The organism is Pantoea sp. MBD-2R, assembly GCF_039134845.1.
GTDB lineage: Bacteria > Pseudomonadota > Gammaproteobacteria > Enterobacterales > Enterobacteriaceae > Erwinia.
In genome coordinates, this window is the sequence record NZ_CP152417.1 from 1,083,379 (window position 1) to 1,198,721 (window position 115,343).

General features: G+C 53.6%; 105 protein-coding genes and 1 other RNA gene (2 of these 106 only partly in view). 58 read left to right on the forward strand and 48 right to left on the reverse strand.

From position 1 onward, the window contains the following. A protein-coding gene (locus AAGQ96_RS04980) for an FAD-dependent oxidoreductase (RefSeq protein WP_342754992.1) crosses the window boundary here: on the forward strand, positions 1–1,137 show its 3' portion. 384 nt of this gene lie to the left of the window's left edge; the window shows 1,137 of its 1,521 coding nt (coding positions 385–1,521); the start codon falls outside the window, past its left edge; its stop codon occupies positions 1,135–1,137. Positions 1,138–1,350: 213 nt separating this feature from the next. On the opposite strand, the gene proC is transcribed toward AAGQ96_RS04980, so the two are convergent. After that, positions 1,351–2,160: a pyrroline-5-carboxylate reductase gene (gene proC, locus AAGQ96_RS04985; protein WP_147195672.1), complete on the reverse strand. Its 810-nt coding sequence runs from the start codon at positions 2,158–2,160 to the stop codon at positions 1,351–1,353. A 99-nt stretch (positions 2,161–2,259) separates the two neighbouring features. Between proC and AAGQ96_RS04990 the strand changes: the two genes are divergently transcribed. From AAGQ96_RS04990 to AAGQ96_RS05000, 3 genes are read left to right on the forward strand one after another with little or no spacing between them, the layout of a single operon-like run. After that, positions 2,260–2,778 carry a hypothetical protein gene (locus AAGQ96_RS04990; RefSeq protein ID WP_342754993.1) on the forward strand — a complete coding sequence of 173 codons (519 nt, stop codon included), beginning with the start codon at positions 2,260–2,262 and terminating at the stop codon, positions 2,776–2,778. A gap of 9 nt (positions 2,779–2,787) precedes the next feature. After that, complete coding sequence (locus AAGQ96_RS04995; protein ID WP_147195675.1) at positions 2,788–3,234, forward strand: YetF domain-containing protein; 447 nt, start codon at positions 2,788–2,790, stop codon at positions 3,232–3,234. Between the two features lie 46 nt (positions 3,235–3,280). Beyond that, a complete protein-coding gene (locus tag AAGQ96_RS05000) occupies positions 3,281–3,733 on the forward strand; it encodes a YaiI/YqxD family protein (RefSeq protein WP_147195676.1) in 453 nt (150 codons plus the stop codon). Positions 3,734–3,792: 59 nt separating this feature from the next. Here AAGQ96_RS05000 and AAGQ96_RS05005 read toward each other — a convergent pair whose 3' ends face one another. Further along, the gene (locus AAGQ96_RS05005; protein WP_342754994.1) at positions 3,793–4,497 is read right to left on the reverse strand and encodes a DUF2076 domain-containing protein; all 705 of its coding nucleotides are present in this window, start codon (positions 4,495–4,497) and stop codon (positions 3,793–3,795) included. A gap of 301 nt (positions 4,498–4,798) precedes the next feature. On the opposite strand from AAGQ96_RS05005, the gene aroL reads away from it, so the two are divergent. From aroL to ppnP, 4 genes are all read left to right on the forward strand, one after another. Then, on the forward strand, positions 4,799–5,323 hold the full coding sequence (gene aroL, locus AAGQ96_RS05010) for a shikimate kinase AroL (RefSeq protein WP_147195680.1): 525 nt from the start codon (positions 4,799–4,801) through the stop codon (positions 5,321–5,323). Between the two features lie 237 nt (positions 5,324–5,560). Next, positions 5,561–5,752 carry a YaiA family protein gene (locus tag AAGQ96_RS05015; RefSeq protein WP_147195681.1) on the forward strand — a complete coding sequence of 64 codons (192 nt, stop codon included), beginning with the start codon at positions 5,561–5,563 and terminating at the stop codon, positions 5,750–5,752. A gap of 468 nt (positions 5,753–6,220) precedes the next feature. Then, entirely contained in the window at positions 6,221–6,898 is a 678-nt protein-coding gene (locus tag AAGQ96_RS05020) for an AroM family protein (protein ID WP_147195683.1), read from the forward strand. A 61-nt stretch (positions 6,899–6,959) separates the two neighbouring features. Next, positions 6,960–7,250, forward strand: a complete 291-nt coding sequence (ppnP, locus tag AAGQ96_RS05025; RefSeq protein ID WP_147195684.1) for a pyrimidine/purine nucleoside phosphorylase — start codon at positions 6,960–6,962, stop codon at positions 7,248–7,250. Between the two features lie 48 nt (positions 7,251–7,298). Here ppnP and rdgC read toward each other — a convergent pair whose 3' ends face one another. Continuing rightward, on the reverse strand, positions 7,299–8,210 hold the full coding sequence (rdgC, locus tag AAGQ96_RS05030) for a recombination-associated protein RdgC (RefSeq protein WP_342754995.1): 912 nt from the start codon (positions 8,208–8,210) through the stop codon (positions 7,299–7,301). 142 nt (positions 8,211–8,352) lie between these two features. On the opposite strand from rdgC, the gene mak reads away from it, so the two are divergent. Beyond that, on the forward strand, positions 8,353–9,264 hold the full coding sequence (gene mak / locus AAGQ96_RS05035) for a fructokinase (RefSeq protein ID WP_342754996.1): 912 nt from the start codon (positions 8,353–8,355) through the stop codon (positions 9,262–9,264). A gap of 8 nt (positions 9,265–9,272) precedes the next feature. Here the strand turns inward: mak and eat are convergent, their stop codons facing one another. Beyond that, positions 9,273–10,637, reverse strand: a complete 1,365-nt coding sequence (gene eat, locus AAGQ96_RS05040; protein ID WP_147195689.1) for an ethanolamine permease — start codon at positions 10,635–10,637, stop codon at positions 9,273–9,275. A gap of 228 nt (positions 10,638–10,865) precedes the next feature. On the opposite strand from eat, the gene AAGQ96_RS05045 reads away from it, so the two are divergent. Continuing rightward, positions 10,866–11,870: a phosphotransferase gene (locus tag AAGQ96_RS05045; protein WP_342754997.1), complete on the forward strand. Its 1,005-nt coding sequence runs from the start codon at positions 10,866–10,868 to the stop codon at positions 11,868–11,870. A 52-nt stretch (positions 11,871–11,922) separates the two neighbouring features. Beyond that, entirely contained in the window at positions 11,923–12,996 is a 1,074-nt protein-coding gene (locus AAGQ96_RS05050; protein ID WP_147200531.1) for an AraC family transcriptional regulator, read from the forward strand. Here the strand turns inward: AAGQ96_RS05050 and AAGQ96_RS05055 are convergent. Beyond that, a complete protein-coding gene (locus AAGQ96_RS05055) occupies positions 12,983–13,408 on the reverse strand; it encodes a cell envelope integrity TolA C-terminal domain-containing protein (protein WP_342754998.1) in 426 nt (141 codons plus the stop codon). The genes AAGQ96_RS05050 and AAGQ96_RS05055 overlap by 14 nt on opposite strands. Before the next feature lie 243 nt (positions 13,409–13,651). On the opposite strand from AAGQ96_RS05055, the gene AAGQ96_RS05060 reads away from it, so the two are divergent. The 3 genes from AAGQ96_RS05060 to AAGQ96_RS05070 are packed head-to-tail and all read left to right on the forward strand — an operon-like array spanning position 13,652 to position 15,338. Continuing rightward, positions 13,652–14,329, forward strand: a complete 678-nt coding sequence (locus AAGQ96_RS05060) for a CsgG/HfaB family protein (RefSeq protein WP_342754999.1) — start codon at positions 13,652–13,654, stop codon at positions 14,327–14,329. A gap of 11 nt (positions 14,330–14,340) precedes the next feature. Further along, on the forward strand, positions 14,341–14,694 hold the full coding sequence (locus tag AAGQ96_RS05065) for a DUF4810 domain-containing protein (protein WP_147195698.1): 354 nt from the start codon (positions 14,341–14,343) through the stop codon (positions 14,692–14,694). Next, a complete protein-coding gene (locus AAGQ96_RS05070; RefSeq protein WP_147195700.1) occupies positions 14,694–15,338 on the forward strand; it encodes a DUF799 domain-containing protein in 645 nt (214 codons plus the stop codon). The genes AAGQ96_RS05065 and AAGQ96_RS05070 overlap by 1 nt, the downstream gene beginning before the upstream one ends. Before the next feature lie 112 nt (positions 15,339–15,450). Here AAGQ96_RS05070 and AAGQ96_RS05075 read toward each other — a convergent pair whose 3' ends face one another. Further along, positions 15,451–19,125 carry an AAA family ATPase gene (locus AAGQ96_RS05075; RefSeq protein WP_342755000.1) on the reverse strand — a complete coding sequence of 1,225 codons (3,675 nt, stop codon included), beginning with the start codon at positions 19,123–19,125 and terminating at the stop codon, positions 15,451–15,453. Further along, entirely contained in the window at positions 19,122–20,342 is a 1,221-nt protein-coding gene (gene sbcD / locus AAGQ96_RS05080; RefSeq protein ID WP_147195704.1) for an exonuclease subunit SbcD, read from the reverse strand. The genes AAGQ96_RS05075 and sbcD overlap by 4 nt, the downstream gene beginning before the upstream one ends. A 200-nt stretch (positions 20,343–20,542) precedes the next feature. Here sbcD and phoB point away from each other — a divergent pair, with 200 nt between their 5' ends. The 6 genes from phoB to proY all read left to right on the forward strand — a co-directional run bounded on the left by phoB (position 20,543) and on the right by proY (position 28,010). Further along, positions 20,543–21,232 carry a phosphate response regulator transcription factor PhoB gene (gene phoB, locus AAGQ96_RS05085; RefSeq protein ID WP_147195706.1) on the forward strand — a complete coding sequence of 230 codons (690 nt, stop codon included), beginning with the start codon at positions 20,543–20,545 and terminating at the stop codon, positions 21,230–21,232. A 20-nt stretch (positions 21,233–21,252) separates the two neighbouring features. Next, positions 21,253–22,566, forward strand: a complete 1,314-nt coding sequence (phoR, locus tag AAGQ96_RS05090; RefSeq protein WP_147195708.1) for a phosphate regulon sensor histidine kinase PhoR — start codon at positions 21,253–21,255, stop codon at positions 22,564–22,566. A gap of 18 nt (positions 22,567–22,584) precedes the next feature. Continuing rightward, positions 22,585–23,508, forward strand: a complete 924-nt coding sequence (locus tag AAGQ96_RS05095; protein WP_147195711.1) for a PstS family phosphate ABC transporter substrate-binding protein — start codon at positions 22,585–22,587, stop codon at positions 23,506–23,508. A gap of 199 nt (positions 23,509–23,707) precedes the next feature. Continuing rightward, complete coding sequence (locus tag AAGQ96_RS05100) at positions 23,708–24,811, forward strand: cobalamin-independent methionine synthase II family protein (protein ID WP_147195714.1); 1,104 nt, start codon at positions 23,708–23,710, stop codon at positions 24,809–24,811. A 397-nt stretch (positions 24,812–25,208) separates the two neighbouring features. After that, the gene (brnQ, locus tag AAGQ96_RS05105) at positions 25,209–26,531 is read left to right on the forward strand and encodes a branched-chain amino acid transport system II carrier protein (RefSeq protein WP_147195716.1); all 1,323 of its coding nucleotides are present in this window, start codon (positions 25,209–25,211) and stop codon (positions 26,529–26,531) included. Between the two features lie 123 nt (positions 26,532–26,654). Further along, positions 26,655–28,010: a proline-specific permease ProY gene (gene proY, locus AAGQ96_RS05110; RefSeq protein WP_147195718.1), complete on the forward strand. Its 1,356-nt coding sequence runs from the start codon at positions 26,655–26,657 to the stop codon at positions 28,008–28,010. Between the two features lie 58 nt (positions 28,011–28,068). Here the strand turns inward: proY and AAGQ96_RS05115 are convergent, their stop codons facing one another. Further along, entirely contained in the window at positions 28,069–28,629 is a 561-nt protein-coding gene (locus tag AAGQ96_RS05115; protein WP_342755001.1) for an Ail/Lom family outer membrane beta-barrel protein, read from the reverse strand. A gap of 391 nt (positions 28,630–29,020) precedes the next feature. Then, positions 29,021–29,449, reverse strand: coding sequence for a hypothetical protein (locus tag AAGQ96_RS05120; protein WP_342755002.1), 429 nt, complete (start codon positions 29,447–29,449; stop codon positions 29,021–29,023). Positions 29,450–29,572: 123 nt separating this feature from the next. On the opposite strand from AAGQ96_RS05120, the gene AAGQ96_RS05125 reads away from it, so the two are divergent. Next, a complete protein-coding gene (locus tag AAGQ96_RS05125; RefSeq protein WP_342755003.1) occupies positions 29,573–29,812 on the forward strand; it encodes a SymE family type I addiction module toxin in 240 nt (79 codons plus the stop codon). A gap of 50 nt (positions 29,813–29,862) precedes the next feature. Here AAGQ96_RS05125 and AAGQ96_RS05130 read toward each other — a convergent pair whose 3' ends face one another. The 6 genes from AAGQ96_RS05130 to AAGQ96_RS05155 form a co-directional block, all read right to left on the reverse strand. Further along, positions 29,863–30,165 carry a hypothetical protein gene (locus AAGQ96_RS05130; protein WP_147195726.1) on the reverse strand — a complete coding sequence of 101 codons (303 nt, stop codon included), beginning with the start codon at positions 30,163–30,165 and terminating at the stop codon, positions 29,863–29,865. Next, on the reverse strand, positions 30,152–38,668 hold the full coding sequence (locus AAGQ96_RS05135; RefSeq protein WP_342755004.1) for a hemagglutinin repeat-containing protein: 8,517 nt from the start codon (positions 38,666–38,668) through the stop codon (positions 30,152–30,154). The genes AAGQ96_RS05130 and AAGQ96_RS05135 overlap by 14 nt, the downstream gene beginning before the upstream one ends. Before the next feature lie 14 nt (positions 38,669–38,682). Continuing rightward, positions 38,683–40,347: a ShlB/FhaC/HecB family hemolysin secretion/activation protein gene (locus tag AAGQ96_RS05140; RefSeq protein WP_342755522.1), complete on the reverse strand. Its 1,665-nt coding sequence runs from the start codon at positions 40,345–40,347 to the stop codon at positions 38,683–38,685. 148 nt (positions 40,348–40,495) lie between these two features. Further along, complete coding sequence (locus tag AAGQ96_RS05145) at positions 40,496–41,758, reverse strand: histidine-type phosphatase (RefSeq protein ID WP_342755005.1); 1,263 nt, start codon at positions 41,756–41,758, stop codon at positions 40,496–40,498. A gap of 49 nt (positions 41,759–41,807) precedes the next feature. Beyond that, on the reverse strand, positions 41,808–41,999 hold the full coding sequence (locus tag AAGQ96_RS05150; protein ID WP_342755006.1) for a hypothetical protein: 192 nt from the start codon (positions 41,997–41,999) through the stop codon (positions 41,808–41,810). 116 nt (positions 42,000–42,115) lie between these two features. Then, positions 42,116–42,292, reverse strand: a complete 177-nt coding sequence (locus AAGQ96_RS05155; RefSeq protein ID WP_342755523.1) for a YnfU family zinc-binding protein — start codon at positions 42,290–42,292, stop codon at positions 42,116–42,118. Positions 42,293–42,550: 258 nt separating this feature from the next. Between AAGQ96_RS05155 and AAGQ96_RS05160 the strand changes: the two genes are divergently transcribed. Continuing rightward, positions 42,551–51,127, forward strand: a complete 8,577-nt coding sequence (locus tag AAGQ96_RS05160) for a glucoamylase family protein (RefSeq protein ID WP_342755007.1) — start codon at positions 42,551–42,553, stop codon at positions 51,125–51,127. A 56-nt stretch (positions 51,128–51,183) separates the two neighbouring features. Here the strand turns inward: AAGQ96_RS05160 and AAGQ96_RS05165 are convergent, their stop codons facing one another. Together AAGQ96_RS05165 and AAGQ96_RS05170 are read right to left on the reverse strand one after the other, a co-directional pair. Continuing rightward, complete coding sequence (locus AAGQ96_RS05165; RefSeq protein ID WP_147195732.1) at positions 51,184–51,786, reverse strand: peroxiredoxin C; 603 nt, start codon at positions 51,784–51,786, stop codon at positions 51,184–51,186. A gap of 193 nt (positions 51,787–51,979) precedes the next feature. Then, positions 51,980–52,561, reverse strand: coding sequence for an ACP phosphodiesterase (locus tag AAGQ96_RS05170; protein WP_342755008.1), 582 nt, complete (start codon positions 52,559–52,561; stop codon positions 51,980–51,982). A 338-nt stretch (positions 52,562–52,899) separates the two neighbouring features. On the opposite strand from AAGQ96_RS05170, the gene queA reads away from it, so the two are divergent. The 5 genes from queA (at position 52,900) to secF (ending at position 58,401) form a co-directional block, all read left to right on the forward strand. Continuing rightward, the gene (queA, locus tag AAGQ96_RS05175; protein ID WP_342755524.1) at positions 52,900–53,970 is read left to right on the forward strand and encodes a tRNA preQ1(34) S-adenosylmethionine ribosyltransferase-isomerase QueA; all 1,071 of its coding nucleotides are present in this window, start codon (positions 52,900–52,902) and stop codon (positions 53,968–53,970) included. A 98-nt stretch (positions 53,971–54,068) separates the two neighbouring features. Further along, on the forward strand, positions 54,069–55,193 hold the full coding sequence (tgt, locus tag AAGQ96_RS05180; RefSeq protein ID WP_147195736.1) for a tRNA guanosine(34) transglycosylase Tgt: 1,125 nt from the start codon (positions 54,069–54,071) through the stop codon (positions 55,191–55,193). Positions 55,194–55,217: 24 nt separating this feature from the next. Beyond that, a complete protein-coding gene (gene yajC, locus AAGQ96_RS05185; RefSeq protein ID WP_147195738.1) occupies positions 55,218–55,547 on the forward strand; it encodes a preprotein translocase subunit YajC in 330 nt (109 codons plus the stop codon). A gap of 27 nt (positions 55,548–55,574) precedes the next feature. Beyond that, positions 55,575–57,422, forward strand: coding sequence for a protein translocase subunit SecD (gene secD, locus AAGQ96_RS05190; protein ID WP_147195740.1), 1,848 nt, complete (start codon positions 55,575–55,577; stop codon positions 57,420–57,422). 10 nt (positions 57,423–57,432) lie between these two features. Then, positions 57,433–58,401: a protein translocase subunit SecF gene (gene secF / locus AAGQ96_RS05195; RefSeq protein ID WP_147195742.1), complete on the forward strand. Its 969-nt coding sequence runs from the start codon at positions 57,433–57,435 to the stop codon at positions 58,399–58,401. Between the two features lie 81 nt (positions 58,402–58,482). On the opposite strand, the gene AAGQ96_RS05200 is transcribed toward secF, so the two are convergent. After that, positions 58,483–59,034: a DUF3251 domain-containing protein gene (locus AAGQ96_RS05200; protein WP_254446309.1), complete on the reverse strand. Its 552-nt coding sequence runs from the start codon at positions 59,032–59,034 to the stop codon at positions 58,483–58,485. Positions 59,035–59,059: 25 nt separating this feature from the next. After that, positions 59,060–59,500: a peptidoglycan-binding protein LysM gene (gene lysM, locus AAGQ96_RS05205; protein ID WP_147195747.1), complete on the reverse strand. Its 441-nt coding sequence runs from the start codon at positions 59,498–59,500 to the stop codon at positions 59,060–59,062. 207 nt (positions 59,501–59,707) lie between these two features. Between lysM and nrdR the strand changes: the two genes are divergently transcribed. From nrdR to pgpA, 6 genes are all read left to right on the forward strand, one after another. Then, positions 59,708–60,157, forward strand: coding sequence for a transcriptional regulator NrdR (nrdR, locus tag AAGQ96_RS05210; RefSeq protein WP_147195749.1), 450 nt, complete (start codon positions 59,708–59,710; stop codon positions 60,155–60,157). A gap of 3 nt (positions 60,158–60,160) precedes the next feature. Further along, positions 60,161–61,273, forward strand: coding sequence for a bifunctional diaminohydroxyphosphoribosylaminopyrimidine deaminase/5-amino-6-(5-phosphoribosylamino)uracil reductase RibD (gene ribD, locus AAGQ96_RS05215; RefSeq protein WP_342755009.1), 1,113 nt, complete (start codon positions 60,161–60,163; stop codon positions 61,271–61,273). Between the two features lie 127 nt (positions 61,274–61,400). Then, complete coding sequence (gene ribE, locus AAGQ96_RS05220; protein WP_067705215.1) at positions 61,401–61,871, forward strand: 6,7-dimethyl-8-ribityllumazine synthase; 471 nt, start codon at positions 61,401–61,403, stop codon at positions 61,869–61,871. Positions 61,872–61,887: 16 nt separating this feature from the next. Beyond that, positions 61,888–62,307, forward strand: coding sequence for a transcription antitermination factor NusB (nusB, locus tag AAGQ96_RS05225; protein ID WP_147195753.1), 420 nt, complete (start codon positions 61,888–61,890; stop codon positions 62,305–62,307). A gap of 52 nt (positions 62,308–62,359) precedes the next feature. Then, positions 62,360–63,337 (forward strand): thiamine-phosphate kinase, encoded by a 978-nt coding sequence (thiL, locus tag AAGQ96_RS05230; RefSeq protein ID WP_342755010.1) that lies wholly within the window; start codon positions 62,360–62,362, stop codon positions 63,335–63,337. Then, positions 63,315–63,821 (forward strand): phosphatidylglycerophosphatase A, encoded by a 507-nt coding sequence (gene pgpA, locus AAGQ96_RS05235; RefSeq protein ID WP_147195757.1) that lies wholly within the window; start codon positions 63,315–63,317, stop codon positions 63,819–63,821. The genes thiL and pgpA overlap by 23 nt, the downstream gene beginning before the upstream one ends. Positions 63,822–63,878: 57 nt before the next feature. Here the strand turns inward: pgpA and AAGQ96_RS05240 are convergent, their stop codons facing one another. The 5 genes from AAGQ96_RS05240 to xseB all read right to left on the reverse strand — a co-directional run bounded on the left by AAGQ96_RS05240 (position 63,879) and on the right by xseB (position 68,404). Next, on the reverse strand, positions 63,879–64,283 hold the full coding sequence (locus AAGQ96_RS05240; protein WP_342755011.1) for a GFA family protein: 405 nt from the start codon (positions 64,281–64,283) through the stop codon (positions 63,879–63,881). A gap of 26 nt (positions 64,284–64,309) precedes the next feature. Then, positions 64,310–65,284 carry an aldo/keto reductase gene (locus AAGQ96_RS05245; RefSeq protein ID WP_342755012.1) on the reverse strand — a complete coding sequence of 325 codons (975 nt, stop codon included), beginning with the start codon at positions 65,282–65,284 and terminating at the stop codon, positions 64,310–64,312. 93 nt (positions 65,285–65,377) lie between these two features. Beyond that, positions 65,378–67,243: a 1-deoxy-D-xylulose-5-phosphate synthase gene (gene dxs / locus AAGQ96_RS05250; RefSeq protein ID WP_342755013.1), complete on the reverse strand. Its 1,866-nt coding sequence runs from the start codon at positions 67,241–67,243 to the stop codon at positions 65,378–65,380. 19 nt (positions 67,244–67,262) lie between these two features. Next, positions 67,263–68,162 (reverse strand): (2E,6E)-farnesyl diphosphate synthase, encoded by a 900-nt coding sequence (ispA, locus tag AAGQ96_RS05255; protein WP_147195765.1) that lies wholly within the window; start codon positions 68,160–68,162, stop codon positions 67,263–67,265. Continuing rightward, entirely contained in the window at positions 68,162–68,404 is a 243-nt protein-coding gene (gene xseB / locus AAGQ96_RS05260; protein WP_147195767.1) for an exodeoxyribonuclease VII small subunit, read from the reverse strand. Before xseB ends, ispA begins: the two co-directional genes overlap by 1 nt. Positions 68,405–68,640: 236 nt before the next feature. Between xseB and thiI the strand changes: the two genes are divergently transcribed. Then, the gene (gene thiI / locus AAGQ96_RS05265; protein ID WP_342755014.1) at positions 68,641–70,089 is read left to right on the forward strand and encodes a tRNA uracil 4-sulfurtransferase ThiI; all 1,449 of its coding nucleotides are present in this window, start codon (positions 68,641–68,643) and stop codon (positions 70,087–70,089) included. A 37-nt stretch (positions 70,090–70,126) separates the two neighbouring features. Here the strand turns inward: thiI and yajL are convergent, their stop codons facing one another. Next, positions 70,127–70,732: a protein deglycase YajL gene (gene yajL / locus AAGQ96_RS05270; protein ID WP_147195771.1), complete on the reverse strand. Its 606-nt coding sequence runs from the start codon at positions 70,730–70,732 to the stop codon at positions 70,127–70,129. Continuing rightward, on the reverse strand, positions 70,686–71,606 hold the full coding sequence (gene panE, locus AAGQ96_RS05275) for a 2-dehydropantoate 2-reductase (protein WP_342755016.1): 921 nt from the start codon (positions 71,604–71,606) through the stop codon (positions 70,686–70,688). The genes yajL and panE overlap by 47 nt, the downstream gene beginning before the upstream one ends. A gap of 163 nt (positions 71,607–71,769) precedes the next feature. On the opposite strand from panE, the gene AAGQ96_RS05280 reads away from it, so the two are divergent. Then, a complete protein-coding gene (locus tag AAGQ96_RS05280) occupies positions 71,770–72,261 on the forward strand; it encodes a YajQ family cyclic di-GMP-binding protein (protein WP_147195775.1) in 492 nt (163 codons plus the stop codon). Between the two features lie 46 nt (positions 72,262–72,307). On the opposite strand, the gene AAGQ96_RS05285 is transcribed toward AAGQ96_RS05280, so the two are convergent. From AAGQ96_RS05285 to AAGQ96_RS05320, 8 genes are all read right to left on the reverse strand, one after another. Beyond that, positions 72,308–73,672: an MFS transporter gene (locus tag AAGQ96_RS05285; protein WP_342755018.1), complete on the reverse strand. Its 1,365-nt coding sequence runs from the start codon at positions 73,670–73,672 to the stop codon at positions 72,308–72,310. A gap of 126 nt (positions 73,673–73,798) precedes the next feature. Continuing rightward, a complete protein-coding gene (cyoE, locus tag AAGQ96_RS05290; protein WP_147200534.1) occupies positions 73,799–74,686 on the reverse strand; it encodes a heme o synthase in 888 nt (295 codons plus the stop codon). A gap of 13 nt (positions 74,687–74,699) precedes the next feature. Then, entirely contained in the window at positions 74,700–75,029 is a 330-nt protein-coding gene (locus AAGQ96_RS05295; RefSeq protein ID WP_147195779.1) for a cytochrome o ubiquinol oxidase subunit IV, read from the reverse strand. After that, positions 75,029–75,646, reverse strand: coding sequence for a cytochrome o ubiquinol oxidase subunit III (locus AAGQ96_RS05300; RefSeq protein ID WP_147195781.1), 618 nt, complete (start codon positions 75,644–75,646; stop codon positions 75,029–75,031). Before AAGQ96_RS05300 ends, AAGQ96_RS05295 begins: the two co-directional genes overlap by 1 nt. Further along, entirely contained in the window at positions 75,636–77,627 is a 1,992-nt protein-coding gene (cyoB, locus tag AAGQ96_RS05305) for a cytochrome o ubiquinol oxidase subunit I (protein WP_147195783.1), read from the reverse strand. The genes AAGQ96_RS05300 and cyoB overlap by 11 nt, the downstream gene beginning before the upstream one ends. 4 nt (positions 77,628–77,631) lie before the next feature. Next, a complete protein-coding gene (gene cyoA, locus AAGQ96_RS05310; RefSeq protein WP_147195785.1) occupies positions 77,632–78,558 on the reverse strand; it encodes a cytochrome o ubiquinol oxidase subunit II in 927 nt (308 codons plus the stop codon). A gap of 763 nt (positions 78,559–79,321) precedes the next feature. Continuing rightward, complete coding sequence (gene ampG / locus AAGQ96_RS05315; RefSeq protein ID WP_342755019.1) at positions 79,322–80,800, reverse strand: muropeptide MFS transporter AmpG; 1,479 nt, start codon at positions 80,798–80,800, stop codon at positions 79,322–79,324. A 43-nt stretch (positions 80,801–80,843) separates the two neighbouring features. After that, the gene (locus AAGQ96_RS05320; RefSeq protein WP_147195789.1) at positions 80,844–81,422 is read right to left on the reverse strand and encodes a lipoprotein; all 579 of its coding nucleotides are present in this window, start codon (positions 81,420–81,422) and stop codon (positions 80,844–80,846) included. Between the two features lie 299 nt (positions 81,423–81,721). On the opposite strand from AAGQ96_RS05320, the gene bolA reads away from it, so the two are divergent. The 4 genes from bolA (at position 81,722) to clpX (AAGQ96_RS05340) (ending at position 85,983) form a co-directional block, all read left to right on the forward strand. Next, positions 81,722–82,036 carry a transcriptional regulator BolA gene (gene bolA, locus AAGQ96_RS05325; RefSeq protein ID WP_147195791.1) on the forward strand — a complete coding sequence of 105 codons (315 nt, stop codon included), beginning with the start codon at positions 81,722–81,724 and terminating at the stop codon, positions 82,034–82,036. Between the two features lie 324 nt (positions 82,037–82,360). Beyond that, positions 82,361–83,665: a trigger factor gene (gene tig / locus AAGQ96_RS05330; protein WP_147195793.1), complete on the forward strand. Its 1,305-nt coding sequence runs from the start codon at positions 82,361–82,363 to the stop codon at positions 83,663–83,665. Between the two features lie 336 nt (positions 83,666–84,001). Next, complete coding sequence (clpP, locus tag AAGQ96_RS05335; protein WP_147195795.1) at positions 84,002–84,625, forward strand: ATP-dependent Clp endopeptidase proteolytic subunit ClpP; 624 nt, start codon at positions 84,002–84,004, stop codon at positions 84,623–84,625. Positions 84,626–84,708: 83 nt separating this feature from the next. After that, entirely contained in the window at positions 84,709–85,983 is a 1,275-nt protein-coding gene (clpX, locus tag AAGQ96_RS05340) for an ATP-dependent protease ATP-binding subunit ClpX (RefSeq protein ID WP_147195797.1), read from the forward strand. A 120-nt stretch (positions 85,984–86,103) separates the two neighbouring features. On the opposite strand, the gene AAGQ96_RS05345 is transcribed toward clpX (AAGQ96_RS05340), so the two are convergent. Further along, entirely contained in the window at positions 86,104–86,691 is a 588-nt protein-coding gene (locus tag AAGQ96_RS05345; protein ID WP_147195799.1) for an ATP-dependent Clp protease proteolytic subunit, read from the reverse strand. Between the two features lie 307 nt (positions 86,692–86,998). Between AAGQ96_RS05345 and clpX (AAGQ96_RS05350) the strand changes: the two genes are divergently transcribed. The 6 genes from clpX (AAGQ96_RS05350) (at position 86,999) to AAGQ96_RS05375 (ending at position 94,383) form a co-directional block, all read left to right on the forward strand. Further along, positions 86,999–88,273, forward strand: coding sequence for an ATP-dependent protease ATP-binding subunit ClpX (gene clpX, locus AAGQ96_RS05350; protein ID WP_342755020.1), 1,275 nt, complete (start codon positions 86,999–87,001; stop codon positions 88,271–88,273). A 191-nt stretch (positions 88,274–88,464) separates the two neighbouring features. Continuing rightward, positions 88,465–90,819, forward strand: a complete 2,355-nt coding sequence (lon, locus tag AAGQ96_RS05355; RefSeq protein ID WP_147195804.1) for an endopeptidase La — start codon at positions 88,465–88,467, stop codon at positions 90,817–90,819. 221 nt (positions 90,820–91,040) lie between these two features. After that, positions 91,041–91,313 carry a nucleoid-associated protein HU-beta gene (gene hupB / locus AAGQ96_RS05360; protein ID WP_147195806.1) on the forward strand — a complete coding sequence of 91 codons (273 nt, stop codon included), beginning with the start codon at positions 91,041–91,043 and terminating at the stop codon, positions 91,311–91,313. Positions 91,314–91,519: 206 nt separating this feature from the next. Next, positions 91,520–93,391: a peptidylprolyl isomerase gene (gene ppiD, locus AAGQ96_RS05365; protein ID WP_342755021.1), complete on the forward strand. Its 1,872-nt coding sequence runs from the start codon at positions 91,520–91,522 to the stop codon at positions 93,389–93,391. Between the two features lie 140 nt (positions 93,392–93,531). Then, positions 93,532–93,873 carry a helix-hairpin-helix domain-containing protein gene (locus AAGQ96_RS05370; RefSeq protein ID WP_254446310.1) on the forward strand — a complete coding sequence of 114 codons (342 nt, stop codon included), beginning with the start codon at positions 93,532–93,534 and terminating at the stop codon, positions 93,871–93,873. Between the two features lie 108 nt (positions 93,874–93,981). Further along, positions 93,982–94,383, forward strand: coding sequence for a YbgC/FadM family acyl-CoA thioesterase (locus AAGQ96_RS05375; protein ID WP_342755022.1), 402 nt, complete (start codon positions 93,982–93,984; stop codon positions 94,381–94,383). On the opposite strand, the gene queC is transcribed toward AAGQ96_RS05375, so the two are convergent. After that, positions 94,375–95,070 (reverse strand): 7-cyano-7-deazaguanine synthase QueC, encoded by a 696-nt coding sequence (gene queC / locus AAGQ96_RS05380; RefSeq protein WP_147195812.1) that lies wholly within the window; start codon positions 95,068–95,070, stop codon positions 94,375–94,377. The genes AAGQ96_RS05375 and queC overlap by 9 nt on opposite strands. A 490-nt stretch (positions 95,071–95,560) precedes the next feature. Here queC and AAGQ96_RS05385 point away from each other — a divergent pair, with 490 nt between their 5' ends. The 5 genes from AAGQ96_RS05385 to amtB all read left to right on the forward strand — a co-directional run bounded on the left by AAGQ96_RS05385 (position 95,561) and on the right by amtB (position 101,469). Next, on the forward strand, positions 95,561–95,962 hold the full coding sequence (locus AAGQ96_RS05385; protein ID WP_342755023.1) for an Lrp/AsnC family transcriptional regulator: 402 nt from the start codon (positions 95,561–95,563) through the stop codon (positions 95,960–95,962). Between the two features lie 47 nt (positions 95,963–96,009). After that, positions 96,010–97,785 carry a SmdA family multidrug ABC transporter permease/ATP-binding protein gene (locus tag AAGQ96_RS05390; RefSeq protein ID WP_342755024.1) on the forward strand — a complete coding sequence of 592 codons (1,776 nt, stop codon included), beginning with the start codon at positions 96,010–96,012 and terminating at the stop codon, positions 97,783–97,785. After that, a complete protein-coding gene (locus tag AAGQ96_RS05395) occupies positions 97,772–99,541 on the forward strand; it encodes a SmdB family multidrug efflux ABC transporter permease/ATP-binding protein (protein ID WP_342755025.1) in 1,770 nt (589 codons plus the stop codon). Before AAGQ96_RS05390 ends, AAGQ96_RS05395 begins: the two co-directional genes overlap by 14 nt. Positions 99,542–99,805: 264 nt before the next feature. Then, positions 99,806–100,144 (forward strand): P-II family nitrogen regulator, encoded by a 339-nt coding sequence (gene glnK, locus AAGQ96_RS05400; protein WP_007886947.1) that lies wholly within the window; start codon positions 99,806–99,808, stop codon positions 100,142–100,144. A 35-nt stretch (positions 100,145–100,179) separates the two neighbouring features. Continuing rightward, a complete protein-coding gene (gene amtB / locus AAGQ96_RS05405) occupies positions 100,180–101,469 on the forward strand; it encodes an ammonium transporter AmtB (protein ID WP_147195823.1) in 1,290 nt (429 codons plus the stop codon). 65 nt (positions 101,470–101,534) lie between these two features. Here the strand turns inward: amtB and tesB are convergent, their stop codons facing one another. Continuing rightward, positions 101,535–102,392 (reverse strand): acyl-CoA thioesterase II, encoded by an 858-nt coding sequence (gene tesB, locus AAGQ96_RS05410; RefSeq protein ID WP_147195825.1) that lies wholly within the window; start codon positions 102,390–102,392, stop codon positions 101,535–101,537. Between the two features lie 210 nt (positions 102,393–102,602). Between tesB and AAGQ96_RS05415 the strand changes: the two genes are divergently transcribed. After that, a complete protein-coding gene (locus AAGQ96_RS05415) occupies positions 102,603–103,160 on the forward strand; it encodes a YbaY family lipoprotein (protein WP_147195826.1) in 558 nt (185 codons plus the stop codon). 40 nt (positions 103,161–103,200) lie between these two features. Here the strand turns inward: AAGQ96_RS05415 and AAGQ96_RS05420 are convergent, their stop codons facing one another. After that, complete coding sequence (locus tag AAGQ96_RS05420; protein ID WP_342755525.1) at positions 103,201–103,512, reverse strand: MGMT family protein; 312 nt, start codon at positions 103,510–103,512, stop codon at positions 103,201–103,203. A 221-nt stretch (positions 103,513–103,733) separates the two neighbouring features. Here AAGQ96_RS05420 and ffs point away from each other — a divergent pair. Then, positions 103,734–103,830, forward strand: an RNA gene (ffs, locus tag AAGQ96_RS05425) — signal recognition particle sRNA small type. Between the two features lie 79 nt (positions 103,831–103,909). On the opposite strand, the gene AAGQ96_RS05430 is transcribed toward ffs, so the two are convergent. The 3 genes from AAGQ96_RS05430 to AAGQ96_RS05440 form a co-directional block, all read right to left on the reverse strand. Further along, on the reverse strand, positions 103,910–104,128 hold the full coding sequence (locus AAGQ96_RS05430) for an HHA domain-containing protein (protein ID WP_147195830.1): 219 nt from the start codon (positions 104,126–104,128) through the stop codon (positions 103,910–103,912). Positions 104,129–104,157: 29 nt separating this feature from the next. After that, a complete protein-coding gene (tomB, locus tag AAGQ96_RS05435; protein WP_147195832.1) occupies positions 104,158–104,538 on the reverse strand; it encodes an Hha toxicity modulator TomB in 381 nt (126 codons plus the stop codon). Between the two features lie 143 nt (positions 104,539–104,681). Then, complete coding sequence (locus AAGQ96_RS05440) at positions 104,682–105,035, reverse strand: hypothetical protein (RefSeq protein WP_147195834.1); 354 nt, start codon at positions 105,033–105,035, stop codon at positions 104,682–104,684. Between the two features lie 415 nt (positions 105,036–105,450). On the opposite strand from AAGQ96_RS05440, the gene AAGQ96_RS05445 reads away from it, so the two are divergent. The 3 genes from AAGQ96_RS05445 to AAGQ96_RS05455 are packed head-to-tail and all read left to right on the forward strand — an operon-like array spanning position 105,451 to position 107,878. Further along, positions 105,451–106,131 carry an ABC transporter ATP-binding protein gene (locus tag AAGQ96_RS05445; RefSeq protein WP_342755026.1) on the forward strand — a complete coding sequence of 227 codons (681 nt, stop codon included), beginning with the start codon at positions 105,451–105,453 and terminating at the stop codon, positions 106,129–106,131. Continuing rightward, entirely contained in the window at positions 106,128–107,003 is an 876-nt protein-coding gene (locus AAGQ96_RS05450) for a metal ABC transporter permease (RefSeq protein ID WP_342755027.1), read from the forward strand. Before AAGQ96_RS05445 ends, AAGQ96_RS05450 begins: the two co-directional genes overlap by 4 nt. After that, entirely contained in the window at positions 107,000–107,878 is an 879-nt protein-coding gene (locus tag AAGQ96_RS05455; protein ID WP_342755028.1) for a zinc ABC transporter substrate-binding protein, read from the forward strand. Before AAGQ96_RS05450 ends, AAGQ96_RS05455 begins: the two co-directional genes overlap by 4 nt. A gap of 57 nt (positions 107,879–107,935) precedes the next feature. On the opposite strand, the gene ykgO is transcribed toward AAGQ96_RS05455, so the two are convergent. From ykgO to AAGQ96_RS05475, 4 genes are all read right to left on the reverse strand, one after another. Further along, entirely contained in the window at positions 107,936–108,076 is a 141-nt protein-coding gene (ykgO, locus tag AAGQ96_RS05460) for a type B 50S ribosomal protein L36 (protein ID WP_147195839.1), read from the reverse strand. A gap of 9 nt (positions 108,077–108,085) precedes the next feature. Continuing rightward, complete coding sequence (locus tag AAGQ96_RS05465; protein ID WP_342755029.1) at positions 108,086–108,337, reverse strand: type B 50S ribosomal protein L31; 252 nt, start codon at positions 108,335–108,337, stop codon at positions 108,086–108,088. A 192-nt stretch (positions 108,338–108,529) separates the two neighbouring features. Further along, complete coding sequence (locus AAGQ96_RS05470; protein WP_342755030.1) at positions 108,530–111,679, reverse strand: efflux RND transporter permease subunit; 3,150 nt, start codon at positions 111,677–111,679, stop codon at positions 108,530–108,532. A 17-nt stretch (positions 111,680–111,696) separates the two neighbouring features. After that, on the reverse strand, positions 111,697–112,881 hold the full coding sequence (locus AAGQ96_RS05475) for an efflux RND transporter periplasmic adaptor subunit (protein WP_147195845.1): 1,185 nt from the start codon (positions 112,879–112,881) through the stop codon (positions 111,697–111,699). Positions 112,882–113,022: 141 nt separating this feature from the next. Between AAGQ96_RS05475 and acrR the strand changes: the two genes are divergently transcribed. Beyond that, positions 113,023–113,664: a multidrug efflux transporter transcriptional repressor AcrR gene (acrR, locus tag AAGQ96_RS05480; protein ID WP_147195847.1), complete on the forward strand. Its 642-nt coding sequence runs from the start codon at positions 113,023–113,025 to the stop codon at positions 113,662–113,664. Here acrR and rsmS read toward each other — a convergent pair. From rsmS to AAGQ96_RS05495, 3 genes are all read right to left on the reverse strand, one after another. Continuing rightward, positions 113,661–113,828, reverse strand: coding sequence for a pleiotropic regulatory protein RsmS (gene rsmS, locus AAGQ96_RS05485; protein WP_342755031.1), 168 nt, complete (start codon positions 113,826–113,828; stop codon positions 113,661–113,663). The two genes, acrR and rsmS, sit on opposite strands and share 4 nt — an antisense overlap. A gap of 33 nt (positions 113,829–113,861) precedes the next feature. Beyond that, entirely contained in the window at positions 113,862–114,107 is a 246-nt protein-coding gene (locus tag AAGQ96_RS05490) for a hypothetical protein (RefSeq protein ID WP_147195851.1), read from the reverse strand. Between the two features lie 66 nt (positions 114,108–114,173). Then, entirely contained in the window at positions 114,174–114,704 is a 531-nt protein-coding gene (locus AAGQ96_RS05495) for a primosomal replication protein (RefSeq protein WP_147195853.1), read from the reverse strand. A 61-nt stretch (positions 114,705–114,765) separates the two neighbouring features. Between AAGQ96_RS05495 and AAGQ96_RS05500 the strand changes: the two genes are divergently transcribed. Next, on the forward strand, positions 114,766–115,143 hold the full coding sequence (locus tag AAGQ96_RS05500) for a DUF454 family protein (protein ID WP_147195855.1): 378 nt from the start codon (positions 114,766–114,768) through the stop codon (positions 115,141–115,143). A gap of 156 nt (positions 115,144–115,299) precedes the next feature. Further along, a protein-coding gene (gene apt, locus AAGQ96_RS05505) for an adenine phosphoribosyltransferase (RefSeq protein WP_147195857.1) crosses the window boundary here: on the forward strand, positions 115,300–115,343 show its 5' end (the start). 508 nt of this gene lie beyond the right edge of the window; 44 of the gene's 552 nt are visible here — the first part of the coding sequence; it begins with the start codon at positions 115,300–115,302; its stop codon lies beyond the right edge, outside the window.

Consider the following 115,343-nt stretch of genomic DNA (forward strand, 5'->3'; position numbering starts at 1 on the left):
GCGGCAGCATGGACGCTGCGTCGCGAAGGTTTTGCAGGTAAATTGATCCTGGTCGATCGTGAAACCGAAGCGCCTTACGATCGCACGGTGCTGACTAAATTTGTGCCGTCCGGCAACATGAAAATCAGTGAAGTACCGCCGCTTTTACAGGATGATTTCATGCAGTTTGCTGAACGCAGGCACGGCGACGTGGAGCAGCTGGATAGCAAAGCGAAGACGTTACGTTTTGCCGATGGCTCGACGCTGCATTATGACAAACTGCTGATTGCTACTGGCGGTATCCCTCAGCGTCCGGATTTGCCTGCGCTGTTTGGCGTTCACGTGCTCAGGAGCATTGAACAGGCAGATACGTTGCTGAAAGAGGTGGATGACAGCAGCCAGCTGGTGATTATCGGTAACAGCTTTATCGGGATGGAGCTTGCCTCGGCCTTACGAGCAAAAAAAATCAAAGTCCAGGTGATCGCTCGCGATCCGCTGCCGTTTAAAAAGCAGTTTGGTGAGCAGATAGCACAATACTTCCGCGATTTGCATGAGGAAAAGGGCGTTGAGTTTATCGAAGGCGAACTGGCGGATCTGAAAGGCGATAATGGCCATGTGAGCGCGGTGCAGCTTAAAAGCGGACAAACGATCCCTGCAAATCAGGTCTTACTGGCTACAGGGGTGGCTCCGGGCACCGGCTTTATCCACGATATTCCCCTTAATGATGATGGCAGCATCACCACTAACGATTATCTGGAGGTTGCCAGCGAGGTCTGGGCAGCAGGCGATATCGCCACGTTCCCGTCGGCATCTGGCTCACTGCGCATTGAGCACTGGCGAGTGGCGCAGCAGCAGGGACGGATTGCGGCAAAAAATATGTTAGGTCAGGGCGAGGAATTTGACCGGGTGCCTTTTTTCTGGACCGCGCAGTTTGGCACGCGCTATGAGTATCTTGGTCATGCCAAAGAGTGGGACGACTATCGGCTGGTGGGGTCACTGAAAGAGAAGACGTTTGTGGCGCTATACGGCCAGAGAGGTCAGCTTGCTGCGGTGGTTTCCTGCGGCATGTACACCTTTACCGCCGAACTGATCCGCAGAATGCAAAAGCCGATGACGATGGCCGAAGCGTCCGCGCTGGCGCAGAAAGCGCTGGGCTGATGATTTACTGAGACCTCTTTTTCAAGCGATATCTGAAGTAACAGTGCAAGGGCGGTAGCGAAAGGGACCCGGACCCTCCATAAAGACGCAAAAAGCGGCGTCACTGCCCACTCGATACGGGTCGTCCGTGGCCCGTGTCGCTTTATTACCGGCCCGTGTCCCTTTCGCTTTGGCAAACGCGTTGTTTGTTTGAGGAAAAGATCACCAGACTTTTTACGCGTCGCTCATGCTTTTCGATTTGGCCATACACTGCTGCATCGCCTCAATCACCGCGGAACGGAAACCTTTTTCTTCCAGCACGCGTACCGCCTCAATCGTGGTGCCGCCTGGCGAGCACACCATATCTTTCAGCTCGCCAGGATGCCTGCCGGTTTCCAGCACCATTTGCGCCGAACCTTTCACCGCCTGAGCGGCAAACTGATACGCCTGCGCGCGCGGCATTCCGCCCAGCACAGCCGCATCGGCCATCGCTTCGATAAACATAAATACGTAGGCTGGCGCTGAGCCGCTCACGCCGACCACGGAGTGGATCAGGTATTCCGGTACCAGCTCCGCTTTACCGAAACCGTTAAAGATTTGCAGGATCTCGTCTGCCTCTTCTTTTGTTACCAGCACGTTTGGCGTCACGGACGTCATTCCTTCGTTCACCAGCGCCGGTGTATTGGGCATCACGCGCACCAGCTTGCGGTCATGTCCCAGCACGTTTGCCAGAGAGTCCAGCGTGACGCCTGCGGCAATGGAGACCACGACGGTATCCTTATTGAGACTACCGGAGACCTCTTTCAACACGTTCAGGATGACGTTGGGTTTTACTGCACCAAACAGGATATCTGCCTGCTTTGCCACTTCCTGTGCGCTGTCGGCTGGCGTAATGCCATGCTGCTGCTGCATCTCATGATTGGTGGCGGCCTTACGATCGTAAACCCAGATGTTTTCTGCTTTCACCAGGCCGGAAGAGACCAGCCCGCCGATGATGGCTTTCGACATGTTGCCGCAGCCAATAAAGCCAATTTTTTTCTCCATTACACTGCATCCTGTTTTGGTTTTCACTGCCTCCAGCTTACGTCATTTCCCACCTTAATCCAGCTTCGGCTACGCTTAAGCATCGACAAGGAGCCTGCAATGGACAGTAATTCACAAGACGAAGAACGCAGCCGACATTATCCCATCCAGGAACACATGTTTTGGCAACGCGTGGAATGGCGGATCCAGCATATCGGCTATTTTTTCCTGTTCACGATAGTGATTCTGGGGGCCTGTGGGCTGTTTTCCAAAGGCATACTGAGCAAGGGCGTGGCGACCTCAAAGGAGGGGGCATTACAGGTTCAGTATGAGCGCTTTGGCCTGCTTGACAGCGATATGGTGATGACGGTCCGCGTTAAACCTCAGCATGGCGATCGTTTTACGCTGAGTATCAGCGGTGAGGAGATGGAAAATTTTCAAATCCAATCGCTTCAGCCGCAGCCGCTACAGGCGACCAGTACAAAAAACAGTCTTGAGCTTAGCTGGGCTTCTCCACGATTTCGTGATGGCGCAACGGTTTGGATTGGCGCTCAGGCACAAAATCCGGGACGTTTTCCGGTGACGATTACTCTGGATAACGCCACCAGCGTGCATTTTACCCAATGGATTTACCCTTAGGAGCCGCTGATGGAAACCGTATTACGCGCAGCAAGTATGTATCTGCTGCTGATGATTGTCTTGAAGATTGCCGGGCGTCGTACGCTGCTGGAGATGACCTCGTTCGATCTGATTTTACTGTTGATTATCAGTGAGGCGACCCAGCAGGCGCTGTTGGGAAATGATTTTTCCGTGACGGGTGCTTCGCTGACCATTATTACGCTCATTGTGGTTGATATCCTGTTCGGCATGATGAAAGCCCGCTTTCCCCGGCTGGACAGGTTAATTGACGGCACGGCGCTGATCCTGGTAGAACATGGGCGCCTGCTGCCGGAACGTGCCCGCCGTGCCGGGATTTCTGAAGATGATATCCTCAATACAGCCCGCAGCAGCGCGGGTCTGGAGCGGTTGGATCAGATCAAATTCGCCATCCTGGAGAAAAACGGTAAGATCAGCATTATTCCAGACAGCCAGTAACCGGCTTCTGGCTGACAATGCCTTACCTGGTTAAAGGGAACCTGCTATGCCGATTTGGGTGGATGCCGACGCGTGTCCAAAAGTGATTAAAGAAGTGTTGTATCGCGCGGCTGACCGCGAACAGATGATGGTGACGCTGGTGGCGAATCAGCCCTTGAGCGTACCGCCTTCGCGTTTTTTAAAAACGCTGCGCGTACCGGCTGGCTTTGACGTAGCCGACAATGAGATTGTGCAAAGGGCTCAGGCTGGCGATCTGGTGATTACCGCCGATATTCCCCTGGCGGCTGAAGTGATGGAAAAGGGGGCAATTGCGCTAAACCCGCGCGGTGAACGCTACAGCGAGGCGACCATTCGTGAACGGCTGACTATGCGCGACTTTATGGACACGATGCGGGCGAGCGGCATCCAGACCGGTGGCCCCAGCACGCTAAATCAGCGTGACCGGCAGCAGTTTGCCAACGAGCTGGACAAGTGGCTACAGGCGCAAAAAAAACGCTAATCCAGGATTAGCGTTTTTAACGAGGTGGAAGAAAAGGGGGGAATCCCGCTCGCTACGCTTTAAACAAAGCTGTCGTCGTCGCCAAAGTCATCGCTGTCGAAGCCGTCGCTGCCGAAATCGCTATAATCATTGGCGTAGTCCTGCTGTAGTCCGGCATCCTGATTCAGGAACTGACCGTCGCCGTGATTAAAGGTATCAAGATTGTTATCGAAGCTCTCCTGCGGCATCGCAGGCTCGTTGATAATATTGACGATCTCTTCCGGCTGAGAATGATGGAACATGCTGGTAAGCATATCTGCCATTACCACACCACCCGCCACACCGACGGCCGTTTGCAGCGCGCCGCCTAAAAAGCCTCGGGTTGCTGAAGGCGCTGCGGGCGCAGGCGCATAGCCCTGCTGCTGGGGTGGCGCATAGCCCTGTTGCTGCTGTGGCGCATTACCCCAGGGTGATTGCTGAGGCTGGGCTGGCTGCGGCTTGTTACCGCCACCAAACAAGCCGGACAGGAAGCCGCCGCTACTCTGCTGCGGTTGCTGCGCCTGCGCCAGTTTGGCTTCCAGCTCGTTAACACGGTTATTAAGCTGCTTCATTGCCGCTTCCTGAATCAGGATCGCCTGCGCCATATAATAAGGTGCGCCGGGCTGCTGCTGTAGCTGCTGCTGGATCAGTTTTTCAGCTGCGGCATCGCGCGGACCTGACTGGGTTTCGGCCTGTTTTAGTCGGCTAAACAGGCTTTCAATTAGCTTTTGTTCTTCGCTCTGCATAAGGGATCCCTCAATGACGGATAATTACCTTATATTGGGTCAGAACAGCAGAAAGTAAATGGGGTTCGGGTAAGGAAATGTTGCCGCGCGTTACGACCATCTTTTAATTGTGTAAAGATTAATTCACACCCTCTTTATGTTGTTAAATCAACGTAATATCAACAAAAATGCCTTTTGGGGGTGTAAAGAAATAGTGACTACTGGTGACGGCAGAAAATAATCGGTATGATGCGGTGCATTAATCATCATCCGTAATCGCCGCCTGGATCGCGACGACGAACAAGCTGAGGAAGGACCAGTTATGCCTTTACCCATTTATCTGATCGGCGCGCGTGGCTGTGGAAAAACGACCGTAGGTCAGGCTCTGGCTTGTGCGCTGGGCTATGCCTTCAGCGATACCGATCGTCATCTGCAAAACACCACTGGCCGGACGGTTACGGACATTGTCGCAGCGGAAGGATGGCAAGGCTTTCGACAGCGTGAAACGCATTCACTGCACGCCGTTACGCAACCGGGCGCCGTTATCGCGACGGGGGGCGGCATGGTGCTGGCGCCGGAAAATCGTGCCTTTATGCGTGAGCACGGGCAGGTTATCTATCTGAATGCCGAGGCTGGCGTTCTGGCGGCGCGTCTGGAAGCGTACCCGGAACAGGAGCAGCGTCCTACTCTTACTGGCCGTCCCATTGCTGAAGAAATGGTTGAAGTGCTGGCCGCGCGCGATGCGCTTTATCAGGAAACCTGTCATGTGGTTATCAACGCCATGCAGCACCCTGACAAGGTAGTGGAAAGTATTATTTCCGCGCTCGCGCTGGCGCGAGCCAGTTAAAATTCGCTTCTGCCGCCATCGCCTTTAGCTCAGGCGTGCTGTAGCTGCTGAACACGCCGCCGGCGTGGATGCGTGCCTGATTTAACTCTTCTGACCTCTGTATTTGCTGCGAATTGTCTCAACTTCTTACCGGAAGGCAGAGAATTATCAACCCTTGTCTATACTTAAAGCACGGAGACGCTGTGCAGGCCAACGTTGCCAGCCAGAGTGAAAGTTCTTAAACAAGAGGGAAATCGTATGCCAGGCAGACCGCCGTATCCACGAGAATCGCATATCGTACCGGTAGAAAAAGGGTCCTCAGACAAAACTGTCACGTGGTATGAACTCCGTGCCGATCACCCTAAACCCGATACGTTGATTAGCGAGCATGAAACCGAGCAGGAAGCGCTGGACGCGAAAGCGCGTTATGAAGACAAAGAGAAAGAATGATCCAGACCGGCAGGGATGCCGTATAACCAACTGATAGTATTGTGTTCAGTTGCTGTACAGCCGGGGCCGGCCTTTTTGTCCCGTTAAATTCAGCACATTCTACTGTAAATCAGGGCCAGCGAGGGGCAACGCTCATCTGTTTGCTTATTCTGGTCATTCATTTTTAATAAAAGCCTTTATTTTCAACAGATCTCACTGCGTAATTTTGTTCTGCCAGTGGGATTAAAGCTTGACCCCGGCCGGGCGGCATCATATTTTCGCTGCAACTAATCATTGTCCCTGACCGCAAGCTTTTCTAAAGCCAAACTGGATAAAGCATTGACCGACTTTTTGACAGACACCCTTACACCAAGTGAAACACTGATCCGTTCCGAGGCAGAAGCTGCGTTTTCATTCTTTGAAACAGCCGATTGTGGTACCAGTAAGCACCAGACCGCCGATACAGTGAATATTGCGGAAAGAAATAGAATGAAACAAACGCTCGCCACTTTAACCCTGGGACAGGCACCTCGCCGCGATCTTCAGCCTTTGCTGCTGGAACATCTGCCGGAAGACAGAATTGCCCATTTTGGCCTGCTGGACGGTTTGTCAGCGGCTGAAATCGAACAGCGCTATGCGCCGCAGCCGGGTGAGAAAGTGACGATGACACATATGGAAGACGGATCCTATGTCGTGCTCTCAGCCGCGCGAGTAGAAATCGCGTTGCAAGAACTGATCAAGAAACTGGAAGACCAGGGTTTTGAAACCTTTTTGCTGCTCTGTAGCGGCGAATATAAAAACCTGGTTGCCGAGAATGCCGTTCTGCTTGAGCCCTACAGCATTTTGCCGCCGCTGGTAAATGCTATTACCGGTGGGCATCAGGTTGGCATTATGGTAGCGCGCGAGGAGTATCTCGACGAGCAGGCCTATAAATGGCAAAGTCTGGCGCAGAAGCCCCATTATGTGGTGGCAAATCCCTGGCAGCCAACGGATCATGAACTGACTGAGGCCGCATTGCAGCTTCAGGAGCAGGGCGCGGATGTCGTGGTGCTGGATTGCCTGGGCTTTCATCAACGCCATCGTGATTTTCTACAGAAAATGTTGGGCATTCCCGTGCTGTTATCCAATACGCTGATTGCTAAACTGGCAGCGGAACTGGTGGCATAAACCAACACGGTCCGGGGATGGCACGTTACTTACCTTTGTCTCTGATTCTAAGGATATTTCTATGCTCAATGTCAGTGAGTACTTTGAAGGAAAAGTGAAATCGATCGGGTTTGACAGCGCCAGTACCGGACGCGCCAGCGTCGGGGTGATGGTGGAAGGGGAATATACGTTTGGCACGGGTCAGCCTGAAGAGATGACCGTGGTAAGCGGCTCGCTGGCTGTGCTGTTGCCTGGCGACACAGAGTGGCAACACGTTGGCCCGGGCGAGGTTTTTAACGTGCCGGGTCATAGCGAGTTTCATCTGCAAGTTGCCGAGCCTTCGGCCTACCTTTGCCGTTATCTGAAAGACTAACGTCACGGTATTTGCCAGCGCTGAATAAGCAGCGCTGGCAGAAAACCCTTAACGCTGAGCTTCGCCGCCCAGTGCTTCAATGGTGTTACCTATCAGCGCCGTCAGCTCGCCGGTCATCAGAATAAAGTCCGCATCAAAACGCGCCGCCACATCTTCACGATCGATATCGTCATTCTGTTCACGTAGCGTATCGGCAAACTTCAGGCGTTTCAGAGAGCCGTCATCCGACAGCACCAGCTGTACACGCTCCTGCCAGTCCAGCGCCAGTTTCGTCACCAGCTTGCCCGCTTCAATATGATTCGCAATTTCATCGCAAACCAGATCCTGCTTCTTACAGCGGATTACGCCGCCATCTTCCAGCAGCGCCTTCAGCTCCGCTTCATCCATCAGCGCAAAGCCTGCTGGCGTATCGCCAGAACGCACCCACTCGGTCAGGGTCAGCTCGATAGGGCTTTCCAGCGTCAGCGGCACCACCGGCAGCGATCCCAGGCTTTTACGCAGCAGCGCCAGCGTATCTTCCGCTTTTTTAGCGCTCGCGCAGTCAACCATGATCATGTTGTTGATGGTATCAATCCATAAAAAGGTCTGGCTGAAACGGCTAAAAGCGCGTGGCAGCAGGCTGTGCAGCACTTCATCCTTCAGTGAATCCTTTTCGGTCTTTTTCAGCTTGCGCTGTTGTTCCGCTTCCAGCTTGCTGATTTTGGCTTCCAGCGCCTGCTTAATCACCGGCGAAGGCAGGATTTTTTCTTCTTTGCGAGCGCAGATCAGAATTTGTCCGTTATTGACGTGAGTCAGCGCCTCGCCCCTGGAACCCATCGGAGAAACCCAACCGGTTTTTGCCATATCCTGGCTGCCGCAAGGAGTGAAAGAGAATGCCTCAAGTTGTTTTTCCATCTCGTCCACCGCCAGCGGGATCTCGCGATTCAGACGATATACCATCAAATTTTTAAACCACAGCATTGTGCTTTCCCTCTCCGGCGCTTCGTGCGCGCTAATACAAAGTCAGCGCGCATGATAGCGAATCGGCGGCGGGGTTTCATTGTGTTTCCGCCAGACCCCTTCTAAGGTAAATGTCAGGCTTTTAAATAATGAGGAATAACAAGTGCGTATCGGCGTAGATTTAGGCGGCACGAAAATTGAAGCGATCGCGCTGGATAAGCAGGGCGCCACGCTGTTCCGTCATCGTGTGGCAACCCCGAAAGGCGATTATCATCAGACAATGCGCGCGGTGACGGAGCTGGTTCGGTTGGTTGAAGAAAAAACGGGCCAGCAGGGTAGCGTCGGCATTGGCATTCCAGGTTCGCTTTCTCGCCTGACGCAGCGGGTCAAAAACGCCAATTCAGCCTGGCTGAACGGCCAGCCGCTGAGAGAGGATCTGCAAAAAATGTTAGGCCGTGAAGTGCGTGTCGCCAACGACGCTAATTGCCTGGCGGTTTCCGAAGCTCAGGACGGGGCAGCAGCCGGGTTCCAGACGGTGTTCGCCGTCATTATTGGCACCGGCTGTGGGGCTGGCGTGGCGCTAAACGGCCTGTCGCACAATGGCAGCAATGGGAATGCGGGCGAATGGGGACATAATCCGCTGCCGTGGATGGATGAGGACGAAGTGCGTTTCAGTCAGGAAGTGCCCTGCTACTGCGGCAAAGCGGGCTGCATCGAAACCTTTGTTTCCGGCACCGGTTTTGCTACCGATTACCATCGTTTGAGCGGCATTGAGCAGCAGGGACCGGCAATCGTCGGGCTGGTGGAGAAACAGGATCCGCTGGCGGAACTGGCGTTGAGTCGTTACGAAACCCGGCTGGCAAAATCGCTGGCGCACGTCGTAAATATTCTCGATCCGGAGGTGATTGTTCTCGGCGGCGGAATGAGTAACGTGGAGCGCCTTTACCAGACGCTGCCACAGCTGATTAAGCCCTGGGTGCTGGGTGGAGAGTTCGCCACGCCAATCCGAAAGGCGATGCATGGCGACTCCAGCGGGGTACGCGGTGCGGCCTGGCTGTGGCCGCACCAGCAATAGCCAAAACGCTATTCTCCCACCAGCATTGCATCACGCGGAGCGCTGTCGCGCTGGCTTTTGGTCATCAGAAAATAGAGATATCCTGCCACCATAAATACCAGGAACAGGCCGCCGATGACCGGGTTAAACCACAGCATGGCAATCAGGCACACCAGCGCCAGCACCAGCGCGATGCCGGGCACAATCGGGTAGCCCGGCGCGCGAAACGAGCGATCCAGCTCCGGTGCGGTACGACGCAGGCGGAATAAACTCAGCATACTCATCAGATACATCACGATAGCGCCGAAAACCGCCATAGTGATCATCGCGGCCGTCAGCGTCATGCCCTGTAAATTAATCCACCCATCGCTGAAGATAGCCGCAATGCCAATGATGCCACCGGCAATAATTGCCCGATGCGGGGTTTGAAAACGGGAAAGTTTAGCCAGGCCAGCGGGCAGATAACCGGCGCGCGACAGCGCAAAGAACTGACGCGAATAGCCAAGGATGATGCCGTGGAAGCTGGCGATCAGGCCGAACAGCCCAATCCATACCAGCATATGCATCCAGTTAGAGTGCTCGCCAACAATCATTTTCATCGCCTGCGGCAGCGGGTCGTTAATATCCGACAGCTTGCGCCAGTCACCTGCGCCACCGGCTAACAGCATCACGCCGATTGCCAGCACCACCAGCGTCAGGATCCCGGCGATATAGGCTTTTGGAATGGTGCGCTTCGGATCTTTCGCTTCTTCCGCCGCCATCGCAGCCCCCTCAATCGCCAGGAAGAACCAGATAGCAAACGGGATTGCGGCAAAAATCCCGGAGACGGCCGGCATACCAAAACGATCGCCGCCAGACCAGCCGTGCGCGACAAAGTTAGTCATGCTGAAGCCTGGTGCAACCACGCCCATAAACACCAGCAGCTCCACAACCGCCAGGATTGTCACCACCAGTTCAAACATGGCGGCCAGCTTCACGCCTAAAATATTTAATGTCATAAACACAAGGTAAGCGCCGACGGCAGCGTATTTGGGATTGAGGCCCGGATACTGCACGTTCAGGTAAGCACCGATGGCCATGGCGATTGCCGGTGGCGCAAAGACAAATTCAATCAGCGTTGCCATCCCGGCAATCAGCCCGCCCGTTTCGCCAAAGGCGCGGCGGCTGTAAGCAAACGGGCCGCCAGCGTGCGGGATCGCCGTGGTCAGTTCGGTGAAGCTAAAGATAAAACAGGTATACATCGTCGCGATCAGCGCGGTAGTGACGAGAAAGCCCAGGGTGCCGGCTACGCCCCAGCCGTAACTCCAGCCAAAGTACTCGCCGGAAATCACCAGACCTACCGCAATGCCCCACAGATGTATTGTGCCCAGCGTGGGCTTTAGCTTGCTTGTCATACTGATATCCCCGTTCAAATATTGTCAGTCGATAATGCAGCCGGTGTCCGGGTGAAACTTGACGCGGCGGTAATGATTTTTGTGCTCTGCTGTCAACTCAGAAGCAAAAAAAGTGCCGGATGTACGCTAAAGTCAAAAGAGGGTCGTCTGCGGTCAAGCGAGTCTGCGCGGGCGAAGCCATGCTGGTATCACCATGACGGCTAACGCCAATCCATCAGGAGCCAGACTATGACCGCCAGGCAATATGACGATTTAGACAACAGTGCGCTGATGCAGCTTGCCCGGCGCGCGCTGAGCCGCTATCCCTTTGCAGCAGAGGGCAAACTGAGCCTGCTTTGCCGCTCGGAAAACGCCACCTTTTTACTGGAAGCCGCAGGAAAACGTTTTGCGCTGCGCCTGCATCGCGGCAACTATCATCAGCGTGCCGATATTGAAAGCGAACTGCACTGGCTGAATGCCCTGCGTGAGACCGGTATTGTCGTGCCTCAGGCAATTACTGATTGCGACGGGCAGGCGGTGCAGATGCTTACGCTGGCGGATGGCAGCGTCCGGTACGCCGTATTGTTTGACTGGATTGAAGGTGATATGCCAACCACCGACGTCGATCCGCGGGCGTTTCAGCAGCTTGGCCACATCACTGCCCGGCTGCATCAGCACAGCAAAAGCTGGCAGAAACCCGCAGGATTTCAGCGCATTGTCTGGGATCATCACTCAATGGTCAGCCCGCAAAGCCACTGGGGCGACTGGCGGGATGCACCGGGCCTGTCGCAACGCGATCATCACACGGTTGAAGACGTTATTGCACGCGTTGGGCACGAGCTGGCGACGTTCGGCAAGGATCCTGCTCGCTACGGCTTGATCCATGCCGATCTGCGTCTGACAAATTTACTGCTGCACAAGGGCGAAACCCGGGTGATCGATTTTGACGATTGCGGCATGGGCTGGTATCTGCACGATCTTGCGGCAGCGATCAGTTTTGTGGAGCACCATCCTCGTGCAGCGGATTGGGTTGATAACTGGATCAAAGGCTATGAGCAGGTCGCGCACATCAGTGACGAAGAGATGGCAATGGTGCCAACGCTACTGATCCAGCGCCGCATCCAGCTGCTGGCATGGGTAGGTTCCCATGCGCAAACCGAGATGGCGCAAAGTCTTGGGCCGCAGTGGGCGGATCATTCGGTTCGTCTGTGTCATCGCTACCTTGAAACCACTGAACTGCCAGTGGGTGCCTGAACTGGTACGGAAATTGCTGGGTTACAGGATATTCTCTGTAGCTGAGGCGATGATGATGGAAACCGGACTACTCAAACAGCCCGATATGGCGGCAGCGCTGACAGCCAGCTTTGCCTGCAATCATGGTGTACTGGCCGCCGCCGCCAGCGGGCTGAGTGAATTTATCTGTGATAAAGGCGGTGATATCGACCGCATTTATGGTGTCAGTGGCATCGATCCCGAGCAGCTAAGCAGTCCAACGCTAAGTTTGGGATTGATCAACTACTGTCGGGTCATGGAAGAAGCGGCACGTTTCTCGGGTTTTGATAACTTCGGTTTGCACTACGGCAGGCAGTTTAAACCGCAGTCATTAGGTCTGATCGGCTATATTGGCCTCTGTTCCGCCACGCTTGAGCAGGCCCTGCATAACGTGGTTAACGCTTTTCCCTGGCATCAGCACGATACCCTGACGCGGCTGACCGACAAAGGCGACTGCTGGCGGCTCGATTATCAGGTTCGACATGGTGCAATCCTCAGTCGGCGGCAGGATGCTGAACTGACGTTAGGAATGTTTTTGAACCTGATCCGCCACGTAGCGGGAAAGAACTGGGCACCGCGAGAGGTTCATTTTGAACATCCGCGACCGTCGCAGTGGCACGAGCACTGCAAAGTTTTTGACGCGCCGGTCTGGTTCGATCAGCCTTATAACTCTTTACTGATCCCCAAACGCGATCTGATGCGAACCATGCCGGACAGCGATCCTCTGCTGCTGATGGTGATGCAGGACGCGATTCGTCGTCTGAACAGCGCGACGCCTCAGCAAAGTCTTGTCGATCAGGCGCGTGCTCAGGTGCATCTGATGCTGATGAAAGGCGAACCGGTGCTGGAAGATGTCGCGGAAAAAATGGGCATGTCCAGCTGGTCGCTTCAGCGTCGTCTGCGTGATGAAAACCTGAGTTTCAGCGCGCTGGTGGACAAGGTACGCTGCGAGATGGCCACGCACTATTTGCAGCAAAAGCAGCTACCGATATCGGAAATGGCGCTGCTGCTGGGCTACTCCGAGGTCAGTGCTTTTTCCCGTGCTTTCCGCCGCTGGTTCGGCATCAGCCCAAGGCAGTGGCGGCAGGATGAGGCTAGAGCGGTTTAAAATCTATCACCGTACGACGCGGCAGATTTTTTGGCGGGGCAGGAAGCCAGGTGGCGCTGCTGATAACGCTCCAGACTTTCAGACAGAGCCGTTCGTCGCCGGCAGTGCTCTGCACGTTGTAGCGGCCTTGCTGACCGTAGCTGATGGTCGCAGCACATTCACGTCCCTTATATTTGTTGGCGTCATAAAAGTTTCTGGTAACGCCGTACTGCATTTTCGCCAGATAACGACAGGTTTCCTGCTGGTCTGATTTGGCGCTGGCACACTGTTTATCTGCCACCTGCTGCAATTCCTGCTGCGTGGGCGGCGCGGTGCCGGTTCGGGGCGGCGAGCTGCTCTGGCAGCCCGCCAGCAGAAGCGTGAGCAGTATCGTGCCGCCTGCCAGGCTGGTCTTTATCGCATCGGCTATCATTTTTACCCCTGAAAACTAAAGAATTTCTTAATGCTGCCGATAGTCTACCTCGTTAGCTTTCCGCTGACAGGTTATTCCGGCATAAACAGGTGATTTACAGATTTTTCGCCTGCAGCGTTGAAACAGGGAAAGTCATTAATTCGCAGTGGCACGTTATATACTCCAGGACTTTTCTGTTTTCTTATTGTATTCTCCAGCGCGGAATGCCGGATGCTCTAACTTTATTCATGGAAAAGAAAACGAATGAAATCTTATTTTAATCTTGTTGCTTTGGCGTTAATTAACTGTGCTGTTCTCAGCGGTTGTGCCAGCGAATCTTCCCGAACTATCGAAGCACCTCAGGTGACCGCAGCCAGCCAGCCTGCCTATCAGGGAATAAAAAGTCCGATTGCCGTCGGTAAATTTGATAATCGTTCGGCTTATATGAACGGTATTTTCTCTGACGGTGTGGATCGTCTTGGTAATCAGTCTAAAACCATTCTTATTACCCATCTCCAGCAAACCGGCCGTTTTAACGTGCTGGATCGCGCCAACCTGGATGAGCTGAAGGCCGAAGCAGGCTATAAGCACAGCACGCAGTCAATCAAAGGCGGCGATTATGTTGTGACCGGCGACATCACCGAATTTGGCCGTAAAGAAGTTGGCGACCAGCAGTTGTGGGGCATTCTCGGCAGCGGAAAAACCCAGGTCGCCTACGCGAAAGTCAATCTGAACGTGGTGGATGTGGCGACGTCAGAAGTGGTTTATAGCGTGCAGGGCGCAGGGGAATATCAGTTATCTAACCGTGAAGTTATCGGCTTTGGCGGCACGGCCAGCTATGACTCTACGCTGAATGGCAAGGTGATGGATCTGGCCATTCGCGAAGCGGTGAATCATCTGGTCAGGGCAATTGATTCAGGCGCCTGGCGTCCGGTTAAATAACGGGGAATATTATGAAGATTATTAAATTTAGCGTTGTGGCCGCCACAATGCTGATGTTAACTGCGTGTGCGCAAAAAACGACCAGCATCTATTACTGGGGCGACTATCAGTCTTCTTTATACAGTTATTATAAAGAGGGAACGGCGCCGGAAAAAAATATCGACACGTTGAATAAAGTTATTCAGGAAGCTCAGGCAAAAAATAAGCCTGTCGCGCCGGGGCTGCATGCGCAGCTGGGATTACTTTATGCTAACACCGGAAGAACTGACCTGGCCTTTCAGCAGTTCAGCGCCGAAAAAATGGCCTTCCCTGAATCTTCTTCCTATATGGATTTCCTGATGCGTAATAAGCAGGGAGCACAATAATGAAACTCTTTTTGGCCTTTTTTGCTTTCTTTTCGGTGATGGCCCTGACCGGCTGCGCGAAAAAAGCGCCCTATGACTACACCGCCTTTCGTGAGAGCAAGCCGGCTTCTATTCTGGTACTGCCTGCACAAAATGAAACCACGGATATCAATGCCGCCCACAGCTTTGTGTCGATGGTGACGCAGCCGCTGGCCGAATCGGGTTACTACGTGTTTCCGGTCGCGGTGGTGGAAGAAACCTTCAGGCAGAACGGCCTGACCAATGCCACGGATATTCGTAGCGTCAGTACGGCTAAGCTTCGCAGCATTTTCAACGCCGATGCGGCGCTCTATATCGACGTCACCCATTACGGGACCAAATACGTGCTTGTTGATAGCGTGACCACCGTGACGGCTACCGCGAAGCTGGTCGATCTGCGTAGCGGCAAGCAGATCTGGAGCGGAATGGCGTCGGCGTCCGACAACGAAAACAGCAGCACCAACAGCGGCCTGGGCATCCTCGTGGCGGCTGTGGTGAAGCAAATCAGCAATAAAGTGACCGATGAGGCGCACACTATTGCTGGTGTGGCAAGCACACGGTTGCTAACGGCTAACACCAACGGCGGGATCCTGGCCGGGCCTCGTGCGAAGGCAGTAAAACCTTGATGGACAGGGCGCCAGACGGCGCCCTGTTAACATAGCGCTGGCATGTGTCCCGCGCGCTTTGAGTTTGTCTGCTATCTGCGCCCCATTTTATTCACTTTTCCCGCGGCGCCAGTCAGGCCGTGGGCGTTTCCAGCTTGCTGTAACCCAGCCCGTTTATTTTGCGTACCTTAATTTGCACCGGAATGCGTTCTTTCATTGCCTCAACGTGGCTGATGACGCCGATGGTTTTGCCGCTGGCATTTAACGCATCCAGCGCGTCGAGTGCGCTGTCCAGCGTCTCCGCATCCAGCGTGCCGAAGCCTTCGTCCAGAAACAGCGATTCAATTCGCGTTTTATGACTGACCAAATCGGAAAGCGCCAGCGCCAGCGCCAGGCTGACCAGAAAACTCTCACCGCCGGAAAGGGTACGGGTATCGCGCTGTGCATCGGCCTGCCAGGTATCCACCACCTGAAGCTCCAGCGCCTCCTGTGATTTACGCTGCAACAGATAGCGGCCGTGCAGGCGATCCAGCTGGTTGTTGGCCAGCCAGACCAGGTGATCCAACGTTAAGCCCTGGGCAAATTTGCGGAACTTATCGCCTTCTTTTGAACCAATCAGCTGGTTGAGGTAGTTCCAGTCCTCGACGTCACGCGCTTTTTGCTCAATGCTGACCAGCAGCGCTTGCTGTTGTTCGCGTCGGGCTGCATCGCTGGATATCTGCTGACGAACCTCGCCCTGCTGGCTGGCGTTGTCCCGCAGCTGCCGTGCAAGGCTTTCGGCCGTGGCGCTCAGCGTTTCTCTCTCTACCGGTAAATCTGCCGGCTGTGATGAAAGCAATGCAGCAAGATTTTTTTCTGCCTGTTCGACCAGCACGGCCGCCTGCTGACGACGCCTTTCATGCTGTTGCTGAAGCGCTTTTAGCCTGGCGGTATGTTCTTCATCCAGCAGCGCTGCGGCAAACGCGTTTTCATCGCTGAAATGCGTGGCCGTTAACGCCTCGCTAAACGCCTGCTGCGCCGCTTTCAGCCGACGATTCAGCGCTTCTTCCTGCTCAGTGAGAGAATTATGCTGTCCGGTCAGAGTATTTAACTGGCTTTGCTGCTGCTGCCACTGCTGTTGCAGGTGCTGGCAGCGTTCAGTGTGAGCCTGAGACAGCTCGCGAAGCTGCTGCTGAACCTGCGCAGTGCGCTGCTCGCCAAAGAGCTGCTGACGCTCCTGACGGCAGGCGGTTAGCGTCTGTAGTTCATGACGGAGACGCGCTTCACGACTGTTTTGACCGGTCTGCTCACGGGCAATTTCCTCTTGCAATGCCTGCTGCTGCGTTGCCAGAGTTGTCAACTGCGAGGCGAGGTCAGTTAGTACCCGCTCCGCTTGTGCCCATTGCTCTGACTCTTTTTTCCTGTCAGTGAGCCAGATCTCATGCTTATCTGGCGCAGGCAGCGTCAGTGCATGTTCCTGCAACGAGTCCCGTAAGGTTTCGCGCTGTTTCTCCACGCTTTGCTGCTCCTGAAGCAGCAGCTGTTCCTGCTCGGCCAGCGCCTGGTTCAGCGTCTGTAACTGTTGCGCTGCCAGCAACTGTTGCTGCTGGAGCGCCGCGCTCTCGTTCTGCTGACGCTGCAACAGATCTTTAAGCTGCTGCAACTGGCGGGCATGCTGTTGCAGATTAACCAGCTGAGCCTGAAGCTCGCTTTCCTGCTGCTCCTGTGCGGCAAGCCAGCCGGTGGTTTTCTCCGGCTCTTCCGGCGTCAATAAAATTGTCAGGGCTTCAGTCGTGGCCTGCCATTGCGCACGCAGCTGGGCACACTCTCGCTCGCTATCCGTGCGTTCCTGTAGCAGCTTTTCTGCCTGGAGTTGCAGGTTTTTTACCTGCTCGCGACGGGTGGTGCCCTCATCTTTTAGCTTTTCCACTTCAGCTTTCAACAGCATCAGGCGCTGCTGATTTTCTGAAGGTTTAAGCGCCTGATATTCGTGAATGGCAGGATGCTGGCAGGAGCCACAAAGCGGGCAGGGGGAGTCGGGTTCCAGCAGGGCGCGGTGCTGTTCCAAATCGGCAATACGCTGCTCCAGCTCACAGCGTTTTTCCAGATCCTGATAGTGCTGATTTTTCTCTTTCCAGCTGCTGCGCAGGCTGTGCAATTGCTGTTCAGCCTGTTGCAGCGCCTGGTGTACTCCTTGCTGGCTGGTTAGCTGGCGCTCACTAAGTAACGTTATTTGTTGCCACTGAGCGGCGAGCAGCGTTAATTTTTGGCGCAGCGGCCGCTGTTCGTTCAGCCGGGTTAGCGCCGCCTGGAGCTGTTCTTCCGGGTGCTGCTGCTGGAGCAGGGTCAGGCTTTTTTCGGCCTCGCTAAAACGCTGCTGCGCCTCTTCCAGCTGCTGTTGCTGTGGTTTGGCCTGCTGTTTTAGCCCCGCAATTTGCGCCTGCAACTGCGAAATGCTTTTTTTCTGCCCGGCGATGCGCTGTTGGTGCGCATTCAGCGCCAGCTCGCTCTGGTGCTGCTGCTCGAAACGCGCCCGCCAGAAAGGCAGTAATTCAGCCCAGCGCGAGAAGCGGCCATTCGCCTCGGCCCACAGCTGTTGCCGCTGCTGTTGCTTTACTGTTTCGCTCTGAGCCTGCTGGTTTTTCATTAATGCAGCCTGACGCTCATTAATATGAAGTTGGTACTCGCTAACCTCTTTAGCCAGCTGCTCATGCTGTGCGGCCAGTGAGGCAATGCGGTTATCCAGCGGTAATACGCTGTCGCTGATTAACGTTTCCTGCTGCTGGCGATACGCCTCATGGTGTTGGCGTGTTGCTTCCGCTTCTTTTAGCTGCCGCGCCACGCCTTCCAACTGCTGGCTGGCCTGTTGCTGCTGGAGGGTTAAACGATCAAGCTGCGCTTTTAGCGCCTCAGCATCCTGCTGATACTGGTTGCGCAGCTGCCAGCCTGGGCGCAGTTTTTCTGCCGGTTCGGCCAGCGTCAGACGCTGAAGCTGCGGTTGATCCTGTTGCCAGGCTGCTTCCGCCTGCTGCTGCTCTGCCATCGCCGTCTGACGAGTCTGGCAAGCTGCCAGATGCTGCTGATGCCACTGCAACAAACGCTGTTGCCGCTGATGTTGCGAAGTAAGCGCCTGCTCCGCTTCTGTTAACTGTTCCAGCTGGGTTTTAAGCAGCTGTAATTGCTCTGCATCCAGCAGCGACATCCCGCTTGCCTGCGCGCGCAGCTGGTCCAGCTCAACTCTGCTATTTTTAAACCGTTCGAAGACGTTGGCCGACAGGCGGCCGTAGATTTCCGTGCCGGTCAGCTCCTCCAGCAGCTCGGCGCGGCTGTTGGCGTCTGCGTTAAGAAAAGCGGCAAACTGCCCCTGAGAGAGCATCATCGATTTAGTGAAGCGCTCAAAATCCAGTCCGGTCAGCGCCGTCAGCATCTCCAGCTTGTCTTTCACTTTGTCAGCAACGATTTTATTGTCATCGCAGCGTGCCAGCTCGACTCGCGGTGCCTGTAAATTACCCTCAACCGCGCCACGCGCCCGGTTCTGGCTCCAGAAAGCGCGCCAGGCAACGCCTTTTACCTCAAACTCCACCTCGGCCAGACATTCCGACGTGTCACGCGTCATCAGGTCATTTTGTGACTGTGACAGTTTTCCCAGACGAGACGTTTCGTGGTAAAGCGCGAGACAGATCGCATCCAGCAGCGTGGTTTTCCCCGCGCCGGTTGGGCCGGTGATGGCAAACAGGCCGTTACTGGCGAAAGGCTCGGCGGTAAAATCAATTTTCCATTCGCCCTTCAGCGAGTTGAGGTTTTTAAACCGCAGCGTCAGGATTTTCATGGCTGTTCCTCATCATTCAACTCCGCCAGCGTCTGGCGGAACAGCAGCGTGGCGCGGGCAATCCGCTGCGGTTCTTCTTCTTCCAGCGCCAGGCGACGGCTGAATACCTCTTCCACGCTGAGTTCGCTCAGCGTCTCGTTGTTCTGACGGGCGATGACCTGGTCGCGCTGTTCACGACTGCGGCGCAGCAGCACGACCTCTACCGGCAATTCCTGCGTCAGCTCTTCAATTCGTCGCTGCAAATCGTGCAGCCAGCCTTGCGTGACAATCTCAATATCCAGCCAGACGGTTTTACCATCATCACGAGGCGGTATTGCTGCCAGCTGCCGCTCGATCTCCTCCAGCGAACCTTTAATCATTTGCATCGGCTGGAAAGTGGGAACGATCAGCGGTTCAACCTGATTCAGTTTGCCGTCAAGGAAGTCGACCAGAAATACGCTTTTCTCTTTGCCCAACTCATCAAAGCTGAGCGGAATGGGGGAGCCGCTGTAGCGAATATGCTCGGTTCCGGCGATGCGCTGCGCGCGGTGAATATGGCCAAGCGCGATGTAGTCCGCCGCCGGAAACGCCTGCGCCGGAAAGGCATCCAGCGTACCGATATAGATATCGCGCACCGCATCGCTTTTGGTGACGCCAACGGTGGTCAGATGACCGGTTGCGATGATTGGCAGCGTTAAATCCAGCTGCTCGCGCCGCGCCACGGCTTCGTGCCAGCAGCGCTGATAGTGATGAGTAATCGCTTCGGCCAGCGTTTGCTGTTTTTCACGTCCTGACTGGCCTGCCTGGCTACGGGTGATATCGCGAGGACGCAAAAAAGGGATGGCGCAAAGCAGGGCGCCGGGCTGGCCGTCGCGGCGATTTAGCAGCAAAACCTGTTCATTAAGGTTGTCGCTGGCGGACGCAATAACCCGGGTGTTCAGGCAGGCCAACAGCTCGCGGGATTCGTTAAGCGTGGCCACCGAGTCGTGATTACCGGCCAGCATCACCAGCTGGCAGCCGGTTTGACTGAGCCTGACGATAAAACGGTTATACAGCTCGCGCGCATAGCTTGGAGGCGAACCCGTATCAAAAATATCGCCGGCCACGATAATGGCATCGACCTGATGCTGTTCTGCCTGCGCCAGCAGCCAGTCCAGAAAAGCCTGATGTTCGGCTGCGCGGCTTTTGGTATAGAAGAACTGGCCCAGATGCCAGTCGGCGGTATGAATGATTCGCATGAGTTCCCTGTGAATGCGCCAGGACAAGACGGCGATTATAAACAGTCAGGGGCAAAACCCCAGCGCAAAGGCATTTCACTGTTGATAAAGTGTTATAAAACGGGGCGGAAGCCGATGCTTTTTTCATAAAAATGTCATAAAACTGACGCATAATGTCGCCGCATATCCAGTGACATTCCGTCACAAACGCAGGAGCAATAATGGCTAAGCGCATTCTGGTGGTCGAAGATGAAGCCCCAATCCGTGAGATGTTATGTTTTGTTCTGGAGCAAAATGACTACCAGCCGATCGAAGCGGAAGATTATGACAGCGCCGTTAATTTGCTGATCGAACCCTGGCCCGATTTGATCCTGCTGGACTGGATGTTGCCGGGCGGATCCGGCATCCAGTTTATCAAACATCTTAAACGTGAAGCGATGACCCGCGATATCCCGGTGATGATGCTAACGGCACGCGGCGAGGAAGAGGATCGCGTTCGCGGTCTGGAAGTGGGGGCCGACGACTATATTACCAAGCCTTTCTCCCCTAAAGAGCTGGTGGCCCGGATCAAAGCCGTGATGCGCCGGATTTCACCGATGGCGGTGGAAGAGGTCATTGAAATCCAGGGGCTGAGCCTCGATCCCTCTTCACACCGCGTCATGTCTGAAACGCAGCCGTTGGAAATGGGGCCGACAGAATACAAACTGCTGCATTTCTTTATGACTCATCCCGAACGGGTTTACAGCCGTGAGCAGTTGCTTAATCATGTCTGGGGCACTAACGTTTACGTCGAGGATCGCACCGTCGACGTACATATTCGCCGCTTGCGCAAAGCCCTTGAGCTGACCGGGCACGATCGCATGGTGCAGACGGTTCGCGGAACAGGTTATCGTTTTTCTGCACGTTTCTGATCGTAACCGGAGCCTTTACCGTGCTGGAACGCCTCTCCTGGAAGAGATTACTGCTGGAGCTGGCGTTGGCCAGCCTTCCTGCTCTTATCATTGGCCTGCTGGTGGGCTACTTACCCTGGCTGCTGCTGATTTCAGTGCTGGCGGTGCTGTGCTGGCACTTCGCTAATCTACTGCGGCTTTCCCACTGGCTGTGGGTGGATCGCAGCATGACGCCACCGTCCGGTCGCGGCAGCTGGGAACCGCTGTTTTATGGCCTTTATCAGATGCAGGCGCGTAACCGCCGCCGCCGCCGTGAGTTGGGGCATCTGATTAAGCGTTTTCGCAGCGGTGCTGAGTCGCTGCCTGATGCGGTGGTGCTCACTACCGAAGAAGGCACGATTTTCTGGTGTAACGGCCTGGCTCAACAGCTTCTGGGCCTGCGCTGGCCAGAAGATAACGGCCAGAATATCCTCAATTTATTACGTTATCCTGAATTTACCCGCTATCTGCGCGAGCAGGATTTCACCCGTTCGTTAACGCTGGTGCTGAATAATCATCGTCATCTGGAGTTCCGGGTGATGCCCTACAGCGAAGGTCAGTGGCTGATGGTCGCGCGCGATGTGACGCAAATGCATCAGCTGGAAGGCGCGCGACGAAACTTCTTTGCTAACGTCAGCCACGAACTGCGTACGCCGTTGACCGTACTGCAAGGCTATCTGGAAATGATGAGCGACTCGGTGCTGGAAGGAAGCCAGCGGGATAAAGCCCTACATACGATGCAGCAGCAAACACGGCGAATGGATGGTCTGGTGCAGCAGCTGTTAACGCTCTCCAGGATTGAGGCCGCGCCCGCGCTGGATTTGCAGGAAAAAGTTGATGTGCCGATGATGCTGAGGCTGCTGCAACGCGAGGCGGAAACGCTCAGTCAGGGCAGGCATGAAATTCATTTCACCGCCGATCCCGATCTGCGCGTATTCGGTAACGATGAGCAGTTACGCAGCGCGATTTCCAATCTGGTCTATAACTCGGTAAACCATACGCCTGCCGGCACGCGCATTGATATTAGCTGGCGCAGGACGCCGCACGGTGCGCAATTTAAGGTGAAAGATAATGGCCCGGGTATTGCCGCCGAACATATTCCCCGCCTCACCGAGCGCTTTTATCGCGTCGACAAAGCCCGTTCGCGCCAGACTGGCGGCAGTGGGCTGGGGTTGGCTATCGTCAAGCATGCGCTCAGCCATCACAATACCCGGCTCGAGATTACCAGCCAGCCCGGCAAAGAGACCTGTTTCAGCTTCTCCCTGCCGCTAAGGTTGATTGTAAACAATGAATTGTCCCAGAATGCGGTTCACTGAACGATCGGATAGCCATCAATGAAAAAGCTGTTTTTTGCCGTAATCATGCTGTTCAACCTGTCTGCTCAGGCGCAGGAAGGCATGCTGTCAGGCAATCTTTCGAGCGTCGGATCCGATACGCTGGGCAACCTGATGACCCTGTGGGGCGAAAGCTTTAACCGTCAGTATCCCGGCGTTAACGTACAGATTCAGGCTGCGGGTTCTTCCACTGCACCGACGGCTCTGGCAGCGGGCGCGGCCCAGCTTGGCGCGATGAGCCGTCCGATGCAGGCCGTGGAGCGTCAGCTGTTTGAGGCAAATTATGGCTATCCGCCGCTGGCGGTGCCGGTCGCCATGGACGCCCTGGTGGTGGTGGTGAATAAAGATAATCCGCTACAGGGATTAAACGATCGGCAACTGGATGCGATTTTTTCTGTGACCCGCCGTTGTGGCGCGTTCTCTTTCGTAAAAAAGTGGGGTGATTTGCCTTCAATGCCTGCCAGCTGGAAAGCGCGCCCGATGCAGCGTTTTGGGCGTAACTCCGCTTCCGGAACCTGGGGGTTCTTTAAACAGCAGGCGCTGTGTAACGGCGATTTTCGTAATGATGTCGGTGAATACCCAGGCTCGGCTGCGGTGATTCAGGCCGTCGCCAACACGCTCAATGGTATCGGTTACGCCAGTATGGGCACACATCTGACCGGGGTGAAAATGTTACCGGTTTCCCGTGATGGCAACAGCTGGGTTACGCCTTCGCCAGAGAATATCCGCAGCGGCCGTTATCCTTATGCACGTCCGCTTTATATTTACGTTAATAAAAGACCGGAGAAACCACTGGAGCCGTTGACCCGGGCTTTTCTGAGCCAGGCTTTGTCGGCAGAAGGGCAGGCGCTGGTAACGCAGGCGGGCTATTTGCCGCTGTCGGACGAGCAAATCAGGCAGGCCCGACGGATGATTGAAGAATAAAGTACGGTCAGCACCTGGCGAGGATAACGGCGAACATGAATTTTTTTCATGGCAGATGAAATTTCCTCGTTTGCCGCTGAATGTTTCTCATGACATGCTCTCTTCAGCCATTTAGACATCCAGATGTCTTATAATGATAATTCGTCATTATTTCCCAGGTAAATTATGCGCCGTGCGCGCAGGACAGGAGTGACCTGAAATGCAAAGAGATTCAGCCCAGTACCGTGCCGAAGTGGTTGGCAGTTTTCTGCGTCCGGCAGCGATCAAACAGGCCCGCGAGCAGTTTCAGGCCGGTGAAATTGATGCCGTTGCGCTGCGTCGTATTGAAGACGAAGCCATCCGCGATGTGGTCACGCACCAGCGTGCCAGCGGTCTGAAAGTGGTCACCGATGGCGAATTCCGTCGCGCATGGTGGCACTTCGATTTCTTTGACGGCCTTGAAGGGGTGGAACGTTACGAAGCCGATCAGGGCATTCAGTTCAACGGCGTACAGACTAAAGCGCGTGGCGTAAAAGTGACCGGCAAACTTGGTTTTGGCAATCACCCAATGCTGGAAGATTTCCGTTACCTGAAAAGTATCTGCGGCGACGCGATTCCTAAAATGACGATTCCAAGCCCAAGCGTGCTGCACTTCCGTGGTGGGCGTAAAGTTATTGATGCCAACGTCTATCCGGACCTGAAAGACTATTTCAACGACCTGGCGCTGACCTACCGTGACGCGATCAAAGGCTTTTACGATGCGGGCTGCCGTTACCTGCAGCTGGATGATACCGTTTGGGCTTACCTGTGTTCAGAAGACCAGAAACGTCAAATTCGTGAACGTGGTGACGATCCGGAAGAGCTGGCTAACATCTATGCACAGGTGCTGAATAAAGCACTGGAAGGTAAGCCGGAAGATATGGTTGTCGGTCTGCATGTTTGCCGCGGTAACTTCCGTTCGACCTGGATCTCTGAAGGTGGCTATGAGCCGGTAGCGGAAATCCTGTTCGGTACGGTGAACATCGACGCCTTCTTCCTGGAATATGATAACGAGCGTTCAGGTGGCTTTGAGCCGCTGCGCTTTATCAAACCGGGCAAGCAGCAGGTGGTGTTAGGCCTGATCACCACCAAAAACGGTGAGCTGGAAAGCCCGGACTCAGTGAGAAAACGCCTGGCTGAAGCCGCGCAATATGTCAGCCTCGATCAAATTTGTCTCAGCCCGCAGTGTGGCTTTGCGTCTACGGAAGAAGGCAACAGCCTGACTGAGGAGCAGCAGTGGGCGAAACTGCGTTTGGTTGTCGATATCGCTAACGACGTTTGGTAATTCAGGCGGCATTATGAGCAAAAGGCGCGTATAAACGCGCCTTTTGTGCATCCCCACCCGGATCCATGCAGAAATTAACCCCACCCCGTGCAAAAAAAGTACAAATCATGTAAGGCATCCTGCAAATAAACTGAAGTGATAAACTGCCACAGCGGATTTTTGCGCTATATCACTCTGCTTTATCGGATCCGTATTGCCTTTCTCCGCTATAAACGTTTTACTTACGGCCGTTTTTACGTTATTCCCCTGTAAAAAGATCAAAATAAGCGCAATACGCCGGTTAAGTTGGAACAGGAACATCCGTTTTGATTAAAGTGCCAGGCGTATTAGTGCAGGCAGGGCGATAAAGCTGACATCACGATTTCACTTAACACCAGTACAGGCGAAGCCGTTTCTTATGACAAATCGTTTAACTTCCAAAGACATTCTCGCGCTGGGCTTTATGACTTTTGCCCTGTTCGTGGGTGCCGGCAATATTATTTTTCCACCGATGGTGGGTATTCAGTCTGGGGAACACGTTTGGATTGCTGCACTTGGCTTTCTGCTAACGGCCGTTGGACTTCCTGTGATTACTATTATCGCGCTGGCCCGCGTGGGCGGCGGTATTGACGCGCTCAGCTCGCCAATTGGCAAAGCGGCAGGCCTCGTGCTGGCAACGGTCTGCTATCTTGCCGTCGGCCCTCTGTTCGCAACGCCGCGTACGGCGACGGTTTCTTTCGAAGTCGGGATCGCACCGCTGACCGGTGACGGTGCTGTGCCGCTGCTGGTTTACAGCCTGATCTACTTTGCGCTGGTTATCGGTATTTCCCTCTATCCGGGTAAATTACTGGATACCGTTGGCCACATTCTTGCGCCACTGAAAATCATCGCGCTGGCCGTATTAGGTATCGCTGCGCTGCTTTGGCCAGCAGGCGGACTGGCTCCGGCCACGGACAGCTATCAGCATGCGGCGTTCTCCAGCGGCTTTATCAATGGCTACCTGACCATGGATACGCTTGGCGCGCTGGTATTTGGTATTGTTATCGTCAACGCGGCACGTTCCCGCGGCGTGGGCGAAGCGGGTTTACTGACGCGTTATACTATTATCGCTGGTTTGATTGCCGGTATCGGCCTGACGCTGGTTTACCTGACCCTGTTTAAACTGGGTTCTGACAGCGCGTCCATCGTCGATCAGAACGCAAACGGCGCCGCTATTCTGCACGCTTACGTTCAGCATACCTTCGGCGGAATGGGCAGTTTCTTCCTGGCAGCGCTGATTTTTGTAGCCTGCATGGTTACCGCAGTTGGCCTGACCTGCGCCTGCGCCGAATTCTTCCAGCAGCATCTGCCGCTGACTTATCGTCAGCTGGTCTTTGTGCTTGGCCTGTTCTCCATGCTGGTTTCTAACCTGGGCCTTAGCCAGCTGATTCAGTTCTCAATTCCGGTACTGACTGCGATTTATCCGCCTTGTATCGTGCTGATCCTGCTGAGCTTTACGCTGCGCTGGTGGAACAAAAGCAGCCGTATTATTGCGCCAACAATGCTGGTAAGCCTGATTTTCGGCATCATTGACGGCATCAAAACTACCGCGTTTAAAGATGTGCTGCCTGCTTTTGCAACGACTATGCCGCTGGCAGAGCAAGGTCTTGCGTGGTTGCCGCCATCGCTGGCTATGCTGGTCGTGGCGGTGATCTACGACCGCACTCTGGGTCGTCAGCAGGTTAGTGCCCACCAGCAGTAATTTTTGTGATACCTTCTTCTGCCCGCTTCCGGCAGAAGGTCAGTTGACCTCAATACTGGCGAAATGCATCACTATTCTCCTGCCTGTTTCAGGCAGGAGTTCAGACTGAGTATTAAGAGTAAGATGAAAAGTAATGCGCTCAAAAAGGGACTGAGTACCCGCCACATTCGTTTTATGGCGCTGGGTTCGGCCATCGGTACCGGCCTGTTTTATGGTTCGGCCGACGCAATTAAAATGGCCGGGCCGAGCGTTATCCTCGCCTATATTATCGGCGGTGCCATCGCCTATATCATCATGCGCGCGCTGGGTGAAATGTCGGTTAATAACCCACAGGCCAGCTCTTTCTCGCGCTACGCTCAGGACTATCTTGGGCCACTGTCAGGCTATATCACCGGCTGGACCTACTGTTTTGAAATTCTGATTGTCGCCATCGCGGATGTGACGGCGTTCGGCATTTATATGGGCGTCTGGTTCCCGGATGTTCCGCACTGGGTTTGGGTGCTAAGCGTGGTGCTCATCATTGGTGCGATCAACCTCGCCACGGTTAAAGTGTTTGGTGAAGTCGAGTTTTGGCTGTCGCTGTTTAAGGTCGCCACGATTATCGTGATGATCGTGGCAGGCATCGGCATTATCTTCTGGGGCATCGGTAACGGTGGACAGCCGACGGGCATCAGCAACCTGTGGACCAATGGCGGCTTCTTTGCGCATGGCGTAATGGGCATGGTGTTGTCGTTGCAGATTGTGATGTTTGCCTATGGTGGCATCGAAATTATCGGCATCACCGCTGGCGAAGCGAAAGACCCGGCAGCGTCGATCCCGCGGGCGATTAACACCGTACCGCTGCGTATTCTGGTGTTCTATGTCGGCACGCTGTTTGTCATCATGTCCATTTATCCCTGGAACCAGGTGGGGACGAACGGTAGTCCTTTTGTACTGACTTTCCAGCATATGGGCATTGCAGCGGCGGCAGCCATTCTAAACTTTGTGGTGATCACCGCGTCGCTGTCGGCTATTAATAGTGATGTGTTTGGCGTCGGGCGTATGCTGCACGGTATGGCTGAACAGGGCCATGCACCGGCAATTTTCGCGACTGTTTCACGTCGTGGCATCCCGTGGGTTACCGTGCTGGTAATGATGATTGCGATGCTGATCGCGGTTTATCTTAACTACCTGATGCCGGAAAAAGTGTTCCTGGTGATCGCGTCGCTGGCGACCTTTGCCACCGTCTGGGTATGGATTATGATCCTGTTTTCGCAGATTGGCTTCCGCCGCTCGTTAACGCCCGAACAGGCAAAAGAGCTGAAGTTTGCTATGCCTGGCGGCGTATTTACCGCGATGGTCGGCATTCTGTTCCTGGTCTTTATCATCGGCCTGATCGGCTACTTCCCGGATACCCGCGTATCGCTTTACGTCGGCGTGGGCTGGATAGCGCTTCTGCTGGTCAGCTGGCGGTTTGTGAAGAAGAAAGTAGCAGCATAAAAAGAGAAGGCCGGAGATTTCCGGCCTTTTTTTTGCTAAAATGCCCGGGCGCTCTGCCCTAAAAACGATAGCCGACGCCAATATTGAAGCCGTTGATAGAATGGCTCTTGCCGCCAGAGCTTACGCTTGAACCTTCATAACCAATATCGATCGCCACATTTGACAGTGGGTTAATTTGCAGCCCGGCACCATACATAAAGGACGATTTATTTTCATTATTTGAATAATTGCCGTCGGAACCGTAGAAACTCCAGCTTTCAGAGTAATCAATTTTGTTATAATTCAGGCCAATTAGACCATAAATGCTGATGTAGTCATTAACGCGATAAGCCGGACCTGCAGCAAGCGAATAGTATTTCACTTTTGTTTTGGCATCGAACTGCTCATCAATATCACTGTAATTATAGTTCTCATCACCACTCATATAAGTAAAGGAGCCAATGATGCTGACAGGTGAATCCCACTCATAGCGATACTTCAGGTTTACCCCTTTAATATCTTTAAAATCTTGTACCTTGCTATGTGCATAGCCTAAAGAAACGGTGTGATTGTCCGCAGAGGCGAGCAGGGGAAAAGCAACAGAGGTCATTAACAGACTGGTTAACAGCAGTTTTTTCATTACATCATCCTTAATGAAAGTATTTTATTAAACGTATTTAATACCTGGGGGAATGCCGGCATTAACCCCGGTTAATTATGTCCCGGGATGGTGGGATTCTAGCGGATAAATCAGTAATGAAGTAGCCCGCGGAAAAATAATATTGTGAGGTGGATCTCATCTGTGATAATTTGTTATTTATCGGTTACTTATATAAGTAACGCATTGAACTGACGTGCATAATTAATAAATTTAAATAAAGTAAAATTATTTGTGAATGGAATGAGTTTTTGTTGTGCTGGAAAGTAGTGGGTTTATTTAATAATAGAAAATACGGAAGTTTTTATCCAGATATCCACCCGCGACTGGAGATGTTAAATTTTAATAAATAATTATAACATGGTGTTTATTTTCAGTGTTTTAATGTACTTCTCAATAATAAAAATTTCACTTTCTGGGTTGGCCTTACAATTTTCATCAGGTTCGCTTGGGTATTAACCTTACCGTTCGCATACGTGCTCAGTAAATGTATCTGCTCCGCCAGATACGGTGCAGCTGCACCACTGGCAGCCTGAGCGATATTCCTGCCCGCCAGCTCCTGGATTACCGCCGTTGCCGCGCTTATTCCCTGCTGGATAGCACTGCCGGTTCTCCATGACGCCATCGCATTATTGTAAGCCTGCTTCGCGACATCATCATCCATGAACGCTTTGCCGTTGCTTTCAAGCTGCGCTTTCGCCTCAGACAGTTTCGCCGGATCTCTCTTCGCTTTCTCGCCCGCTATCTGACCTTCGGTGCTGGCAATATCCATTGCCTGATTGGTGCGGTGATTGTGAAGCACCGGGTGGAGACGGCCGTGCGGCCTGTTGATTAGGAGAGAGTGACAGCGATTTTTTAGCGCGGAGCTAAGGTGTTACCAGCACCTGAACTCCGCTGACCAAAACCGACTGGCAAGGAGTTGATCATGGCTGCGCACGATATTAGGCCTGAAGTGAGTATTTCCAAAGTGTTACGGCAGCTGAAGGTGGGTTATACCAGCATCCGTCACGAAAAACGTTCTACCGGCATGACGACCTATTACAGCCGCTGTCTCAGCATCAGCCTCAAGGGCAACTGGCTGGAAGAGGCCGGGTTTGAGACCGGTCAGCCGGTTAAGGTTATGATGGAGCGCGGACAGTTGATCACCCGGCTGGCTGAGGGGTGATCGGACTGTCGGGTAAAAAGATCCCAGCCTCACGGGCTGGGATTTCTTATTTACTTCAACGTCTTTAATAACTCATCCATTAGTTCAGAAGCATCGTGTTTATATTCTGATTCCCAACGCGTTTGCCAGTCTGCGGGACGGCCTTCATTCTCCCATTCAGACAGAGCAAGTGCGTTGATAATTTCTAGTTCAAACCATATTTTCTGGTAATTATCTCTATTGTGCTCATCTTCAAATAGCTCATATAGCTGAGGCAAATCTTCTGCGTAACTGACGAACCTCGCAAAGCTGATGACATCATTTAATGAATTAAGCGCATACTCACAGATATCGTTCTTCTCATTTATCGCCATATTTAACCGTGACCACTCTACCAGATTCGTTCGTTACTACGGATACCTTACTCTCAGGATCAAAATGTACTGTTGTTCCGCCTCGGCTGGGCGTTGATTTACCATTTTTAATCGTATTTTCGACAACAGAAGGGGTTATTCCTCGATCCTGCATTCTGTCTAAGGCGTGCCCTGAATATTCTCGATTACTGATCGTACCCGGCTGATTTCTTACAGGTTGATAAGATGGGTTACCTGGCTGATTCATCGGATTGCGCTTACTTCCCATTGGGAGAGTGGCAGATACTTCATCGCTGGCCTTATTAATCAGCCTGGACGCCTCAGCTACATCACCTTTCTTCAGCGCAGTTTCCGCCGCTTTGATGATCTTGCCTGCTGTATCACCTGCACCCGGTATCAGCCCAACCGCCGCAGCCAGGTAATCAAGAGCTGAATGTGCTTCCGCAAAACTTTTGATATCACCCACAACCGGCACAAAATCTGCACCCGCTGACAGGATTTCCTTCAGCTGCTCACGCCGCTCTGTGTACATTTTCACCGAGCAGGCTTCTGCGCTTATGCCCGCACAGTTTTCTGCCTTGTACCGCTCGTTCTGCTCGTCAACCCGCTCCTGAGCCTGTTTCTGTGGCGTTTTACCGGCTGCCAGCGCATCCGTCAGATCCGATAGCGCATTATTCTCAACCGCATTCTTCCCAGCCTGTGCCCCTGCCACAGCATCCGCTGTACTGTCCCCGACAACGCCGCCCGCAAGCCCCGCCGCCAGCGTTCCAAGCGCACTGATGGTTTGTTTCTGATCCTCCGTCAGATCTTTACGATCAACTCCCCGATACATCTGCTGCGCGATATACTCGCCCATCACCGCGCCCGAAGCACCGGCCAGCGCACTGTTTCCTGCTGCGTAAGCGGTTACTGCGCCAACGACCGCATGCGCCATCAGGTTCGCTTCGGTATTAACCTTACCGTTCGCATCCGTGGTCAGTTTATGTATCTGCTCCGCCAGATACGGTGCAGCCGCACCGCTGACAGCCTGAGCGATATTTCCGCCCGCCAGCCCCTGGATTGCCGCCGTGGCCGCGCTTATTCCCTGCTGGATGGCGCTGCCGGTTCCCCATGACGCCATCGCATTATTGTAAGCCTGCTTCGCGACGTCATCATCCGTGAACGCTTTGCCCTTGCTTTCCAGCTGCGCTTTCGCCTCAGACAGTTTCGCCGGATCTCTCTTCGCTTTCTCGCCCGCTATCTGACCTTCGGTGCTGGCAATATCCATTGCCTGCGCCCCGATTTCCGCCACGAGCTGCGCCGCCTTCAGCCGGTTCCGTTCCTTCTCCGCGTCGAAGATTTTATCCAGACCCGGATTCGCATTTTCCACATCACGACTCAGCTGCGCAATATCCTGTGTCTGCTTTTCCTGATCACGGACAGTAATCGTGCCTTCGCTGACGGCGGAGTGGGTGGTCGAGCTGGCGCTGTCCGAACCGTTCAGTCCCGCCAGGAGGTTGCCGGCCATGTTCCCTTTAAACTGGTCGCCGATGCTGCCGCCGGTGCTGACGCCGACGCTCTGGTGCTCAACCTCATACGCGGCTTCGTTGCGAATATCGCGCCAGCCGATTGTGCCGGTATCGAGTTTATTCTTCTCCGCTGCCGCCGTCGAGCCGATAACCGCACCGTCCAGCTGCGTGTGTTCGCCAACGGTCACGTCGAAGCCGCCTTTTCCGGCAAAAATGCCCGTCTGCTCCGTCACCGACTGCCAGTCGCTGTTCATTTTATCGCGCGAGGCGTTCACGCTGGCCGTCGCCGTTCCCGCGCCGGAGGTGTAGCCGGCACCCGCGCTGGCGCTCTGCTGCTTCGAGTCGTACGTTTCGCGGTCCTGCTCTGAGGTCAGCGTCAGGTTGCGGCCCACGTCCATTTTTACCGTTTCGCCGCTGACCTGTGCGCCGGTGAGGATGGTGTCGCGGCCGCTGATTATCGTCACCTGATTTCCTGCGTTCAGCGTGGTTTCCCGGTGGCTTACGCTGTCGGCATTCTCGTGGCCTTTGCCTGCGCTGACGCTGGCGGACACGTTAAAGCCCGTGCCGCCGCTGCCGGCGGTGATACCCACGCCCACGCTGCCGCCTTTGCTGCTGTTGCTGCCGCGCGTCTGTGATGATTCTTCAGCGGAGACCAGGTTCACGTCGCGGTTCGCCGAGAGCAGCATGTCTTTACCCGCCTGAAGCTGGCTTCCCTGCACGCTGATATCACCATTTTCCCCCTGTACGCCGCTGCCGGTGGCGGTGATGCTCAGGTTACTGCCCGCCGTCAGGCTGCTTTCCTGCTGCGTTTTCTGGTTAAGCGTGCTTTGTGATTTGGAGGACTGGCTGCCGTAAGAGAGGCTGAGGCCGGCGGTCGTCTTGTTGTCCGGGTCGTCACCTCTGGCCGCATCCAGCCTGGCCGCCTGAGTGGCGCTGACCCCGCTGAGCGCCGCCTTCACCCCCTGTAAGGCCGCGAGGCGACCGTCGCTCTCTTTCGTGGCCTCGTTTACGGTGGTGACGGCCGAATTAATGGCGCTGCCCGCGGCACCGGAGAGGGCGAGGGTGAGGCCGCTCTGCTTCTGCTCAACTTTATGGCTCTGGCTGCTCTGGTTCTCCGCCGCCAGAATGTTCACTTCCTTGCCGGTCAGGCTCAAATCTTTCGCCGCCAGCACCTCAGAGCCTTTGACCGTCAGGCCGCTGCCCGCAGTCAGGCTCACGCTGCCCTGCGTGCTGCCCACGGTGCTGCCCAGGCTGCTGTGCGTGGCCGTATCATCAGTGATTTTCAGCGTGCTGCTGCCCGCCGTCACGCCAATCCCCCCGGTTCCCGACAGCCCGCTTTTTTTCTCACGGCGGAGATGATTTTCCTGGCGGGTCTCATCCGCCGTGCTGACGGTCAGATTATTTCCCGCCGCCAGCGTCACGTCGCCGGTGCCCACCACGTTGCTTCCGGTGATATTCAGGTCATGTCCCGCCAGCAGGGTTACGCTGTCGCCACCGAAGCTGCTGCTGACTGCGCGCTGGCTTTGTATTTCATCATGGGTGGTGAGCGATTTTTTCGACAGCAGGCCACCGCTGCTCTGATGGCTGTTCTCGGTGAGATGGAAAGAGGCGCTGCCGGAGGTGATGTTGATATCACTGCCCGCCACCACGCTGAGGCTCTCCCCGGCACTGACCGTTGCCGCTCTGGCATTCAGATCGTGGCCCGCCTGCAGCATCACCTCGCCGTTGCCGGCGATCTGGCTGCCGGTATCCGTGCTCTGCGTCAGGGTGCGGTCATTGCCTTTGCCCCAGCTTCCTTTTTCGCTACTGGTGGTGGTGAGGGTATTCAGGTTCAGATCGTTACCGGCAATAATTTGCGTCTGGCTGCCTTCGCCGCTGTTGGTAATCTGGCTCGCGGTCAGGTTAACGTTGTTCATTGCCTGCAGGCTCAGCGTGCCGCTGTCGTTCTGCACGTAAATACCTGCCGGACGGTCAAAAGTGATATTGCCCGGGCTGCCACCCAGGGTACTGATGCTGTTGATATCCCGGCCTGCAACTGCCGTCAGGCTGCTGTCACCCTGAAGCGTTCCACCGATATTATTGATATCAGTACGCGCCCGGAGGTCGACACGGCTACCGCCGATAAAGCCACTGTTGTTAAGATTCTCCGCCGTCAGCTGCGTCACGTCGCGGCCGCTGATATGCCCGCTGTTGGTCAGATCGTTGCTGACGTCCAGCGAGAGGTTGTCGCCCGCCAGCAGCGCGCCACTGCCGTTGAGATCGCCAGATTTAACCCGCGCATAGAGCTGCGGCACCAGCACGTCCTGCGTGCTGCCGTCCGCCAGGGTGACGGTCTGCTTTACCAGCCAGATCATGTCGCTGGTCAGCAGCGCCATCTGCTGTGCCGTCAGCGCCACGCCGATTTTCAGGTTAAAGTCCTTACCGAAAGCGACGCCGGTATCCATCAGCGCCCGGAACTGCGCTTCATCACTGCTGTAGCCGTTCAGGTAGCGATTTCCGATCAGCGCCACCACCTGCTGACGGATCAGCTGCTGCTCGTAAAAACCATCCCCCAGCCGCTTCAGCACATTGCCGGGATCCGTCGTCAACTGGTTCTGCATATAATCGCTGCCCAGCCACTGCTTTTTATCGGTAAAGCGGGGATCGGTCTCGATCAGGACAGGCACGTCGCTGGCGGGCTGCAGCTGATACAGGCTGTTATCCGGTAATGTAGTAACCGGAACAATCATTCTGATTGCGGTATCGTTGCCATCACTGCCGGGCTGGATGATTTCAACCTGCTGGCCTGACGGCGGCATCACCGGTTTTAGTCCGGTCTCTGCGGTAATATCACCCGCCCGGATGATGGTGGCACCGGTGCCGGATGTGTCGCGCCCAACAAGCGTTGTTCCGCTGCTGCTGATGGCTTCATTTCCCTGCCACGCAAGGGTTTGCAGATCGATGGTCTGGATAATGTCGTCAGGGGTGTAGACGCTGCGGTCCTTGCCCTGTGACGTCTTTGTGCCTCCCCGGCCATTACTGCTCTTTTTGGCATACCAGCGGATTTGCATGCCGATATCGGTAACGATCCGCTCACCCAGGGTGGCGATATTGTTCAGCTCGCCGATGACGCCACCGAGCAGGCCACCAGCAACGATGCGGCTGTCATGGTTATTTAGCCGGTCGCTGCTAATAGTGAGATTGCCGCCCGCCATAATCTGGCCCGGATCGCTCTCTTTAACCCGGGTTTCAGTGATGGTGCGTTCGTACTGATATTCGTAGAAGGTCCGGCCGCGGGTGCCGTCAGGCATTATGGCCGCATGAACATTGTATTTATTTTTTGTACTGGTATCCACATCGTCCCAGTCATAGCGAACGGTGGAGCTGCTGAGAACAGCTTCATGATGAAAAGACCGCTCAACCACCACCTCTTCGGTGATGAGATGGTCATTGATATTGTTAATCTCGCCGATGTTAAGCGTCATATTCCCGGCAGATTCCAGCGTGGCGCCGTGGTTATTGAGCACGGAGGCCCTGCCGCTGGCCCGCCAGCTGTCGTCCAGCGCGCCGCCGATGGTCATATCGCCAGCGCTGTAGATCAGCCCGTGCGCCCTGTTGTTTATCTGGCCTGCGCCGATATCCAGCCGGTCACGGGCGGCAATCGTGGCCGCCGTGCCGTTTTCCGTCAGGTTATTCAGCGTGCCGGTTTGTAGCGCAAGACGATCGCCGTAGATACGTCCGGTGCCGGTGTTGGTCAGGACAGAGGAGGAGACATGCGTCAGCCCGCCATCAAGCAGGCCCCGGTTGGTGACATTGCCGGCAATGAGCAGGTGATTTTCTCCGGCGCTGATTTCCGCGGACTGCTGATTCTCCAGTTCGGCAGCATGCAGATTCAGCACGCCACCGGCCCGGATCAGCGACTGATTTACCAGACTGCTGGCCGTAGTGAAATGCATATCCCCGTTAGCGATAACGTCGCCCTGATTGAAAAAGGCCTGCTGTAAGACCAGCGTCATCGCGTCCTGCGACAGCACCCGGCCGTCGCCACTCAGTGAATTTGCGCTCAGATTCAGGGTGTTGCCGCCAATGAGCGTGCCTGCGGTGTTGGTGAAGGCCAGCGAGTCACCGCCGTTGAAGTTGAGCTGTGAGGCGGATGAGATCAGGCCACCACTGTTATTCAGGGCAGCGCTGCTGGTGATATCGAGCAGATTGTTCGCCCTGACTGCACCGCCTGCATTATCGACTGTGGCGCTGACGAGGGTAACCGACTGGCCTTCAATGCCGGTGTTTTCGCTGAGGGTGTTGCGGTTAAACAGTTGATTCGCAGTCAGTGACAGGCTTTTTCCACCCCGAATCAGCCCGGAAGTGTTGTCCAGCGCGGCACCGGTTGCGTGGATCAGCGCGTTGCCGGCTAACTGCATCTGCCCGCTGATATTTAACAACGTTCCGGTATCCAGCTGCGCGTTGCCGGATATGGCAATCGTGCCGTTGCTGTTATCCAGCAGCTGGCCATAAGTATTGAGCTGAAGAGTACCTGAGCCGATTAACTGCCCCGATGAATTGAGCAGTGCGCCCGTCAGCAGCGTCAGCGTTTGACCCGCGCTGAACACGCCGCCGGTGTTGGTCAGCGTGTTGTCTCTGGTGTTCAAATTCAGGCTGGTTCCCGCCTGGACGCGGCCAGACTGATTATTCAGTGTGCCGGTCGTCAGGCTCAGGCCCGCATCGCTCGCCAGCGTGCCTTGCAGGTTACTCAGACTCTGACCACTCAGTGTGGTATCACCGCCTGCGGCGATAAACCCGGCAGTGTTATCAATGTTGCCACTGTGAACCGACAGGGTGCCGTGGCTGAGAATACCGCCATTGCTGCCGCTGTCACGGTTGATGAGATCGCCGTCCGCTAAAGCCAGCACCATATTTGCGCCGGACTTTAGCAGGCCTCCGGCATTATTCAGGCCGGTGCTCGCCAGCGACAGGTTTCCGGCTGCGGCCAGCACACCCTGCTGGTTGTTGAGCTTCTCCTGCAAGTTGATCTGCAACGCACCGTTCTGCGCGGCAATCAGATGTCCCTGCTGGTTATTCAGGCTTTTTGCCGTTAGCAGCATATTGCCGTTTGCCGCAAGGCGGCCTGCCTGATTATCCAGCAGGCCTTTAACCGTTACGGACATCTCGCCGCTTCCGGTCTGTACGGTGTTACCGCGACGATGGGAAAGGGCATCTGCCCTTATTGAAAGCTGATTAGCCTGTACCGTTGCCTCATTCAGCACCAGCTGTCCGCCAATCAGATCAAGGCTGCCGTCAGTCAGCAGCGATCCGCCTGAGCTGTTCATTTCCTCACTGAAAATGTTCAGCTCACCCGCGCCAGTGTGCAATAGCGAACCCTGCTGGTTATTGAATGAGGCCGTATTCAGCATCAGATTCAGGCCATTGCTGGCAATTTGCCCGCCAGCATTATTCAGGTCGGCGAAGGATAATTGCAGATCGTCAGTGCCGAGTTGCTGTATCAGCCCCTGCTGGCTGGAGAGGCTGCGGGCTTTGAGGTTCAGCCTGTCAGCCGAGATTTTTCCGCTGTCGTTGTTAATGGCATCACGGGCTGACGCTGTGAGCTGATGGGTAGCGGCCAGGGTGGCCTTTTTCGTGCTGATGCTCCCTGAACTGGCCTGAAGCGAGACGTTGCTGCCAAAGGTCTGGCTGCCGCTGAGGTCCAGCACCGTGCCTGTTGCCGTGAGCTGGCCGGCGGCGGAAGCCTGGCCGTTAACCTTCAGCTCGCCCTGGCTGGTAACCGTTAAATTACCGGCCAGACCCAGCGTGCCGTCGCTGTTTATCCCTGCGGCCAGCGCACCGCCAGAACTGCTGGCGACCGAAGCGGCGTTCAGCGTGGTGTTATTGCTGGCGGCGATAACACCGTTGTTGTTAAGCCAGCCACTGGCGGTGATATCGGTGTTGCCGGTGGCGAAAATCTTACCGCTGTTCTCCACCTGGCTTTGTGAAATCAGGTGCAGGTTTTTTGAGGCAGTGAGGCTGCCGGTATTGCCGATGCTGCCATCGGCATTCACGACTACATCGCCGGCAGAGGCACCGATGTTCCCGGCATTGTGGACGCCCACGCCTTTTTCAGTGCCCAGCAGACGAATTTTATTGGCATACATGCCGCCCAGCCCGGCGACATCAATCGCCAGAACGGGGGCGGTACCGCCATCGGCGGCTTTGGCTGTGATCCGGTTATGATCGGCATCGACGCTGTTCCGTCCGGTGGTCACTTTCAGCTCGCTGGCCCAGATCCCGGCATTCACCTTCACCGCGCGGGCGATCAGATCGGTGCTGTCCTGACGGCTGCTGTCCAGACCCGCGCCCTGAATCACAATCTCACCGTTATTTACCTCATATCCGGTGACCAGACCGTTATTCATCTGCACCTGGCCGGTGGTCAGGGTGGCGCGATGTGCGTTGATAAAGCCGCAGCCGTTACAGGTAATACCCGATGGGTTGGCAATCACCACCTGGGCCTTTTGCCCGGCCACTTCAATCATGCCGTTAAGCTGGCTGGCATTACGCGCATTAACTTCATTAAGGATGATTCTCGCCTCGCCTCCGGCCAGATTCGCGTTGCCGTTCACCATCCCGGCCAGCTGAGTTTGCGTGCTGGCGTGGCTGTTATTCAGCACCACGCCGTGTTTATCAACGTCAAACTGGCTGTAGACGTTGCGCGAAACGCCAGCCGCGCTGGGCGTCTGAATATTAACCTGTGGTGTGCCGTTAGCTGCGCTGACAATGACCGGCTGCTGATTGCCGGGAGCCTGGCTGTCGGCGACAATGCCTGCGCTGGCAGAGACGCTGACGCAGCCGAGCGCAATCAGTAGCGCAAATTGCAGCGCAGAGAGTTTGCTGATCCGGCCTTGCTGCGTGCCGGGCACGGAAGAGGGGGAGGCGGTGCCGTGCGCGGAAGTGGCAAATTCGCCCACCACCATCAGCATGCCGCGGGCTTTATTGAAAACGATACGGTAGAAGTTTTTGTTCATGGCTGCATCCTTATTTAATACTGCCAGTTGAGGCTGAAGCCCAGCGAGACCGGATCGGTCTTGAATCCATCGGGTTTGGAGAACGGCACGGCGGCAAACAGGTCATAGCCCATGCTGAAAGCCTGCCCGCGCAGACCAATCGCACCACCGGCAAGATGGTTGCCCGCGAGATCTTCCGTGCCTTTGCCGCCTACTTCGCCATAGTCAACACCCACGTACAGTTCCTGCTGCGGCAACGGAGTAGCCCAGGCAAGATTGCTGCGCACAAACCAGCCCCGGTTGGCGTTTAGCGTACGTTCGCCGTCGAAGCCGCGTACCGACCAGCGGCTGCCGATGGCAAACCGATCGGCGGGTGCCAGTGGGGTATTGCTGTACTGCCGCTGATAGTGGGCGTTGTAATGGAATTTCTGCATGCCCAGCGTAAAGGGGATATTCAACTGCGTGGAGATCTGCACAATTTTTGACAGCGCTGTGGCTTCACCCAGGTTCTCTTCCGGGGCCGAGAGAGCCCCGAACCAGCGGGTGCCGCGCTGATAGCTTATGCCAGCATCCAGCGTGGACCGTGCAATAAAGTGCCGGTGCTGTAAGCCAACGCGCCACGCAGAGGTACGGCGGCGCTGCACTTCCACTTCCGTATCGTTAATAAAGTTCTTCGACGCCTTTGCCAGCACGTCATAAGTCAGGGTGGTTTTCTGGCTGCCGGAGCGGTGCAGAACGCGGCTGAGCTGGAAATCAAGATTCTGGCTTTCGCCACCGTAGCGGTAGTCTTGATTCAGCCCCGCCACCCGTTGGTGGTAGTCATAGCGGTTGACGGTCAGTCCGGCAGTCCACCAGCCGAACGGCACTGAGTAATGGCCGGTCAGGTTGCGGGTGCCTTTATCGTGATGTTTTTCAAGGCTGCTGCTGGCGGAAATATAAAACAGGTCGCTGAAAGAAAACGGGTTATCCAGCGAGAGCGTCAGCCCGCCCTGATAGCGTCCGGTCGGGCGCGTACCGGAGTCATCCAGCGAAGCATCGATGCGCCATAACCGGCTCTGCTGCCAGCGCAGCAGCACATCGCTTTCGCCTGGCTGGGCGCCCGGCACAATTTCCATACTGGCCTGTACGGTCGGCAGTCGCTGCAAATTCTCCAGCCCCTGTTCGATATCGCGTAGATCCAGCAGCGCACCAGCTTGCACCGGGAAAGCGCCATACAGTGAGACATGATGCCCGCTGTCAGGCGTGAGGGTGACGTTACGCACCTTACCCGGCACCACTGCCAGTTTCAGCTCACCGCTTTTCAGATCCTGGGCGGGAGCCAGTACGCGTGTGGTGATATAGCCGCTCTCAATCAGGCGATTTTGCAACGTGCTCATCAGCAGGTTAATGCCTTTGCCACCGAGGCAGTGCCCAGCGGCCTGATTAGCGATGCGCTGCAAGGGCAGCCAGTGCGGCACCGTATCCGCGCCCGCCAGCGTAATCTGTGAAAGAGCAAAGCAGGGTGATTCAGCGGGAAAAGCGAGAGGGCCAGCGTGGGAAACGGGTGCTGAAAGGCGCACATCGGGTGTGGGGGGCAATAGCTGCTGTTCCAGCGCTTTCTGCCGTTGTTGGATTAACGGGTCGTTATTGGCCTGCGCCGTTGGGATAACCAGTAGCGGCAGAAAAGTGCCGAAAAGCACCGTGCAAAAGCCACGAGACAGTAAAAGGATGCGAAGATCCAGCATTGACGAGTCCTTGTCAAAACCGATGAGAAGATTGTTACGTTAATTTTATTGCAGGCAAAACCGCCTGCTGCCTGAATTTTATTCAGCAGGGCGGCATAATAGTGTGAATTTTGTCAGGATTCAATCAATAACGGTCCGGAACAATAACGGAACGGTTAATATTTTTCTCAATACGCTGCATGGCAGCAGTAAAAGGACAAAGCGTGCCCGCTTCCGTTGTTTTGCACCCGTTGAAATGCAGCTCCGTCAGCAAGGGCGGATTTTGCTGGTCAAGCGGCGTTAGCTGGCGCAACTGATCCAGGCTCTGCGCCTGAAAATAGATACGGATAAATTGCTGCTGACGCTCATCCCGCCAGCGTTCAAACACCAGGCTGCCGCCCGGCGGGATATTGCCGGGAGGATAAAGTCCCTGCTGCCAGTGAAAGTCCAGCAGGGTGCGCAGCCATGAAATATTGATATCGTGAGCCACAATCAGCAGCCAGCGCGTATCCGGCAGAGCATTTTGCTGTTCGCCACGGAGCGCTTTGGCAATCTGATCCATTAACGTCGAGGCGCCCCGCGAGGCTGAAGAAGGCAGATCGTTGGTATAGTCATATTTATAACTCAGCAGCGGCATTAGCTGCGCGATCTCTGCGGCGCTGTGAACCTTGCCGAAAGCCACTTCTGACAAGGGCTTGTTTTCACTCCATTCCAGCCTCAGCGTTTCGGCCATAGCGGCCAGCGTGTCCAATCCTTTAATACCAATGGTGCCATTTGACCAGACGCTGAGCTGCCAGGGCTCACTGAAAACCGGGCAGGGCGCAGCGGGCTGGCAGACCGCCCGTTTCAGGGCATTAATTTGCGGCTGTAAACGCTGCTGAGCGGCGGCCAGATCGCCACCCATCGCGGCAAGCGCCTCCTGACGGCTTGCCGCCGCTCTGGCTTTGCTGGCTTTACCGGCCGGATACTGAAACAGAGGATCCGGCCCTTTTTTAGCCTGTACGGTAACGCCGCAGCCGGGAAAGGCGGCCTCGGCCAGCGCCTGCGCCGTCATTTTAGTGCGCTGCATTGGGCTGGCGTACAGATAGAATTCGGCATTATTCGGGCAGGCGTTGCCGATTAACCCGAGTTGCCGATAGCGCTGGCTCTCGTAACGGCCTTTAAGCCAGGCCGCGGTATAGCCATGCCCGGTAAGATCGCCATCGCGAGTCAGCCAGCTGGCCCAGGTACGGGCGGATCCCGCTTCGATAGCCCGGCGATTATCAGGCGAAGGAGGACGTACGCCATGCCGGCTGATTTCGACAACTTTCTCCAGCGTATAATGCGATTCTGCCTGCGCAATCTGACTAAAAAGGGCGACAAAAGCAGCGAAAAGGAGCCTGAGTGAAAGTGGGGAAAGCCTGAGCATAGCGGGGATCTCTGTAGCCGGTTGAAAATTAATCTTCTGATTTTTACGGCTAAACTATAGCTTTTTCACCGGGCGCAGTCACTTGCATACGCTGGATAAAGCACTCCCTTTTTCCGAAAGAAGTTTCGGGATAAAAATGCGTACGCAAAAAACAGACACTCTTTTTAAGATATTCCTGACCAAATGCTTCAGGGAAATAATTTAAATGTATTTGCGCAACATCACCGCTTTCTTTTGGCATTCAGTTAATCGGGAGGATTACGCGTATGAGTCACTCTTTTTACGCATATTGACTGGCGGTTTTTCATCAGCTTCATGCCGGGTAAAAGTGATAATTTTAAAATTTTTTTAGCCTTTTTACTTCTCTTTAATAAATAAAGATTTGCAGTAGGGGCAAAGCATAGTCTGTCCGTGGCTCCGCTTACTTACTGATTGGGAAGAGTATTTATTGCAAATCGGACATTTGGTACTGGCTTCGCTTTTTTTCAGGAACGCCATGATTGCAGTAAGGTATGACATGATTTTCTCTCTCATAATGGCTGTGGTGGACAACGAAACGGCCCGGCTTTTTAAGCATAATAAGCTTTTAAAGAAAATATTACCTGAATTACCGTCATGAAAAAATATATTTACGCTAATGTCGATGATTTAATTCGTATTCCTGGTGGAGGGGGGAAACTAAACTATGACTTTCATTATAATCCCTAACATTCATTTCATTAAAGCGTACACTGGCGGTAATGCACTTTTTAATCTCTGATCCTCTTTTATGTGCCTTTAGGGAATATCAAAGTGAAAAAATATTTTAACGAGTGGTTCGGCACGCAAAGCGACGCCAGCCTGCCGCATGAAAAATCCGTGGCGGCCGAAAAGAATATTTATAATCAGGTCTGGCCGGAAATATTTTCCGCAGACCAGATGGCGATCTATGGGGAAAAGCTGGCAGGAAGCCATCAGCTTTCTCACGGGAAAACCGTCTGGCACCTGTCGGGTCGGCTGAATGAAGATGAGCGGCTCCTGACACAGAGTGCAGAAATCCTCAGCGGCGGTGATAAAAAAAGCCTGACGCCTGCCGGTCTGTGGCTGCTGGATAATTTCTACCTGATTGAAGAACAAATTCGTCTGGTGCGTCAGTTGCTGCCTGCCAAATTTGGTAAAGGGCTGCCGGTGCTGTTGGATTCCGGGCAGCTTCTGCGCATTCAGGTCATTGCTCAGGAGATGGTCAGGCACAGCGACGGCAGGCTGGAAAGTAACGTGCTGTGGGCGCTGATCGCCTCTTATCAACGTGTTACGCCTCTGCTGCTGGGGGAGCTGTGGGCTTTGCCTGCCATGCTGCGGCTGGCGTTAATTGATAACCTGGCGCGGATTGCTACGGAAGTGGCCGTTGCGCATCAGGAAAGGATGAAGGCCGAAAAGTGGGTCAGTAAGATCCTGATGATGGTGCAGGGCGATGTCGGCAAAGTCATTGTGGTCGTGGCGGAAATGGCAAAAAAAAATCCGGTTCTGTCGGGTGCTTTTGTCGCCGAAATGACGCGCCGCATGAGCGGGCAAAGCAATATGCTGGCGATAAACTGGCTTGAGCAGCATCTTCATGGCATCGGGCTGAGTACCTCACAGGTGATTGAACATTTCAATCGCCAGCTCTCAATCAGTCAGCTTTCCGTCAGCAACAGCATTTCCGGCCTGCGACAGTTAGGCGAAACCGACTGGCCTGAAATGATTGAATCCCTGAGCCTGGTTGAGCAGACCCTGCGGCAGGATCCGGCAGGCATTTATTCGCTCATGCAGTTCGAAAGTCGTGACCATTATCGTCACGTCGTTGAAACGCTTGCCCGCCACAGCGATTTTAGCGAACAGGATGTTGCGCATGAGGTACTGACACTGGCCGGTCAGCAGCAGGGGCGTCAGCAACATGTTGGCTACTATTTACTGGATAAAGGTCGGGCGGAACTGGAAAAACGGCTTGCCACGCGTTATTCCGTTATCACCCAGTGGCGACACAGGCTGCATCAGATGCCGCTGCTCTCCTGGCTGGGGAGCCTGTTATTGCTGACGGCGGCTTTCAGCGCCGAACTCTTCGTCGATACCTTTGATGCCGGCATGAGCCGCTGGCTCTGGCTGCTGCTGTTGCCGGTGATTATCGTCACCAGCGAGCTGGCGCTACAGCTGTTAAGTGAGTTGACCACCCGAAGTCGTCATCCTGAACCGCTCGCCAGCATGGATTATGCCGCTGCGATACCCAATGATAAAAGCACGCTGGTGGCGATCCCCTGCCTGCTAGGCAGTCAGAGCAGTATTGATGCGCTGTTGCGATCGCTTGAAGTCTGCTATCTGGGGAATGCCTTACCCAACCTCTATTTCGCCTTACTTACCGATTTTACCGACAGCGCAGAACAAAGCAGTGCCGAAAACCGGGCGCTTTTGCGTTACGCCATCACCAAAACCGAGGCACTTAACCGTCGTTATCCTTCCGGCAAGGATAATATTGCGCTCTTTTCGCTGCTCCACCGCGACAGCCTGCTCAATAAAGCGCAGGGCGTGTGGATGGGATATGAACGTAAAAGAGGAAAAATCTACGCCCTCAACCACTGGCTTCGCCATGAAGCGGACGTTTTTAGCATCACGGCAGGTGCGAGCCAGGCCGAGCTGAGCAAAGTTAACTATGTTATTACGCTTGATAGCGACACCATTTTGCCTCGCGAGACGGCCTGTAAGCTGATTGGCATTATGGCTCACCCGCTTAATAAACCCGTGTTTGACGAAAGCCTTCACCGGGTAGTGGAAGGGTATGCCATTTTACAGCCGCGCATGGCGGAGGAGATCCCTGTTTCAGGGCAGGGGCGTTATGCAAAATTATGCAGCAGTATTCCGGGGAACGATCCCTATTCTGCTATCTCGTCGGATATCTATCAGGATCTGTTCGGCGAAGGATCTTACATTGGTAAAGGCATCTACGAAGTGGATACTTTTACCCGCGCTACCCGTAATACCTGCCCGGAAAATCTGGTACTTAGTCACGATTTGCTGGAAGGCTGCTATGCCCGCTCGGGGTTTATCAGCAATATCGTTTTGTACGAGCAGTACCCCGATAATTATCTTGTTGATGTGGCCCGTCGTTTCCGCTGGATAAGGGGGGACTGGCAGTTGCTGAACTGGCTGCGGCTTAATGTTTATCTGGCCGACGGCAGCCGACAAAAAAATCCGCTCAGTTTCCTTTCCCGCTGGAAACTGCTGGATAACCTACGCCGCAGCCTGGTAGCGCCTTCGCTGTTGCTGCTGCTTTTTACTGCTTTTACCCTCTTGCCTAACCCGCTCTACTGGATTTGCGCGATCCTGCTGGTGTTAATATTACCCGGTACGCTGGCACTGGCGCTGGATGCGATTAAAAAAGGCAAGCAGCGCGCCTGGCGTCAGCACCTGAAAATTGTGGCAGCAGGCAGTTTCACGCGCCTTTGCCGGGCTGGCCTTTATCTGGCGACGCTTCCTCATGAAAGCTACTGGTCAGTAAAAGCGATCGTCCTCACGCTGTGGCGGCTAAACGTCAGCCATCGTTATCTTCATGAATGGAAAAGCGGTGGGGCGCTGGCGGCAACGCGCCTGACCCGTCGGGCTTGCTATCGTGAAATGTGGATCAATCCGCTTGCGGGCGGCCTGTTGCTGCTGCTTATTGCTGGCCTGGCGCCTCAGCTTCTGCTGTCAGGCCTGCCGCTGGCCGTGTTATGGGTGATTACCCCTGAGCTTATTAAAAGGATCAGCCAGCCGGCTGCGCCAGAACCGGCAACGCTGAGCGTGACCCAGCAGCAGTTTTTACGCCGGACCGCTCGCGAAACCTGGGCGTTTTTTACTGATTTTGCCGGCGCGGAAGATAACTGGCTGCCACCTGATAACATGCAGGAGATCCCGCAGCAGATTGTCGCTCATCGCACCTCGCCGACCAATATCGGTCTGTCGCTGCTGGCCAACTTAACGGCATGGGACTTCGGCTATGTCACCCAGAATGAGGTGCTCACGCGCACTACCGCGACGCTGGATACGCTGGACAGGATGGATCACTATCGCGGCCATCTTTTTAACTGGTATGACACCCAAACCCTGGCCCCGCTCAATCCTCGTTATATTTCCAGCGTCGACAGCGGCAATATGGCGGGCCATCTGGTTACGCTTCAGGCCGGTCTGCATGCCTGGAAATCCCAGCCGGTCGTGGTGATCGCCTGTTTGCTGGAAGGGCTTAATGACACGCTGCTGCTCGCCGAAGAACATGCCCACGAAGCAGACCGCGAGCAGCTGGTGCTCATTCGCGAGCTGTTTACCTCGTTACAGAATAGTGCCGCCTCGTCGCTGTTAAGCGCGCTGGCATATTTAATGTTGACGCTTTCCTTGCAGCGACAAAGAAGCGCATTGCCTGATGAACGCTGGATTAGCGCTTTCCGCCAGCAAATTGACGCCTTCCATCAGGAGTGGTGCCAGTTCTTTAGCTGGCTGACGCCTGCCGACAGCCTGCCCGACACGATCCCCTCTCTGCTGTGGCTGGCCGAACTGAATCAGCATCGGCCCGGCCTGGCCCGGACGGTCGCCGAACCCGTCATGCAGGCGGCACGCCAGCGGCTGGCCATTTTGCTGGAGCTGGATCAGCGACTCGATGCGCATCAAAAAATGGATTTCCGTTTCCTTTATCATCCGGAAACCGCTTTGCTCAGCGTCGGTTATAACTGCGAAAACGGGGTGCTGGATAACGGTAAATACGATCTTCTGCCTTCTGAAATCCGCCTGACGCACTATTTTGCCATCTCCACCAATCAGCTGCCGGTTAAAAGCTGGTTTGCGCTGGGCAGGCTGTTTACGCAGATAGATAATCAGCCGGCGGTGATGTCCTGGAGCGGTTCAATGTTCGAATATTTGATGCCGCAACTGGTGATGCCGGTCTTTCCCGACACCCTGCTGGAACAGATGGCGCGCTCGGCCGTTCAACGGCAAATTGCCTGGGGCAAGACGCTAAATATTCCATGGGGTGTTTCTGAATCGGGCTATGCGGCTTTCGATGCCAATAATAATTATCAATATAAAGCGTTCGGACTTTCTGAACTTGGGCTGAAGCGGGGATTAAATGAGGAACGTGTGGTGGCACCTTACGCCACTCTGCTGGCGTTAATGGTGCTGCCGCAGGAAGCCATTGAGAATCTTAATACGCTGATCAAGTGGGGCGCAAAAGGCGATTATGGCTTTTATGAAGCGCTGGACTTTACGCCTGAGCGGCTGCCGCCAGACCAGAAATGTGTCCGCATTAGTTCCTATATGGCCCACCATCAGGGGATGGGGCTGCTGGCTATCGGTCATCTGCTGTTTCAGGCACCTATGGTGCAGCGCTTTATGTCCAGCGCGTTGAATCAGTCATCGCGCCTGCTGCTTCAGGAGAGAATGCCTGATGCCATTGAGCTGTATACGCCACGGCGGCATTTTGACGACGCCTCTGAGCGCGCGCGGTCATCGGTAAATCCTGATTTGCGGCTGTTTACCGGTGCCGATACCCCTGTTCCTCAGGTACAGCTGCTTTCCAATGCACATTATCATCTGATGGTGACGCAGGCCGGTGGCGGCTATAGCGTCTGGAACGGTATTGCCCTGACGCGCTGGCGCAGCGATGCCACCAGCGATAACCGTGGTGCTTTTTGTTATCTCAGCGATAGCGATAGTGGCGAGACGATCGGTAACACCTTTCAGCCTTGCGCAAGCAAGCGTCCGCTCTACAAAACGCTGTTCAACGATGCCGGCGTCGAGTTCAGCTGTAGTGACGGGGCGCTGACGATGCATACGCATATCGTGGTATCACCAGAAGATGATGTGGAGATCAGGCGCATTACGCTGACGCATCGCGGACGTCAGCCGCGTCGGGTGAATATCACCACTTATGCTGAGGTTGTGCTGGCACCTGCCGCAAGCGATCTGGCCCATCCCGCCTTTAGTAATCTCTTTGTACAAACAGAAATCCTGGCCGATGATGAAGCGATCCTTGCGCATCGTCGCCCCCGTGACGAACATGAAGAGACGCCCTGGATGTTCCACGCGATGGTTATTCACGGCGCAGTTGAGAGAACAACCTCCTGGGAAAGCGATCGTGCTAAATTTATTGGTCGTGGCAACACCCCGGCCAACCCTCACGCACTCGGCCCACTCGGCAGGCTTTCCAACAGCGAAGGGTCGGTACTGGATCCGATTCTGGCGATGCAGCAAACCTTTCTGCTCAGGCCCGGCGAGCCGCAGGTGATTGACATTATTTACGGCGTGACGATGCAGCGGGAAAGCACGGTTAAACTGATTGAAAAATATCGCAACAAAATTAACGCCAATCGAGTGTTTGAGATGGCGTGGTCGCACAGTCAGGTCGCGCTACGGCAGCTAAATGTGCATGCAGAGGATGCCAGCACGTTTAATACGCTGGCCAGCGCCATCCTGTTCCCCTGCGCGGAAATGCGTGGGGACAACAAAGCGATGATGCGTAATCGCCTTGGTCAGGCCGCACTGTGGGGACATTCGATTTCCGGGGATCTGCCGATCGTTCTCCTGACCCTCGATCTTGCCGGACAGCTTGAACTGGTTGGAGCAATGATCCAGGCGCATGCTTACCTGCGCCATAAAGGTTTGAGCATTGATTTGGTGATTATCAACAACGACCGAGGCGGCTATCAGCAGGCGTTGCATAACCAGATAATGCGTTTTATCGATTCGGGAGAAAGCGTGAAGCTGGCTGACCAGCCTGGCGGCATCTTTGTGCGCAAAGGCGAAAACTTCACCGCCGAAGATCGGCAGCTGTTAATAAGCATGGCGACGGTGGTGATTGAAGGCAAACGCGGCAGTTTAGCCAGTCAGCTTAAGACGCTGCACAAGCCCGGTCGTCATCTGTTACCGGCGCTTTTTTCGAAAGTCTCGCCAAGGCTGGTGCTGTTCGCCTCTTCTCCTCCTGTTGCACCGTTGCAGTTTTTTAACGGTACGGGCGGCTTTAACGAAGACGGCAGCGAATATCGAATCGTGCTGGATCCGCTGAAAATACCGCCAGCTCCCTGGTGCAACGTCCTCGCCAACAGCAATTTTGGCAGCGTGATTTCTGAAAGCGGGCAGGGCTACAGCTGGTATGAAAATGCGCATGAATATCGCTTAACGCCCTGGGAAAACGATCCGGTTAGTGACAGCGGCGGCGAGGCGTTCTATTTACGGGATGAAGAGACGGGGCATTTCTGGTCACCGACGCCGCTGCCGATCAGAGGTGAGGGCAGCTACCTGACACGACACGGTTTTGGCTACAGCGTGTTTGAGCATAGCGAAAACGGTATCGTCACGTCGTTAACCGTTTTTGTTGCCGGGGACGCGCCGGTAAAACTTTCCGTGCTGACCGTGCGCAACCAGTCTGGACGTAGCCGGGATCTCTCCGTTACGGGCTATGTGGAATGGGTGCTGGGGGAATTAACAAGTAAATCTGCGATGCATGTTGCGACTTCTGCGGCACGGGTTTCGCAAGGCGCAGGGATATTGGCAACAAACTACTATGGCAGCGCGGGAAGCGAACGTACCGCTTTCTTCGCTGTTAATGGCAGTAATGGATCTTTAAGCGGCAACCGACGGGAATGCCTGGGGCGCAACGGCACCACGCGCCAGCCAGAGATGATGCAAATTCGCGGATTGTCAGGCCACACTGGCGCAGGGCTGGATCCCTGCGGCGCGCTGCAAAGAGTTTTCACACTGATTGACAGCGACAGCCGTACCTTCATTTTTGCGCTGGGCGTGGGTGAAGATTCGGTCGCGGCCGAGGCGCTTATTCACCATTTCCTGAGCGGTGAAACCGCCCTGGAAGAAGTAGAAAAGGTCAAACAGAACTGGCAGCGGGTGCTGCACAAAATTCAAATAGACACGCCGGACAAAGCCACCAATCTCCTGGCGAACGGCTGGTTGCTTTATCAAACGCTTGCCAGCCGCCTGCTGGCACGTAGCGGTTATTATCAGTCCGGCGGCGCTTTTGGCTTTCGCGATCAGCTTCAGGACACGCTGGCGCTGCTGCATGCTGAACCGCAACGGGCGCGCGCGCAGATCCTGCTGTGTGCTTCACGGCAATTCGTGGAGGGGGATGTGCAGCACTGGTGGCATCCGCCTGGCGGTAACGGCGTGAGAACACGTTGCTCTGATGACTATCTCTGGCTGCCGTTTGCGATTTGCCAGTACATCGACGCGACTGACGATATGGCGCTGCTGTCGCAGCCGGTGAGTTATCTTGAGGGCAGGCTGCTGGCACCGGGCGAAGAGTCGGTTTATGAGCGCCCTGACGTCAGTCAGATGACGGAAACGGTCTGGCAACACGGCGTGCGGGCCATCAAAAACGGGCTGCGCTATGGGCCGCACGGCCTGCCGCTGATCGGTTCTGGCGACTGGAATGACGGCATGAACACGGTGGGGGCTGCCGGGAAAGGCGAAAGCGTCTGGCTGGGATTCTTCCTCTATACGGTGCTTGAACGTTATGCCGCGCTGGCCGGGCGGCTGCATGATGATGATATTGCGCTTTTGTGTCGGCAGCAGGCGACGACGCTGAAAGACAGCCTCAACAGCCATGGCTGGGATGGCAAATGGTTCCTGCGGGGATTTTTCGACAGGGGCGAGCCTCTTGGTTCGCATATCAGTAAAGAGTGCCAAATTGATGCTATTGCACAAAGCTGGTCAGTGCTCTCCCAGGCCGGAGAAACGGACAAGCGTCAGGCGGCAATGACGGCGCTTTATGAGCGGCTGGTGGATCGGGAAAATGGCATCATCAAGCTTTTAACGCCGCCATTTGATGGTGCCGGACCTAACCCTGGCTATATCAGAGGATATTTACCCGGCGTCAGGGAAAATGGCGGGCAATACACGCACGGTGCTATCTGGGCAATCATGGCTTTTGCGCAGATGGGGGAAGCAGAACGCGCCTGGTCGTTATTCGCATTAATCAATCCGGTCAACCACAGCCTGACCGCCAGTGCGGTGGCCCGCTACAAGGTAGAGCCGTACGTCATGGCTGCCGATATCTATGCCGCAGAACCGCACGCCGGGCGAGGAGGCTGGAGCTGGTACACCGGCTCGGCTGGCTGGGCTTATCAGCTGATTATCGGCTCACTGCTGGGTATTGGGCGACACGCAGATTATCTGACGCTCCATCCCTGTTTACCCGCAGACTGGCCGGAAGTGCGGGTGAGCTACAAAGAAGGTGAGAGCCGCTATGAAATAACGTTTCTGCGCGGAACGGGCGAGTACCAGCTTTGGGTAGATGATGAACGGATTGCTGATAACCGCTTGCTGCTGACCGGCAATAATCCGATATATCGGGTGAAGGTCCTGCTCGAAAAAGCACTTTAGCCCTGGCGCGAAAAAACAAAAGGCCCGCCGAAGCGAGCCTTTTTTGCAAAGCTAAATTACAGCTTGCCAGCGTTCTCAGACAGGTATTTAGCCACGCCGTCCGGAGAGGCGCCCATACCTTCTTTTCCTTTTTCCCACTGAGCCGGGCACACTTCGCCGTGCTCTTCGTGGAATTGCAGCGCGTCAACCATACGCAGCATCTCGTCAACGTTACGACCCAGCGGCAGATCGTTAACAACCTGGTGGCGAACCACACCGGCTTTGTCGATCAGGAAAGAACCGCGCAGGGCAACGCCCGCTTCCGGGTGCTCAATGCCGTAGGCTTTCTGCACTTCACGCTTGATATCAGCAACCATCGCGTATTTGACTTCGCCGATGCCGCCTTTATCGATTGGGGTTTTACGCCACGCGTTGTGAACGAATTCTGAGTCAAAAGAAACACCAACCACTTCCACACCGCGCTTCTGGAACTCTTCATAACGCTTGTCGAAAGCGATCAGTTCAGAAGGGCAGACGAAGGTGAAGTCCATTGGCCAAAAGAACACAACGGTGGCTTTACCAGCGGTGTGTTTTTTAAAGTTGAAGTTTTCAACGATTTCGCCATTGCCGAGAACGGCTGCAGCGGTAAAGTCTGGGGCTTGACGCGTTACCAGGACCATAGTCACTCCTGTAAAGGTAGCTAGATTAATGAGATAAGCCGCTAGTATACGAGCGGCCTTCGGGGATGAACCAGCGCAAAGCGCCAATTACTCCGATAGGTAATAGCTATCAAAGTAGATGATTATTAAGGCAGCCTCATACAATAACCGTTTCTGTCAAAAGGGCAAGAGTAATGATGTTGCTGTTGATGAATCAGAGTGTCTGTCGGGCGGCTTTCGCCATCATTTCGGGATAAAACTGCCAGAACAGTTCTTCAAGCCGCGCATAGTGCGTCACAAAATCGTGATAGGAATCAGCCAGTGCGGCCAGGCGAGGACGTTGGCTTGCCATCCCCCTCAGCACATTTTGCAGATAAGGTGCCTGCGCATACTTCTCCATCCAGCGTTCGGTCCACAAGTAGCGGTTCAGGTTCTGAAACCGTTCCGGCGTGGTGGACAGCGCAGGCCGAATTGTCAGGCGCGCCTGCTGCAAAAAATTCGCCAGGGCCAGATCGGGAACGATTTTATCCCAGTTTCGTGACAGAAAATGATCCCAGATAACGTCCAGCGTAATCGGCGAAACGCGGCGGGTCTCGGCACGAAAGAACTCGCGTGCGGTACGGACCTCAGGTAAAGCATCGGTCATTACGTCAATACGACGGTGCAGCAAAATACCCTCAGCAACTTCTTCAGGCCAGATACCACGCGGGTTGCCGCGTATGTAATCTGCCATCAGATTACCGAGCAGGGAGCTGTCAGCGAGTGAAGCAAGGTGGAGGTGGGCAAGGTAGTTCATTGCCCCACTATACCTCCTTCGCTCTTGACTTCACAGCGGCGTTAGCGGCGTTCGCTCACCCGAATCACTTACCTGAGTAAGCTCATCGGGATTCTCTCTCTTGCTGCCTTGCTCTGAAGCCAATAGCTTTGGAGGACCTCCTTCGCTCTTGACTTCACAGCGGCGTTAGCGGCGTTCGCTCACCCGAATCACTTACCTGAGTAAGCTCATCGGGATTGTTTAGCGCGTCCGAAATTGATGTTCCACAACTAAATCTGCCGGGAGCGCAAGGCGGCAGTTTAGAAATGGCTGGTTTTCAGCTAGAATGTGCGCCCTGATTTCCCGGACTGTAAATGATCATGCGCGTTGCCGATTTTTCTTTTGAGTTACCCGAATCTTTGATTGCCCATTACCCGCAAGCCCAGCGCAGCGGATGCCGTCTGCTTTCCCTTAACGGGCCTGATGGCGAGCTGAATCATGGTGTGTTCACCGATTTGCTGGATAAACTTAACCCCGGCGACCTGTTGGTGTTCAACAACACACGTGTGATCCCGGCGCGCGTCTTTGGCCGCAAGGCCAGCGGCGGAAAAATTGAAGTGCTGGTCGAACGTATGCTGGATGACCATCGCGTGCTGGCGCATGTCCGCTCTTCTAAAGCCCCTAAGCCTGGCGCGGAACTGCTGCTTGGCGATGACGAGAGCGTAAAAGCCACCATGGTTGCCCGCCACGATGCGCTGTTTGAACTGCGTTTTGACGATGAGCGTGCGGTACTGGATATTCTTAACGCCGTTGGCCACATGCCATTACCGCCTTACATCGATCGCCCGGACGAAGAAGCCGATCGCGAGCTGTATCAGACCGTTTACAGCCAGCGTCCGGGAGCCGTTGCGGCACCGACGGCGGGCCTGCACTTTGATGAACCGATGCTGGAAGCGCTGCGTGAAAAGGGCATTGAAACGGCGTTTGTCACCCTGCATGTCGGCGCAGGGACTTTCCAGCCGGTGCGTGTAGACAGCATCGAAGATCACATCATGCATGCTGAATACGCCGAAGTGTCGCAGGAAGTGGTTGACGCGGTGCTGGCCTGTAAGGCGCGCGGGAATCGTGTTGTTGCTGTTGGCACTACTTCGGTTCGCTCACTGGAAAGCGCGGCGCAGGCCGCAAAAGATGCCCTGATTGCGCCTTTCTTTGATGACACCAAAATCTTTATCTACCCTGGCTACCACTACCAGGTTATTGATGCGCTGGTCACCAACTTCCATCTGCCGGAATCCACGCTGATTATGCTGGTCTCAGCATTTGCCGGCTATCGCAATACCATGCATGCCTACCAGCAAGCCGTGGCGGAGCAGTATCGCTTCTTCAGCTATGGCGACGCGATGTTTATCACCCGCAATCCGCAGGCTGTTGACGAGCAGGTTGGAAAATAATTACGCGTTGGGACGCTCTCCCAACGCCACTCCCGATCGTACCTGGTGTACGGTTTTTTAACTCTCAAACATCAGACTGTTTCTCTGGTGGAGGCAATGTGAAGTTCGAATTAGATACTACCGATGGGCGTGCGCGCCGTGGCCGCCTGGTCTTTGACCGTGGCGTGGTGGAAACCCCAGCCTTTATGCCAGTCGGCACTTACGGCACCGTGAAAGGTATGACGCCGGAAGAAGTGCAGGACACCGGCGCCCAGATCATCCTGGGTAATACCTTCCATTTATGGCTGCGTCCGGGCCAGGAAGTGATGAAGCTGCATGGCGATCTGCACGACTTTATGCAGTGGAAAGGCCCAATCCTGACCGATTCCGGCGGCTTCCAGGTCTTCAGCCTGGGCGATATTCGTAAGATTACCGAAGCGGGCGTGCATTTCCGTAACCCGATCAACGGTGACGCAATCTTCCTCGACCCGGAAAAATCGATGGAAATTCAGTACGATCTCGGCTCCGATATCGTGATGATTTTCGATGAGTGTACGCCTTATCCTGCCGACTGGGACTATGCGAAACGTTCGATGGAGATGTCGCTCCGCTGGGCGCAGCGTAGCCGCGATCGCTTTGATTCCCTTGAAAATAAAAATGCGCTGTTTGGTATTATTCAGGGCGGTGTTTACGAAGATTTACGAGATGTGTCGGTAAAAGGGCTGGTAGAGATCGGCTTTGATGGTTACGCTGTGGGCGGCCTGGCGGTCGGCGAGCCAAAAGAGGACATGCATCGTATTCTTGAGCATGTTTGCCCTCAGATCCCAGAGGATAAACCTCGCTATTTAATGGGCGTGGGCAAACCGGAAGATCTGGTGGAAGGCGTACGTCGCGGCATCGATATGTTCGACTGCGTAATGCCGACCCGAAATGCACGTAACGGCCATCTGTTCGTCACCGACGGCGTGGTGAAAATCCGTAACGCGAAGTATAAAGATGATACGACTACACTGGATGCGGAATGTGATTGCTATACGTGTCGCAATTATAGCCGTGCCTACTTGCATCATCTTGATCGTTGTAACGAAATACTGGGTGCGCGTCTGAATACCATTCATAACCTGCGTTATTACCAGCGCCTGATGGCGGGTTTACGCAAGGCCATTGAAGAGGGTAATTTGGAGCACTTTGTTACCGAATTCTATGCACGGACGGGCAAGGCGGTTCCGCCGTTAAACGTCTGATATTTAAACAATGAGGGAAAATTAATGAGCTTGTTCATGTCTGACGCAGTAGCTGCTGCCGCGCCATCTCAGAGTAGCCCGTATTCACTGATTATCATGCTGGTGGTGTTCGGTCTGATCTTCTTCTTCATGATCCTGCGCCCGCAGCAAAAGCGTGCGAAAGAGCATAAGAAGCTGATGGATTCCATTTCCAAAGGTGACGAAGTGCTGACTACCGGCGGTCTGGTTGGACGCGTAACAAAAGTAGCGGAAACTGGCTATGTGGCTATCGCACTGAATGATACGACGGAAGTTGTGGTCAAACGTGATTTCGTGGCTGCCGTTCTGCCGAAAGGTACGATGAAGGCGCTTTAATTTTTTGTTTTCCCTAAGGGAACTGCCGTGTTAAACCGTTATCCTTTGTGGAAGTACATCATGCTTATCGTCGTATTAATCGTCGGTTTGCTGTATGCGCTTCCCAACCTTTATGGTGAGGATCCGGCCGTTCAGATCACTGGTGCGCGCGGAAGCGCCGCCAGTGAGCAAACGCTGGGTCAGATCCAGACCGCTTTAAAACAAGAGAATATCCAGAGCAAATCTATCGCGCTGGAAAACGGCGCCATTATGGCGCGTTTTGCTAACGGTGACGTGCAGTTGCGCGCCCGTGACGCCATCATTAAAGTGCTTGGCGATGACTATGTCGTGGCGCTTAACCTTGCTCCAGCAACGCCAACCTGGCTAAGCATGCTGGCCGCAGAGCCGATGAAACTGGGTCTTGACCTGCGTGGCGGCGTACACTTCCTGATGGAAGTCGATATGGATACTGCTCTGGGTAAACTCCAGGAACAGAACATCGACAACCTCAGAAGCGATCTGCGCGATAAAAGCATTCCTTATACCAACGTTCGCAAAACGGATAACTACGGTCTGGAAATTCGTTTCCGTGACGGTCAGGCTCGTGACGACGCTGTCAGCTATCTGACCGGCCGCCATCGTGACCTGGTGATCGGCACCAGCGGCAGCAATGCTCTGCGCGCGGTGATGTCCGACGATCGTCTGCGTGAAGCCCGTGAATACGCGGTGCAGCAGAACATCACTATCCTGCGTAACCGTGTTAACCAACTGGGCGTGGCCGAACCACTGGTACAACGTCAGGGCGCTGATCGCATCGTGGTTGAGCTGCCGGGTATTCAGGATACGGCGCGCGCGAAAGAGATTCTGGGCGCAACCGCCACGCTGGAATTCCGCCTGGTTAATACTTCTGTCGATCCGAGCGCTGCCGCCAGCGGCCGTGTACCGGGCGATTCCGAAGTGAAAAACAGCCGTGAAGGCCAGCCCGTCACGCTGTACAAGCGTGTGATCCTGACCGGTGACCACATCACTGACTCCACGTCGAGCCAGGATGAGTACAACCAGGCACAGGTGAACATCTCGCTGGACAGCGCGGGCGGCAATATCATGTCCAACTTCACCAAGGATAATATCGGTAAGCCAATGGCTACGCTGTTTGTTGAATACAAAGACAGCGGTAAGAAAGATGCCAACGGCCGTGCGATTCTGGCGAAGCAGGAAGAGGTGATTAACGTCGCGAATATCCAGTCCCGTCTGGGTAACAGCTTCCGTATTACCGGCATCAATAACCCGAACGAAGCGCGTCAGCTGTCGCTGCTGCTGCGTGCTGGTGCGTTAATTGCGCCAATCCAGATTGTTGAAGAACGGACTATCGGTCCAACCATGGGTGCGCAGAATATCACTCAGGGTCTGGAAGCCTGCCTGTGGGGGCTGATCGCCTCAATCGTCTTTATGGTGGTTTACTACCGTAAGTTCGGCGTGATCGCGACCACCGCGCTGGTTGCCAACCTGGTGCTGATTGTAGGGATTATGTCCCTGCTGCCAGGCGCAACCTTAACCATGCCGGGTATTGCCGGGATCGTGTTGACGCTGGCGGTGGCGGTGGATGCCAACGTACTGATTAACGAGCGTATCAAGGAAGAGCTGAAAAACGGACGTTCCGTTCAGCAGGCGATTCACGAAGGCTACAGCGGCGCATTCTCCAGTATCATCGACGCCAACGTAACCACGCTGATTACCGCCATCATCCTGTACGCGGTGGGCACCGGTTCGATTAAAGGCTTTGCCATTACCACGGCAATTGGTGTGGTGACGTCTATGTTTACCGCCATTGTCGGTACCCGTGCCATCGTCAACCTGTTGTACGGCGGCAAACGCATCAACAAGCTGTCTATCTGAGGAGTGCGTTGTGGCACAGGACTATAGCGTTGAACAACTAAACTACGGGCGTAAAGTTCATGACTTTATGCGCTGGGATAAACTGGCCTTTACCCTTTCCGGCCTGCTGCTGATCGCCTCGTTTGTGATCATGGGCGTGAAAGGCTTCAACTGGGGTCTGGATTTTACCGGCGGTACGGTTATTGAAATTACCCTGGAGAAACCGGCGGAACTGGATACGCTGCGCGGTGCGCTGCAAAAATCTGGCTTTACCGATCCACAGGTGCAGAACTTCGGCAGCAGCCGTGACGTGCTGGTACGCTTGTCCCCTCATGAGGGCAATGCGGGTCAGGAGCTGGGCAACAAGGTGGTAAGCACCATCAACCAGGCAAGCCAGCAGAATGCCACCGTGAAGCGTATTGAGTTCGTGGGGCCGAGCGTGGGCAGCGATCTGGCGCAAACGGGCGGCATGGCGCTGCTGGCAGCGCTGATTGCTATCCTGATCTATGTGGGTTTCCGCTTTGAGTGGCGACTGGCGCTGGGAGCCGTACTGGCACTGGCGCACGACGTGATCATCACGATGGGCGTTCTTTCACTGTTCCATATTGAGATTGATCTGACCATTATCGCGTCACTGATGTCGGTTATCGGCTACTCGCTGAACGACAGTATCGTGGTATCGGACCGTATTCGTGAGAACTTCCGCAAAATCCGTCGCGGCACGCCTTACGAAATCTTCAACGTCTCGCTGACGCAGACGCTGAGCCGTACCATCATGACTTCCGCCACAACGCTGGTGGTAGTGCTGATGCTGTTTATCTTCGGCGGCGCGCTGCTGGAAGGCTTCTCCCTGACTATGCTGATTGGTGTTTCAATCGGGACCATCTCTTCTATCTACGTCGCGTCCGCGCTGGCGCTGAAGTTAGGGATGAAACGTGAGCATCTGCTACAGCAAAAAGTGGAAAAAGAGGGCGCCGATCAGCCTTCTATTCTGCCTTAATTTCAGGGTTGCCTGATGAAACGAAGGGCCGCTAATGCGGCCCTTTTTTTATCTACCGTTCCGGTCACACCGGTTCAGCGTCTACGGTGCTGCCTGCGGCACAGGGGCGACCACAATATCATGCACGCGAACATAGCCCAGCTGTTCCGGCTGTAAATTACTCAACCGCAGCGGAACCGTCACTTCGCTACGTGGCAGCAGAGACTCAGCCACGCTAAACGACTGGCTTTGACTGCCGGGCTGTAGCGGTTTTCCGGTCACCGGGTCGGCCTCGCCCCATTCAACCGTAGCGTTAAAGGCTGGCAATGAGTTTTCTGCCGCAGCACGGATATGCAGGATTGCACGGGTGCCGTTTGCTTCACTTTCAATATGGCTTAGCGATAAACGGACATCACCCGCCTGGCTTTTCAGCACGACAGCCGTATTCGCGCCAGGTAATAACCATGCGCCCTGAGTTGAATTACTGTTCAGCATATTTTGCTGAGTCAGCGCAGTCGCCTGCTGGGTCAGCTGTTGCATTTCCGTGTTGAGCTTGCCCACCTGATTATTAAGCTTGTTAATTTCAGGCTGTTGTTGCGGGGAAGCACAGCTTGCCAGCAATACGCTTAACCCTAACAGAACCGACTTTTTCATTATTGCAGCCATCGCTTCGTCCGGTTTACTGAGGAATACGCAGTGTTTGTCCCGGATAAATTTTATCCGGATGCGTCAGCATTGGCTTATTCGCCTCAAAAATTTTGTTGTACTGGTTAGCGTCACCGTACACTGCTTTAGAAATACCGCTTAACGTATCGCCGCTTTTTACGGTATAGAATTTCGCTGCTGTCGCGTTCTCAGCAACGTTTACGTTATCCTCCACGGAGGTGATACCCGCCACGTTCCCGACCGCCACCAGGATTTTTTCTTTCAGCTCCTGCGAGATGCTGTCACCGCTCATGCTGGCTTTATCACCATCGACTTTCACATCAACCTTATCGCTGCCCGGCAGGCCAAGCTTGTGAATATAATCCTGCAGCTTTTTACTTTGATCTTCGCCAGCTCCACTGACCGAATCCCACAATTTCTCGCCAGCTTCTTTTACAAAGTTTAATAAACCCATATATCCTCCGGCTAATCCCTGTTTTTAAGACAAAAGTTACGCTTAAGCGTTTGGCTATTATAGCGGACAAAACCAACTCTTTCCTGGCGGAGCGCCAGGAAGGGATGGAAAGGCACTGAAAGCAAGGCAAAAGACCAGTGCGTTATTTAGTTGATCGTCACTTCGCGCTACACTGTGACTCAATTTCCAGAATTATCAGGAAGCATCATGCATTGCCCGTTCTGTTCTGCTGTGGATACCAAAGTGATCGATTCCCGCCTGGTGGGGGAAGGCACCTCGGTGCGCCGTCGTCGTCAGTGTCTGGTGTGTCATGAACGTTTCACCACCTTTGAAGTGGCCGAGTTGGTTATGCCGCGGGTAGTGAAAAGTAACGATATCCGCGAGCCTTTCAATGAAGACAAGCTGTGCAGCGGCATGATGAAGGCGCTGGAGAAACGCCCGGTCAATTCTGACGATGTGGAAAACGCCGTCAGTCATATCAAAAGCAAGCTGCGTTCCACCGGTGAGCGTGAAGTGCCGAGTAAAATGATCGGCGCGCTGGTGATGGACGAGCTGAAGAAGCTGGATAAAGTTGCCTATATACGCTTTGCGTCGGTGTACCGCAGTTTTGAGGACATCCGTGAGTTCGGCGAAGAGATCGCCCGTTTACAGGACTAAACCATGCAAGATGAAATCTGGATGGCGAGGGCGCTTGAGCTGGCCAGGCGTGGTCGATTTACCACGACGCCAAATCCTAACGTTGGTTGCGTCATCGTTCGCGATGGCGACATCGTCGGTGAAGGCTACCATTTTCGTGCAGGTGAACCGCATGCAGAAGTGCATGCACTGCGGATGGCTGGCGAAAAAGCGCAGGGCGCGACGGCCTACGTTACGCTCGAACCGTGCAGCCATCACGGACGCACGCCGCCTTGTTGTGATGCACTGATTGCTGCCGGCGTAAGCCGCGTTGTCGCCGCAATGCAGGATCCTAACCCAGAAGTGGCGGGCCGGGGCTTATATCGCCTGAAGCAGGCTGGGATTGACGTCAGCCACGGGCTGATGATGCAGGAAGCGGAAGCGCTGAACCGCGGTTTTCTTAAACGCATGCGCACCGGTTTCCCGTGGGTGCAGCTGAAAATGGGTGCCTCACTGGACGGCCGTACGGCAATGGCGAGTGGCGAAAGCCAGTGGATCACCTCTCCTGAAGCGCGACGAGACGTACAGCGCTTACGCGCGCAAAGTTCCGCCATTCTTACCACCAGCGCGACCGTGCTTGCTGACGATCCGGCAATGACCGTACGCTGGAATGAATTAGGCATGGATAAAGCGCTGTATGCTGAGGAAGATCTTCGTCAGCCGGTGAGGGTGGTCATCGACAGTCATAATCGGGTGACGCCAGCGCATCGTTTGATTAGCCAACCAGGCCAAACCTGGCTGGCCCGTCAGCAGGTCGATACGCTTAGCTGGCCGGAGAATGTCGAGCAATTTACCGTTCCGCTGCATAATCAGCAGCTGGACTTAGTTTCCCTGATGATGCTGCTGGGGCGTCGTCAGATTAACAGCGTTTGGGTTGAAGCCGGCGCGAAACTGGCTGGCGCTTTACTAACAGCGGGTGTGGTCGATGAACTGATTGTCTATCTGGCCCCTAAACTGCTTGGCGATGATGCACGCGGTCTGTGCCATTTACCTGAAATAGCACAACTTGCTGACGCGCCCGCGTTCACCTTCAGCGATATTCGTCAGGTAGGACCCGATTTAAGACTCACGCTGATCCCTGAACATGCCGTTCGATGAAGCCGGCGTAAAGCCTTCATCTTGCAGGATGGCAGGCAAGGCTGTACAAAAGCGGAAGCAGACCCGAAAAGAGTGTGATAGAATCCGCCCCCCTGCGGGGCCATAACAAAACCCTGAAAGGAAGATTATGAACGTTATTGAAGCTGCTGTTGCTACTCCTGATGCGCGCGTTGCTATTGTCATTGCGCGTTTCAATAACTTTATCAACGACAGCCTGCTGAGCGGTGCCCTTGATGCGTTGAAACGTATCGGCCAGGTAAAAGATGAAAACATCACCGTTGTGTGGGTTCCCGGCGCCTATGAAATGCCAATGACCGCACGTGCGCTGGCGAATGCCGGTAAACATGATGCTGTTGTTGCGCTGGGTACCGTGATTCGTGGTGGCACTGCCCACTTCGAATATGTCGCTGGTGAAGCCAGCTCTGGCCTGGCTAGCGTCGCTATGAACAGCGACATTCCGGTTGCCTTTGGGGTCCTGACGACGGAAAACATCGAGCAGGCCATTGAGCGCGCCGGGACCAAAGCGGGTAACAAAGGTGCAGAAGCTGCGCTGACCGCACTTGAAATGATTAACGTATTGAAAGCCATCAAAGCCTGATTTTAAGGGGAATTTCGTGAAACCTGCTGCTCGTCGCCGCGCCCGTGAATGTGCTGTCCAGGCGCTTTACTCCTGGCAGTTGTCCAAAAACGACATCGCTGATGTCGAATACCAGTTTCTGGCGGAGCAAGACGTCAAAGACGTTGATATCAGCTATTTCCGCGAGCTGCTGGGCGGCGTTGCAACCAACAGCGCGTACCTTGACGGCCTGATGAAGCCTTACCTGTCGCGCCAGCTCGAAGAGCTGGGCCAGGTCGAGAAGGCGATTCTGCGCATCTCGCTGTACGAGCTGAGCAAGCGTGCCGATGTTCCCTACAAAGTGGCAATCAATGAGGGCATCGAGCTGGCCAAAGTATTTGGCGCCGAAGACAGTCATAAATTCGTCAACGGCGTGCTGGATAAAGCCGCTCCGCATATCCGCCCCAACAAGAAGTAATCCTCCCAGGCCGGTTTTATCCGGCCTTCTCATTTTATATCTGGAACGCACCATGGCATGTGGCGAATTTGAACTGATCACGCGCTATTTTGATCGCGTAACAAGCTCCCGTCGCGACGTAGAGAAAGGCATCGGCGACGACTGCGCACTCCTCAATCTCCCTGACAAACAGACTCTGGCGATCAGCACCGATACACTGGTAGAAGGCGTCCATTTTCTGCGCGATATTCATCCTGCGGATCTGGGCTACAAAGCGCTGGCGGTGAACCTGAGTGATTTGGCCGCTATGGGAGCCGATCCGGCCTGGCTGACGCTGGCGCTGACGCTCCCGGAAGTCAATGAAGCCTGGCTGAAAGATTTCAGCGACAGCCTGTTTGAGCTGCTGGACTACTACAATATGCAGCTGATCGGCGGTGATACCACGCGCGGGCCGTTAAGCCTGACGCTGGGTATTCATGGCCTGGTGCCGCAGGGTAGGGCGCTGAAACGTTCCGGCGCGCGTCCGGGCGACTGGGTTTACGTTACCGGGACGCTGGGTGACAGTGCCGCAGGTCTGGCCTTGCTCCAGCATCGGATCAGGATTAACGATCCTGCGGTGCATGAAGCGCTGATCAAGCGTCACCTCCGACCTATGCCGCGAATTCTCCAGGGACAGGCGCTGCGTGATTTAGCCAGTGCCGCTATCGATATCTCAGACGGGCTGATTTCTGATTTAGGCCATATTTTGAAAGCCAGCGGCTGTGGCGCGCGGCTCAACCTTGAAGCGTTACCGCTCTCAGAAGTGATGAAAAAGCATTTCGAACCTGAGCAGGCAATTCGCTGGGCACTAAGCGGCGGAGAAGATTACGAGCTGTGCTTTACCGTCCCGGAAATTAATCGCGGTGCGCTGGATGTTGCTCTGGGCCATTATGGCGTGCCTTTTACCTGCGTGGGCCAGTTAGCGCCTCAGTCTGAGGGGATAGTGCTGTTGCAGGATGGCAAACCGGTAGAGATTAACCTGAAAGGATTTGACCATTTTGACGCGAGATAAAGACGTAGCGAAAAGCCGCCTGAGAATGAGTAATCCCTGGCATTTGCTGGCGACCGGTTTTGGTAGCGGCTTAAGTCCGTACGTGCCCGGAACGATGGGGTCGCTGGCGGCCATTCCTTTCTGGTGCCTTATGACCTTGCTACCGTCAGATATTTACTCGCTGGTGGTAATGTTCGGCATCTGCATCGGCGTGTATCTCTGTCATCGCACCGCGAAGGACATGGGCGTGCACGATCACGGCAGTATTGTCTGGGATGAATTTATCGGGATGTGGATCACGCTGATGGCAATCCCGGTGAATAACTGGCGGTGGGTACTGGCGGGTTTTGTGATTTTCCGCATTCTGGATATGTGGAAGCCATGGCCAATCCGCTGGTTCGACCGCAACGTGCACGGCGGGACGGGGATTATGGTTGACGATATCATCGCCGGTATTATCTCTGCGGGCATACTTTACTATGCCGGGCACCATCTGGCGCTGTAAGCGTTGAGCGTAACGCCTCCAGGCATTTACCTGAAGGCGTTACGGTGTTGGTCGACACTATTCAGGCTGATACAAGATCCAGCCCGCTACACCGCCCGTGCCGCCATCTTTCGGGTGGTTATTGCCATCGGTGACTTTTACGGCAGGAAAATCAAAGGGTGACACCCCGTCGATGCAAGCCACGTTGACGCCATACTGTTCAGGATGAGATCGGCTCTGATGAAAGGTATAGATGCCGCAAACGGAACAGAAATAGTGGCCAACTTCCTTTGAGTGAAAGCGATATTCCGTGAGCGTCTCTTCTCCCTTACTGATGGCAACGCTGGACGCAAAAGCAACTACGGCACCACGCATACGGCAGAATGAACAATTGCAGCGCCGGACAGTATTAAAGCCATCAACCAGTTCGACCGTAAAAGCGACCGCACCGCAATGACACTGAGCGGATCTTTTTTCTGACATAGTTTCCTCCTCAGCGACGTCAGCCCTTATTCAAAACCCACCACAGGGTGCGGCTGATAAACGCTTTCCAGCTCAATTATCTCTTCTTTCGTTAACTCAACATCGACCGCTTTGACCAAATCAGCCAGTTGCTCCTGACGGGATGCACCGATAATGGGTGCAGTGACAACCGGTTTTGCCAACAGCCACGCCAGCGCAATCTGCGCCCGACTGACGCCTTTATCTTCTGCAATAGCCGCCACGCGTTGAGCTATAGCGGCGTCATTGGCTTCGCTGTTTTGATACAGCGTGCTGCCGTATTCATCGGATACGGAACGCGCGGTCGTTTCTCCCCACGGGCGGGTCAGACGACCACGCGCCAGCGGACTCCATGGCAGAACAGCAATATTTTCGGCCTGGCACAGCGGATACATTTCCCGCTCTTCTTCACGCTGGATCAGGTTGTACTGGTCCTGCATGCTGACAAATCGTGTCCAGTTATAGCGATCGGCAGTGTAAAGCGCCCTGGCAAATTGCCACGCGTACATTGACGAAGCCCCGATATAGCGAGCCTTACCGGCTTTCACCACGTCGTGCAGCGCTTCGAGCGTCTCTTCGAGCGGGGTGTTGTAGTCCCAGCGATGGATCTGAAACAGGTCGACATAATCGGTGCCGAGGCGCCGTAAGCTGTCATCAATGGACTGCATAATATTGGCCCGCGAAAGCCCACCGGACAGATTGCTCATTGGGAAGTAAACTTTGGTAGCAAGGACGATCTCATCGCGACGTGCATAGTCTTTCAGCGCGCGTCCGACAATCTCTTCGCTGCTGCCGTCAGAGTAGCTGTTAGCGGTATCAAAAAAATTGATCCCGGCCTCCAGCGCCTGCTTAATGAGCGGCCTGCTGCTCTCTTCGGGTAACGTCCACGAATGGCGGCCACGGTCAGGTTCGCCCCAGGTCATACAACCCAGGCATAAACGGGAAACGGTGAGGTCGGTGTTGCCAAACTGAAGGGTTTTCATGCTTGCTCCTGCTATTGATGAAGGGCTTACCAGCCCGAGCTCAGTAAGCATAGCAGGAACGGCGCGCCCGAATGCGAACGCGCCGCTTTCGGCTTAAAGTGCCAGCCAGCCGGTAATCTGCTGTTCAATACCCTCAGCATCTAACTGATAATCATGGCGGATTTCATCCTGCGTCCCCTGAGGAATAAACTCATCAGGCAGCCCGATATTCAGCACGGGAACCAGCACGCGTTTCGCCATCAGCAGCTCAATCACGCCGCTGCCTGCACCGCCTTTAATTGCGCCTTCTTCCAGCGTGATTAGCGCTTCATGACTGGCGGCCAGTTCCAGAATCAGCGACTCATCCAGCGGCTTCACAAAGCGCATATCGACCAGCGTGGCGTTCAGGGATTCAGCAACGGCTTCGGCTTCCGGTAGCAGCGTACCGAAGTTGAGGATCGCCAGCTTTTCGCCTTCGCGTTTCGTCACGCCTTTACCTAACGGCAGCGAAGCGAGAGGCTGTAACTCTGCCCCCGTGCCGGTGCCTCGAGGATAGCGTACGGCGCTTGGCCCCTGAGAATAGTGATAGCCGGTATAAAGCATCTGACGACATTCGTTCTCATCACTTGGCGTCATGATCACCATATTCGGAATGCAGCGCAGGAAAGAGATATCGAAAGCACCCTGATGCGTCTGACCGTCTGCGCCGACAATACCGCCGCGGTCGATGGCAAACAGCACCGGCAGTTTCTGAATGGCCACATCGTGGATCAGCTGGTCATAGGCACGTTGTAAGAAAGTGGAGTAAATCGCCACAACCGGCTTATAGCCGCCAATCGCCAGGCCAGCGGCGAACGTCACCGCATGCTGCTCGGCAATGGCCACGTCAAAATACTGTGCCGGATATTCCCGTGAGAAGCTCACCATGCCCGAGCCTTCGCGCATTGCAGGCGTCACGGCCATCAGCTTGTTATCGTCAGCCGCGGTTTCGCTCAGCCACTGGCCAAAGATTTTGGAATAGCTCGGCAAGCCTTCCGCTGCTTTGGGCAGCAGACCGCTGGCCGGATCGAACTTAGGCACCGCATGCCAGCTAATCGGATCTTTCTCTGCCGGTGCGTAGCCTTTGCCTTTTTTGGTCATTATGTGCAAAAACTGCGGGCCTTTCAGATCGCGCATATTTTTCAGGGTTTGCACCAGCGTCAGTACGTCGTGACCGTCGACCGGGCCAATGTAGTTAAAGCCCAGTTCTTCGAACAGCGTGCCGGGAACAACCATGCCTTTCAGGTGCTCTTCGGTGCGTTTGACCAGCTCTTTGATCGGCGGCAGTCCGGTCAGGACTTTCTTTCCGCCTTCACGCAGGCGTGAATAGGTTTTGCCCGAGAGGATCTGCGCCAGACGATTATTCAGCGCGCCAACGTTTTCTGAAATTGACATTTCATTGTCGTTCAGCACCACCAGCAAATCAGATTTGATATCACCCGCGTGGTTCATGGCTTCAAATGCCATACCCGCCGTGATGGCACCATCGCCAATCACACAAGCTGTCCGACGGCCTTTACCCTCTTTTTCAGCGGCTACGGCCATCCCCAGGCCCGCGCTGATTGAGGTGGAGGAGTGCCCAACGTTCAGTACATCGAACTCACTTTCATCACGCCACGGGAAAGGATGCAGGCCGTTTTTCTGACGGATAGTACCGATGCGATCGCGGCGTCCGGTCAAAATTTTATGCGGATAAGCCTGATGACCGACGTCCCAGATCAGATGATCAAACGGCGTGTTGTAGACATAATGCAGCGCAACGGTCAGTTCCACTACGCCCAGACCCGAAGCAAAATGTCCGCTGGAGCGGCTGACGCTGTCGAGTAAATACTGGCGAAGCTCATCACAGAGTTTTGGCAGGCTCTCTTTAGGCAGCGAACGTAATTCCTGAACCGAACTGGCCAGCGCCAGCGTCGGATATTTTGCAGTATCAAAACTCATCAGAGACTCATTGTGGAAGTTATTTATTGCGTTCAATGATGTAACTTGAAAGCAGCTGTAATGATGTTGTATCAAAGCCTTGCGCGGCAAGGGATTTCAGTGCGCTGAGTGACTCCTGGTAGAGGTCCCACGCTTTTTCCCGGGCGCTTTCGAGTCCCATCAAGGCCGGGTAAGTACTTTTTCCAAGGTGCTGATCGGCTCCCTGCCGTTTGCCGATGATGGCGGTATCACCCACTACATCAAGAATATCGTCCTGCACCTGGAACGCCAGGCCTATTGCGTTGGCGTATCGATTCAGTTCCGGTAATGCGCTACGGCCGCGTTCACCGGCGGCCAGCGCCCCCAAACGAACCGCAGAGCGGATTAGCGCGCCGGTTTTATGTCGATGAATTTGTTCGAGCGCGCTCAGATCGATTTGTTGGCCTTCCGCCGCCAGATCCAGCGCCTGACCGCCGCACATGCCTGCTACGCCGCTGGCCTGGGCCAGTTCAGAAATCATAGCAATACGATCTTCGGCAGTCACGCCGGGCATCGGCGTATCGGCAAGTATAGTGAAAGCCAGCGTTTGCAACGCATCCCCCGCTAATATAGCCGTATCTTCGCCAAATTTAATATGGCAGGTAGGCTGACCACGGCGCAGGCTGTCGTCATCCATTGCGGGCAGATCGTCATGAATCAGGGAATAGGCGTGAATACATTCCACCGCGGCGGCAGGCGCGTCAAGTGCGGCGCTGTCGGCATGCAGCATTTCACCGGTAGCATACACCAGGAACGGACGCAGACGCTTGCCGCCTAATAATGCACCATATTCCATTGCCTGGACCAGAGGAGAACTCTGAAACGGCAAGGGTGCGATAAAACGTTGTAAAGCCTGATTAACGCGTGCGTAGTGCGCGGTAAGGAGGGCAGTAAAATCCATCAGTCATTTTCCGGCGTAAAAGGCTGCAGGTCGGCATTTTTATCATCACTCAACAAAATCTGCACGCGTTGTTCCGCCTGCTGCAATTTTTGTTGGCCCTGACGCGCCAGCTGTACGCCGCGTTCAAATTCATTGAGCGCCTCTTCCAGCGGCAGTTCACCGCTCTCAAGACGGGAAACAATCTGCTCCAGCTGGGCCAGTGAGGTTTCAAAGCTGGCTGGCTGTTCGGCTTTTTTCGGCATAATCGTTATCGGCTCAGTTATGTTTTTTTTCTGTGAAGTTGTCCATGGTAGCCGACTCGAAATGATTAGCAAAATAATGATGCCCATAACAGATGAAGAAGCAGTCGTCGTACGGATGTGATACAATCACGCCCCCCCGGATGTAAAGGGCGCAAGCTACTTTGCAATACTATGATTTTACCCGCTAAGTGCCCTCTGTTTTCAGCACTTATCTTGCCCGTTGAGCCCGTGTCGCCATGAAGTTTATCATTAAGCTGTTTCCTGAAATTACGATTAAGAGCCAGTCTGTACGCCTGCGTTTTATTAAAATGCTGACCACCAATATCCGTAACGTGCTGAAGCTTTGCGATGACACGCTGGCCATTGTACGTCACTGGGACCATATTGAAGTTCGCTCGAAAAACGAAGCCGAGCGAGCGATGATCATCGACGAGCTGTCGCGCATTCCCGGTATTCACCACGTGCTGGAAGTCGAAGATCGCCCATACACGGATATGCATAACATTTTTGAGCAGACGCTGGAGCTGAATCGCGAGCGAATTGAAGGAAAGACCTTTGCTGTACGCGTTAAGCGCCGTGGTAAGCATGAGTTCAGCTCTCAGGACGTTGAGCGCTATGTCGGCGGCGGGCTGAACCAGCACGTTGAAACTGCGCAGGTGAAGCTTAATCATCCGCAGGTTACGGTCAATCTGGAGATTGAAAACGATCGTCTGCTGCTTATTACCGGCCGTTACGCCGGGATTGGCGGTTTCCCTGTCGGCAGCCAGGAGGAAGTGCTTTCCCTGATTTCCGGCGGCTTTGACTCGGGCGTTTCCAGCTATATGCTGATGCGTCGCGGCAGCCGCGTGCATTACTGCTTCTTTAACCTTGGCGGTGCCGCTCATGAAATCGGCGTCCGTCAGGTGGCGCATTACCTTTGGCACCGTTTTGGTCGCTCGCACAAAGTGCGTTTTGTCGCGATTAACTTTGAGCCGGTAGTGGGCGAAATCCTTGAGAAAGTGGAAGACGGCCAGATGGGCGTCGTGCTGAAGCGAATGATGGTTCGCGCGGCATCGAAAATTGCCGAACGTTACGGCGTCCAGGCGCTGGTGACCGGTGAAGCGCTGGGCCAGGTTTCCAGCCAGACGCTGACTAACCTGCGTCTGATTGATAATGCGTCAGATACGCTGATCCTGCGTCCACTGATTTCTCATGATAAAGAGCACATCATCAATATTGCCCGCGAGATTGGTACGGAAGATTTCGCCCGCACCATGCCGGAATACTGCGGCGTCATTTCAAAAAGCCCAACGGTCAAAGCGGTGAAGGCGAAGATTGAAGCGGAAGAGCAGAACTTCGATTTTGCGATTCTGGATAACGCGGTGGAAGAAGCCACGAACGTTGATATCCGTCAGATTGCGGAAGAAACCGAACAGGAAGTGGTGGAAGTGGAAACCGTTGTTTCCTTTAGCGAAAACGATGTGGTGCTGGATATCCGCTCGCCGGACGAACAGGACGATCGTCCTCTTGAGCTGAATGGTGTGGAAGTGAAAGGTATGCCGTTCTACAAGCTCAGCACCCACTTCGGCGATCTCGACCAGAGCAAAACCTGGCTCCTGTACTGCGATCGCGGCGTGATGAGCCGTTTACAGGCGCTCTATCTGCACGAACAGGGCTTTTCGAACGTGAAGATTTACCGTCCGTAATTAAACGGGGGCGAACGATCGCCCCCGTTTTTTCGTGTTACTCAACCCATTCGCGATAGTCAAAGATGCCGGCAGCCAGCACCAGCTGCTTCGCCACTTCATGCGCCTTTTCTTTACCGACCAGCAGGTCGATCAGCTTCAGGGCAAAATCGATAGCCGTCCCCGGTGCCTGGCTGGTTAGCAGGTTAACGCGCGGATCCCATACCACACGTTTATCCATCCACTTGTTTTCGGGAATGGTTTCTTTCAGACCCGGGAAGCCTGTCATATTGCCTACCGGAAACAGATTATGTGGTACGAGAACCGTACCCGCCGCCGCGCAAATCGCAGCAACTATGCGGCCGGAAAGATGGAACTGACGTACCGTTTCTACCAGCAGCGGGCTGTCACGAAACGCTTCGGCGCCTTTCAGCCCTCCCGGCAGAACGATGGCGGCAAAGTCATTGTCCGCGACATCGACCAGCGGCGCATCTGCCAGCAGCCTGACGCCTCGCGAGCAGACAATCTCTTTGCTGCCGTCATCGGTGACGCTGGCTGTTGTGACGCTCAGGCCACCGCGCACCAACAGATCGATTGTGGTAACGGCTTCCGTTTCCTCACTGCCATGTGCCAGGCAAACCAGTACCGATGGGTTCACGCTCATAATCTTGTTCCTTACGCTTAATCATTTCATAAAGTCGGCTGTTTTCCGGCGTGGACAACCCTTGTGCCCGCGCGCGCCGGATGACATAGCCTGTAATGTAATCAATTTCCGTACGCCGTTGGGCGCGAATATCCTGTAGCATCGACGAGGTGTTGGCTGCGGTCGCGCTAATCACTTCATGCACGTAGTCTAACAGGGCGTCGCGGGAAGTATGCTGACCTTCACGCTCCATCACCATCGCCACTTCATCACAAAGCACGGCGATCTCATCGTCATGATTGAGCAGCTCGCCGTTCGTACAGTCATATTGCACCGTCAGCGGGTTGATGACGCAGTTAACCGCCAGCTTTTGCCAGGCCGCAGAGGCCACGTTATTGTGCCAGGCAACGTCCGGTAACGCCTGCTGTAGCACCTCGGCCAGTTCACTCAGTTCGGCGCTGGCGGGCGAGGTGGGGCCTATATGCGTGATCCCGGCGGCGACGTGCACAATCACCGTGCCGTCACGTTTCGCTGCGTGCGTGGTAATTCCGCGCAGCAGAGGCTGTTGAAGCGATTTCAGCTCATCCAGCGTCCCCATACCGTTATGCAGCAATAAAATGGGGCAGTCCTCACGCAAAATAAACTGCAGGTTTTTTACGGCTTCGGAGACCTGCCAGGCTTTCAGCGTCACCAGCAGTAAATCGCTCTGCGCTAAAAAGTGGGGATCGTTGGCAATATAGGTTTTATTGACCGTTGCGCCATCCAGACCCGTAACGTTAACGGAGCAGTAAGGTTGCGGCACCCGCAGCCAGCCCTGGACCTCATTGCCCCGGGCATCGAGAGCAGCAAGCCAGATCTGCCCTAATGCACCGCATCCCAATACGGTAATTTTCATTCATCCTCCCCGCCTGCGGGTTGTATTAAGTCTTGCTTACGGCTTTTCCCGTGCTGGGCCGCGCCGACTGAGACTTTCTTATTATAGCTTTCCGTACCGACAGTTTTTTTAAGCCTGCTAAGTGGGTATTATGCATGTCACTTTAGAATCAGGAGAAGAGATCATGCCATCTTTCGATATCGTTTCAGAAATTGACATGCAGGAAGTACGTAACGCCGTTGAAAATGCCAACCGCGAAGTTTCAACCCGTTTTGATTTCCGTAACGTCACGGCCAGCTATGAGCTGAATGAGAAAAACGAATCTATCAAGGTATTGAGCGAATCAGATTTCCAGGTCAAACAGCTGGTTGATATTCTGCGTGAGAAGCTGTTGAAGCGCAGCATTGAAGGCGGTGCGCTGGAGATCCCGGAAGAGATCGAACACAGTGGAAAATCCTGGACTGTTGAAGCCAAACTGAAAAAAGGCATTTCTTCAGACGTGGCGAAGAAACTGGTTAAGCTGATTAAAGACAGCAAGCTGAAGGTGCAGACGCAAATTCAGGGTGAAGAAGTGCGTGTAACCGGCAAGTCTCGCGACGACTTGCAGAGCGCAATGGCGCTGGTTCGTGGCGGTAAGCTGGAGCAGCCGTTCCAGTTCAAAAACTTCCGCGACTAGGTAAAAGGGCGAAATATTTCGCCCTTTTATTTTATCAACCTCGTATTCAGCCGCTGCCGACCAGCGCTTCCAGCTCAAGACGGTTAGTCACTTTGCTGTCGATTTTGACGTAAGCGCTTTTTTCTTCCGGTACGATAAAGACCGCGGCAACGCCAGGTTGAGCTTTCAGGCGTTTTTCCAGCGCGGGATAATCAACAGCTTCATCTTTCAGAAGGATACGCAGGCTGCTGACGTAAGGCGGTTCCTGCATTGTGCAGCTCACCAGCAGCCAGACAGCGGCGATTACCGCGCCAACGACAAATACCGTCGATGCGTCAAAATGGCCATACACCCAGCCGCCCATGCTGCCGCCAATCGCCACGCCGATAAACTGGCTGGTGGAGTAAAGGCCCATTGCCGTGCCTTTATAACCCGGCGGCGACTCTTTACTGACCAGCGAAGGCAGAATCGCCTCCATCAGATTGAAGCCGATAAAGAATAGCTGTACGCCAATCACCAGCGTCCAGAAATGGTTTCCCGCGCCCCACAAGACAATTTCTGCAATCAGCATCAGCGCCACGCAGCAGACGAACACGCGTTTCATCTGGCGTTTTACTTCGGCATAGATGATAAAAGGGATCACGCCACAGAAAGCGATCAGCATAGTGATCAGATAAATCTTCCAGTGCTGTTCCGCCGGAAAACCGGCATTTTCAAATTCACCAGGCAGGGCGACAAAGCTCGACATCAGCAGAATATGCAGACACATAATGCCGACATTAAGCTTAACCAGGCGGCTGTTGGCCAGCACCTTTTTAATGCTGCCTTTCACCATGCCCGACTCACGGTTAAGCACGTGATTCGGGGCGTTCGGCACTACCAGCAGCGTAATGACAATCCCGCTGGCCGCCAGTACCGCAATCATCCAGAACAGCGCATGAAGCCCGAAAGCGTGAGTAATAATCGGCCCCAGCACCATGGCGATAGCGAAGGTGATACCAAAGCTGATACCAATAAATGCCATCGCCTTCGTACGGTTCTGTTCGCGGGTCAGATCGGACAGCAGGGCCATCACCGCAGCGGCAATTGCGCCCGAGCCTTGTAGCGCGCGGCCCAGTATCACGCCCCAAATGGAGGTGGTACAGGCGGCGATTACGCTGCCAAGAACAAAGATGAGCAACCCACCTACGATTAGCGGTTTGCGACCAATACGGTCAGAGAGCAATCCGAAGGGGATTTGAAATACGGCCTGCGCTAAACCGTAAATACCAATGGCAAGTCCGATTAATGCTTCACTCGCTCCCTGTAATGCCATGCCATACGTTGTCAGGACGGGCAACACCATAAACATCCCCAACATGCGCAGGGAGAATACGGTACCCAAACCCCATGTCGCACGCAGCTCGACCGGAGTCATTTTATTATCGTTCATTACTACCTCAGTTTATCTGGTGCACGTATTTTAAGGGGCAGGGGAGGGCGGGTAAAATAATTCTTAATAAGAAGTGGTAACAAAAAGAAAGGGCGCGAAAATCGCGCCCTTGGGATGAGGTTCGAGTTACCGGACCAGGGTGAGCAGGTCCTTTGACGCCGGGGTCATAAAATCAACCGACATCATGACGCTCAGAGCCGTAATCGCCACGATGGAGAAAACAAACAGCTTACGGGCCCAGACGCGATCGTTCTGCGTCTTATACCCTGAAAGCGCCATTCCCAGCCACCAGACGCTAACCGCAGCCGCCACAACCAGATATTTGTAGCCGGCATAACCCACCAGCGTCAGCATCAACGTGGCAATCATAAACGCCAGAATGTAGAGCGTAATATGATTCTTCGCCACCGAGATGCCTTTTACCACCGGCAGAACCGGGATATTCGCTGCCTGGTAATCTTTAAAGCGGAAGATGGCAATCGCATAGGAGTGCGGCATCTGCCACAGGCTAAAGATAGCCAGCAGGATTAAGGCGCCAGCATCAAACTGGTTGCTTACTGCACAGTAGCCAATCACCGGCGGTGCAGCGCCAGACAGGCTACCAATCAGCGTGCCGTAAACGGACTTGCGCTTCATGTACAGGCTGTAAATGCCGACATAAACCACAAAGCCCATTACCGCCAGCCACATGGCCAGCGGGTTTGCTCCGAGATACAGCAACGCGAATCCAGCAATACCCAGAACGGTTGCATAAACCAGAGAGACTGTCGGAGAAATGAGGCCTTTAACCAGCACCCGATTTCTGGTTCTCTCCATTTTCACGTCGATGTCGCGGTCGATAAAGTTGTTATAAACACAACCCGATGCGACCACCAGTGAAACACCGACTAAGGTGGTGAGAAACAGGGAATAGTCGATGCTGCCTTTCGAAGCCAGCAGAAATCCCCCGATGACAGAAATTAAATTCCCGAAAATAATTCCTGGTTTCGTTACTTGCAGGTATTGCTTAATCATCACAGGCGACTCTTTAATGGACCATCATGTTGTAATTGAGATTCCACATAATCCATATAGAGCCTACAACAACAATCAGTATGACAACTGCAGAGAACACAATTGCCACCAGGTTCCAACGTTGATCGGTAGAGGTGCTGAGGTGCAGGAAGTAATACAGATGCACCAGCACCTGAATGACCGCCGTCACCACAACCACACCCAGAATGGTCGACTTAGACGCACTGCCGCTCATGACCATCCAGAAAGGAATCGCAGTCAGTATGATCGACAGAATAAAGCCGGTCATATAAGTCTTCACGTTACCGTGAGAGGTACCATGATCGCTTAATGTCTTACTCATTACATGGCCCCCAGCAGGTAAACGATAGTGAACACGCAGATCCAAACCACGTCCAGGAAGTGCCAGAACATGCTCAGGCACAGTACGCGAGTATGGTTGGTCGCGGTCAGGCCTTTAGTAGCAACCTGATACATCAGCACCAGCATCCAGATCAAACCAGAAGTCACGTGCAGGCCGTGGGTACCAACCAGCGTGAAGAATGCTGACAGGAAACCGCTGCGCTGAGGACCGAAGCCTTCTGTAATCAGATGGTGGAATTCATAGATTTCCATCCCGATAAAGCCGAGACCGAACAGGAAAGTCAGTGCCAGCCAGCCCAGTACTGCGGACTTGCTGCCTTTTTCCATGCTGATAACAGCGAAACCGTAAGTGATAGAGCTGAATAACAGCAGCGCTGTCTCAACCAGAACAAACGGTAACTCAAAGATGTCTTTCCCTGCCGGGCCACCAGCGGTGCTGTTGACCATTACTGCATAGGTCGCAAACAGCGTTGCGAAGATAATGCAGTCGCTCATCAGGTAGATCCAGAAGCCAAAGAGTTTATTGGCTCCTGCATCGTGATGCCCATGCTCCGCATGGGCGTCGTCGTGGTGTTTAGTCAGAGTTTCAGTTGACATTTTTCAGACCTGCTTTGCTAATTTCGTCAAAGTGCTGATTCTCGATTTTTTCGATCTCGGCAACGGGAACGTAATAATCAACGTCTTCGTCAAAGCTCTTGATGATCCAGGTAAGGATCATACCGAGGAACGACAGACCAGCCAGCCACCAGATGTGCCAGATAGCTGCGAAACCAAACACCATGCTGAATGCACCGATGATCAGACCCGCGCCGCTGTTTTTCGGCATGTGGATCTCTTCATAGCGAGCAGGGCGCTTATACGCTTCGCCTTTTTCCTTCATTTCCCAGAACGCATCACGCTCGTGGATAACAGGCACTTCAGCAAAGTTGTAGAACGGTGGTGGTGAAGAAGTTGCCCACTCCAGCGTACGGCCGCCCCATGGATCGCCAGTCACGTCGCGCAGCTGCTCACGGTCACGGACAGATACCCAGAACTGAGTAAGCTGGCACAGTACGCCACAAGCGATCAGCGCAGCACCGAATGCCGCAACAACCAGCAGAGGGTGGAACTGTGGATCGATGTTCTGGCTCAGACGACGGGTCATTCCCATGAAGCCCAGCGCATACAGCGGCATAAAGGCAACGAAGAAGCCAATAATCCAGAACCAGAATGCACGGATACCCCATTTTTCGTTCAGGCAGAAGCCGAACGCTTTCGGGAACCAGTAGGTCACGCCAGCAAAGCAACCGAACACCACACCACCAATAATAACGTTATGGAAGTGAGCGATCAGGAACAGACTGTTGTGCAGAACGAAGTCCGCACCCGGCACCGCCAGCAGAACACCGGTCATACCACCCACAGAGAAGGTGACCAGGAAGCCTACGGTCCACAGCATGGCAGAGTGCATCTGAATGCGACCCTGATACATGGTGAACAGCCAGTTGAAGATCTTAACACCGGTCGGGATCGCGATAATCATCGTCATGATACCGAAGAAGGCGTTAACGTTCGCACCTGCGCCCATGGTGAAGAAGTGGTGCAGCCACACGATAAAGGACAGGATGGTAATGACCACCGTTGCCCAAACCAGTGAGGTGTAACCGAACAGGCGTTTTTTCGAGAAGGTCGCGACCACTTCGGAGAAGACCCCGAAGACCGGCAGAACCAGGATGTACACTTCCGGATGTCCCCAAACCCAAATCAGGTTCACGTACATCATCATGTTGCCGCCCATATCGTTAGTAAAGAAATGGAAGCCCAGATAACGATCCAGGGTCAGCAACGCAAGCGTAACGGTAAGAACCGGGAATGAGACAATAATCAGTACGTTAGTACAGAGAGAAGCCCAGGTGAACACCGGCATTTTGAACATGGTCATGCCTGGCGCACGCATTCTCAGGATAGTAACGAAGAAGTTAATACCTGTTAATGTCGTACCAATCCCCGACAGCTGCAGACTCCATATCCAGTAGTCAACGCCGACCCCCGGACTGTATTCCGCGCCGGAAAGTGGTGGGTAAGCCAGCCAGCCGGTCTGTGCGAATTCGCCCACACCCAGTGACAGGTTAACCAGTACCACACCGACAGCCGTGAACCAGAAGCTCAGGTTGTTCAGGAACGGGAAGGCCACGTCGCGTGCACCGATCTGCAACGGAACAGCAATGTTCATCAGACCGATAACAAACGGCATCGCTACGAAGAAGATCATGATCACGCCGTGCGCGGTGAAGATCTGGTCGTAGTGATGGGGCGGCAGGAACCCGGCTTCACCGGCCGAAGCCAGCACCTGTTGGCTACGCATCATCACCGCATCAGCAAAGCCGCGCAGTAACATGACGAAAGCCACGATGATATACATGATACCCAGTTTTTTGTGGTCGACTGACGTCAGCCATTCAGACCACAGATATTGCCACTTACCGAAGTAAGTGATTGCTCCAGCAACAGCCAGACCACCAAGAATGATGGCGGCAACCGTAACCACGATAATCGGCTCGTGGTACGGAACAGCATCAAGGGTTAATTTTCCCAACATCGTATTATTCCTCGGCTCCCGCGTGAGAGGCTTCGCTCATGTCCATACCTTCGTGTTCAGGCATGTTCATGTTCCCGTGGTTCATCTTGAATTTGCCAATAACTTGCTTGAACAAATCAGGATTAGCGGTTGAGAAGAACTCAACGGGATGGTTTTCGCTTGGCGCAGCCAGTTTATCGAAATCATCCATCGTCATCAGCGTATTAGAAGACTCTTTCGCTTTTGCTACCCACTGATCGAATGATGCCTGATCGGGGGTGGCAATCGCTTTGAACTTCATACCGGAGAAGCCGCGACCACTGAAGTTAGAGGAGATACCGTCAAAGGTGCCTGGTTCATTCGCAATCAGATGCAGTTTGGTCTGCATGCCCGCCATAGCGTAAATCTGGCTACCGAGGGTAGGAATGAAGAAGGAGTTCATAACGGAATTAGAGGTGATATGAAAACTGACAGGTCGGTTCGCAGGGAACGCGATCTGGTTAACCGTTGCAATACCCTGTTCCGGGTAGATAAACAGCCATTTCCAGTCCAGTGCAACCACATCGATAACTACCGGTTTCTCGGTAGACGCGATCGGTTTACTTGGTTCCAGCGCGTGGGTTGATTTCCACGTCAGTACGCCAAGGAAGATGATAATCAAGATGGGTACAGTCCAGACAACGGCTTCCACTTTGTTCGAGTGTGACCAGTTAGGGCTGTATTTTGCATTGGTATTCGATGCCCGATATTTCCAGGCGAATATCACTGCCATCAAGACTGCCGGGATAACGACGATCATCATCAAGCCAAAGGCTGTCAGTATCAGCGAACGTTGCTCCAGTGCAATCTGTCCTTTGGGATTTAACAATGCACTATCACAGCCACTTAACAATACAGTGCCTGCGATTAATGACAAAATCCCCAAACTTTTATTGTATTTCCTGAGTCTCATTTAACGACCTCAATGACAAGGGCTCTATTGTCGTTTAAGTGTGGCGGCATTTTACGGGAAGGTTTCAGTACTGTAAACCAGCAACAGCTTGTGTCAGCGGGCTGTTGACACCTTTTGCAAACATTGCGCCGTATGTTGCAGGGGGTGACAAAATATGAATGGTAGCAAGGCTTTGGTGGCAATATAACAAAAACAGATGGTAAAACCCCTGTAAAAATCGTGGGCGCTATAAACAGCCAGATTGGTACTCAAATATTTAACATATTTGCATCATTTGAGATATGTAAAACAGACAAATTACATGAGTGATGATTTATTTATCATGCCCAAATTGTAAATGTAAAGACGGCGCTCTTTTAAGAAATAACGGATTAAGGCAAATAACTGGCAAATGGAATTGTTAAGAAACGGCGATTTAACGCGCGCCCGCGGGCCGTTTTAAGTCGAAAAAGAAGCGTTATTGTTGCGTTACTGTTAGTGATTTTTTCTGGCAGGACTGTTCGGACAGTGTGATTTCGCTTTTGGTTAGCAACATTGCTAATGATTAGCGCTGAATTTTTACGCAATGCCACCCTGTGATTTGCCGCTGCAACGTAAAAGTTATCGCCCCCCATCTTTGCATATTTAATGTACGCAAAAGGGCTTTTATGTGAGCTTTGTCACACTATTCATTTAGTTATAGTTGGCATGCTAATGATTAGGCTGCAACGCTTGAGGAGGGGGGGGCTGGCATCACACAGGTTAAAGGATGCCAGCATGAAAGTTACGACAAATGCGATTTACGCATCGCCATGAAGTCCAGCAGACTGCCGCAAACAATGCCTGCTACGGCCAGCATCGTGCCGCTTTGTAGCAACAGCGTAATAGCGCTTCCCGTATCGAGCAGGCCGGTTGCTCTTACCGCCAACAGGATTAGGCCGATGGCGACAAGTAGCGCACCTGTTTTCAATGTTCTCAAGGCCCAGCGGTAGCCCGAGGTAAAACGACTGCGTACAGAAAACTCTGCGCCACTTTGCGCTCGCTCCAGCGTTGTTTTGCATCCTGCCAGCAAAACCAGCCCCGGCAGCGCCGCCACGACTGAAAAGGCGTAAAAGGTCGGCCAGCCCCAGCTCTCCACAAACCATCCTGCTACCGGCCCGACATAAACACGGCCTACCGCCGACAACGCAGAGAGGAGAGCAAACTGCGTGGCCGAGAACGATTTGTTGCATAGCGTCATCAGTAACGCAACAAACGCTGCCGTGCCCATGCCGCCACACAGGTTTTCGACGAAGACGGCAGCTGCCATGCTGTATAAATGCTTATCGGTCACCGACAGCAGCCAGTAGGCGATATTCGATGCGCCCTGCAAAATACCAAACAGCATCAGCGCCCGGTACAGGCTCAGGCGCTGCATCAGCATGCCGCCATAAAGCGCACCGACAATCGTTGCCAGCAAGCCCAGCGTTTTATTCACCAGACCGACATCGCCGGCATCAAAACCTACGCCACGAATCAAAAAGATCGTCGTCAGGCTGGCGGCAAAGGCATCACCGAGTTTATAAAGAACGATAAGAGAAAGGATTAGCCAGGCGTTGTTGCGGGTAAAAAAGTCTTTTAAGGGCGCAATCACCGCTTCTTCCAGCGTTCGCGGCTGCACTACCGCATCGACGGGTTCTTTTGCCATCAGCGTTGCCAGAACAGCAGGCACCATCATCGCCGCCATTACCCACCAGATCGCCTGCCAGCCGACGTAGCGATCGGCCAGCCACAGCGCGAGTCCACCGGACACCAGCATTGCCAGTCGATAGCCCAGCACGCTGATTGCCGCGCCGCTGCCGCGTTCTTCAGGCGCAAGAATGTCGGTCTTCCACGCATCAAAAACGATATCCTGTGAAGCGGAACAGAAGGCGATCAGCACCGCCAGGGAAGCGAGCAGCGTTAAATCGCGTGAGGGCTGCATAAACCCCATTAGCGCGATGCCAACGATCAACAGCAGTTGAGTCACCAGCAGCCAGCCGCGGCGACGTCCTAAAAAAGGCGGCGTATAGCGGTCCATCAGCGGCGACCAGAGAAATTTAAAGACGTAGGCCTGGCCAACCAGCGAGAAAAAACCAATGGTCTTGATATCGACGTTCTCAACGGCCATCCAGGCTTGTAACGTACCGGACGTCAGAGCAAGAGGCAGGCCGGAAGCAAAGCCGAGAACGAGCAGGAGGGCGGCATTACGTTGGGTGAAAATTTGCAGATAGTGACTGGGCATACAAACCTTAAAACATTGCCCGCCAGCAGCGGGCAAAGTCAGATTAACGGGCGTTTTGCTTGATAAACTCGTGCACGCTGGTGTCCTGCGCCATATCCGAAATCACGTCGCTAAGCGTTGAGTTAACGGCATTGGTGATTTTGGCGTTGGTGGCATTGAATGCACCTTCAACACTGTAAGTCTGGCGATAGTTCTTAACCTGCTTGCTGCCGTTTTTGGCCGTCGCGATGATCGAGATATCGGCTTTCGTCGTGATGCTGTAACGCACGTTGCCCTGAGTCACATCAGCGTAAAGATTATTCACGACGATCTGCAAATCAACAGCACCGTTAGGCCCAATCATGTAGCCACGAGCGCCCATCTGCTTCTCAAGCACTTCCTGCAACAGAAAACGTAAATCACGGGAAGGGGTTAGCGTGACCAGTTGTCCATCGCGGTTTACTTTTGCCAGAGCCTGATCGGTACGCTGATCGGCACCATTGATGCTGATGGTAATACCGGTGAGTCCCGGATCCTGCTGCGGTAACTTGATGGCAGGTGAGACGTTAAGTGTATTGCTGTTACTTGCACAGCCAGCCAGCATGAAAATGGCCAGCAGAGGAAAAATTATTTTTTTTAACATGCTTAGTTTCTCGATAACAAAGGAAGTAGCGCAGACATGACTGCCGTCATCATAACATCGTCAGTGCCGGGAGGAAGCCCTGATAGCGCGTAAATTCATCGCCTTGCGATTTCTTAACGCGTTTCGTTTCCCCGTGATTTGACCTTTTTATTGCCCCCGGGTTGCAGGGGTGTTCAGGAAAATGCACAGTAGCGCGCCTGAACGGCAGATATTTTTAGTCAGGCTGGTCGGAAAGGAGAAAAATCCGGCTAATATTTAAAGGGATGGGGCGCAGCTCTCGATCGTAGAGGAGTGGAGTGATGATCCGCGAACAAATAGAAGAAAAGTTAAGAACGGCGTTTACACCCATGCATCTGGAGGTTCATGACGAAAGCTACCGTCATAATGTTCCTGCGGGGGCGGAAAGCCACTTTAAAGTGGTGATCGTCAGCGACAGCTTCCTTAATCAGCGTTTTTTGCAGCGTCATCGCGCTATTTATAGCGAACTGACCGACGAACTGGCTGGAAGTGTCCACGCGCTGGCATTGCATACTTACACCGAAAAAGAATGGGCGGGGTTGCAGGACACGGTGCCAGCCTCACCAAACTGTCGCGGTGCCGGTACGCTAGCCTGAATTGACAATTTAGTACAAGGCGGCCCGCGGGCCGCTTTGTTGTTTTTGATTGAAAAAAACGCACTGCCTGCAATTTTTACCTCGCTCAGGCCACAAATTGAACAAAGTTAACGAAATGGTGGGGCGGTGTAGCCTCGACTCGCTTTGCCGTTGCCGCTATAATGCTGCGTCTATTTTTTCCGGAATGTCTTCGGGACGCTTCTGGCAACAGGGATCGCGGTTCTGACATCAGAAGCCGTCCCGGTTCTTAGTCCCAGCCCTGTTTTTTTATAAAGCAGGCTGGGGCTGAAGTTGACCGAGCACGTGATTTTTTGAGGTAATAAGATGCAAGTTTCAGTAGAAACAACTCAGGGCCTGGGCCGTCGCGTTACGATTACCGTTGATAAAGATGTGATCGAAAACGCGGTGAAGAAAGAGCTGGTCAACGTATCTAAAAAGGTGCGTATCGACGGTTTCCGCAAAGGGAAAGTGCCGATGACTGTCGTTGCACAGCGTTACGGTGCGTCTGTTCGCCAGGACGTGCTGGGCGAACTGATGCAGCGCAACTTTGTTGACGCGATCATCAAAGAGAAAATCAATCCGGCTGGCGCACCAGACTACGTGCCAGGCGAATACAAAACCGGTGAAGACTTCACTTACTCCGTTGAGTTTGAAGTGTACCCGGAAGTTGAGCTGAAAGGTCTGGACGCAATCGAAGTTGAAAAACCGGTTGTAACCGTGACTGACGAAGACGTTGACGCCATGCTGGACACGCTGCGTAAGCAGCAGGCCACCTGGAAAGAAACCGATCGTGCAGCGGAAGCGGAAGACCGCGCAACTATCGACTTCAACGGTTCTGTAGACGGTGAAGAGTTTGAAGGCGGCAAAGCTTCTGACTTCGTACTGGCGATGGGCCAGGGTCGTATGATCCCAGGCTTTGAAGAAGGTGTTGTTGGCCACAAAGCGGGCGAAACCTTCACCATCGACGTCAACTTCCCGGAAGATTACCACGCTGAAAACCTGAAAGGGAAAGCGGCGAAGTTTGAAATCGTGCTGAAGAAAGTTGAAGAGCGCGAGCTGCCAGAGTTCACTGAAGAGTTCATCAAACGTTTCGGCGTGGAAGATGGCTCTGTAGCGGGTCTGCGTACCGAAGTGCGTAAAAACATGGAGCGCGAGCTGAAAGGCGCCGTGCGTAACCGTGTGAAGACTCAGGCTATCGACGGTCTGGTGAGCGCGAATGAAATCGACGTGCCCGCTGCGCTGATTGACGGCGAAATCGATGTGCTGAAGCGTCAGGCAGCACAGCGTTTTGGCGGCAACGAGCAGCAGGCTCTGGAACTGCCACGTGAGCTGTTCGAAGAGCAGGCTAAGCGCCGCGTTGTTGTTGGTCTGCTGCTGGGTGAAGTTATCCGCACTCACGAACTGAAAGCAGATGAAGATCGCGTTAAAGCACTGATCGAAGAAATGGCTTCTGCCTACGAAGATCCGTCTGAAGTGATCGAGTTCTACAGCAAGAACAACGAGCTGATGAACAACATGCGTAACGTTGCTCTGGAAGAACAGGCTGTTGAAGCCGTTCTGGAAAAAGCCAAAGTTACCGAAAAAGAAACGAACTTCCAGGAACTGATGAACCAGACCCAAACGGCCTGATCGTCTGATTTTACTGGATAAATAAAAGCCCGCGGTCGTCATGACTGCGGGCTTTTTTATTTTATCTGTCGTCCTGAACAGCAATATGGCGCTTATTCGCTCATTAAAACGGCAAATTATCGACTAAGCTGTTTTTCCTGGTTAGCAGCGGCCGAAAAACGTTGTTATGCTTGAATTAGCGGGGCTGAATCCCCAGATAGACATGATTGTAATAGTGAGACTTGATGACTCCCGAAGGATTTCGGGGGAACAATGTGGGGAACATAGTGTTCCGGGACGCTCTCAAGTAGAATTGGTACAGAGTGTTGCCAAATGAAATTTATCCAGGAGACGGTAATGTCATACAGTGGCGAACGTGAACAAACAGCACCTCACATGGCTTTAGTGCCGATGGTGGTCGAACAAACCTCTCGCGGAGAGCGTTCTTACGACATTTTTTCCCGCCTGCTGAAGGAACGCATCATCTTCCTGACCGGCCAGGTTGAGGACCACATGGCGAACCTGATCGTCGCGCAGATGCTGTTTCTGGAAGCCGAGAACCCGGAAAAAGATATTCACCTGTATATCAACTCTCCTGGTGGCGTGATTACCGCTGGTATGTCGATTTACGATACCATGCAATTTATCAAACCCGATGTCAGCACCATTTGTATGGGCCAGGCTTGTTCAATGGGCTCATTCCTGTTGACCGCGGGCGCCAAAGGTAAGCGTTACTGCTTGCCGCATTCACGCGTGATGATCCACCAGCCGCTGGGCGGTTTCCAGGGCCAGGCATCTGACATTGATATTCACGCGCGTGAAATTATCAAAACCAAACATTTGATGAACGACCTGATGGCTAAACACACCGGTCAGACCGTTGAAACCATTGAGCGTGATACTCAGCGAGATCGTTTCATGTCTGCCAGTGAAGCAGTGGAATATGGTTTAGTCGATTCCGTGCTGAGCCAGCGCGGCTGACAGGCCGTAATGACGAATACTGCTGCCGATAAGATTCAGGCAGACGCGCCGCACGCGCGTTAGTGCATAAGAGGGGCAAGTTAATGACAGATAAGCGCAAAGACGGTTCAGGAAAACTGCTGTACTGTTCTTTTTGCGGCAAAAGCCAGCATGAAGTTCGTAAGCTGATTGCCGGCCCGTCAGTATATGTCTGCGATGAGTGTGTCGATTTATGTAACGACATCATTCGCGAAGAGATCAAAGAAGTTGCGCCACACCGTGAGCGCAGCGCGCTGCCGACGCCACATGAAATCCGCGAGCACCTTGACGATTACGTTATCGGGCAGGAAAGAGCCAAAAAAGTGCTGGCTGTAGCGGTTTATAACCACTACAAACGCCTGCGTAACGGCGATACCAGCAACGGCGTGGAGCTGGGCAAAAGTAACATCCTGTTGATCGGTCCGACCGGCAGCGGTAAGACCCTGCTGGCAGAAACGCTGGCCCGCCTGCTGGACGTGCCGTTTACCATGGCCGATGCCACCACGCTGACCGAAGCCGGTTACGTGGGTGAAGATGTCGAAAACATCATTCAGAAGCTGCTGCAAAAATGTGATTATGACGTGCAGAAAGCGCAGCGCGGCATTGTCTATATTGATGAAATCGACAAGATTTCCCGCAAGTCAGACAACCCGTCTATCACCCGTGACGTGTCGGGCGAGGGCGTGCAGCAGGCGCTGCTGAAGCTGATTGAGGGCACGGTTGCCGCCGTTCCGCCGCAGGGCGGGCGTAAGCATCCGCAGCAGGAGTTTTTGCAGGTTGATACCTCAAAAATCCTCTTTATCTGCGGCGGGGCGTTTGCCGGCCTGGATAAGGTCATTTCGCAGCGCGTTGATTCCGGCAGCGGGATTGGCTTTGGCGCAACGGTAAAAGGCAAGGCGGAAAAAGCGACTGAAGGCGAGCTGCTGGCGCAGGTTGAGCCGGAAGATTTGATCAAGTTTGGTCTGATCCCGGAATTTATCGGCCGTCTGCCGGTAGTTGCCACGCTGACCGAGCTGAGCGAAGACGCGCTGATCCAGATCCTGAGAGAGCCGAAAAACGCGCTGACCAAACAGTATCAGGCGCTGTTTAACCTCGAAGGCGTGGAGCTGGAGTTCCGTGAGGAAGCGCTGAAGGCGATCGCCAAAAAAGCGATGTCCCGCAATACCGGCGCGCGCGGTCTGCGCTCAATCGTGGAGGCTGCCCTGCTGAACACCATGTACGATCTGCCTTCCATGGATGATGTGGAAAAAGTCGTTATTGATGATTCCGTTATCGCGGGCGAATCTGAGCCGATGATGATTTATGGCAAAGGTGAAGCGCAGCAGGCCTCCGGCGAATAAATTTATCGTTGGACGAAAAGAGAGCCAAATGGCTCTCTTTTTTTTGCCCGGCGTAAAGTAGACCGACAATAAAAAAGGCCCGCATAAGCGGACCTTTTAAGGAAGCAGTGAAAGGGCTGCTTAGCCTTTCAGCTCATCCCAGTGAGTAATCAGGTGGCTGGCGATACCATACTCAATAGCCTGCTGCGGGCTCATCCAGTAGTTGCTGTCGGTATCCTGCTCAACCTTTTCCAGCGGCTGGCCGGTTGCTTTGCTGATCAGCTTATTGATGCGGTCGCGAGCACGAAGCAGCTCGTTCGCTTCAATTTCAATATCTGAAACTTTACCGCGGACGCCGCCCAGCGGCTGGTGGATCATAAAGCGTGTATTTGGCAGCGCGTAACGATCTTCTTTGTCAGCCGCGAGGAAGATAGTAATACCGGCGCTTGCGACCCAACCAGTACCGATAACCTGCACTCTTGGCTTCACGAATTTAATCATGTCGTGGATGGTATCGCCTGCTTCGACGTGACCGCCCTGACTGTTGATAAACAGCTTGATCGGCTCGTCACCCATCTCCTGCAAAATCAGCAGCTGAGCCGTGACTTTTTCCGCCAGCGCCTGGTCGATCTCACCTGAGATAATGACTGAGCGGGCTTGCAGCAGTTTATTAAGGGCTAGTGAGCTTTTCTCATCCTGGCCGTTTTCTTTCTTTGGCTCCTGAGACATCTTTAGACTCCATCGGATACGGGCTGTATAAGTAATGAAGTTTAGCATAATCCATTCAACAGCTAAATCAACACCGATTCGGAAAGCGGTTTTGCATCCAAAACAGCGTGTTAGTCAAACAAGAGGCCGCAATCGCTCCGCTGCCGTTTTATCGCTTTTGGCTGAGGATGCCCGGCCACCGTGCGCTGGCGGTCAGAACACTGTCCTTTCCGACTGACAAAATAGTGTCAAAATGGGCTATATTAGAATCTGTTCACTTAAATTAAGTCAGCCTGTAAAGGCCGTAGAAAAGGCATGAGGTTAACTGATGACAGACAAGCGCAAAGACGGTTCAGGGAAGCTGCTGTACTGCTCTTTTTGCGGCAAAAGCCAGCATGAAGTGCGTAAGCTGATTGCCGGCCCGTCAGTGTACATCTGCGATGAGTGCGTTGATTTATGTAACGACATCATCCGCGAAGAGATCAAAGAAGTGATGCCGCATCGTGAGCGCAGTTCGCTGCCGACGCCGCATGAAATCCGCGAGCATCTTGACGATTATGTTATCGGGCAGGAAAGAGCCAAAAAAGTGCTCTCGGTGGCGGTTTATAACCACTACAAGCGCCTGCGTAACGGCGACAGCAGCAACGGCGTGGAGCTGGGCAAAAGTAACATCCTGCTGATCGGTCCGACCGGTAGCGGTAAGACCCTGCTGGCAGAAACGCTGGCCCGCCTGCTGGACGTGCCGTTTACCATGGCCGATGCCACCACGCTGACCGAAGCCGGTTACGTGGGTGAAGATGTCGAAAACATCATTCAGAAGCTGCTGCAAAAATGTGATTATGACGTGCAGAAAGCGCAGCGCGGCATTGTCTATATTGATGAAATCGATAAGATTTCCCGCAAGTCAGATAACCCGTCTATCACCCGTGACGTGTCGGGCGAGGGCGTGCAGCAGGCGCTGCTGAAGCTGATTGAGGGCACGGTTGCCGCCGTTCCGCCGCAGGGCGGGCGTAAGCATCCGCAGCAGGAGTTTTTGCAGGTTGATACCTCAAAAATCCTCTTTATCTGCGGCGGTGCGTTTGCCGGTCTGGATAAGGTCATTTCGCAGCGCGTTGATTCCGGCAGCGGGATTGGCTTTGGCGCAACGGTAAAAGGCAAGGCGGAAAAAGCGACTGAAGGCGAGCTGCTGGCGCAGGTTGAGCCGTTCGATCTGATCAAGTTTGGTCTGATCCCGGAATTTATCGGCCGTCTGCCGGTGGTTGCCACGCTGACCGAGCTGAGCGAAGATGCGCTGATCCAGATCCTCAGAGAGCCGAAAAACGCGCTGACCAAACAGTATCAGGCGCTGTTTAATCTCGAAGGCGTGGAGCTGGAGTTCCGCGAAGAAGCGCTGAAGGCGATCGCCAAAAAAGCGATGTCCCGCAACACCGGCGCGCGCGGTCTGCGCTCAATTGTGGAGGCCGCCCTGCTGAACACCATGTACGATCTGCCTTCCATGGATGAAGTGGAAAAAGTGATCGTTGATGATGCGGTTATCGCTGGCCACGCCGAACCCGAGCTGGTCTTTCTCAGGCCTGAGGCTCAGCAGGCGTCTGGTGAATAAATAACCACACCATTCCAACTGTTTAGCGCCTGAAGGGGGAAATTTTTCCCCCTTTTGCATTTCTCGCTCACATAGCGTTGAATGTCCCGTATTCATCCCCATATACTCAACTACCTGTGGGTAAAACTGCACTTTAGTTGACTGTTGTGGTTCCCATCACCCTGGCGGAAATTAAACTAAGAGAGAGCTCTATGAATCCTGAGCGTTCTGAACGCATTGAAATCCCTGTGTTGCCGTTGCGTGACGTAGTGGTTTATCCGCACATGGTAATTCCGTTGTTTGTAGGTCGTGAGAAATCGATTCGCTGCCTTGAAGCCGCCATGGATCATGATAAAAAAATCATGTTGGTCGCTCAGAAAGAAGCTTCAACGGATGAACCTGGCATTAACGATCTCTTCTCTGTAGGGACCGTAGCCTCGATTCTGCAAATGCTTAAACTGCCTGACGGCACGGTAAAAGTGCTGGTAGAAGGTCTGCAACGTGCACATATCACTACGCTTGCGGATAATGGCGATCATTTTACCGCCCAGGCCGAATATCTGGCTTCGCCGGAAATTGACGAGCGCGAGCAGGAAGTGCTGGTGCGTACGGCGATTAATCAGTTTGAAGGCTATATCAAACTGAACAAAAAAATCCCGCCTGAGGTGCTGACGTCACTTAACAGCATTGAGGATGCGGCGCGCCTGGCGGATACCGTGGCTGCGCATATGCCGTTGAAACTGGCAGATAAGCAGTCCGTGTTGGAAATGTCAGACGTTAACGAGCGTCTGGAATATCTGATGGCGATGATGGAATCGGAAATTGACCTGTTGCAGGTTGAGAAACGCATTCGCAATCGCGTTAAAAAACAGATGGAAAAAAGCCAGCGCGAATATTATCTGAACGAGCAGATGAAGGCGATTCAGAAAGAATTGGGCGAAATGGACGACGCGCCTGATGAAAACGAAGCGCTGAAGCGTAAAATCGACGCGGCAAAAATGCCGAAAGAAGCGCGCGAAAAAACCGAAGCCGAACTGCAAAAACTGAAAATGATGTCGCCGATGTCAGCGGAAGCAACCGTGGTGCGTGGCTACATCGACTGGATGGTGCAGGTTCCGTGGAATGCCCGCAGCAAAGTGAAGAAAGACCTGGTGAAGGCGCAGGAAACGCTGGATACCGATCACTTCGGGCTTGAGCGCGTCAAAGACCGCATTCTGGAATATTTAGCCGTACAGAGCCGCGTGAGCAAAATCAAGGGGCCGATCCTGTGCCTGGTCGGGCCTCCAGGCGTAGGTAAAACCTCGCTGGGCCAGTCTATTGCTAAAGCTACCGGACGCAAATATGTCCGTATGGCGCTGGGTGGCGTACGTGATGAAGCGGAAATCCGCGGTCACCGTCGTACTTACATCGGTTCCATGCCGGGCAAGTTGATTCAGAAAATGGCAAAGGTGGGGGTCAAAAACCCGCTGTTCCTGCTGGATGAAATCGACAAAATGTCTTCGGATATGCGCGGCGATCCGGCCTCGGCGCTGCTTGAAGTGCTGGATCCGGAACAGAACATTGCCTTTAACGATCACTATCTGGAAGTGGATTACGATCTTTCCGACGTGATGTTCGTGGCAACGTCTAACTCGATGAACATCCCGGCGCCGTTACTGGACCGTATGGAAGTGATTCGTCTGTCAGGCTATACCGAAGATGAAAAACTCAATATTGCTAAACAGCATCTGCTGTCTAAACAAATTGAGCGTAATGCCCTGAAAGAAAGCGAGTTGACGGTTGATGACAGCGCTATTGTTAGCATCATTCGTTACTACACCCGCGAAGCCGGTGTACGTAGCCTTGAACGTGAACTGTCAAAACTCTGCCGTAAAGCGGTTAAAATGCTGCTGATGGACAAGAGCATTAAGCACATTGAAATTAACGCAGACAACCTGAAAGATTTCCTGGGCGTACAGCGTTATGACTACGGCCGTGCTGAAAGTGAAAACCGCGTAGGCCAGGTAACGGGTCTGGCATGGACCGAAGTTGGCGGTGACCTGCTGACTATCGAAACCGCCTGCGTGCCGGGTAAAGGTAAACTAACCTACACCGGCTCACTCGGTGAGGTGATGCAGGAATCTATCCAGGCCGCGTTGACCGTGGTGCGCGCACGTGCAGAGAAGCTGGGTATTAACGGCGACTTCTACGAAAAACGCGACATCCACGTTCACGTGCCGGAAGGCGCTACGCCGAAGGATGGCCCGAGTGCAGGTATTGCGATGTGTACCGCGCTGGTTTCGTGCCTGACCGGCAATCCGGTTCGTGCAGATGTAGCGATGACGGGTGAAATTACGCTGCGCGGTCAGGTTCTGCCAATCGGCGGCCTGAAAGAAAAACTGCTGGCGGCACACCGTGGTGGCATCAAAACGGTACTGATCCCGGATGAAAACAAGCGCGATCTGGAGGAAATTCCGGACAACGTGATCGCCGATCTGGATATTCATCCGGTGAAACGCATCGAGGAAGTGCTGACGCTGGCTCTGCAAAATGCCCCATACGGCATGCAGGTTGCCACCGCAAAATAGTGATGTAAGACAAAAACACCCTAAATCCAGAGCTGGCAGGCAAATTCGCACTTGCCAGCTTTTTTTTGTCCCGCTAATTTAGGGTGCTGTTAAGCCAGTGATGGTCAGAACAAGCTGAATGAGACTTCGGCTTAACCAGCAGAAGCTAAACTAGCGGATGCGTGCTCGTAGAGGGGCCACCAGCCCGGATGCGAAGTAAATAATAATGAGGGGATGATTGAGTGAATAAGTCACAGTTGATCGACAAAATCGCTGCTAACGCTGATATTTCTAAAGCAGCAGCGGGACGTGTGTTAGACGCTTTCATGGACTCCGTTTCTGACTCACTGAAAGCAGGTGATGAAGTAGCACTGGTTGGTTTTGGCACCTTCTCAGTACGTGAACGTTCTGAGCGTACCGGTCGTAATCCACAAACCGGGAAAGAAATTACGATTCCAGCGGGGAAAGTACCAGGCTTCCGTGCCGGTAAAGCGCTGAAAGACGCCGTTAATTAAGGGCGATCACAGCATTTTCTTCGGTGGAGTGAGGACTGTCCTGACGTTCTCATGTACCATACGGGCACATCTGGATTACGATGTGCCTTTTTTTATGCACCAATTAACACGAGCGGCCTGATACGCAGCAGCGTGGAGCGTCCCCAGGAAGCTGGGACGAACGCGCAAGGGTTTACATTCATACTACAGCGGAGTGTTGTCACACCATGATGGACAATTTACGCGCGGCGTCGAACCATGTCGTGCTCAAAATTATACTGGGTCTGATCATCCTGTCCTTTATTTTGACCGGGGTGGGCAACTACCTGATCGGCGGCAACGGTGATTACGCCGCTAAAGTAAACGGGCAGGAAATCAGTCGCGCACAGCTTGAAAGAGCTTTCAGTAATGAACGTTCACGCCAGCAGCAGATGCTGGGCGAACAGTTTTCTCAATTAGCCAGCAATCCTGCTTATATGCAGCAGATCCGTCAGCAGGCGCTGTCTCAGCTGGTTGATGAGCAGCTTCTGGATCAGTACGCAAAAGAGTTGAAGCTGGCTATCAGTGATGACCAGATCAAACAGGCAATTTTTAACCAGCCTGCATTCCAGACTAACGGCAAGTTTGATAACGCCAGATATCTGGCCATTATCAATAACATGGGCCTTTCTGCCGATCAGTATGCGCAGGCGCTGCGTAAACAGCTGACCACGCAACAGCTAATTGCTGCCGTTACCGGCACCGATTATATGCTGCCGGGTGAGACAGAGTCGCTGGCCGCGCTGGTGTCGCAGGAACGTCTGGTACGTGAAGCGACGATCAACGTTGCGGCGTTGGCAGCAAAACAGACCGTTAGCGACGAAGACGTTAAAAACTACTACGAGCAGAATAAAAACAACTTTATGGCACCGGAGCAGTTCCGCGTCAGCTATATCAAGCTGGATGCGGCGGCAATGCAAAAAAGCGCCAGCGAGAGCGATATTCAAAGTTGGTACGATCAGCATCAGGCTGATTACACTCAGCCACAGCGTAGCCGCTTCAGCATCATTCAAACGAAAACCGAAGCCGATGCGCAGTCGGTACTGGATGCGCTGAAAAAAGGCGGTGACTTTGCCGCGCTGGCAAAAGAGAAATCAACCGATCCAATCTCTGCCCGTAACGGGGGTGATATGGGCTGGCTGGAGCCGGCGACCACGCCGGATGAGCTGAAAAACGCCAACCTGAAGCAAAAAGGCGAACTTTCTGGCGTGATCCCTTCTTCCGTTGGCTTCATTGTTGCCCGACTTGATGACGTTCAGGCTCAGCAGGTTAAGCCGCTGTCTGCGGTGCATGACGACATTGCCGCGAAGGTTAAGCAGGAGCAGGCGCTGGATGCTTATTATAAGCTGCAGCAAAAAGTCAGTGATGCGGCAAGTAATGACAATGAGTCACTCGCTACGGCCGAAGAAGTGGCTGGCGTCAAAGCCGTGGAGACAGGCTGGTTCAGCCATGATACGCCCCCAGCCGAGCTGAATTTCAAGCCGGTTGAACAGGCGATCTTCAATGGCGGTCTGGTCGGTGAAGACGGCGCGCCGGGCAGTAACTCAGACATTATTACCGTAGACGGCGATCGTGCCTTTGTGCTGCGCATTAGCGGTCATAAACCTGAAGCGGTGAAACCACTGGCTGAAGTCAAAGCGCAGATCGAAGCGTCGCTGAAGACCGAAAAAGCGCAGAGCGCCGCAAAAGCTCAGGCAGAAAAACTGCTGGTCGATTTGAAAGCAGGCAAAGGTGCAGAGGCGATGAAAGCGGCGGGGCTGAGCTTCAGCGATGCTAAAACGCTGACCCGCAATGGCCAGGACGCACTGACGCAGTCTGCCTTCACCATGGCGCTGCCAGCGAAAGACAAACCGTCTTACGGTGTCAGTGAAGATGGTCAGGGCAATGTGGTCGTGCTGGCGCTTGAGCAGGTTCGCAGCGGCACCATGCCGGAAGCGCAGAAGAAAGCCATGATTCAGGGTATCACGCAGAATAATGCGCAGATTGCCTTTGAAGCCTTGCTCAGTAATCTGCGTAAAGAAGGCAAAATCAAATACGGTGCAGCGGCACAGGCCCAATAAGCCTCGCAAAAAAAACTGCAACGTTTTGCAATAACAAAGGCCGCTTATGCGGCCTTTTCCATTTCTGGTTTCTGCTGTTTGTCCCGATGCCGCGGTGGGGGTAGGCTGACCGTGCTGTCAAACACATGGAGGAAAGCAGCATGCAAAACAGGTTACTCACCGCGCTATGCTTTACGTTACTCACCGGGGCAATGGTGCCGTCAGTTACTGCGCAATCCGTTACGGCTACCGAGCCAGCAACCAGCGTGACCGGGCAAAAGGCCACTGAACAGCCGACATCAGCGGATGAACTTGTCAGTATCAATCAGGCAACGGCGGAACAACTGAGTGCAGTGATGAACGGCGTTGGGCTGAAAAAAGCGCAGGCTATTATCAACTACCGTGAACAGTACGGGCCTTTTACCCAGTTGGATCAGCTGAAAGAGGTTCCCGGCATGGGAAATGCGTTGGTAGAGCGTAATGTCTCACGGCTTAAATTGTGATCTTTCTCGCGACTAACACGCTGCACGCTGCCGGATAGGCGGGACGGCTGCTAAGGTGATAGAGGTCATACCAGTTGGTGTGGCCTCTTTTTTTCAGAGGAGTGCGTGATGCAAACCATGATCAAAGTCCGCGGCTATCATCTTGATGTCTATCAGCATGTCAACAATGCACGCTATCTGGAATTTCTTGAAGAAGCCCGCTGGGCATGGCTTGAAAGGCTGGAGTCCTTTCAGTGGCTGAATGAGAATCAGCTCGCTTTTGTGGTGGTCAACATCAACATCAACTATCGTCGCGCGGCACGGATGGGCGATCTGCTGCAAATTCACAGTCAGCTGCTTCAACTGGGAGAGAAGAGCGGGGTGATTGGACAAACGGTGACGCTGGCTCCCGGCGGAGATGCGGTTGCCGACGCCACGCTAACCTTTGTCTGCATCGATCTGCGCACGCAAAAAGCGCAGCCGATGACAGGAGAGCTAAAACAGCGAATGGAGGAGATGCTGTCAGCGTAAGCCGGTTTTACGCTGCATTTCTTGCATAACGGCAGCGCTATTTATCTGGTAATCACGCAGGCCATTCGCTCGCAGATGACAGGCGGCGCACTCGCCACAGCCGTCGCCCTTGATGCCGTTGTAGCAGGTCAGCGTGTCGTTACGTACTAATGATAGCTGCTGCCAGTAGTCGGCGAGCGCCCAGGTTTCGGCCTTGTTCAGCCACATCAGCGGTGTTTCAAAGCGTACCGGACGAGCAGTGCCCAGTTCGATGGCATGATTGAGTGCCTTTACGAATTCGTCGCGGCAGTCCGGGTAGCCCGAAAAGTCGGTTTCGCAAACACCGGTAATCACTGCTTCAGCGTCGACCTGGTAGGCATAAATTGAAGCGAGGGTTAGAAATAAAATATTGCGTCCCGGCACAAAAGTACTTGGGAGGCCGCTGGCTTCAGGATCGTAAGCCGGAACGGGGATGCTGTCGCGCGTCAGGCTGCTAACGGCCAGCTCGTTGAGCAACGTAACATCCAGAACTTTATGCGCACGGGCACCCAAAGAGCGCGACAGCTGTTCGGCAATATCAATTTCCGCGCGGTGACGCTGGCCGTAATCAAACGTGATGCAATGCACCTCGTCATACTGCTTTAATGCCTGAATCAGGCAGGTTGTTGAATCCTGGCCGCCGCTGAAAACGACTACTGCACGTTTCATTCTTTATACCTTATTTGACTGTTGCGCCGTATGGTACTGCCTGCCGGGCAAGAAGGGTAGCCCAGCTATTGGAACGGCGGATATAAACCCTGACAGAGGTTAGACCAATATTTTCTGCCAGCACGCCAGATCGTCAATATTTTCTGTAACTCAGGCGCGATGATAATAAGTGTCGGGATAGCGCTACCGGTTGAGACACCCACTTTGCCAGAGAGCCATCCTCAACAAAATGACCGAGGCCACCCTGAAAAGCGAGCTGCTCGCTCTTTCGTCTGGCAGTCGAAAAGGCATAACAGCAATAAACGGCAATCCCAGCAGCGGCTCATGTTTCCTTCCATTAAATATTTGAAAATGGTAAGGCATAAACAGGAAAAAAGGTTTGCTCATTTACCTGTAAAATCGCACCTTAAGAGAGAATCATTCTCCTGAAGAGCCCTGTGACAGATAAAACTGACCTAAGCTGCTGGCTCTTTTGCAACTGGACTGTACGTTGTCTCTTCAGGCACTGGCGGATGCCGTTCATTTAACCACCACGCCGTGCTGGAAACGCTTGAAAAGACGGGAAGAGGAAGGCTATATTCGCGCCCGTGATGCGTTACTGGACGCGGAAAAACTGGCGTTGCCGCTAACTGCGTTTATGCTAATCAAGGCCCAGCAGCATAACAGCAGCGGGTATCAGCAGTTTGTTGCGATCGTTCATGCAATGCCAGAAGTTATGGGATGTTATCGCATGGTCGGAGAATATGATTATCTTCTGCGGATCGGGGTTGCCGATATGAAAAGCTACGACGCCTTCTCTAAGCGTTTAGTGAATGCCATTCTAGGTTTACTGGACGTTACGTCGAGCTTTGCTATGGAAGAGATAAAATACACAACGGCGCTGCCGTTATAGAGCCTGTTTGTGTCAACCTCGCTCAATCTTAACCAGGACGTTTTACTGTGCGACTGTTTAGTCAATTAAGCTGGTTTTTTCTACGTGAATGGCGGCGCTATCTTGGGGCCGTTTTCCTGCTGGTGGTCATCGCGCTTTTGCAGCTGTTACCGCCCAAAATCGTCGGCACTATTGTCGATGGGATTTCTCACCAGCATATGAGTGCCTCGCGGCTGCTGATGTGGGTTGGCGTTATGCTGATCACTGCGGTGGTGGTCTATCTGCTGCGCTACGTCTGGCGAGTGCTGCTTTTTGGCGCATCTTATCAGCTGGCCGTTGAGCTTCGTCAGGATTTTTACCGTCAGCTAAGCCGCCAGCATCCGGAATTTTATTTGCGTCACCGGACGGGGGATCTGATCGCCCGTGCCACCAATGACGTGGATCGCGTCGTTTTTGCCGCGGGGGAAGGCGTACTGACCCTGGTCGATTCGCTGGTAATGGGGCTGGCTGTTCTGATTGTGATGAGTACACAAATAAGCTGGCAACTCACGCTGCTGGCGCTGCTGCCGATGCCGGTAATGGCCATAGTGATTAAACGCTATGGCGATCAGCTGCACGATCGCTTCAAGCATGCTCAGGCGGCTTTTTCCTCCCTGAACGATCAAACTCAGGAAAGCCTGACCAGCATCAGGATGATTAAGGCTTTTGGATTAGAGGATCATCAGTCCAGTCAGTTTGCGGGTATCGCTCGTGAAACCGGCCAGAAAAATCTCCGCGTCGCGCGGGTGGACGCGCGCTTCGACCCCACGATTTATATCGCTATCGGCATGTCGAATCTGCTGGCGATTGGCGGTGGAAGCTGGCTGGTCTGGCACAATGAGATGACGCTGGGTCAGTTGACCAGCTTCGTCATGTATTTAGGACTGATGATTTGGCCAATGCTTGCGCTGGCATGGATGTTTAATATTGTCGAACGAGGCAGCGCGGCATGGAGTCGTATCCGCTCGCTGCTGTCGGAGTCACCCGCTGTGGCAGACGGCACGAAAACGCTGCCGGAAGATCGTGGGCAGTTACAAATCGCGATCCGTGAGTTTTGCTATCCAGGCGCGCAGCAGCCTTCGCTGCACCATGTCAATGTTAACCTTAAGCCCGGGCAGATGCTGGGACTGTGTGGTCCGACAGGCTCGGGGAAAAGTACCTTGCTCAGTCTGATCCAGCGTCATTTTGATATCGCGCAGGGGGATATTCGCTATCACGGCATTCCTCTTCCTCAGCTGCGGCTTGACAGCTGGCGTAGCCGACTGGCCGTGGTCAGCCAGACACCGTTTTTATTCTCTGACACCATCGCCAATAATATCGCGCTTGGAAGACCGACGGCCTCGCAACAGGATATTGAGCAGGCGGCCAAACTGGCGAACGTCCATGACGATATTTTGCGCCTGCCGCAAGGCTATGACACCGAAGTGGGAGAACGCGGCGTCATGCTTTCTGGCGGGCAAAAACAGCGTATCTCTATTGCCCGGGCGCTGTTGCTCAATGCTGAAATTCTGATCCTTGATGATGCGCTTTCTGCGGTCGATGGGCGCACCGAACATCAAATCCTGCATAACTTACGCAAATGGGGAGCGGGCAGAACGATTATTATCAGCGCTCACCGGCTGTCGGCGTTGACGGAAGCCAGTGAAATCCTTGTGATGCAAAGCGGCACCGTCGCCCAGCGTGGGCAACATACTCTCCTGGCCGGGCAAAGCGGCTGGTATCAGGATATGTATCGTTATCAGCAGCTTGAAGCCGCGCTGGACGAGGACGAAATCGAGAAAGGTGTCCCTCATGGCGAATCTTAATCAACTCTGGCCAACGCTGAAACGTTTGCTGAGCTATGGCTCACCCTGGCGGAAATCGCTGGGTCTGGCGGTATTGCTGCTGTGGATTGCGGCGGCCGCTGAGGTTCTGGGGCCGGTGTTGGTCAGCTACTTTATTGATAACATGGTCGCGAAACACACGATGCCGATTGGGCTGGTTACCGGTCTGGCCGTGAGCTTTATCCTGTTACAGATTCTGGCTGCCGGGTTGCACTACTGGCAGGCACTCCTGTTTAACGAGGCCGCGGTAGGCGTCGTCCAGCGCTTGCGTACGGATGTGATGGATGCCGCGTTACGCCAGCCTCTTAGCGCCTTCGATACTCAGCCGGTAGGCCAAATTATCTCGCGCGTGACTAACGATACGGAAGTTGTTCGCGATCTCTATGTGACCGTCGTGGCGACGGTTTTACGCAGTGCCGCACTTGTTGGGGCCATGCTGGTGGCCATGTTTAGCCTGGACTGGCGCATGGCGCTGGTCGCAATCACTATTTTCCCTGCCGTCTTAACCGTAATGCTGATCTATCAGCGTTACAGCACGCCGATTGTGCGTCGCGTCCGGGGCTACCTGGCCGACATTAACAATGGTTTTAATGAAGTGATTAACGGCATGAGCGTGATCCAACAGTTCCGCCAGCAGGCGCGCTTTGGGGAGCGAATGGGGGAGGCGAGCCGTTCGCACTACCTGGCGCGAATGGAAACGCTGCGGCTGGATGGCTTTTTATTGCGGCCGCTGCTCAGCCTGTTTTCGGCAATGATCCTTTGTGGATTAATGATGCTGTTTGGCTTTTCCGCGAACGGAAGCTTTGAAGTTGGCGTGCTCTACGCATTTATTAATTATCTTGGCCGCCTTAATGAGCCGCTGATCGAATTAACCACGCAGCAGTCGATGTTACAGCAGGCCGTTGTAGCAGGTGAGCGTATTTTTGAGCTCATGGATGCGCCTCGTCAGCACTACGGTCGCGACAATAAGCCGCTGGCGTCCGGGCAGATTGAGATTGAAAATTTGAGCTTTGCCTATCGCGACGATCGCAATGTGCTTAGCGATATCAATCTGCACGTGCCTTCCCGCAGCTTCGTGGCGCTGGTTGGACATACCGGCAGCGGGAAAAGTACGCTGGCCAATCTGATGATGGGTTACTATCCGATCAATCAAGGCGAAATTCGTCTGGATGGCCGGCCGCTCTCTTCGCTCAGTCACGGCGTGTTAAGGCAGGGTGTGGCGATGGTGCAGCAGGATCCGGTGGTACTGGCCGATACCTTTTTTGCCAACATTACCTTAGGCCGCGATATCAGCGAAGAGGCGGTATGGCAGGCTCTGGAAACGGTACAGCTTGCCGGGCTGGCGCGCAGTTTATCCGATGGGATCTATACCCGGCTGGGCGAGCAGGGGAATAACCTTTCGGTCGGACAGAAGCAGCTTCTGGCAATGGCCAGGGTACTGGTTGCCTCACCTCAGATCCTCATCCTGGATGAAGCAACGGCGAACATCGATTCCGGTACGGAACAGGCGATTCAGAAAGCGCTACAGGTCGTTCGCAAAAAAACCACGCTGGTGGTGATCGCACACAGACTGTCTACAATTACCGAGGCCGACACCATTCTGGTGCTGCATCGGGGGCAGGCCGTTGAGCAAGGGCATCATCGCGAGCTGCTGGAAAAACAAGGCCGCTACTGGCAAATGTACCAGTTACAGCTGGCTGGAGAGGAGCTTGAAGCGCCTGAAAGCGTAACAATGTAGCCGTTTCGCTGCACCACGATCAGGCGATAAATTCACCTTACTTGGCGAAATGCACACTTCTGACGCAGAGTGCACCTGAATGGTGCACTTTCCTCAGATTGGCTTTAGCGGCTTCGTTACGCTAAACCCAGCCTGGCCCGTGCGTACGCAATATCCGCCCCTCTCATCTTCTGAATATCTTCTTTTTTTATTTGTGGCACAGCCTTTGCTTTGATCAGTCCGTGTGGGGTGAAACAACCGTTTTCGTTACCTGGAGGGGATCGTATGAAGCTGGTTACTGTGGTAATCAAACCGTTCAAATTAGAAGACGTGCGTGAAGCACTGTCTTCAATCGGCATTCAGGGATTGACCGTAACCGAAGTTAAAGGTTTTGGTCGCCAGAAAGGGCATGCAGAACTTTATCGCGGGGCTGAATACAGCGTGAACTTCCTGCCGAAGGTAAAAATAGACATTGCGATTGCAGACGACCAGCTGGATGAAGTGGTTGATGTGATCAGTAAAGCCGCCTACACCGGCAAAATTGGTGACGGGAAAATTTTTGTTGCAGAACTGCAACGGGTTATCCGTATTCGCACCGGCGAAACTGACGAAGCAGCGCTGTAATCTCAGGGCTAAGAACTGTGATGGGATGGAATAAAATGAATAAAAAATTAGCTACGTTCGGTCTCGCGGGCCTGGCACTGTTACCTTCGCTGGCGATGGCGGCAGCGCCAGCAGTGGCAGATAAAGCGGACAACGCTTTTATGATGATTTGCACCGCGCTGGTGCTGTTTATGACACTACCCGGCATTGCCTTATTCTACGGCGGATTAATCCGCGCTAAAAACGTGCTTTCTCTGATGACTCAGGTTTCCGTCACCTTCGCGCTGGTTTGCGTATTATGGATGGTATACGGCTATTCACTGGCGTTTAGCGAAGGTAACGCTTTCTTTGGCGGCTTTAGCATGGTGATGCTAAAAAATATTCAGCTTACGGCGCTGGTCGGCTCGTTCTATCAGTATATTCACGTCGCGTTCCAGGCCTCTTTTGCCTGTATTACCGTTGGCCTGATTGTTGGTGCGATCGCTGAACGTATCCGTTTTTCTGCGGTGCTGATCTTTGTCGCAATCTGGCTGACGTTCTCTTATCTGCCTATTGCTCATATGGTGTGGTCAGGCGGCCTGCTTGCTCAGGACGGTGCGCTGGACTTTGCGGGTGGCACGGTAGTGCATATCAATGCGGCCGTCGCGGGGCTGGTTGGTGCTTACCTGGTTGGCAAACGTGCCGGTTTTGGTAAAGAAGCCTTTAAACCTCATAACCTGCCGATGGTCTTTACCGGCACCGCAATCCTTTACGTTGGCTGGTTCGGCTTTAATGCGGGCTCTGCCAGCGCGGCAAATGAAATTGCAGGCCTGGCCTTTATTAACACCGTTATGGCTACCGCAGGAGCCATGCTCAGCTGGACCTTCGGTGAATGGGCACTGCGCGGTAAACCGTCTCTGCTGGGCGTCTGTTCCGGCGTGATTGCCGGTCTGGTCGCTATCACCCCAGCCTGTGGTTATGTTGGCGTGGGTGGGGCATTAATCATCGGTATCGTTGGTGGTTTGGCCGGTCTTTGGGGCGTAACGACGCTGAAAAAATGGCTGCGTGTTGACGATCCTTGTGACGTATTCGGCGTGCACGGCGTATGCGGTATCGTTGGCTGTATCCTGACTGGCGTTTTTGCCTCGCCTTCCCTGGGCGGGGTGGGTTATGCCGAGGGTGTCTCTATGGGACATCAGGTATGGGTTCAGTTGCTGAGCGTCGGCGTGACCATTGTCTGGACGGGCGTGGTAGCCTTTATCGCCTTCAAGGTAGCGGATATGACTGTCGGACTGCGTGTTCCTGAAGACCAGGAGCGTGAAGGTCTTGATGTTAACAGCCATGGCGAAAATGCTTACAACCAGTAATCCGTCACTAAATTAACGGATAAAAACGGCTCCCTCGGGAGCCGTTTTTCGTTAAACAGCCAATTTTACCGCACGCGCATTACGCCTTCCTGCACTGTAGACGCAACCAGGATCCCATCCTGCGTATAAAATTCTCCGCGGACAAACCCTCTGGCACCCGAGGCTGAGGTGCTCTCAACGCTATACAATAGCCAGTCATTCAGATTAAAAGCGCGATGGAACCACATTGAATGATCGATAGTGGCCACCTGCATACCCGGCTCAAGAAAACCTTTGCCATGAGGTTGCAGCGCAACAGGCAGAAAATTGAAATCGGAAGCGTAGCCCAGCAGATATTGATGGATCCTTTTATCGTCAGGCAGCGGGCCATTCGCCCGCAGCCAGACATGACGTACAGGCTCATCAACATGTCCTTTCAGAGGATTATGAAATTTCACCGGACGAATATCGAAAGGCTTTTCCGACAAAAACTTTTCCCGCGCTTTTTCAGGAATGAAATGGGAAAGCTGTTTGGCAATTTCGCCTTCTGCGGGGAGATTGTCCGGCCCGGCGACCTGCGGCATCGGTTTTTGATGTTCGAAGCCCGTTTCCGGTGCCTGAAAAGAGGCGGTCATATAAAAAATAGGCTGTCCGTTCTGGATGGCACTGACGCGACGGGCGCTGAAGCTTTGTCCATCACGTAGCGTTTCCACATCATAAATAATCGCTTTCTGGCTATCGCCAGGGCGCAAAAAGTAGCTGTGGAATGAGTGGATAATGCGTTCAGCCGGTACCATCTGCTTCGCAGCATAGAGCGCCTGTCCTACTACCTGACCACCAAAAACCTGACGCAGGCCCAAATCTTCACTTTGGCCGCGAAACAGGCCTTCTTCCAGCTTTTCCAGATTCAACAGCGTTAACAGGTCATGCAGTGCCTGGCTCATTACGGCATCCTCAATAGTCGGTTCACATTCAGTTTGCGAATACAACCGGTTGCCGTCAACGGGCGAAGCGGGTTTCTTTAAAGGATTGCCCAGCTTCCAGGCAAATATCAGTAACCTGTGCCAGAATTAAGGCCTGTGGGACAGGGAAACTCTGTCTCTTATGGTTTGGTAAAAATGACTTTTTGCATTGATCATAAGGAGAATAAATCAATGAAACTCTGGCCTGTACTGACCGGTGCCGCTCTGGCGGTGACACTCTCTGGATGTGCTGACAAGGGAGGGTATGTGCCAACGGCAACGCTGGCTTCGCAGGTGGCGGGACAACAGTCGACAATCCGACAGCCTAACGTCAGTGGTTCGATTTATATTCGACAGAATGTCTCTTTGCCGCCGGATTCATCTCTGACCGTGACCCTGTCTGATGCTTCAGTTTCAGATGCGCCATCGAAAGTGCTTTCACAACGGGTGGTGCTGACCGATGGTAAACAGGCGCCATTTAAATTTATTCTGCCTTTCAATCCAGCGGATATTCAGCCGAATGCCAGAATTCTGCTTAGCGCGGCAGTTATCGTAGACCATAAAGTTGTCCTTATTACTGACAATGTTAAAACGGTCATCAACAGCGGCGGGACCAAACAGGATCTGACCCTGGTACCCGTTCCCTCCAGAGCGCTGCCAACGCAGGCTAAGCCGGCAACCACGCTGCCGTCAACGTCACCGACTCAGGTAAGCCCTTCATCCTCTGTGCCTGCGCCAACGTCTCTGTAAAAACTGCCCCGGTAAACATAGCCGCCCCGGTTGGGGCGGTTTATTGCACCCAGCGATAACGGCCTAAAGCAATTTTCCCCTCAGGACTGACTTCAATTCCCTCTGCCAGCAAGGCCTGGCGCTGACGATCGAGATCGGTGCCCGTTAACGAAATTTCCCCCAGACGGTTGATGACGCGATACCACGGAAGCCTGCTCCCTTCAGGCAGGCGTTTTAATACTCCTCCTACCTGGCGTGCGGCACGAGGCGAACCCGCCAGCCGGGCGATTTCGCCATAAGTGGTGACTTTACCAAAGGGGATTGCTGCAACAATGTGATAAATACGCTGCTGAAAAGTATCATTTTCCATTATCAATTCTCCTTCACTACTTCCGGCAACAGAAAATACTGTCCAGAGCGGAAGGGCTGACAGGTAATTTTCAGACCGGTAAAAAGCATAAAATGTGGGCGGAGTGCGCTGAAATCGACGGGATCGAACAAGAAATCAACGGTTGCCAGAGGTGGGGTTGCAATTGCCGGGGGCTTCATTGATAATGCCCTCGCTCCATAACATGGAGCCGTCAATGGGGGCCCGGTTGGTTCTCCCGCAACGCTAACTTGTGAACTCGGTCAGATCCGGAAGGAAGCAGCCGCAGCAGGTGACGCGTGTGCCGGGATGTAGCTGGCAGGGCCCCCACCCAATTTCCCTTCGGAAAACCCTACCTTTCTCATCCTTATTACTGTACTGCTTACTCTGCCTTATTTCCCGATTAGCGAACAAATTTCCAAACGGCGACCGGTACTTTGTCGTAAAGCTTATTCATCGTCAGTTCAGCAAGACGATGGTCAGCAGCGGAATAGAACACTGCCAGTTCATTATCGGATAATTCGTATTTATTTTTCTCGATTACACGTTCGAGGGTGTCGATAGACCGACACCGTCTTAAACGCATCAGATAATCAGTTTTAGTCAGGAGTTTATCTGTCATTGTTAAGCCGTTGAAAATATAAAGGGTTACTAAAACGAATGGCTCGCCTGAGCAGTGACGAAAGCGCATTCCTCTACAAAAATGTTGAACAGCCGCTTCGCTGATTTTTGCCATCGTTTGAGATCTTGAACATTAATGCCGTAATTACTGAAAAGCATAAACGTATCGTCAAGATATTCATCTATCTGGCTAATCAGATCGCTATCTTCGATATGCTTGATTTTGTAATTCATGGTAAAAGCAGCAATATGCTCAATCAAGTCGTTAAGCTGCAAATTTATTGCTGAAGTAGGATCGTTAACCCAACCGTGATGGCTGTCACCCAAGGTGGCAAGACTTTCATCATACAGGTTTTCACACAAAAATTTAAGCTGGGCGATATCATGCCTTTTTGGTGAGTATTCGTCCATCTTTTTCCCCTCCATAGCGAGTGAAAAATGCCGTTAACGCAGGCTTTAGCGAGCGATTTGCCAGGAAGCGATTTTGGATATCTTACTCGTAATCTAAATAAATATAACCTGGTTAACTCTATTTTGGAGGCTATTACCCAAAATTACAATTCATCGGCAACGGAAGCGGGTTCCGTATCGATAAAATCAAAAACAAGTGCATCGGGCTGCCATTCAAAATTTACCGTTTGGATTGTTAACTGTTCACTATCAATATCAAGACAAGGGTTAAACACCCGCCAGCAAAAGCTGTAATTCATCTTATAACGCGAATGTTCTACATATTCTATAGAAATAATTTTTGTGCTGTCGGGAACATATTGCGCATTTTGTGAATACCACTGCAATGATCCGGTCAGCTCATCTTCTATTTTGGGAATAATCCGCTGAATAAATTGTTGTAGTTCAGCCGCATTTACTTCACGGAACCCGTCGCTGAAAGGAATACGTTTGCGCATTTTTTCTCCACAGAGTTAATAAATGCTAATACAGATAATTGTTCTCAATGGCGGAATAATCAAGGTCGTATAAAAAAATATTAACTATCATGATGATTTGACTGTTAATTATTTTAGTCGGTAAAACGGCTTTCTGCGATAGAAAAACGAAAGAAGTTATAGATTTTTTTATATAACCCTGACGGGTATTCAATAATTTTCTGGAAATAATTAGATACACTTTGCGCCAGCAAAACAAGATGCTCTCAGTGTATGGTATTGTTATGTTATAACATACAGGTATGGCGGTTATGTATTTATCAGGGGCATTTGTTCTGCGCGGCACGCTTTTAACTCAACCGGCATGGGTGCGATTCGCGCTCGCTGCCTTTCTTGCAGGCTCATTGGTAGCCATCACCTGTTGGGCAATCTTCTAATGATTAACATGACCAATCTTGTGGTGGGGTATCAGGGAAAGCGTGTCACGCCCAACATCAACGGCACCTTTCTGCCTGGCACAATGACTGCACTGACCGGAGCGAATGGGGCAGGTAAATCAACCCTGCTGAAAACGCTGGCGGGATTGCTTCCCGCCGTTAGCGGACATTTCGAGTTACCTCAGAGATGCAACATGGCATGGCTGCCTCAGCAATCAGAAATCGAGAAAAGTTTCCCCATCAGCGTCGTTGACCTGGTGGCGATGGGATGTTGGAAACAGTGCGGCTGGTTTGGGACAATCGATCGCAGCATGCGGCAAAAAATCATGACGGCTCTGGAAAAAGTGGGCATGCGTGATTTTGCGACCGCGCAACCTGCGACACTCTCCGGTGGCCAGCTGCAACGGGTACTCTTTGCCCGACTCCTGGTTCAGGAGGCACGGTTGCTGCTGCTTGATGAGCCTTTTACCGGAATCGACAGCCAGACAATTGAGCTGCTGCTGGCATTACTGGCAGAAAGACACCGGGCAGGCTGTACCCTGATTGTGGTGCTGCATGACAGGGCCCTGGTTGGAAAATACTTTCCACAAACATTGCAATTGCTGACAGATCGGGCCGAATGGAGCAGCGCGCCTGCTGAGGTAATGTCCGCCAGTTTCGGCCATGAGAAGCAGGCATGATGATCCTCTCGCTTATCCATCCTTTTATTGAGTTTGGCTTTATGCGCCGTGCGCTGGTTGCTTGCGTTGCGCTTTCGCTTAGCGCCACGCCGTTAGGTCTCTTTTTGCTGTTACGCAGACTGAGCCTGGTCGGGGATGCGCTTTCTCATGCGGTGTTGCCGGGAGCGGCTATCGGCTATCTGATATCTGGTTTGTCGCTGGTTGCCATGGGCGTTGGCGGGGTCATTGCGGGGTTGTCGGTTGCGCTGCTCTCAGATGCAGTCAGCCGCTATACGCCCTTACGTGAAGATGCCAGTTTCGCGGGATTTTATCTCGGCTCGCTGGCGCTAGGCGTGACGCTGGTATCACTGCGCGGTTCCAGCGTAGATCTGCTGCATGTGCTATTTGGTTCACTGCTCGCGGTAGATAATCCCTCAATCCTGTTGGTCAGTACGATTGCCGCTGTTTCGTTACTGACGCTGGCCCTGATTTATCGTCCGCTGGTAATCGATGCTTTCGATCCTACTTTTTTACGTGCGCAAAGCCGTTGGGCCGCACCACGGGTTCACGGTATTTTCCTGATTCTGGTGGTGACTAATTTGGTAGCGGGTTTTCAGGTGCTCGGTACGCTGATGTGTGTGGGGCTAATGATGTTGCCTGCCGCCGCCGCGCGATTCTGGCGGCAGGAACTTCCGGGCATGATGGTTTGTGCCATGATCCTCGCTTTACTTGCCAGCTTTATCGGCCTGACCGCTTCATTTTATCTTGCGCTGCCCGCCGGCCCTGCCGTGGTACTCAGCGCCGCAATACTCTTTTTTATTTCGATTTTGCTCGGGCCATGCGGGGGCCTTTTACGCATGCGCCTTTTTATTATTGGTAAGGAGAAAGTATGAAGAAGTTACCTGTTGCGCTGGCCGTCGCTGCGATGTTTATTGCGCCGCTGGCGATGGCAAAAACGGTAGACGCAGTCGCCAGTTTTTCAGTTTTAGCGGATATCGTGACTCAGGTGGGGGGGGAACATGTGCAGGTTAAAAGCCTGGTAGGGCCGAATGGCGATCCTCACAGCTTTGAGCCGACGCCACAGGATAGCCAGGCGCTGGCGAAGGCTGATGTGGTATTTGTCAGCGGACTGGGGCTGGAAGGATGGATGGATCGTCTGATTTCCGCTTCAGACTATAAGGGCAAGGTGATTGTCGCTTCTCAAGGCGTTGCAACCCGCACTCTGGAAGAGGAAGGAAAAACCATTACCGATCCACACGCCTGGAACAGCATGAAAAATGGGGTGATTTACGCGACTAACGTTATGAACGCGCTGATTGCGGCCGATCCGCAGGATGCCAGCGACTTCCGTCAGCGTGGTACTGAATACATTAATCAGTTGCAAAAGCTGGACGGCTGGGCAGCAGCCAGCTTCGCCGCAATCCCTGCGACAAAACGTAAAGTCCTGACCAGTCATGATGCTTTTGGCTATTTTGGCCAACGCTATAGCGTTAGTTTTATGTCGCCGGTTGGTTTTTCAACCGAGTCGGAAGCGAGCGCTGCTAACGTGGCTGGTTTAATTACTCAGCTGAGAAAAGAGCATATTGGCCGCTACTTTATTGAGAATCAGACCGACCCACGGCTGGTGAAACAAATTGCTAATGCAACGGGTGCCCGGCCCGGCGGCGAACTTTATCCTGAAGCATTAACGAAAAAGGGCGGCGAAGCGGATACCTACCAGGCAGCGTTTAAGCATAACGTCAACGTGATGCTGGCCAGCATGAAATAACACTGAGCATTAACCGTGGGGAAAACAACAAGGGCCGCATGATGCGGCCCTTATTGTTTAGCGCTTTTTCTTCCTGCCCTGTACGGCCTTAAAGCGCGGATTGCTTTTACAGATAACAAAAACGCGGCCGTGGCGACGCACAACTTTGCAATCCTGATGACGTTTTTTGGCTGAAGCCAGCGAACTCAATACCTGCATACTGCCTCCTTATTTTTTGAAGAAATGACCAAAACGCTGGTTGAAGCGATGCGCACTGCCTTCTTTCGCAAACTCTTTCTGTTTACCGGTGTAGTACGGGTGCGAAGCAGATGAAACATCGAGAGGGATGTAGGGCAGCGTTTTGCCATCCAGCTCGACGGTGCGATCGGTTTTGATGGTAGAACCGACGATAAAGTAAGTGTCAGCGCTGGTATCGTGGAAAGCCACGGTACGGTAAACCGGATGAATATTTTCTTTCATAAATCCTCTTTGCTGATTCGTATGTTATAACATAACATTATTATGCCCACCACAGGCTGGAATTGCAACAGGGTGAGTCTGTTGCTAAAGCAATGCGTCAGCAGAGAGGAAAGGGGGAAAACCGGTCTGTAGGGAGAAGAAAGGCAAAAAAAAAGAGGCCGCAATTGCGGCCTCTTGAGGTATCACCCAAATTTAATGGTGAGATTCGTTTGTCGTTGAAGGCTCAAGCTCTTCTTTATTCTTACCGAAGCGGCGGCGTACCACCACAAAGAATACCGGTACAAAGAAGATAGCCAGAATGGTGGCTGTTACCATGCCGCCCATCACGCCGGTACCTACTGCGTTCTGCGCGCCAGAACCTGCACCGGTACTGATTGCCAACGGCAGTACGCCGAGGATAAAGGCCAGTGAGGTCATCAGAATTGGACGCAAACGCATGCGAACCGCTTCCAGGGTGGCTTCCACCAGGCCTTTGCCTTCTTTTTCCATCAGGTCTTTGGCGAATTCTACGATTAAGATCGCATTCTTCGCCGACAGCCCAATGGTTGTCAGCAGGCCTACCACGAAGTAAACGTCATTACTCAGTCCACGTATCGTAGTAAACAGCAGCGCACCTATGACCCCAAGCGGAACCACCAGCATAACTGAGAAAGGAATAGACCAGCTCTCGTACAGCGCCGCCAGACAGAGGAACACCACAATCAGCGAGATGGCATAAAGTGCTGGTGCCTGGTTACCTGAGAGGCGTTCCTGATAGGACATTCCAGTCCACTCATAACCAATCCCCTGTGGCAGTTTTCCAGCCAGCTCTTCCATCAGGTTCATCGCATCGCCTGAGCTTTTACCCGGTGCAGCCTGTCCTAAAATTTCCATGGACGGCAGGCCGTTATAGCGCTCAAGACGTGGCGAACCATACTGCCATCTTGCGCTGGCGAAGGCGGAGAACGGCACCATTTCACCGTTTGTTGCGCGCACGTACCATTTATTAATGTCGTCCGGCAACATACGGGAATCAGCCTGGCCCATGACGTAAACTTTCTTCACACGACCGCGATCGATAAAGTCATTAACGTAAGAGCCGCCCCAGGATGCACCCAGCGTTGTATTGATATCAGAGATAGAGACGCCAAGCGCTTCGGCCTTCTCCTGATCGATAGTCAGCTTGTACTGCGGCGTATCTTCCATGCCGTTTGGACGCAGGCCAACGATGGTATCAGAATGCTCCGCAGCCATGCCAAGCAGCTGATTACGCGCCTTGGTCAACGCGTCATGCCCAAGGTTAGCCTGATCGATCAGCTCAAAGTCGAAGCCGGTAGCGTTACCCAGTTCGATAATTGCCGGCAGGTTGAACGGAATAACCATGGCATCTTTGATCGCACCAAACGCCTGCATGGCACGACCGGCAATCCCTTCAACCTTGTTTTCCGAGCCGCTACGTTCTTCCCACGGCTTAAGGCTGACGAAGGCGATACCGGTGTTCTGTCCACGACCCGCAAAGCCAAAGCCGTTAACCGTAAACACGGAACGCACGTTGTCTTTTTCTTTGGTCAGGAAGTAATCCGTTACCTGGTCGAGCACCTTCTGCGTACGGCCCTGCGTTGCGCCAGCCGGCAGCTGAGCCTGAGCCAGCAGCAGACCCTGATCTTCTTCCGGCAGGAAGGAGCTTGGCAGCTTCACGAACATGTACGCCATACCAACCACGATCACCAGGTAAATCAGCAAGTAACGGCCGGTGCTGCGAATGATGTGGCCAACGCTGTCGGTGTAGTGATGAGTGCTTTTTTCAAACAGGCGGTTAAACCAGCCAAAGAAACCGGTGGTTTTACCGTGATCGCCTTTCTTGATTGGCTTCAGCATCGTGGCACAGAGCGCCGGCGTCAGAATCAACGCGACGATCACTGACAGCACCATGGCTGAAACAATGGTGATGGAGAACTGGCGGTAGATCACACCGGTTGAGCCACCAAAGAAGGCCATCGGGATAAATACGGCTGACAGCACCAGGGCAATCCCCACCAGCGCGCCCTGAATCTGCCCCATCGACTTGCGGGTAGCTTCTTTTGGCGGCAGGCCTTCATCGGCCATCACGCGCTCGACGTTTTCCACCACCACGATCGCATCATCAACCAGCAAGCCTATCGCCAGCACCATCCCGAACATCGTCAGCGTGTTTATCGAATAACCAAACGCGCTGATAATGCCGAAAGTCCCTAACAGAACTACGGGCACCGCAATCGTCGGGATCAGGGTGGCGCGGAAGTTCTGCAGGAACAAATACATGACGATGAACACCAGCACAATCGCTTCGACCAGGGTCTTAACCACTTCCTGAATGGAGATCTTAACGAACGGCGTGGTGTCGTACGGATAAACCACTTTCAGACCGGCCGGAAAGAACGGTTCCAGTTTACCCAGCTCCGCTTTTACCGCGGCTGCCGTATCCAGTGCGTTAGCACCGGTCGCCAGCTTGATACCGATACCGGAGGCAGGTTTACCGTTATAGCGAGCAACGATCTCGTAGTTTTCACCGCCAAGCTCGATCTTCGCCACGTCTTTCAACAGCACGCGCGAACCGTCTGAGTTAACTTTCAGCAGAATTTTGCCAAACTCATCCGTTGAGGTCAGACGCGTCTGAGCAATGATAGAGGCGTTAAGCTGCTGGCCTGGGATCGGCGGGGAGCCCCCTAACTGACCGGCTGCAACCTGGGCGTTCTGCGCGGTGATCGCGCTGATAACGTCAACCGGCGTCAGCTGATAGTTATTCAGCTTGTGCGGATCCATCCAGATACGCATTGCATATTGCGCACCGAATATCTGAGTATCACCTACGCCGAGGGTACGGCTGATAGGATCTTTGATATTCGACGCCACATAGTCCGCAATGTCGTTTTGCGTCATGGTGCCGTCATCGCTAACGAAACCGGCCACCATCAGGAAGCTGCTGGAGGATTTTTGAACCTGAATCCCCTGCTGTTGTACTTCCTGCGGCAGCAACGGCGTTGCCAGCTGCAGTTTGTTCTGCACCTGAACCTGCGCGATATCCGGATCGGTACCCGACTGGAAAGTCAGCGTTAGCTGTAAGGTGCCGGATGAATCGCTGTTTGATGACATATACATCAGGCCATCAATACCGTTCATGTTTTGCTCAATAACCTGGGTTACGGAGTCCTGCAGCGTTTTTGCATCGGCGCCTGGATAGGTAGCGCGAATCTGTACGGCCGGTGGCGCAACATTAGGATATTGCTCAATCGGCAGTTTTAGAATCGACAGCACGCCCACCAGCATAATAATGATGGCGATAACCCACGCAAAGATGGGGCGATCGATAAAGAACTTAGCCATGGATCAACGGCTCCTGTTTAAGACTGCGGTTGTTCAGATTTTGCCTGCGCGGCATCGTCTGCACTCACTTCCTGCGGCGTCACCTGCGCACCGGCTTTGGCACGTTGAATACCGGTGGTAATCACTTTATCGCCTTCCTTCAGGCCAGCCGTTACCAGCCATTTGTCGCCGATAGCTTGATCCGTCGTCAGATTACGGGATTCCACTTTATTATCTGCGCCAACAACCATTGCCGTGGCCTGGCCCGTTGGCGTACGGGTCACCGCCTGCTGTGGCACTAACAGCGCCGCAGGGTTGGTGCCTTCTTCCAGACGTGCACGCACAAACATGCCGGGCAGTAAAGCGTGATCCGGGTTCGGGAATACCGCACGCAGCGTAATGGAGCCGGTCGTTTCATCAACGGTGACATCAGAGAATTCTAATGTTCCGCTCTGAGCATATTCGCTACCATTTTGCATCAGCAGCTTAACCTGAGCTTTGCCGTCAGCCTGCTGCAGCTTGCCAGAGTTCAGCTCTTCACGCAGACGTGTGAAATCTTCACTGGATTGGGTCACGTCAACGTAAATAGGATCGAGCTGCTGAACTGTGGCCAGAGCAGTGGTCTGAGCGTTCTGCACCAGTGCACCTTCTGTGACGGAAGATTTACCGATGCGGCCGCTGATAGGCGAGGTCACTTTGGTATAAGCAAGGTTGATACGAGCCGTTTCAACGCTGGCCTTCGCCACCTGAACTGCGGCGGCAGTCTGGCTTTGCGTGGAAATAGCGTTGTCATAGTCTTGCTGGCTGATGTACTTAGTACCCAGCAGCGGCTTATAGCGCTTCACGGTCAATGCCGCGATCTGTGCGTTAGCCTGAGCCTGTGCTAAATCCCCTTTGGCGCTGTCGTAAGCGGCCTGATAAGTGGCCGGATCGATCTGATAAAGCGATTGTCCCGCTTTAATATCGCTGCCTTCCACAAAATTACGCTTCAGGATAATGCCTGAAACCTGAGGGCGAACTTCGGCAACGCGGTACGAGGATGTACGGCCCGGAAGATCGGTAGTAATTTTTAGCGGAGCGCTCTTCAGGGTGACGACACCGACCTCGGGGGCTTTCTGCTCACCGCCCTGTTGCGCATCTTTATTATCACATCCTGTTAGCACTAAGCTGCCTGAAAGCATCAGAACGGCCGCCAGAGGCGTTAACCCTCTGTTTTTGTTCATAAATAAACCTCGAGTGTCCGATATCGATTGTTCAATGGATCACAAACCCATAAACCCATTGCTGCGTTTAAATTATGGTCGTGCTATGTTACATACATTCGCAAATGTATGTAAGTCTACCCTGATTGTAAAAGTCACCCTATGGCACGAAAAACCAAACAGCAGGCGTTAGAAACGCGAAATCACATCCTTGACGCGGCGATTGCAAGGTTTTCCGAGCATGGCGTAGCTAAAACTTCGCTGGCCGATATTGCAACGGCGGCTGGCGTAACGCGTGGCGCAATTTACTGGCATTTCAAAAACAAAACTGATTTGCTCAATGAAATCTGGGCCCAGTCAGAAAGTGGACTGGAAAACTTAGAGCTTGAGTATCAATTAAAACACCCATCTGATCCACTCTCCGTCATGCGCGCCATGCTAACGTATGTGCTTGAAGCCACTGTACACGACGCTCGCCGACGTTCACTTATGGAAATTATTTTTCATAAGTGCGAGTTTGTCGGCGAAATGACCACTTTACAGATGATGCAGCAAACGCTGTATCTGGAGTGCTACGAGAAGATCGAAGATGTCCTGCGCCAGTGTATGGCCGCAGGGCAGCTACCCGAAAACCTGGATACCCGACGCACGGCAGTTGTCATGCGGGGATATATCACGGGGATTATGGAAAACTGGCTGTTTATGCCGGAAAGCTTCGATCTGGCCGCCGACGCAACGCAACTGGTCGAGGTGCTGATTGATATGCTCAGGCATAGCCTGGCGCTGCGCCTGCCGGCAAATTAACGGTTTGCTTCATCGTCCGGTGCAGCGGACACCTTTTTTTCAAAGTCTCGCTGCACAATAGCCAGCGCATTGAGAACGGTTTGGGGAGCAATCTGGTTTTCTTCCAGCAGCATAATCAAATCCACAGCCAGCCTGACCTCTTCAGGCGCGGTGTCCAGTGACATATTCTTTCTCCTTTTTGTATAAAGCCAGCCCGGTTAAATACGCAGTTTCTTGATCACTAACACCATCAGCAATGAGCCCGCCAGCGCAATCAGTAAGGCTCGGGGATCGCTTTGCGCCAGGGTTCCGTAGTTGAAAAAGGCAGCAATATAGCCCCCGATTAATGCCCCAACGATGGCCAGCACCAGCGTGGGGATCAAACCGCCTGGCCGTCCGGGAAAAAAGCGCCGGGTCAAAAAGCCGGTCAATATCCCGATGATTATCCACGAAAGAAGTCCCATCCGTTGCCTCCAGTCAGCATTATTCAGCAAGTATAGCAAGGTTGCTCCGGTCGATTAGGCGTCCCCTTACTGCTCGCGTTTTTCTATTGCACGCTCAATACGTTTTAGCGCTTGCAGACAGCGTTGTAACCGTCCTTCCAACGCCGCAATTTCTCGCTGTAGGGTCTGCTGCTGTGCTAACGTCTGCTGCGCGCCAAGCTGGCTTTCACGATCGGCGATCATTGATTTAAGCCGGCGTTCATAATCCTGATGTTTCGCCAGCTTTTCGTATAAATTCTCCTGTTGTGGCTCCTCGCGCGTTTCGGCCGTGCGAAGTTTCAGCGTCGCCAGCTCCCGTTGCAGCGCGCTTATTTGCAGCACGACGCGTTCTGCCATCCAGGCGACCCGTTCGGTACGCTGGCCGTTTACGCTTTGTTTTAGCAGCGTGAAACTGTGCTGAACTTCCTGCAAATAATCGCCAAGGCGGGTGCTGTGACTGCGAAAAAGTTGATCGTCAAAGCGAGCTTTGGGCGTACGTTTATTCGTATGGGGAGCAACGGCCTGAGCCAGCTCTTCAAGCTTTTCTTCCAGCTGCTGAAGCAGGTGGGCACTTTTCATGGTGTTCTCTCCGGTGAATGCACCGTTTATACTACGTGTTCAGCAAAAGAAAAGGGCATCTATGCAACGTATCCTCTTACTGATAGCGGGCTGGCTGGCGATGGGGCTGGCAACGCTGGGCATTATTTTGCCTTTATTGCCCACTACGCCATTTCTGCTGCTGGCCGCGTGGTGTTTTGCTCGTTCCTCGCCGAGATTTCACGACTGGTTGCTGAACCGGTCGATCTTTGGGCGTTATCTGCGTCACTGGCAACAGTATCGGGCCGTGCCGCCCGGAACAAAAGGGCGGGCAATAACGATAACGCTGATCACCTTTGCTGTTTCGCTTTGGCTGGTTAAAATTATTTGGGTGCGACTGTTATTAATTTGTATGCTCGGTGTACTCATTCTCTTTATGTTACGGTTGCCGGTCATTGATGAAGGGCAACAAAAACCGTGAATTTGCTTCCAGCGGTTGCAATTGTCGGACGGTTTGCATAGATTTGGTCGTTTTCGTGCGCGGCTTCCCCCAGACACTCCTGTTTTGCTCTGCTAATTTGTCTGCAAGAGCACCGAAGCTGCGCGAGTCAGATTTGTATTTACCAGGCACAACATTATGACCGCAACTGCGCAGCAGCTTGAATTTCTTAAAAACAGTAT

Coding starts and splice junctions, on each gene's coding strand:
- AAGQ96_RS05465 (WP_342755029.1), bottom strand. CDS start 108,337: ATGAAAGAAAATATTCATCCGGTTTACCGTACCGTGGCTTTCCACGAT.
- cyoB (WP_147195783.1), bottom strand. CDS start 77,627: ATGTTGGGAAAATTAACCCTTGATGCTGTTCCGTACCACGAGCCGATT.
- xseB (WP_147195767.1), bottom strand. CDS start 68,404: ATGCCGAAAAAAGCCGAACAGCCAGCCAGCTTTGAAACCTCACTGGCC.
- AAGQ96_RS04990 (WP_342754993.1), top strand. CDS start 2,260: ATGGACAGTAATTCACAAGACGAAGAACGCAGCCGACATTATCCCATC.
- ppnP (WP_147195684.1), top strand. CDS start 6,960: ATGCTCAATGTCAGTGAGTACTTTGAAGGAAAAGTGAAATCGATCGGG.
- proY (WP_147195718.1), top strand. CDS start 26,655: ATGAAAAGTAATGCGCTCAAAAAGGGACTGAGTACCCGCCACATTCGT.
- AAGQ96_RS05070 (WP_147195700.1), top strand. CDS start 14,694: ATGAAACTCTTTTTGGCCTTTTTTGCTTTCTTTTCGGTGATGGCCCTG.
- yajC (WP_147195738.1), top strand. CDS start 55,218: ATGAGCTTGTTCATGTCTGACGCAGTAGCTGCTGCCGCGCCATCTCAG.
- ampG (WP_342755019.1), bottom strand. CDS start 80,800: ATGCCCAGTCACTATCTGCAAATTTTCACCCAACGTAATGCCGCCCTC.
- queA (WP_342755524.1), top strand. CDS start 52,900: ATGCGCGTTGCCGATTTTTCTTTTGAGTTACCCGAATCTTTGATTGCC.
- AAGQ96_RS05430 (WP_147195830.1), bottom strand. CDS start 104,128: ATGACAGATAAACTCCTGACTAAAACTGATTATCTGATGCGTTTAAGA.
- ppiD (WP_342755021.1), top strand. CDS start 91,520: ATGATGGACAATTTACGCGCGGCGTCGAACCATGTCGTGCTCAAAATT.
- AAGQ96_RS05445 (WP_342755026.1), top strand. CDS start 105,451: ATGATTAACATGACCAATCTTGTGGTGGGGTATCAGGGAAAGCGTGTC.
- AAGQ96_RS05375 (WP_342755022.1), top strand. CDS start 93,982: ATGCAAACCATGATCAAAGTCCGCGGCTATCATCTTGATGTCTATCAG.
- bolA (WP_147195791.1), top strand. CDS start 81,722: ATGATCCGCGAACAAATAGAAGAAAAGTTAAGAACGGCGTTTACACCC.
- AAGQ96_RS05455 (WP_342755028.1), top strand. CDS start 107,000: ATGAAGAAGTTACCTGTTGCGCTGGCCGTCGCTGCGATGTTTATTGCG.
- lysM (WP_147195747.1), bottom strand. CDS start 59,500: ATGGGTTTATTAAACTTTGTAAAAGAAGCTGGCGAGAAATTGTGGGAT.
- AAGQ96_RS05495 (WP_147195853.1), bottom strand. CDS start 114,704: ATGAAAAGTGCCCACCTGCTTCAGCAGCTGGAAGAAAAGCTTGAAGAG.
- phoB (WP_147195706.1), top strand. CDS start 20,543: ATGGCTAAGCGCATTCTGGTGGTCGAAGATGAAGCCCCAATCCGTGAG.
- AAGQ96_RS05045 (WP_342754997.1), top strand. CDS start 10,866: ATGACCGCCAGGCAATATGACGATTTAGACAACAGTGCGCTGATGCAG.
- clpX (WP_342755020.1), top strand. CDS start 86,999: ATGACAGACAAGCGCAAAGACGGTTCAGGGAAGCTGCTGTACTGCTCT.
- AAGQ96_RS05005 (WP_342754994.1), bottom strand. CDS start 4,497: ATGCAGAGCGAAGAACAAAAGCTAATTGAAAGCCTGTTTAGCCGACTA.
- sbcD (WP_147195704.1), bottom strand. CDS start 20,342: ATGCGAATCATTCATACCGCCGACTGGCATCTGGGCCAGTTCTTCTAT.
- clpX (WP_147195797.1), top strand. CDS start 84,709: ATGACAGATAAGCGCAAAGACGGTTCAGGAAAACTGCTGTACTGTTCT.
- AAGQ96_RS05130 (WP_147195726.1), bottom strand. CDS start 30,165: ATGGCGATAAATGAGAAGAACGATATCTGTGAGTATGCGCTTAATTCA.
- AAGQ96_RS05075 (WP_342755000.1), bottom strand. CDS start 19,125: ATGAAAATCCTGACGCTGCGGTTTAAAAACCTCAACTCGCTGAAGGGC.
- AAGQ96_RS05155 (WP_342755523.1), bottom strand. CDS start 42,292: ATGAGAGAGAAAATCATGTCATACCTTACTGCAATCATGGCGTTCCTG.
- AAGQ96_RS05285 (WP_342755018.1), bottom strand. CDS start 73,672: ATGAACGATAATAAAATGACTCCGGTCGAGCTGCGTGCGACATGGGGT.
- yajL (WP_147195771.1), bottom strand. CDS start 70,732: ATGAGCGTGAACCCATCGGTACTGGTTTGCCTGGCACATGGCAGTGAG.
- AAGQ96_RS05395 (WP_342755025.1), top strand. CDS start 97,772: ATGGCGAATCTTAATCAACTCTGGCCAACGCTGAAACGTTTGCTGAGC.
- AAGQ96_RS05060 (WP_342754999.1), top strand. CDS start 13,652: ATGAAATCTTATTTTAATCTTGTTGCTTTGGCGTTAATTAACTGTGCT.
- eat (WP_147195689.1), bottom strand. CDS start 10,637: ATGACAAGCAAGCTAAAGCCCACGCTGGGCACAATACATCTGTGGGGC.
- AAGQ96_RS05150 (WP_342755006.1), bottom strand. CDS start 41,999: ATGCCAAAAGAAAGCGGTGATGTTGCGCAAATACATTTAAATTATTTC.
- AAGQ96_RS05015 (WP_147195681.1), top strand. CDS start 5,561: ATGCCAGGCAGACCGCCGTATCCACGAGAATCGCATATCGTACCGGTA.
- AAGQ96_RS05320 (WP_147195789.1), bottom strand. CDS start 81,422: ATGTTAAAAAAAATAATTTTTCCTCTGCTGGCCATTTTCATGCTGGCT.
- AAGQ96_RS05135 (WP_342755004.1), bottom strand. CDS start 38,668: ATGAACAAAAACTTCTACCGTATCGTTTTCAATAAAGCCCGCGGCATG.
- dxs (WP_342755013.1), bottom strand. CDS start 67,243: ATGAGTTTTGATACTGCAAAATATCCGACGCTGGCGCTGGCCAGTTCG.
- AAGQ96_RS05170 (WP_342755008.1), bottom strand. CDS start 52,561: ATGAACTACCTTGCCCACCTCCACCTTGCTTCACTCGCTGACAGCTCC.
- rsmS (WP_342755031.1), bottom strand. CDS start 113,828: ATGTCACTGGACACCGCGCCTGAAGAGGTCAGGCTGGCTGTGGATTTG.
- cyoE (WP_147200534.1), bottom strand. CDS start 74,686: ATGATTAAGCAATACCTGCAAGTAACGAAACCAGGAATTATTTTCGGG.
- queC (WP_147195812.1), bottom strand. CDS start 95,070: ATGAAACGTGCAGTAGTCGTTTTCAGCGGCGGCCAGGATTCAACAACC.
- AAGQ96_RS05200 (WP_254446309.1), bottom strand. CDS start 59,034: ATGAAAAAGTCGGTTCTGTTAGGGTTAAGCGTATTGCTGGCAAGCTGT.
- tig (WP_147195793.1), top strand. CDS start 82,361: ATGCAAGTTTCAGTAGAAACAACTCAGGGCCTGGGCCGTCGCGTTACG.
- AAGQ96_RS05020 (WP_147195683.1), top strand. CDS start 6,221: ATGAAACAAACGCTCGCCACTTTAACCCTGGGACAGGCACCTCGCCGC.
- acrR (WP_147195847.1), top strand. CDS start 113,023: ATGGCACGAAAAACCAAACAGCAGGCGTTAGAAACGCGAAATCACATC.
- glnK (WP_007886947.1), top strand. CDS start 99,806: ATGAAGCTGGTTACTGTGGTAATCAAACCGTTCAAATTAGAAGACGTG.
- AAGQ96_RS05000 (WP_147195676.1), top strand. CDS start 3,281: ATGCCGATTTGGGTGGATGCCGACGCGTGTCCAAAAGTGATTAAAGAA.
- AAGQ96_RS05475 (WP_147195845.1), bottom strand. CDS start 112,881: ATGAACAAAAACAGAGGGTTAACGCCTCTGGCGGCCGTTCTGATGCTT.
- AAGQ96_RS05440 (WP_147195834.1), bottom strand. CDS start 105,035: ATGCGCAAACGTATTCCTTTCAGCGACGGGTTCCGTGAAGTAAATGCG.
- AAGQ96_RS05125 (WP_342755003.1), top strand. CDS start 29,573: ATGGCTGCGCACGATATTAGGCCTGAAGTGAGTATTTCCAAAGTGTTA.
- AAGQ96_RS04995 (WP_147195675.1), top strand. CDS start 2,788: ATGGAAACCGTATTACGCGCAGCAAGTATGTATCTGCTGCTGATGATT.
- tesB (WP_147195825.1), bottom strand. CDS start 102,392: ATGAGCCAGGCACTGCATGACCTGTTAACGCTGTTGAATCTGGAAAAG.
- nrdR (WP_147195749.1), top strand. CDS start 59,708: ATGCATTGCCCGTTCTGTTCTGCTGTGGATACCAAAGTGATCGATTCC.
- proC (WP_147195672.1), bottom strand. CDS start 2,160: ATGGAGAAAAAAATTGGCTTTATTGGCTGCGGCAACATGTCGAAAGCC.
- panE (WP_342755016.1), bottom strand. CDS start 71,606: ATGAAAATTACCGTATTGGGATGCGGTGCATTAGGGCAGATCTGGCTT.
- ribD (WP_342755009.1), top strand. CDS start 60,161: ATGCAAGATGAAATCTGGATGGCGAGGGCGCTTGAGCTGGCCAGGCGT.
- clpP (WP_147195795.1), top strand. CDS start 84,002: ATGTCATACAGTGGCGAACGTGAACAAACAGCACCTCACATGGCTTTA.
- AAGQ96_RS05295 (WP_147195779.1), bottom strand. CDS start 75,029: ATGAGTAAGACATTAAGCGATCATGGTACCTCTCACGGTAACGTGAAG.
- AAGQ96_RS05370 (WP_254446310.1), top strand. CDS start 93,532: ATGCAAAACAGGTTACTCACCGCGCTATGCTTTACGTTACTCACCGGG.
- AAGQ96_RS05145 (WP_342755005.1), bottom strand. CDS start 41,758: ATGCTCAGGCTTTCCCCACTTTCACTCAGGCTCCTTTTCGCTGCTTTT.
- lon (WP_147195804.1), top strand. CDS start 88,465: ATGAATCCTGAGCGTTCTGAACGCATTGAAATCCCTGTGTTGCCGTTG.
- aroL (WP_147195680.1), top strand. CDS start 4,799: ATGCCTTTACCCATTTATCTGATCGGCGCGCGTGGCTGTGGAAAAACG.
- AAGQ96_RS05300 (WP_147195781.1), bottom strand. CDS start 75,646: ATGTCAACTGAAACTCTGACTAAACACCACGACGACGCCCATGCGGAG.
- ykgO (WP_147195839.1), bottom strand. CDS start 108,076: ATGCAGGTATTGAGTTCGCTGGCTTCAGCCAAAAAACGTCATCAGGAT.
- AAGQ96_RS05450 (WP_342755027.1), top strand. CDS start 106,128: ATGATGATCCTCTCGCTTATCCATCCTTTTATTGAGTTTGGCTTTATG.
- AAGQ96_RS05345 (WP_147195799.1), bottom strand. CDS start 86,691: ATGTCTCAGGAGCCAAAGAAAGAAAACGGCCAGGATGAGAAAAGCTCA.
- ispA (WP_147195765.1), bottom strand. CDS start 68,162: ATGGATTTTACTGCCCTCCTTACCGCGCACTACGCACGCGTTAATCAG.
- ribE (WP_067705215.1), top strand. CDS start 61,401: ATGAACGTTATTGAAGCTGCTGTTGCTACTCCTGATGCGCGCGTTGCT.
- AAGQ96_RS05165 (WP_147195732.1), bottom strand. CDS start 51,786: ATGGTCCTGGTAACGCGTCAAGCCCCAGACTTTACCGCTGCAGCCGTT.
- AAGQ96_RS05280 (WP_147195775.1), top strand. CDS start 71,770: ATGCCATCTTTCGATATCGTTTCAGAAATTGACATGCAGGAAGTACGT.
- AAGQ96_RS05095 (WP_147195711.1), top strand. CDS start 22,585: ATGAAAAAGCTGTTTTTTGCCGTAATCATGCTGTTCAACCTGTCTGCT.
- thiL (WP_342755010.1), top strand. CDS start 62,360: ATGGCATGTGGCGAATTTGAACTGATCACGCGCTATTTTGATCGCGTA.
- AAGQ96_RS05240 (WP_342755011.1), bottom strand. CDS start 64,283: ATGTCAGAAAAAAGATCCGCTCAGTGTCATTGCGGTGCGGTCGCTTTT.
- AAGQ96_RS05050 (WP_147200531.1), top strand. CDS start 11,923: ATGATGGAAACCGGACTACTCAAACAGCCCGATATGGCGGCAGCGCTG.
- tomB (WP_147195832.1), bottom strand. CDS start 104,538: ATGGACGAATACTCACCAAAAAGGCATGATATCGCCCAGCTTAAATTT.
- AAGQ96_RS05490 (WP_147195851.1), bottom strand. CDS start 114,107: ATGGGACTTCTTTCGTGGATAATCATCGGGATATTGACCGGCTTTTTG.
- AAGQ96_RS05470 (WP_342755030.1), bottom strand. CDS start 111,679: ATGGCTAAGTTCTTTATCGATCGCCCCATCTTTGCGTGGGTTATCGCC.
- AAGQ96_RS05100 (WP_147195714.1), top strand. CDS start 23,708: ATGCAAAGAGATTCAGCCCAGTACCGTGCCGAAGTGGTTGGCAGTTTT.
- brnQ (WP_147195716.1), top strand. CDS start 25,209: ATGACAAATCGTTTAACTTCCAAAGACATTCTCGCGCTGGGCTTTATG.
- AAGQ96_RS05245 (WP_342755012.1), bottom strand. CDS start 65,284: ATGAAAACCCTTCAGTTTGGCAACACCGACCTCACCGTTTCCCGTTTA.
- AAGQ96_RS05055 (WP_342754998.1), bottom strand. CDS start 13,408: ATGATAGCCGATGCGATAAAGACCAGCCTGGCAGGCGGCACGATACTG.
- AAGQ96_RS05500 (WP_147195855.1), top strand. CDS start 114,766: ATGCAACGTATCCTCTTACTGATAGCGGGCTGGCTGGCGATGGGGCTG.
- AAGQ96_RS05065 (WP_147195698.1), top strand. CDS start 14,341: ATGAAGATTATTAAATTTAGCGTTGTGGCCGCCACAATGCTGATGTTA.
- AAGQ96_RS05115 (WP_342755001.1), bottom strand. CDS start 28,629: ATGAAAAAACTGCTGTTAACCAGTCTGTTAATGACCTCTGTTGCTTTT.
- rdgC (WP_342754995.1), bottom strand. CDS start 8,210: ATGCTGTGGTTTAAAAATTTGATGGTATATCGTCTGAATCGCGAGATC.
- amtB (WP_147195823.1), top strand. CDS start 100,180: ATGAATAAAAAATTAGCTACGTTCGGTCTCGCGGGCCTGGCACTGTTA.
- AAGQ96_RS05415 (WP_147195826.1), top strand. CDS start 102,603: ATGAAACTCTGGCCTGTACTGACCGGTGCCGCTCTGGCGGTGACACTC.
- cyoA (WP_147195785.1), bottom strand. CDS start 78,558: ATGAGACTCAGGAAATACAATAAAAGTTTGGGGATTTTGTCATTAATC.
- thiI (WP_342755014.1), top strand. CDS start 68,641: ATGAAGTTTATCATTAAGCTGTTTCCTGAAATTACGATTAAGAGCCAG.